Consider the following 112596-nt stretch of genomic DNA (forward strand, 5'->3'; position numbering starts at 1 on the left):
CCATCGACACCTGGGTGCTGTGGAACCTGACCGGCGGCACCGACGGCGGGGTCCACGTCACCGACCCCACCAACGCCAGCCGCACCATGCTGATGGACCTGGAGACCCTGAAGTGGGACGAGGAACTCCTGTCCTTCTTCGGTATTCCCCGCGCGATGCTCCCCACCATCAAACCCTCCTCGGCGCCCGAACCGTACGGGGTCACCCGTCCCGATGTGCTGGGGGGCGAGGTGGTGTTGACGGGCATTCTGGGTGATCAGCAGGCGGCCACGGTGGGGCAGGTGTGCTTCGCGCCCGGCGAGGCCAAGAACACCTACGGCACCGGCAACTTCCTCCTGCTCAACACGGGGGAGGAGTTGGTGCGGTCCCAGGCGGGGATGCTCACGACGGTCTGCTACCAGTTCGGGCGGGAGCGGCCGGTGTTCGCGTTGGAGGGGTCGATCGCGGTGACGGGGTCGGCGGTGCAGTGGCTGCGCGACCAGCTGGGGATCATCTCCGGTGCCGCCCAGAGCGAGGACCTGGCCCGGCAGGTCACCGACAACGGCGGGGTGTACTTCGTGCCCGCCTTCTCCGGACTGTTCGCCCCCTACTGGCGCTCGGACGCCCGCGGCGCCATCGTCGGGCTCTCGCGCTACAACACCAACGCCCACCTGGCCCGCGCCACCCTGGAGGCCATCTGCTACCAGACCCGCGACGTGGTGGAGGCCATGGCCCGCGACTCCGGCGTCCACCTGGACGTCCTCAAGGTCGATGGCGGCGTCACCGCCAACGAACTGTGCATGCAACTCCAAGCCGACATCCTGGGCGTCCCGGTCTCCCGCCCCGTCGTCGCCGAGACCACCGCCCTGGGCGCCGCCTACGCCGCCGGACTGGCCACCGGCTTCTGGAGCACCACCGACGAACTCCGCACCAACTGGAACCAAGACAAACGCTGGCAACCCACCTGGACCGACACCCAACGCCAACACGGCTACGCGGGCTGGAGGAAAGCCGTGGAACGGACGTACGGCTGGGTGGACGTCGAATAGCCACAGCGGAGTCACCATTCCTCGGCGTGTCCTGTCCTTCTCCGGTGGCGGGTGATGTCCTAGCATCCGGCGGGACAGCGTCGTCCCGGCCGCGCGTCGGCGCCGGCCCGCCGAGAGGAATCGCATGACCAGACGACTCGCAGGAGCCGCGCTCGCCGTCGCCGCCGGCGCGGCGGTGCTCGGCGCCGCCGGGACGGGCGCGGCCCAGGCCGGCCAGGGCGGCCAGGCCGACCAGGGTGGGCGCGGGAAGGTCGACTTCACCGGCATCGTGGCGCTGGACAACTGCTCGGGCTCGCTCGTGCGCGGCCCGCGCTCCCGCGACGGCGACGCCGCGCTGGTGATGACCAACGGCCACTGCCTGGAGTCCGGCATGCCGAAGGCGGGCCAGGTCATCGTCGGGCAGCCGTCCGGCCGGACGTTCACGCTCCTCTCCCCGGACGGGCAGCGCGACCTCGGCACGCTCAAGGCGACCCGGGTCGAGTACGCCACGATGACCGACACCGACGTCACGCTCTACCGGCTGGACACCACCTACGCCGCCATCCAGCGCCAGTACCGCATCCCGGCGCTGCGGCTGTCGACGTCCCGGCCGCACGACGGCACCGAGATCCGCATCGTGTCCGGGTACTGGCACAAGATCTACGGCTGCAAGACCGACGCGACGATCCACCGGCTGCGCGAGGGCGAGTGGACCTGGAAGAACTCCATCCGCTACGCGCCCCAGTGCCAGACGATCCACGGGACGTCCGGCTCGCCGATCATCGACGTCCGGACCCGCCGGATGGTCGGCATCAACAACACCGGCAACGACGACGGCGAGCGCTGCACGCTCAACAACCCGTGCGAGGTCGACCGGAAGGGCAGGATCACCGTCCGCAAGGGCATCCACTACGGGCAGCAGACCTACCTGCTGGCCCGCTGCCTCGGCAAGGGCAACCGCGTCGTGCTGGGCAGGCACTGCGCGCTGCCGAGGCCGGCCGCCAAGCACTGACGGCACACGGCCGGCGCCCCGGACCGAGGGCGCCGGCGCCGGGCACGACCGGCCCGGCCGGGCGGACGGGGTGATCGATACACTGGTCGCCGGCCCGACGGACGAGGGCCGCGGCGGCGAGGTCCGCCGTCCCCGGCCGGACGGGGGGACCGGGGAGCCGGCCGCGGGCGGTCCCCGCCGGTGACGAAGATCCCCGCTGGCAGGAGTGCCCCGTGTCCGAGCGAGCCCCCGACGGCGCCTTCGACGAGGGCGGTGGCGACGACGGCCTCTCGGCCGCGGAGTCCGGCCCGCTCGTCGACCCCGACGTCGACCTGCACGTCCCCCGGCAGCGCTTCGAGCTGCACCGCGCGCCGTGGTCGACGCTCGCCGCGATCTCGGTGGGCGGGATCATCGGCGCGCTGTCGCGCTACGAGCTGACCGACGCCTTCCCCTACGGGCCCGGGGACTTCCCCTGGCCGGTCTTCGGGATCAACGTCGGCGGCTGCCTGCTGATCGGGGTGCTGATGGTGCTGATCACCGAGGTGCGGCGGGCGCACCACCTGGTGCGGCCGTTCCTCGGCGTCGGGGTCCTGGGCGGCTTCACGACGTTCTCCACCTACGTCGTGGACATCCAGCGGGCCGTGGACGCCGACGCCGCCGCGACCGCGCTCGGCTACCTCGCCGCGACGCTCGTCGCCGCGCTCGCCGCGACGACCGCCGGGCTGCGGCTGACCCGCGCGCTCGCCCGGCCCCGCGCGGGCGGCGCCGCGCCCGAGGCCGCCGGGGCGGGGGAGCGGCCGTGACGATCCTGCTGGTCGCGCTCGGCGCGGCGCTCGGCGCGCCGGTCCGCTACCTCACCGACCGGGCCGTGCAGGCCCGGCACGACTCGGAGTTCCCCTGGGGGACGCTCACCGTCAACGTCGCGGGGTCGGCGCTGCTGGGGTTCCTCGTGGCGCTCCCGGCGGACGGCGGCGTCATGTCCTTCGCCGGGACGGGCCTGTGCGGCGCGCTCAGCACCTACTCCACGTTCGGATACGAGACCGTGCGCCTCGTCGAGGACGGGGCGCGCTTCTACTCCGTGGCCAACGTCGCCGCGAGCATCGCGGCGGGGCTCGGCGCCGCCTACTGCGGCATGACCGTCGCGGCGGCCGTCACCGGCTGACGGCGGGCCGCCGCGAGCCCCTGCGGCGGAAAGCGTGGCGCGGCCCAGGCTCGCAGTCCTGAGCACCTGGCTCCGAGCTCGCGAGTGGGCCGCGCCGTGACTCTGCCCATGCCCCGGTTCGAGTAAACCGGTAGGTATCGTCACTGTCCCCCCGGCGCCAGGGTGGTGCGGCGCCGGGGCGGACGGTGCTCCGTCGCCCCCCCGCCGACCGCCCTAGCGGGCGAGGTCCACCGCCGGGCCCTCGGCGGCGGGCGCGGGGCGGGCGGGGCGGTCGGTCCGCCCGCGCGCCAGGATGATCCCGAGCACGATGCCGATCAGGATCGACCCGGCGAGGGCCCAGCCGGTGCCGTACTCGGCGTGCCGGGTCGAGCCGCTGTCCTCGGTCAGGGTGAGGAACAGCGTCCCGACCGTGGCGACGCCGACGACCTGGCCGAGCTGCATGAGCGTCAGCAGCAGCCCGCTGGCGTCCGAGGCGTCCTCGGCCGGGACGTTCGAGAGCGCGACCGTCATGCCGATCGGCAGGACGCCGAGCCCGAACCCGATGGCCGCGGTCAGCAGCTCGTAGGCCACGCCGCCGCCGGCCAGCGGGCCGACGCACAGGTAGCCCAGCGCCGCGATCGTGAACCCGATCGGGATGGCGGGGCGGTGCCAGCGGGCGGGCAGCCGCTGCCAGGTCAGGCCGACCGCGCCGAACGCGGCGACGCACGGCACGAACGCGAGCCCCGACTCCAGCGGCGACATGTCGAGGTCGCCCTGGAGGTGCAGCGTCGTGGTGAACAGGAACGAGCCCCACGTGCCCGGCCCGAACACGAGGACCGCGCAGGCCACGGGCAGCTTCGGCGCGCGCAGCACCCGTCCCGAGATGAGGGGGCGCAGGCCGCGGGACGCGACGCCGCGCTCCACGGCGACGAACGCGCCGAGGAAGACCGCGCTCGCGGCGAGCGACACCCAGCCCCACAGCGGCCAGCCGAACTCGTGGCCGAGGATCAGCGGCACCACCAGCAGCAGCACCGCCGGGATCAGCGTGGCCAGCCCGGGGAGGTCCAGGGCCCGCACGACCGAGCCGCCCTCCCGCGACGGCTCCGGCCGGGGCAGCACGCGGGGCCCCGCGAGCAGCAGCGCGACGCCGATCGGCACGTTCACCAGGAAGACCGTCCGCCAGCCGCTGCCGAACAGGTCCGCGCTGACCAGCAGGCCGCCCGCCACCTGCCCGATGACGACGCCGCCGGCGATGATGGCCGTGTAGAAGCCGAGCGCGCGCGCCCGTGCCGCGCCGGCGTAGTTGCGCTGGATCATCGACATCACCTGCGGCGTCATGAGCGCCGCGCCGACGCCCTGCAGGAAGCGGAACGCGACCAGCGTCCAGGTGGACGGCGCGAGCCCGCAGGCCAGCGAGGTCACCGTGAAGACCGCGAGGCCGAGGTGGTAGGCGCGGCCGTGGCCGATGATGTCGCCGATCCTGGCTCCCGTGATCAGCAGGACGGCGTAGGAGATGACGTATCCGGCCACGATGAGCTGGATGCCGGCGCCGGAGGCGTGCAGGTCGGCGCGCATGGTCGGCAGGGCCACGTTGACGATGTTGACGTCGAGGATGGCCATGAACTGCCCGAGCAGGATGAGGGCCAGCATGAGGCCGCCGGGCCCGCTCCGCGTCCCCCGGTCGGGAACAATCCCGGGCGGATCGGTTGTCTGAGTCATACGGGTCATCCTCCTTGAGGTTCGATACCGGTAACGAGAGCCCGCTTATACTGGTACTGACAGCACCTGGAACGTGCGGCCACCGCGCGTGAGGCCCTGGGGGCGTGATGACCGGCATGAGCACCGCCGAGGAGACCACCGGGCGGGAGCGCCGCGGCGAGCTCGGCGCCTTCCTGCGCAGCCGCCGCGAGCGGATCACCCCGGCCGACGTCGGCATGCCCGCCGGCCCGCGCCGCCGCACGCCCGGCCTGCGCCGCGAGGAGGTCGCCCAGCTCGCGGGGGTCGGCGTCACCTGGTACACGTGGCTGGAGCAGGGCCGTCCGATCAAGGTGAGCACCCAGGTGCTGGACGCCGTGGCCCGCACGCTGCGGCTGGACGGCACCGAGCACGAGCACCTGTACCGGCTGGCCGAGGTCCCGACGGCCACCCTGTCCGATACGGTCGGCACCCCGCTCCCCCCCGACGTCCAGACGATCCTGGACGGCCTGCTCCCGCTGCCCGCGGTGGTGTCCAACGGCCGCTGCGACGTCCTCGCGTGGAACGCCGCCTACGCGGCGCTCTTCCCGCGCGTGGTGCGGGCGACCGGGTGCGAGCGCAACTCGATGTGGATGATGTTCACGCTGCCGCCGTGCTGCAACCCGGTCGTGAACTGGGAGGAGGAGACGCCGATCCACGTCGCGGTGTTCCGGCACCGCTACATCAGGCACCTCGGCGAGCCGGGCTGGAAGGAGCTGGTCGAGCGGCTCCAGGCGGTCAGCCCGGAGTTCGCGCGGCTGTGGGCGGCCTCGCACGACGTCGCGATCCCCGGGCAGCGGACCAAGGTGTTCCGGCACCACGCCGGCGGAGAGATCCGCACCCGCACCACGAACCTGGAGATCACCGCCTCACCCGGGGTCCGGGTCGTGGTCTACGTGCCGACCGACGAGGAGAGCCGCGACCGGATCGGCTGGCTGCTCGCCAACCCCGAGGCCGCCGCCCCCGACCACACCCACTGACGGTGCGCCCCGTCTCCCGGCCGAGCCGATCGCGGTCATCGCGGTCATCCTGGTCCTCCCTCTGCCGTCGATGACCCCGACGCTACGGACGTTCCGGACCCCCGGCGATTACCTCGGAGGTAGCCGCGAGCGGTGCGCTAGAGGCGGAAGGCGAGGTCGGGCTCGACCTCCGGGACGTCCATCTGCGCCTTCTGCAACCGCCCGGAGTAGTCCCAGTTCATCGACTGCCAGCGGGTGAACTGGTCCAGCACCCACACGCCCGACTGGCGGCTCCCGTTGCCCGACCGCCCGTTCCCGCCGAACGGCAGGTGCGCCTCGGCGCCCGAGGTGGAGTTGTTCACGCTGACCATCCCCGCCGAGACCCGCCGCCGGAACGCGAACACCTTCGCCGGGTCGGTGGTGTAGATCGACGCCGACAGCCCGTAGCCCGGCGCGTTCGCCAGCGCGACTGCCTCGTCCAGCGTCCGGTAGGAGGCGACGCCGACGACCGGCCCGAACGTCTCGTGCGCGAACAGGTCGTCGCCGGGGCCGACGCCGTCCACGATCACCGGGTGGTAGTACAGGCCGTCCGCCGGGTCGCCCGCGAAGCCCGCTCGCGGGTTCGCGGCCGTGATCCGGCCCGTCCCGGACGAGCCGTGCACGGTGTGGTCGGGCCCGATCCAGCCGAGGACCCGCTCGAAGCCGTCCGCGAACCGCTGGTCGATCAGCGGCCCGAACAGCACGTCGCCGGACGGGTCGCCCACGGTGGCCGCGCGCGCCGCCTCGTCCAGCAGCCGGACGAACTCCGCGTGCGCCGACTCGTGCACGATCGCCGTGCCGAGGGAGGTGCAGCGCTGCCCGGCCGTCCCGAACCCGGAGAACAGCGCGCCCTCGACGGCCAGCGGGAGGTCGGCGTCCTCGGTGACGACCATCGGGTTCTTGCCGCCCAGCTCCAGGCACGGCGTCTGGAGGTGGCGGCCGCACAGCGCGCCGATCCGCGACCCGACCTCGGTGGAGCCGGTGAAGCCCACCTTGCCGACGAGCCCCGCCTCCAGCGCCAGCTCCAGGCCCCGGAACGTCTCGGGGCCGTCGGCGTACACGACGTTGAGGACGCCGTCCGGGATCCCCGCATGGGCGACGAGCTGATAGAACGCCTCCGCGCACGCCGCCGCGTACTCGGCGGGCTTCCACACGACCGTGTTCCCGCACAGCAGCGCCGGGACGATGTACCAGGACGGCACGGCGACGGGGAAGTTCCCGGCCGTGATCACGGTGACGACCCCCACCGGGTCGCGGAAGGTCAGGAGCTGCTTGTCCGGCATCTCCGACGGGACGGTCCGCCCGTACAGCCGCCGCCCCTCCCCGGCGAAGAACGCGCAGGTGTCGGCGATCTCCTGCACCTCGCCGAGCGCCTCGGCGTAGGGCTTGCCGACCTCCCGGGTGACGACGCGGGCGAGGGCCTCCTTGTTGGCCTCGACGAGGCGTCCGAGCGCCGCGACGGCCTGCCCCCGGACGGGCGGCGGGACGTCGCGCCAGGCGTCCTGCGCGGCGCGGGCGGCGCGGCACGCCGCGACCAGGTCGTCGGCCCCGGCCAGGGCCACGTCGGCGACCACCTCCGACACGCGGGCGGGGTCGACGGAACGGTATGAGCGCGGCCCGGCCGGGATGCGGGAGCCGCCGATGACGGAGGTGAGCACGGACTCAAGCTTGGCCGGTCCGCCGCGTCTCCGCCAAGCGGGCCGGATGCTTGGCATCGCGGGCGAGGTGTCCGATGCTCGACACCGCACCCCTTCCACCGAGGCAGGAGGCCGCATGGCAGCCCGCGACGCCGAGCCCGCCGACGTCCACTTCCTGGAGCGGGCCGAGTCGCTCCGGCCCTCCGGCGCGTCCCGCCCGCCGGGGCCGCTCACCGGGGAGCGCCTCCTGGAGCTGTTCGACGCGCAGCTCGGCAGCCGCCACCTCGACCTCGCCGCGAGGTGGCTGCGGGCGGGCGGCCACGGGTTCTACACGATCGGCTCGTCCGGGCACGAGGGCGACGCGGCCGTCGCGGCCGCGCTCCGCCCGGACGACCCGGCGCTCCTGCACTACCGCTCGGGCGCGTTCTTCCTGGAGCGCGCCCGTCAGGTGCCGGGGCGGGACGCGCTGCGCGACGTCCTGCTGGGCGTGGTCGCCGCCGCCGAGGACCCGATCTCCGGCGGGCGGCACAAGGTGTTCGGCGCCGACCGGCTCCACGTCATCCCGCAGACGTCCACGATCGCCTCGCACCTCCCGCGCGCGCTCGGCGTCGCGTTCGCGATCGGACGCGCCGTCCGCCTCGGCGTCGAGCCGCCCTGGCCGCGCGACGCGCTGGCCGTGTGCGGGTTCGGGGACGCCTCCGCCAACCACTCCACCGCGGCCGGCGCCGTCAACGCGGCCGTGAACTGCGGCCACCAGGGCGTGCCGATGCCGCTGCTCCTCGTCTGCGAGGACAACGGCATCGGCATCAGCGTCCGCACCCCGCCGGGGTGGATCGAGGCCGCCTACGGCTCGCGGCCGGGCCTCGCCTACTTCCACGCCGACGGCGGTGACCTGGAGGAGGTCTACAGCGTCGCCCGTGACGCGGCGGCCTGGGTTCGGGAGAGGCGCCGTCCGGCGTTCCTGCACCTGCGCACCGTCCGGTTGATGGGGCACGCGGGCTCCGACGTCGAATCGGCCTACCGGACCCAGGCGGAACTGGACGCCGACCTCGCCGCCGACCCGCTGCTGCGCACGGCGCGAACGCTCGTCGACCGGGGGCTGGCGACGGCGGACGATGTCGTCGGCCGCTACGAGGCCAAGCGCGCCGAGGTCATGGCCCTCGCTGCGGAGGTCGCGGACGCGCCGCGCCTGACCTCCGCGCGCGAGGTCATGGCCCCGCTCCCCGCCCCGCCGAGCGCCGACCCGTCAAGCGCCGAGCCACCCCCCGAGCAGCCCTCCGAGCCCGGCGGTGAGCGGCTGACGCTCGCGCGGGCGGTCAACCGGGCGCTCGCCGACCTGCTCGACGAGCGGCCCGAGGCGCTGGTGTTCGGCGAGGACGTCGCGCGCAAGGGCGGCGTGTACGGGGTCACGCGGGGGCTGCTGCGGCGCGCCGGCGCGGCGCGGGTGTTCGACACGATCCTGGACGAGCAGTCGATCCTCGGCCTCGCGCTGGGTCTCGCGACGGCGGGACTGCTGCCGGTCCCGGAGATCCAGTACCTCGCCTACCTGCACAACGCCGCCGACCAGCTCCGCGGCGAGGCGGCCACGCTGCCGTTCTTCTCCGCGGGCCGCTACCGCAACCCGATGGTGGTGCGCATCGCCGCCTACGCCTACCAGAAGGGGTTCGGCGGCCACTTCCACAACGACAACGCCGTCGCCGCGCTGCGCGACATCCCCGGCCTGGTCATCGCCTCGCCCGCGCGCCCCGACGACGCCGCCGGGATGCTGCGCGCCTGCGCGGACGCGGCGTCCGCGCACGGCCGGGTCTGCGTACTGCTGGAGCCGATCGCGCTCTACCACGTCCGCGACCTGCACGAGGACGGGGACGGCGGCTGGCTCGCCGCGCCCGGCCGGGACGCGGTGCCGCTCGGCCGCGCCCGCACCCACGGCGGCGGCGGCGACCTCACCATCGTCACGTTCGCGAACGGGCTGCGCATGAGCCTGCGCGCGGCCCGCCGGCTGGAGCGCCGCGGCGTCCGCTGCCGCGTCCTCGACCTGCGCTGGCTGGCGCCGCTGCCGGCGGCCGACCTGCTGCGCGAGGCCCGCGCGACCGGCGCCGTCCTGGTCGCCGACGAGACCCGCCGGACGGGCGGGGTGTCGGAGGCCGTCCTCACCGCGCTCACCGACGGAGGGTTCGCGGGCCGCGCGGCCCGCGTCACGAGCGAGGACAGCTTCGTGCCGCTCGGCGATGCCGCCCGGCACGTCCTGCTGTCGGAACGCGCGATCGAGGAGGCCGCGCTGGCCCTGCTCGACCGCTGAGCCACGACCGGCCTACTTGATCCAGACCGACTTGGCGTCGCAGAAGGCGTGGACGCCCTCCTGCGACAGCTCCCTCCCGTATCCGGACCGCTTCACGCCGCCGAACGGCAGCTCCGGGTAGGAGGTGGTCATGCCGTTGATGAAGACCTGCCCGGCGTCCAGCTCCCGGACGAACCGCTCCTGCTCGTCGGGCTCCCGCGTCCAGGCGTTCGAGCCGAGGCCGAAGCCGGTCGCGTTGGCCAGCTCGACCGCCTCCGACACGCCCCGGACCCGGAACAGCGACGCGACCGGCCCGAACACCTCCTCGTGGAACATGCGCATCTCGGGCGTCACGCCGGAGATCACGGTCGGCGGATAGAACCAGCCGGGACCGGCCGGGCGCTCGCCGCCGCACAGCACCGTGGCGCCCTTGCCGACGGCGTCGGCGACCAGGGCCTCGACGTCGGCGCGGCCCTGCTCGCTGGCCAGCGGCCCCACGTCGGTGCCCTCGTCCATCGGGTCGCCGACGGTCCGGTCGCGCATGGCCTCGACGAACCGCCGCTCGAACTCGTCCGCGACACCGATGTCGGCGATGAAGCGCTTGGCGGAGATGCAGCTCTGCCCGTTGTTCAGGCAGCGGGACGTGGCCGCCGCCTCCGCCGCCGCCGCGACGTCGGCCGAGGGCATCACCACGAACGGGTCGCTGCCGCCGAGCTCCAGCACCGTCGGCTTGACCTCGTCCCCGGCGATCGCGGCGACCGACCGCCCGGCGGGCTCGCTGCCGGTGAGCGTCGCGGCCCGCACCCGCGGGTCGCGCAGCACCCGCTCGACCTGCCGCGACCCGATGAGCAGCGTCTGGAACACGCCCTCGGGGAACCCCGCCCGGCGGAACAGGTCCTCCAGGAACAGCGCCGTGCGCGGGACGTTCGAGGCGTGCTTCAGCAGCCCCACGTTGCCCGCCATCAGCCCCGGCGCCGCGAACCTGATCACCTGCCAGAGCGGGAAGTTCCACGGCATGACCGCCAGCACGGGCCCGAGCGGCTGGTAGCGGACGTAGGCGCCCGACGCGCCCACGGCTTCCGCGTCGGCCGGGCGGTCGGCCAGGAACCCCTCCGCGTGCTCGGCGTAGTACCGGCACGCGTGCGCGCACTTGCGCGCCTCGGCCCTGGCCGCCGTGAACGTCTTGCCCATCTCGGCGGTCACCATGGCGCCGATCCGGTCGGCCTCCTCGTCCAGGATGTCGGCGGCGGCGCTCATCCACGCCGCCCGCCCCCCGACGGGCGTGAGGCGGTAGGACGCGAACGCCTCGGCGGCCCGCCCGACGTACCGGTCGACGGCGTCCTCGGAGAGCGCGTCGAAGGTCTGCTCCACCCGTTCCGTCGCGGGGTTGGTCGTCGCGATCGTTGTCATGTCCGATGCTCCCTGAGATGTCCGTTTCGACCCTCCGGGGCGTGCCCTTGGGGGCATCCGGGAAACACCGGCGGGTCCGCGCCGGAACCCCGGCGCGGACCCGATGCTCAGGCGGGGACGACGCAGACCGGGGACGGCACCTCCAGCGCCCCGGCGGGCGCCGGGAGGCCGTCCGCGCCGATCCGGAACGTGGCGACCAGCCCGCTCCGCTCGTTCGCGACGTGCATCCACGCGCCGTCGACGTGCAGGTCGCGGGGCCAGTGCCCGCCCGAGGCGATGTCCGCGACGGGCTTGAGCGCCGCGCCCTCGTCGAGCACGCGGTGCGTGGTGACCACGTCCGCGCCGCGCGTCGAGGTGTAGACGTGCCGGCCGTCGCCGCCGAGCTTGATCGCCCCGGCGAGCGACTCGCCGTCCGACCCCGCCGCGGTGGCGGGCGACTCGGCGACCGGTTCGAGCCGGGCGTAGCCGTCCGCGCCGCCGGCGGGGCGCAGCACGAGCACCGTGGCCGCCAGCTCGGTCAGCACGAACACGTGCCCGCTCGGGTGCACGGCCAGGTGCCGGGGCCCGCACCCCGCCGGGAGCCGGGTCTCCCCGGTGAGCCGCAGGCGCCCGTCCTCGATCCGGAACGAGCGGACGAGGTCGGCGCCGAGGTCGGTGGACAGGATCGTCCCGTCCGGGGCGGGGGCGGTCATGTGCGCGTGCGGGCCGTCCTGGCGGTCCTCGCGCGGGCCGGAGCCGTGGCCCTCGACGACGTCGGGCTCGCCGGTGAAGGCGCCGTCCGGGCCCAGCGGCACCGCCCGCACCGTCCCGGACCCGTAGTCGGCCACCAGCAGGTGCCCGCCGCCGGGCGACAGCGACAGATGGCAGGGGAGCGCCCCCGCCTCGCGCCTGCCGATCTCCCGGAGCCGCCCGCCCTCGACCGCGTACGCGAGGACGCCTCCCGCGTCCTCCTCCCGGACCGCGTAGAGGACGCGGCCGCCCGGACGCACCGCCAGATAGGACGGGCTCGCCGCCGCGCCCGCGAGCTCCGGGCCCTCCAGCGCGCCGTCCGCGCCTCGCCGCACGCGGTAGACGCCCTCACCGGCGCCCATCGCGCCCGTGTACGTGCCCACCCAGAACACCCGCTCGCCCACCCGGACTCTCCTCCCGACCGCGGAATGTGATCATTCCCGCCCCCGAGACGGGCGGCGGGCCACCGAGCCTAACGTCCCGGAGGCGCCGGGGGATTTCGCAGCTCAACGGCGTTCCTCCTGGTCAGCGGCGGCGTCGCGGGCATGGGCGGCCGACCGGGCGCGGCGCCTGAGACCTGACGATCCCGGCGGTTCCGCCCAGGGCGCGGGTGGGCTTTGGTACGGTCGCGCGCGGTCGACCTATGATCGCCGGTGGGGGACCGCGGAGCGCCCGGGGGACAGCGGCGCTCGCACGGCCCCGTCGAGGAGACGAGAGAGGCAATGGCTGATATCACCGAGGCGCCCGAGTGGTCTGCGCTCGCCGAGCACCAGGCGGTGCTGGCGGGGCGGCACCTGCGCGAGCTGTTCGCGGACGACCCGGGGCGCGCCGAGCGCATGACGGTCACCGCGGGGGACCTCCACCTGGACTACTCCAAGCACCGCGTCACCGCCGAGACGCTGGGGCTGCTGGTGTCGCTCGCCGAGCGCGCGGGGCTGCGCGAGCGGATCGAGGCGATGTTCTCCGGCGAGCACATCAACGTCAGCGAGGACCGCGCCGTCCTGCACACGGCGCTGCGGCTGCCGCCGGGCGAGCCGCTCACCGCGGACGGCCAGGACGTCGCCGCCGACGTGCACGCCGTCCTGGACCGGATGGCGGAGTTCGCGGGACGCGTCCGCGCGGGGGAGTGGACGGGTTTCACCGGCAAGCCGATCGCGACCGTCGTGAACATCGGCATCGGCGGGTCCGACCTCGGCCCCGCCATGGCCTACGAGGCGCTGCGCGACTTCGCCGACGCGGGGATCTCGTGCCGGTTCGTGTCCAACATCGACCCGGCCGACATCGTCGGGACGCTCGCGGACCTCGATCCCGAGCGGACGCTGTTCGTCATCAGCTCCAAGACGTTCGGGACGCTGGAGACCCTCACCAACGCCAAGGTCGCGCGGGAGTGGCTGGTCGGGCGGCTCGGCGACGAGAAGGCCGTGTCGCGGCACTTCGTCGCGGTGTCGACCAACGCCGAGCGGGTCGCGGCCTTCGGCATCGACACCGCCAACATGTTCGGGTTCTGGGACTGGGTCGGAGGCCGCTACTCCTTCGACGGCGCGATCGGGCTGTCCCTCATGGTCGCGATCGGCGGCGAGGCGTTCCGCGAGATGCTCGCCGGGTTCCGCCAGATCGACGAGCACTTCCGCAGCGCGCCGTTCGAGGCGAACATGCCCGTCCTGATGGGGCTGCTCGGCGTCTGGTACACCGACTTCTTCGGCGCGCAGACCCGCGCGGTGCTTCCCTACAGCCAGCGGCTGTCGCGCTTCCCCGCCTACCTCCAGCAGCTCACGATGGAGTCCAACGGCAAGTCGGTGCGGGCCGACGGCGTCCCCGTCGTCGCGCAGACCGGTGAGATCTTCTGGGGCGAGCCGGGCACGAACGGCCAGCACGCCTTCTACCAGCTCCTGCACCAGGGCACCCGGCTCGTGCCCGCCGACTTCATCGGCTTCGCCGAGCCGTTCGAGGACCGCGCGGGCATGCACGACCTGCTGACCGCCAACATGCTCGCGCAGACCTCCGCGCTGGCGTTCGGCAAGACCGCCGAGGAGATCGCCGCCGAGGGGACGCCCGCCGCGGTCGTCCCGCACAAGGTCATGCCGGGCAACCGGCCGACCAGCACGATCCTCGTGCCGAAGCTGACCCCCCGGACGCTCGGCGCGCTCGTCGCCCTCTACGAGCACATCGTGTTCGTCGAGGGGACGATCTGGGGCATCGACTCCTTCGACCAGTGGGGCGTGGAGCTCGGCAAGGTCATGGCGATGGACCTGGCGCCCGCGCTCACCTCCGAGGAGCCCCCGGCGCAGGCCCCCGACCCCTCCACGGCGGCGCTCGTCCGCCGCTACCGGCGGCTGCGCGGCCGGGCGGTCTGACGCGACGCGTGCGGACGGGGCCCGCCGGATCCGTCCGGCGGGCCCGGCCCGCGCCGTTCAGCTCCGCGCGCCGGGCAGCGGCCCGGAGGCCCAGCCCCGGACGTCCAGGGCCGCCCGGAACTCGCGGTAGGAGATGAAGCCGTCGCGGTTGGTGTCGGCCTGCTCGAACCTGTCCTGGGTCTCCGCCCGCGTCCAGGACAGCCCGAGGCTCTCCAGGACGAGCGTGAACTCCATGAGGTCGAGCCGGTCGTCGCCACCGAGGTCCGCGCGCCTGAACACGGCGAGAAGGTCGTCCTCGGTCGGCCTCGTGGTCATCTCAGTTCCCCGTTCTGGTCCGGTGTGCCCGCATCATCGCACGGCGAGCGGGCGGGTCCCACCGGAAACGCCGTCCGACCCGACCCGGTTCCCGGTCGTTCATCCCTCGCTTCCGGTTTGGGGCCGTGTCCGGTCACGTGACGACGCACTCGATCCGGTAGCGGCCGTCCTCGTCGCGGTGCGCGCCGTGGATGTCGGTGGCGAGGTAGGGGAAGGCGCGGTCGAAGGCCTCCAGGGCACGCAGGTAGCGCAGCACCGGCCCGTCGGCGGCCCCGGCGGCCTCGCCGGGCATCAGCATCGGGATCCCGGGCGGCGTGACGACGACGGTCGAGGCGCAGACCCGGCCCGCCAGCTCCTCCAGCGGGACCCGCTCGGTGCGGGAGCGGATCAGCGCCTGGTAGCACTCGGCGGGGGTCAGGACGGGTCGGGGCAGGTCGGTGAAGACCTGGTCGAGCAGCTCACCGAGGCGGGAGTCGCGCAGCCTCCCGTGGACCGCCTCGCAGAGCGCGCGCAGCGAGATCCCGGGCGGTCCGAACCCGGGCAGCGCCTCCGCCAGCGGTGCGCCGCCGTCGTAGGCGTTCTTGAAGTCGATGAGCGCGTCGATCAGCGTCCCCCACTTGCCCTTGGTGATGCCGATCGAGAACAGCACCAGCAGCGTGTGGTCGCCGGTCTTCTCCACGACGATGCCGCGCCGCTCCAGGTAGGCGGCCACGATCCGGGCGGGGATCCCCCACGGGGTGGTGCCGGCGACGGCGTCGGCGCCCGGGCAGGTGATCGTCACCTTGATCGGGTCGAGCGCGCACTGGCCGTCGTCGAGGCCGCCGAACCCGTGCCAGGCGGCGCCGGGCTCCAGCGTCCAGCAGCGCGGCTCGGTGGACAGCAGCGTGATGTCGGCGTCCTCGAACCGGGTCGTGCCGCCGGTCCGCGGGTCGGTCACCTCCGGCGGCTGCCAGACGCCGAAGAACCAGTCGGGGCGGGCGTCGTCCTCGCGGACGCGGCCGGCCAGCCGCACCATCGCCTGCCGGAAGCGGACCGCCTCGACGATCGCCTCGCCGGTGAGGAACGGGCCGGACGGGCCGTCCATCATCGCCGCCGCCACGTCCAGGGACGCGATCATCGGGTAGAGCGGCGAGGTGCTGGCGTGCATCAGGAACGTCTCGTTGAACCGCTCGTAGTCCACCGGCGCGCGCGGTGAGGAGCGCACGTGCAGCATCGACGCCTGCGACAGCGCCGCCAGCAGCTTGTGCGTGGACTGCGTGGCGAACACCGTCGGACGCTCCGGGCCGGGCAGCGACCGCTCGTCGACGGCCATGCCGTACCGGCGCTCGTACAGCGGGTTGAAGCGGGCGTAGGCGAACCACGCCTCGTCGAAGTGCACCCGCGGCACCGACGCGCCGAGCAGCGCCGCGACCTGGACGGCGTCGTAGCACAGCCCGTCGTAGGTCGAGTTGGTGATCACCGCGTACGCGGCGCCGGAGCCCGCCGCGCCCGCGCCGAACGGGTGGCCCGCCAGCCGGTCGGCGACGGCCGCCGCCGCCAGCGACCCGGCCGGGATGGGGCCCGCGAGCCCGAGCCCGTTGCGCTCCGGAACGAGGTAGACCGGGCGGGCGCCGCTGATGGCGAGGACGTGCTGGACGGACTTGTGGCAGTTGCGGTCCACCAGCGCCAGCTCGTCGCGGGCGACCGCGTGGTGCCCGACGATGCGGTTGGCGGTCGAGTTGCCGTTGACGACGAAGAACGTCCGCTCGGCGCCGAAGATCCGGGCGGCGTTGCGCTCGGCGTCGCCGATCGGGCCGGTGTGGTCCAGCGGCGACCCGAGCTCGGGGACCGAGATCGACAGATCGGTGCGCAGCAGCCGCTCGCCGTAGTAGTCGAAGAACGCCCGCCCCACCGGCGACTTCAGGAACGCCACCCCGCCGGCGTGGGCGGGGGTGTGCCAGGAGTAGCGGTGCCGGTCGTCCAGGCGCTGGAGCGCCTCGAAGAACGGCGGCAGGATCCGCTCGGCGTACTCCTGCGCCGCGTGCGCGACGCGCCCGGCGATGAAGTCGGGGGTGTCCTCCAGCAGGAAGACATAGCCCTGGATCACCTCGTACACCCACAGCGGGACGTCGCGGGCCTCCTGCTCGGCGGTCACGAGGAACACCGGGAGGCGGTGGAACCGCCCGCCCACCGCGGTCAGGACGTCCTCGGTGCCCGCCGCCCCCCAGCCCACCAGCGCCGCCGCCAGCATGGCGTCCGAGCGGACCACCGCCAGCGCGTCGGCGGCGCGGTGCGTCCAGCGGACGTGCAGCCCGTGCCCCTCCAGCGCGGCGCACAGGCGGCGGAGCTGCTCGGCGACCACCGAGTCGCCGTCCGGCGCCTCGTCGACGGCGACGAGGATCGTTCGTTGCATCGCGGGGCCTCCCGTCGCCCAGGGGCGGAGTTCCCGAACGGTAACAACCGGGCCGATCACCGAATAGTGCCTGAATGGCAACTAAAAGTAACCGTTGCGGGAGGAGGGTGGCGTGCGACGGTAAGCCCCCGTTTATTGCGACGTGTCCCGGCCGCCGGTCAGCTCGGGGATCCGCCCCCGGTAGCGGGCCAGGAGCGCCGCGTTCTCCTCGTCCCCGCCCGGGACGTTCGCGCTCGTCCAGCGGGGGAGCCGCATACCGCGCGCGGAGGCGAGGTCGTCGAGCTCGGCGAGGACGCGCGACCACGTGTAGGCGGCGAGGATCGTGGAGACCGCGGCGGTGCGCGGCGCGCCCGCCGGGTGCAGCGCGTCGCCCGGCGGGACGCGCGTGTCCAGCACGATCGCGGCGTGGTCGGCGAGGCTCGTCGGGGTCCGCGCCGCCGCCTCGCGCGAGGCCCGCGCCGAGGTCACCGCGATGACCGGCACGCCCCGCGCCGCGCACGCCTCCGCGACCTCGACCGGGTAGGGGTTGCGGCCGCTGGTGGAGAACACCACCGCGACGTCGGGCGGGGTGGGCGCGGCGGCCTCGACGACGCCCCGCCCGACCCCGCTCTCCCGCTCGACCCGCGTGCTGCGCAGGGCGTCGTCGAGCGGGAACACGCCGGGATGCCAGATCGGCCGGACCGCGGCGAGCCCGCCCGCGCGGTAGAAGGTCTCGCAGACCATCGCCAGCGAGTGGCCCGCGCCCGCGACGTGCACGATCCCGTCGGAGGCGACCGACTCCAGCAGCAGCGCGGCGGCCTCGCCGATCGCCGCGCCGGACACGGAGTCGAGGTCGTCCAGCAGGGTCCGCACCCGGTCGGGGAGCCGCTGCGCGCGGACGGTCTCAGTCATCGGGCAGCGCCTCCTTCAGCTCGCGGGCGAGGTCGTCCCGACCGGCGGCCGCGCGGAGCCGGTCGGCCAGGCCGCCCGACAGCGCGCGCGCCAGCGCGGCCAGCGTCCCGACGTGGACGTCGGGGTCCGGGGTGCAGAACGCCAGCAGCAGGTCCACCGGGTCGTTGTCGGGGTGGCCGAACTCCACCGGCGCGGCCAGCCGGGTCACGCCGACCCCGACGGCCAGGCCGCCCTCCTCCGGGCGGGCGTGGACGAGCGCCAGCCCCTTCGTCAGCACGATGTAGGGGCCGTTCTCCTCGACCACCCGCACGCACGCCTCCGGGTAGCCCTCACCCGCCGCGCCCGCATCGACCAGCGCGGACGCCGCGCTGACGACGGCCTCCCGCCAGTCGGCGGCGGCGACGCCGTCGGTCGCCACGGCGATCGTCATGACAGCCACCCCTGCTCGGTCAGGCGCTCGCGGAGCTGGACCTCCAGGCCCTCCTTGTCCAGGAAGTCGCTGATCGTGATCACCACCGGCGCCAGGTCGGCGATCTCGCTGGTGTGCATCCCCTGGCCGATCACCACGTCCGGCGTCATGCCGCGCGCCGTGGACACGTCGGTGTTCTCCACCCGCGCCTCTATGCCGAGCGCGCGCAGCGCGTCCTCGGCGGTCATCTTCAGCATCAGGCTGGAGCCCATGCCGACGCCGCAGACCGCGAGGATCTCCAGTTGCCGGTCCAGTGCCATATCGGGTCACTCCTTGTCGGTTTCGTTGACGTTCGGCCGGGCGCCCCGCGAGGTCGCCCCCTCGGGGCGTTCCCGTTCCTTCCGTCTCTCAGGCGTTCGCGGGCGCCTTGTCCCCGCCGGGGGCCGCGCCCTCGGCGACGGCCCTGCGCTTCTCGGCCCGCCCGAGGACGAGCAGGGTCGCGGTCATCGCGACCAGCGCCACGGCGGGCACCAGCCAGATCGACCCGTCGCCGACGACCGGGTCCACGGCCTTGAGCAGCCACCCGATCGCGTACCAGTCGGGGTCGGCGAGGGTGGCGAGCTCGGGCGCGGTCCGCTCGTACAGGCCCCAGGTGACCGACTGCCCGATCGCGAGGATCAGCCCCGAGATCACGCCGCCGAGCACCGCCCCGCGCCAGCCCGCCACGACGTTGCCGAACAGCCCGGCGGCGCCGCCGACGAAGAACAGCATGATCATGGGCGGGGCGAGCGTGAACCAGCCGGCCGCGGCGAAGACCGCGAGGCAGACCAGGAACACGCCGGTGGAGGCCACGAAGCCGAGCATCACCGCGGTCGGCGCGACGGGGAAGACGGTCGGCGCGTCCAGCGCGGGACGGGTGCCGGGGATCACCTTGTCGCTGAACCCCTTGAACGCCGGGACGATCTCGCCCAGGAACATCCGCACGCCGAACAGCAGGATCGCGATGCCGCCCGCGAACCGCAGGCCGACCAGCAGCGCCCACACCCACGAGGACAGCTTGGGGTCCATCTCGGCGGAGGCCTTGCCCACCACGGCGTCCTCGGCGAACGCGACCGCCACCAGCATGATCACCGAGATGATCAGCGCCGTGCTGACGTTGACGTCCTTGAAGAACGAGAGCTGGCGGGGCAGCTTCAGCTTCTCGGTGTCGTGCTTCTCCCGGCTGCCGAGCGGCCGCGCCGCGTAGCCGGTGATCAGGCAGGACAGCGAACTGGTGTGCGCGTACCCGAACCGGTCGTCGGGCATGACGCGGCGCATCAGCGGCCGCATCCACAGCGGCTGGACGGTCCAGTACGCGGCGACGAACCCGGCGCCGCACAGCACCAGCGTGAGCTGGTCCTGGCCCGGCGCGATCGTAACCAGCGACGCGACCGTCACCGTGCTCACCCAGAACATCAGGTGCCCGGTCAGGTACAGGTACCGGGCCGCCGGGAAGAGCCGCACGACCAGCACGTGCACGAGGAACGCGACGGTGATGACCAGCGCGATCGTCCCGCCCTGGTCGGTCAGGAACTGCGTGAGCGTGTGGTCGGCCTTCGGCGGCGTCGTGCCCATCGCGCTGGCCAGCACGGTCTGGAAGCTGGTCAGCCCGCCGGTGAAGACGTCGACGCCGATGAACAGGATCACCACGCCGATCGTCGCGCGCAGCGCGCCGGCGAACACGTCCTCGAACCGCTTGCGCTGGAGCAGCAGCCCGATGAGCGTGATGAGCCCGATGAGGATGGGCACCTGGCCGAACACGTTGTCGGCCAGGAAGGTGAGGATGTCCTTGATGACGTCCATGGGTGAATCGCCTCACTTCTCGGGGGTGGGGTCGTGCGCTGTCGCCCCCGTCAGCGCGGTTGGACGGTCGGGTTCCGGGGCGGGTCGCCGCCGGGACTCCGGTCAGTGCGACGGTGGTGTGAGATCGAGTTCCAGGCGGTAGCGGTCGCCGCGGTACAGCGACCGGACGTATTCCAGGGGCCGGCCTTCGGCGTCCCTGGTCACCCGCTCGAACAGGAACGCCGGTGTATGCACCGGCACGCCGAGTTCCGCCGCCTCCTCCTCGGTGGTGACGGTCGGCTCGATCGTCTCGGTGCCCGAGGCGATCTCGACGCCGTTGCCCCGGAGCAGTTCGTAGAACGACCGGCCCTCCAGGTCCTGCCTGCGCAGGCCGGGCATCAGCGCCCGGGGCATGTAGAGGGTCTCGATCGCCATCGTGGCCTCGTCGGCGAGCCGGAGCCGCCGAATGGTAAATACCTCTTCCAACGGTGACATGGCCAGGCGCCTGCCGATCCGCGCCCCCGCGGCCTCTGTGCGGAACGACAGGACCCGGCCGCCCGGCCGCATCCCTCTCCTGATCATGTCCTCGGTGAAGGAGGTCATGGTCAGCGGCACGGCGATCCGGGGTTCGGACACATAGGTTCCGCTCCCGTGCCGCCGGTCGAGCAGGCCCTCGGCGACGAGGCCGTCGATGGCCTGCCGCAACGTCGGCCGGGAGACGCCCAGGTCGGCGGCCAGCCGGCGCTCGGACGGAAGGGCGTCGCCGACGTCCATCCCGTCCAGCATCGCCAGCAGGCGGCGGCGCACCGCCTGCCGTTTCGTGTTCCCGTTCCGGGGCTCACCGGCGGATCGCAACCTGGTCACCTCCCGGATGCGCTGTTCCTGTTCGGGCACACGATATGTCCGGTTGTTGCGACTGGTCAATACCACTTTGGCGGGTTTTGCCATGGCGTTCGCCGACGCCTCGACCTACCGTCACCGATGATCACCCGATGTCCGGCGGAGCGCCGCGCGGGAGGCGCGGCGCGGAGGGGTCGAGATGAGAGCAATCGTGAGGGGCGCGCTGGCACTGGCGCTTCCCCTGGTCATGCCCATGGCGTTCGCGGGAGCGGCCCGCGCGGGGGCGGCGCCGCCCGTCCCGGCGGGGTGGCGGCTGCTGGACGCCGAGTCCTTCGACCGGCACCTGGACGACGCCAAGGTGCCCTGGAAGCCCGACGGCGACGGTCCGTCAAGTCCTTACAACGTCGACATGTACGACAACGACGGCGCCTTCTTCGACACGGTCGGGGGGCCGGCGTTCCGGACGCAGCTCGCCAAGATGAGCACCTACCGCAAGTCGTTCACCTTCGGCAAGCGCGGCTGGCTCACCGCCGAACTCGCCGCCCGCGACGCCGACGGCGACGGCCGGCCGGACGCGCCGCCCACGCTCACCTCGCGCGGCGGCGTCGCGCGGCTGGACGAGCCGAGCCACCAGGCGGGCGTCGTCATCCGCTCGACGCGGGCGCTGCCCGCCGAGTACCGGGTGGAGATGACGCTGCGCGGCCTCGACTTCGGCGGGCAGCGGGGCGGATCGTGGGACTACCCCGACGGCCGGGTCAACGGCTACTCGCCGGAGGGCTGCAAGACGAACTTCCCGTGGGCCTCGGGCGGCGACTTCGGCCGTCCCGAGTGCCAGTGGGCGGACGTCCGCACCGACTCCAACGGCTTCTACTACATGTCGATCATGGACTACGGGCGGGTGGCGCCGCACAACAACGTGTTCATCCACGGGCACCGCAAGGTCGCCATGGACGGCTACAACCGCTACAAGTACACCGGCGCGGGCCTGCGGTACTGCAACCCGGCGACCGGGCAGTACGAGCCCTACTCCGCCGGGACGGGCAACGGCGTCAACGCCATCTTCATGACCGACGACCGCCGCTACCCGACGACGCCGGGCACGGAGTACCTGATGGAGAGCCGGTGCGGGCTCGCCAAGGGCGGCGCGATCGTCTCCACCGTCGACCTCAAGCCGGAGCTGCTGCCCAAGGAGCCCTACCGGTTCGCGGTCGAGCGGCGGAACGGCGCGTACACGATGGAGATGTCGGGCAACTTCGCGCACGTGGGGAAGGCGACCTTCCGGTACACCCGGTCGTTCGTCCAGGACGGCGAGCCGATCTGGCACTACAACCAGAAGCCCTCCGAGTACGACGGCCGCTACAACGCCGACTGGACGTGGAAGGGCCCCGGCGGCACGCTCGTCGACCGCGACACCTGGCCCGCCGGGTCCGCCTACCCCGACCACTTCATGATCGGCGACCCGCACATGAACTTCTACGAGGGGAGCGCCCGGGTGGACGACGTCCGCCTGTACACGCCGAGATAGCCGCCGCGGGGGAGGCGGCGATCCGGTCGCGTCGCACGGCGCCGGGTGCGTTCTGTCGGAGGCGGCGGTTATCGTCCGCGAGAACGTTCCAACCACGCCGGGGGGGCACCGTGACGCAGACCGTTCCGGGCCGGCCGCCCGAGCCGCCCCTCACCGATCCCTGCGCCGGGCGGGAGCCGGCGGGCGAGCGCCTGCACGCCGCGGCGGACGCCGCCGGCCCCGCCCTGGACGTGTTCCTGTCCGGCCGGGTCTTCATGGACATGATCTTCACCGGGCTGCCGGGCCTGCCGCCGCCCGGCACCGAGATCGTCACCGACGGGCTCGGCTCGGCGCCCGGCGGCGCCGCCAACATCGCGGTCGCGATGAGCAGGCTCGGCCTGCGCGTCGGGCTGGCGGCGCCGTTCGGCGACGACCTGTTCGGCTCCTACCTGTGGCGCACGCTCGCGGAGCAGGAGGGCGTCGACCTCGCGCTGTCGCGCCGCGTCCCCGGATGGCCGACGCCGGTGACGGTGTCGATGGCCTACGACTCCGACCGCAGCATGGTCACCTACGCGCGGCCCCTTCCCGCGGCGGTGGACGAGTCTATGGGCGCCGCGCCGCCGGCCGCGCGGGCGTGCTTCGTCGACGTCGACCGCCCGGTGCCCGCCTGGGCCCCCGCGATGCGCGACCGCGGAGCGCTCGTGTTCGCCGACCTCGGCTGGGACCCGACCGGCGCCTGGTCCACCGAGGTCCTCGACCGGCTCGCCCACGTCGACGTGTTCCTGCCGAACGCGGCCGAGGCGATGGCCTACACCCGCACCGCGACACCGGAGGAGGCGGCGCGCGCGCTGTCCGCGCGGGTCCCGGTCGTGGTGGTCAAGCGCGGCGGCGACGGCGCCATCGCCCTCGACGCGCGGACGGGGGAGCGCGCCGAGACCGGCGCGCTGCCGGTCCAGGCGCTGGACGCGACCGGCGCGGGCGACGTGTTCGCCGCCGGGTTCGTGTTCGCCACCCTCGCCGGCCTCCCGCTCGCCGAGCGGCTCCGGTTCGCCAACCTGTGCGCGGGCCTGTCGGTCCGGCACCGCAGCGGCTCGCTCGGCTCGCCCTGCTGGGGCGAGATCGCCGCGTTCGGCGAGTCGGGCGAGGTCCCCGAGTCCGTCCTCGCCGACTACGCGTTCGTGGTCCCCTTCATCCCGGCGGCCGCCGACGACACGGTCGTCCGCGCCGAACCGACGCTGCGCCACCAGGCGTGATCCGGCCGGAAGGCCCTGGCACGCCGAAGGCCCGCGCGGGCCTTCGGCGTGCCAGCACGTCGGGGGAGCGGTGATTCCGGGTCGTCCGTCAGGCCGGATCCGGCCGTCCGCGTGACCTGGGCCCCCGGGTGGCCCAAGATGGAAGCCATAACAGCGTTACACAAAGATCGTGGTCCCCCGCCGCGCCGCCGCGGTAGCGAGGAGTAGCCCATGGCCGCCATCGCCCACCGGCCCACCTGGATGACCCGCCTCAACGCGGGCGGTCACCGGACCGGCCTCAACGTGTTCTTCCTGATCGTCCTCGGCCACTGGGCCGAGCACCTCGTGCAGGCGTACCAGATCTGGGTGCTCGGCCGGCCCGTCCCGGAGTCGCGGGGGATCCTCGGGCAGTGGTTCCCGTGGCTGATCAAGTCCGAGGGGCTCCACTACGGCTTCGCGGTGGTGATGCTGGTGGCGTTCATCCTGCTGCGCCCCGGCTTCTCCGGACGGTCGCGGACGTGGTGGAACATCGCCCTCGGCATCCAGGTGTGGCACCACTTCGAGCACCTGCTCCTGCTGATCCAGGCGCAGAGCGGCCACAACATCGGCGGCCGCGCCGTGCCGACGAGCATCATCCAGCTGCTCGTCCCGCGCGTGGAGCTGCACCTGTTCTACAACGCGGTCGTGTTCGCCCCGATGGTGGTCGCGATGCTGCTGCACCGGCGGGACGCGGCGGCGGCCGGGCCGGGCGGCGCCCGCTCCTGCGACTGCGCGGTCGCCCGCGCATGACGGCCGTCCGGGAGGCGGGCCCGGGGGAGTGCGGCGCGCCGCCCCGCCGGGCCCCGTCCGGGTTCACGGTCACGGTCGCGACCGCCGCCGCGCTCCTCCTGCTGTTCTTCACGGTCCCGAACGTGAAGCCGGTCTGGCGGGCGGCGCGCGGCGACGGCGCGCCCGGCGCGTTCACCGCCGCGCGTGTGTCGTGCGTCAGCCATCCCGGGCACGAGGCGTGCTCCTGGTACGGCACGTTCACGCCCGCGGGCGGCGGCGGCGCGCGGGAGACGACGATGTACGGCGCCGGACGCGGCGACCTGGCGGCGGGGGAGCGGGTGCCCGCCATCGACGTCGGGCGCGCGAGCCGCGTGTACGCGCCGTCGGGGTCGCACGAGTGGATCCCGACCGGGCTCATCCTGCTGGCCGGGGCCGCCCTGCTCTACCCGCTCGCCCGCCGGGTCAGCGGGCGGGCGCGGCGGGCCGGTGCTCCGGCGAGGTCCGGTATTCCTGCGGGCTGACGCCGCGCTCGCGCTTGAACGCGGTGCTGAGCGCGAACGCGTTGCCGTAGCCGACCTGCCGCGCGACCGACTCCAGCGTCGCCTCGCTCTCGCGCAGCAGGTCGGCCGCCTGGGCGAGGCGGACGCCGGTCAGGTACGCCATCGGCGGCTCGCCCACCAGCTTCCCGAACCGCTGCGCGAGCGCCGCCCGGGACACCCCGACCCGGGCGGCGAGGTCCGCGACCGTCCACGGGTGCGACAGGTCGTCGTGCAGCAGCCGCAGCGCCGGGCCGACCACCGCGTCGCCGTGCGCCCGGTACCAGCCGGGCTTCTCGGCGCGCGGCCGCGAGAACCACGCGCGCAGCGTCCCGATGAGCAGCAGGTCCAGCAGCCGGTCGAGGACGACCTCCTGGCCCGGCTCGTCCCTGCCGATCTCCTCGCCGAGCAGCCCCACCAGCGGCGACTCCCACGTGTCGCCCCGCACGACCGCGAGCGCCGGGAGCGCCGCCAGCAGCCGCTGGGTGACCGCGCCCCGCATCTGGTAGGTGCCGACCAGCATCTCCGTGCGGCCGTCGGGCGCGTTGCCCCAGGCCCGCACGCCGAGGTCCATCGCCTCCGACAGGCTCGTGCCGTCCGGGGTGGTGCAGTGCTGGCCCGGGTGGATGACGATCTGCGGCGCGGTGCCGCGATCGTCGGCGACGACGTACGGGGCCGGCCCGCGGATGATCACCACGTCGCCGGGGCGGACGTGCTCGGGACCGCCCTCGTCGGGGATCACCCACGCCTCGTCGCGGACCATCGCGACCAGCGTCAGCGGCGCCTCGTCCTGGATCCGCACGGACCACGGCGGGTCGAGCACGCAGCGCAGCATGAACGCACCGCGTGCGCGGGGGCCGTCGAGCAGGTCGGTGAGGGCGTCCATGGCGCCAGCGTAGACGCTCGCGTATGCGGACGAGCTTCTCGACGATGTTCTCGGAGGTCGCACCCCGGTTGACTCTTAGCCATGACGAACAGCGAGAACACCAGCGGAAACACCGGCGAAAACACCAGCACGGCACCCGTCGAGAGCGGCCTGACGCTCGTCCTCGGCGGCACCGGCAAGACCGGGCGGCGCGTCGTCGAGCGCCTTGAGGCCCTGGACGTCCCGGTGCGGATGGGCTCCCGCTCGGCGGCCCCGGCCTTCGACTGGGAGGACGGCTCCACCTGGGCGCCCGTCCTGCGCGGCGTCGAGCGCGTCTACCTCGTCTTCTACCCCGACCTCGCGGTCCCCGGCGCGCCCGACGCGATCCGCGGGTTCACGGCGGCGGCGGTCGAGGCCGGGGTCCGGCGGGTGGTCCTGCTCTCCGGCCGGGGCGAGGACGAGGCGCAGGCCTGCGAGCGGATCGTCCAGGACTCGGGCCTGGAGTGGACGATCGTCCGGTCGAGCTGGTTCGCGCAGAACTTCAGCGAGGACTACCTGCTGGAGCCGGTCCAGGCGGGCGAGGTCGTGCTGCCGGCGGGGGAGGTGCCCGAGCCGTTCGTCCACCTGGACGACGTCGCGGACGTGGCGGTCGCGGCGCTCACCCGGGACGGGCACCACGGCGAGGTCTACGAGGTGACCGGCCCCCGGGCGCTCACCTTCGGCGAGGCGGTCGCCGAGATCGGACGCGCGGCCGGGCGCGAGGTCGCCTACGTGCCGGTGAGCACCGACGACTACGCCGCCGCGCTCACCGAGCACGGCCTCCCGGCCGAGGTGGTCGCTTTTCTGACCTACCTTTTCTCGACGGTTCTGGACGGCCGGAACACCCCCACCGCCGACGGTGTGCGGCGGGCCCTCGGGCGCGAGCCCCGGGACTTCGCCGAGTACGCCGCCGAGACCGCCGCCAGCGGCATCTGGAACTGACCCCCGCCGGAACCGAACCCCCGGACCTGAACCCCACCCCGAACGAACCAACGGAGCGACCATGAAATTCTCCCTCACGGCGGCCTCGGCGGCCCTGTCCATCCTGATGGCCTCCGGGATGGCCGGCGCGTTCTTCGTCTTCTCCTGCGGCGTGATGCCGGGCCTGAACGCCGCCAGGCCGTCCTCGGCGATCAACGCGATGCAGACGATCAACCAGAAGATCCAGAACCCGCTGTTCGTCGGCGCGTTCATGCTGCTGCCCGTCCTCGCGGTCGTCGCGGGGGTCCTGCTGATGTCGCTCGGGCAGAAGTCGGCGGCGATCCTGTTCTTCGCGGCCGCCGCCGTCTACGTCGTCGGCGCGCTGGTGCCGAGCTTCGCGGTGAACATCCCGATGAACAACGACCTGGACGCCGTCAGGATCCCGTCCGGGACCCGCGAGGCCGCCGAGATCTGGTCGGACTACTCCGGGCGCTGGACGGCCTGGAACACCGTCCGCGCCGTGTTCAGCTGGGCGAGCCTCCTCCTGATGGGCGCCGGGGCCTATGTCTGGGGCAAGGGCGCATGATCCGCGCGGGAGCCTGGCGTCACACCAGTGGCGCCAGGCTTCGCGCTGTCAGCCCCACCCCCAGCAGCACGACCAGCGCCGCCGTCACGACGGGCAGCAGGCGCGGCGCGAGGACCGGCAGCGGCGGCAGCCGCCGCGCCAGCAGCCGCCCCGTCCCGGTGACCAGCATCCCGACCGCCACCAGCATGAGCGCCAGCCCCGCCCCGTAGGCGAGGACGAGCAGCACCCCGAACCAGGCGTGCCCCAGCGCGTGCGCGCCGAGCAGCACGACGACCGCGGACGGGCTGGGCATCAGCCCTCCGGCGAACCCCACCAGCACCATCCCCCGCCTTCCCCCCTCATGCCCGTGCCCGTGGCCGTGCCCGTGCCCATGTCCGTGTCCGTGCCCATGTCCGTGGTGGCGCGGGCGGCGCAGGGCGCGCCGCAGGAGCGAGACACCGGCCGCCACGACGAGGGCTCCGGCCCCCGCGCCGAGCCACGGCAGCAGCTGCGGCGCCCCGAGGGACGCGCCGGTCGCCGCGAGCAGGCCCAGCGCGAGGACCCCGGCGGTGTGTGTGACCGTGACCGTGAGCCCCAGGGCCAGCACGTCCCGGCGGGAGCGGCGGCCCTGCCCGGCGGCCTGCGCCGCCATGATCGTCTTGCCGTGGCCGGGCGCGAGCGCGTGCGCGGCCCCGAGGACGACGGCCGCGAGCAGCGCGAACACGGCGAAGCCCGGGGTGAGGCGGTGGCGCGCGACCAGGCCGGTGTAGGCGCGGGTGAGCGGGTCGGCGCCGCGTCCCGCGACCCCGGGCCCGGCGGCCGCGGGCGCGGACGCGGGCAGCGGCGGGCCCCCCGGCCGCACCTCGGCCGTCGCCGCGCGGCGGTCCGACGGCGAGCCGAGAAGGTCGCGCGGGTAGCGGGTCAGCCGCGCCGTCGGCGACTCGCGCGGCACGTCCGACGAGGTCAGCGTCATGCGGTCGCCCACCGCCGTCACCTCGCGCCAGCCGGGGCGGCCCCCGTCGCCGGTGTCGCGGAACCCGAGCCTGCTGCCGCCGAACGGCGCGCTGACCGCGCACTCCAGCCGCAGCGTCCGCAGCCCCGCCTGCCCGGGCCGCGCGGACGCCGACGCCGCGCGGACCACCGCCGCGACCGGCCGCCCGTCCGCGGTGATCCGGAACGCCGCCGCCGAGCGCGCGCACTCGCTCCGGGCCCAGCCGCGCAGGTCCGTGCTCCCGTGCAGGACCTGCGTCGCCGGGATCTCCGCCAGATCCTGGACGTGGTCGATCCGCAGCTCGTGCGGCGCGACGACCAGCCCGTCGTAGCGGTTCACCGAGAAGTTGCCCAGCGGATGCCCCGCCGGCGCGGCGAGCCCGGCCGCGAGGACGAGCGCGATCACGGGGCGCCCCCGAGGGAGGCGAGCGCGGCGCGGGCGCGGGGCGCGTGCAGCGGCGAGAAGGACGGGTTGAGTCGCAGCGCCGCCCCGAGGTCGCGGCGCGCCGGCGCCCGCTGCCCGAGCGACCGCTCGATCATGCCCCGGTGGTAGAGGAACGCGGCGTTGCGGTACCCCGTCGCGGCGGCCCGCCGGGCGTAGCCGAGGGCCTCGGCGTCGCGCCCGGCGGCGTGCAGGGCCCAGCCGAGGGCGTCGGCGACGTGGACGCTGCGGCGCCGCCCCCACTCGGCCCGCGCCGCGCGCACCGCCTTCGCCGGGTCGCCGTGGTCGGCCTCGAACAGCGCCGTCTCCAGGTCGGGCGTGACCCCGTTCGCCCAGGCGAGCGCGCCCCACGCCGAGGCGGCCGCGTACTGGGGGGCGGCCTCGTCCCGGCGCCCCGCGGACTCGCGCAGCTCGCCGAGCCAGGTCAGCCGCGCGGGTAGCGGGGACCGGGCGACCAGGGCCTCCTGGTCGCGCGCCGCCCCGGCGAGGTCGCCGGTCGCCGCCCGCACCCGGGCCCGCCCGTCCAGCGCGCCGAGGTCGGTCGGGTCGGCGCGGAGCGCGGCGGCGAACTCGCGTCCGGCGGCGCGCGCGTCGCCGCCGTTCCAGGCGAGGTCGCCGAGCTGCGTCCGGACGTAGGCGATGTCGCCCCGGTCGGTCGCCGAGGCCGCCGCGAGCCGCAGCACGCGCCGCGCCTCGCCCGTCCGGCCGTGGAGTTCGCGGACGTAGGCGAGCCGGGTGAACACCGGGATGCCCGGCGCGGTCGCGTCGGCGTGCTCGGCGGCCTTCAGCGCGTCCGGGTAGCGGCCCAGCTCGACCAGCGCGTCCACCCGCACGGCCAGTGCGCGCGCCCCGTAGGGGTTGACGGCCAGGGCGCGGTCGGCCTCCGCCAGCGCCGTGGGGAAGTCGTGCCGGGCGGCGGCGAGCGCGGCGCGTCCGGCGAGGGCGGCGTCGTTGCCGTCCGGACGTAAGCGCAGCGAGCGGTCCAGGGCGTCGGACGCCTCCGGGTAGAGGGACGGGTCGGCGGTGACCCGCGCCCGCTCCACGTAGCCCAGCCCGAGCGCCGCCCAGCTGGACGCGTCGCGCGGCTGCTCGCGCAGGTGCCGCTGGAGCCGGGCGATCGAGCCGGCGAGCGTCGCGGCGGGCGCCCCGGCCGCGACCGGCCCGGCCTGGGCGCCCGCCGCGGGGGCCGGGCGTTGGATCCGGATCGCCGCGCCCGCGGTGAGGCCGGCGGCCAGCGCCGCCACCAGCCCGACCGGAAGCAGGCGCCGCGTGAGTGCGTGTGTCATGAGAGCTCCTTGGGGTGCCCCGGAGGGCCCGGCCGGTGCGGGGGAGCGGCCGGGCCTTGCGATCCGGTGCGTCAGAGGACGGGGCCCCGGCGGCGCCGGAACCACAGCGTGCCGCCCCCGACCAGGAACGCCGCACCGACGCCGAGCGCGAGGACCGGGACGATCGGCGCGCCGTCGCCGCCGGTGTGCTCGGTGCCCGCGGCGGGCGCGGCGTCGAGGCCGGCGGACGCCTTGCGCACGCTCTCCTGCCGCGGCGCCTTCTGCACGGTGGACCCGGACGTCGGCAGCGCCACGTACGGGAACGCCTTGTCGAGCGGCACGTCGTTCGCGTCGACCCGGTCACCGAGATCGGTCTTGCGGCCGAGCAGCTCGCCCTCCACGACCTGGAGCGAGATGTCGACGGTGTCGTCGGTGAGCCGGCGCCCGTTCGGATACCCGGCGGCGTCCCCGTCCAGCACGCCGAGCCGCTTGGGGCTCGCCGCGGGCGGGATCGAGGTGTTGAGCCGCATCAGCTCCGCCGGACGGACGTTCGGCGGCTGGTTGAGCTTCGGCACCCCCGTGAGGAACACCTGCACGAGGTCGTTGCGCGGCGTCGGCGGCGCCGGGATGTTGTGGACGCCCTCGATCAGCCGCGCCAGCTCGGGGTTCGTGACGTACTGCGCGAACTGCGCGTCGTTCCACGGCACGGACGCGTTGAACCTGTCCTTGTCCTTCACCGGGACGACCAGCTCGTTCACCAGCGGATTGCCCAGTCGTGACACCTGCGTCCACTCGCCGGCCGCGTTCTGCCGCTGCACCGCCGAGTACACCCCGACGATGGGCTGGCCCGGTGTGACGAGCGCCTTCGTCGGGATCTGCAGTGCCACCGACTGGACGTCGTAGCCGCGCAGCGTGTCATTGCCGACCTCCTTCAGGTTCGCGCCGTACAGCAGGTCGAAGACGCGCAGGTCGAGGAAGAACGGGTCGTCGGCCTGCCCGGCGAACACGCGCGCGCCGTCCGGCAGCCCCCGGGTCGCCTGCTGGCGCAGCGTCCGGTAGTCGGGCATCGACGCCCGCCCGACGTTGGACGGCGCGACCGGCACGTCGTTCGCCAGCGTGCGCGTGTCGGTGACCTTCCCGCCCTTGCGCTGGATCAGCGTCAGGTCGTAGGTCTGGCGGAAGTTGAGGTTGGGGTCGTCCAGGCTCCGTACCGGGCCGGTGTTGTAGAGGAACGTGTTGGGGTTGCGGTAGGAGTCCCGGAAGCTGAACCGGTAGGTGAACTCGGGCAGCGAGTCGCCGTCGTTGTCGACGTTGATCTCGTACCGCGCGTCCTGGGCGAACTTGTAGAAGTTGGGCCCGCCCGCCGGTTCCTCGAACGGCAGGAAGTTCGCCACCAGCGTCGTGGTGTCGGGCCGGTCCGGGCTGACGAACGCGTAGACGTCGGTGTTGTCGTACTGCGGCTGCCCGGAGATGAGCGGCGCCTCCCGGTGGCTGGACGCCGTCGCGGCGCCGGACCCGAGGCCGGACAGGCCCCCGGCGGCGAGCGCCGCGCCCACGGTGAGCAGCGCGGCTGCCTTGAGATGATGCGGTAATGACATCGCTGAGTCCTTCTCGCGAGTCTGGCGGCCCCCTTTTCGGTGCCGCTGATAACCCTCGTTCGAACCCGTGCGCCCCTTGGATGACCGCCTGGCCACATCGGGTCATCGATCCGGCGTTCCGCCCACCGCGCGCGTCCAAGGCGCGGCGGCGCGGAATCGTCACGGGATGAGGCCCTCGCGTTCCAGCAGCCGGCCGACGCGCGCGAGGGCGCCCCGGATGCGGGACTTGGCCGTCCCCTCGGGGATGCCGAGGGCGGCGGCCACCTCCCGGTAGGTCATGCCCCGGTAGTAGGCGAGTTCGAGGACGTCGCGCATCGGCGGGGGCAGCGCGTTCACCGACCGCTTCACCCCGCTGGCCAGTTCCCCGGCGAGGACCGCCTCGTCCGGGCCGGCCGTGTCCGGCGGCTCGGGCGCCTCCTCGGGAGGCCGGCTCCGCCGCACCTCCCGCCGCACCCAGTCGACCGCGCGGCGGTGGGCGAGCGTCGCCAGCCAGCCGCGCAGCGTCCCGCGCTCGGGGTCGAACGCCAGCGGGCGCTCCCACAGCCCGGCGAACACCTCCTGCGTGACGTCGCGCGCGGCCTCGTGGTCGCCGGTCACGCGCCGCGCGAGCCCGTGCACCAGCGTCGCGTACGCGTCGTAGACCTCGCCCAGCGCGGCCTCGTCGCCCGCCGCGAGCCGGGCGCGCAGGTCCTCATCGCCCGGGGGCGCCCGGTCGGGATCGGGGTCGGATGCGGGCCCGGGCGCGTCCACCGAACCACCACCCGTCGCTGACCGGTCCGGCGTGAATTGTCTCACCCTCGCGTCGGCCGGTACATGACCTCGGGCCCGGCGGCGGGTGCCGTGAGGTGCGGCGCAGGTCCCGCGCCCGGATGGCCTTGTCCGGCCAGGGGGTCCAGACCCCGGTCCCGGCGGCCTCAGGGGCGCCGGATCCGCGCCTCCGCCGCCTACGATCATTGGATGAGCGGTCTGTACGGCATCAGCGACCTGCACGTGGGATTCCCCGACAACCGCGCGTTCGTCGAAGGGCTGCGGCCGGTTGCGGACGGCGACTGGCTGATCGTGGCCGGGGACGTCGGGGAGCGCTTCGCCGACGTCGAGTGGACGCTGCGCACCCTCGCGGGGCGCTTCGCCGAGGTGCTCTGGGTGCCCGGCAACCACGAGCTGTGGACGACCAGGGACGACCCGGTGGCGCTGCGCGGCGAGGCCCGCTACCGGCGGCTCGTCGAGATGTGCCGCGGGCTCGGCGTGCACACCCCCGAGGACCCGTATCCGGTGTGGGAGGGCGAGGGCGGCCCGCTGACGATCGCGCCGCTGTTCGTCCTGTACGACTACACGTTCCGGCCGGACGGCGCGGACACCAAGGAGGAGGCGCTGAAGCTCGCGCACGAGGCGGGCATCGTGTGCACCGACGAGGTCTACCTGCACCCCGACCCCTACCCCACGCGCGACGCCTGGTGCGACGCGCGGATCGCCTACAGCGAGCGCCGCCTGGCGGAGCTGCCGCCGGGCACCCGGACGGTCCTCGTCAACCACTGGCCGCTGATCCGCGAGCCCACCCGCGTCCTGTGGTACCCCGAGTTCGCCCAGTGGTGCGGCAGCGAGCGCACCGCCGACTGGCACGTCCGCTTCGGCGCGGTCTCCGTCGTGTACGGCCACCTGCACATCCCCCGGACGATCTGGAGCGAGGGCGTCCCCCACGTGGAGGTGTCCGTCGGCTACCCGCGCGAGTGGCGCAAGCGCGGGGAGGCGCCGCAGGGGCTGCGGCCCGTCCTGCTGGAGGAGGAGGGCTCGTGATCGAGCGGATCGTGCCGCCGGGCGTCGCCACGTCCACCGCCTACCACGACCCGCCCGGCGCCGTGCTGTTCCCCGAGGAGGAGCCCGAGGTGGCGCGGGCCGTCGACAAGCGCCGCCGCGAGTTCACCACGGTCCGCTGGTGCGCCCGCCGGGCGCTCGGCGACCTCGGGTTCGCGCCCGTTCCGATCCCCCGAGGGGAGAGGGGCGCGCCCCGCTGGCCGGACGGCGTCGTCGGCAGCATGACGCACTGCGACGGCTACCGCGCCGCCGCCGTCGCCCGCGCGGGCGACGTCCGCGCACTCGGCATCGACGCCGAGCCGCACGGTCCGCTGCCCGAGGGCGTGCTCGACGCGATCGCCCGTGAGGAGGAGGTCCCGCTGCTGGAGGAGCTGCGCCGCGCGTCCCCGGACGTCCACTGGGACCGGCTGCTGTTCTGCGCCAAGGAGGCCGTCTACAAGGCGTGGTTCCCGGTGGCGCGCCGCTGGCTGGGCTTCGAGGACGCCAGCCTCGTGCTCGCCCCGGACGGGACGTTCACCGCCGCGATCCTCGCCCCGGACCCGCCCTTCGACGGGTTCACCGGCCGCTGGGCCACCGCGGACGGCCTGGTCGCCGCCGCGATCACCGTCCCGAGGTGAGGCCCCGGGCTCAGTCCTGCCGGATGCCCGAGGCGGCGAGGGTGAGCAGGCGGTCGGCGCTGCCGGGGTCCTCCTCGGTGGCCATCGCGATCGCGTTGGCCAGCGTCAGGACGTCGCCGAACTCGGTGCCCACCGGGATCGCCCCCGCCTTCTGCGCGCGGGCGAACAGTTCCTCGGCCTCGGCCCGCATCGCCTGGCACGCCTTCGACGGCACCGACCGCTCGTCGCGCAGCGTGACCAGGACGGCGGCCGCCATGCCGCGGAACCCGGTCACCCGCGCGATGAACGCGCGCAGCCAGGTCATGAACGCCTCGGCCGGCTCGGGCGCGGACTGGAGGGCGCGGGCCTGCGCGGCGAGACCGTCGTAGACGTCGGCGGTCAGGGCCTCCAGCAGGTCCCGGCGGGTGGGGAAGTGGCGGTAGAGCGTGCCGATCCCGACGCCGGCCAGCCGCGCGATGCCCTCCAGTGAGGCGTCGGCCCCGTCGCGCGGGAAGGTCTCCCGCGCCGCGGCGAGGAGCCGCGCGCGGTTGCGGCGCACGTCGGCGCGCTCGGGCCGGCCTGCGGCGGAGGTGTGGTCGCTGGTCACGGGACCTTCCTGGCGCGGGAATTTTGGAACGGTCCCCAGATACTAGCCGGGATGCTCCGGACGCCGCCGCGTCGCCGCACGCGAAGGCCCCGCCGAACCCCGCGGGCCGGGCCCGGGAGGGCTCGGCCCCAGGGGCGGTGGGGGCGGCGCGGGCGGGAGCCGCTGCGCCAGGACCGGCCCCGGTCGGGCGGGCAGCCGCGAAGCCGTGCCACCACGACGGGACGTCATTTCCCTTATATGAGATTTCTTCGCCTACCCGCGTTCGCAAAGGGGACCTGCCCCGGCTCTCTTTGTTGAAGATCGCTTTTTATGATCTGCGGCTGGCCGGTGCCGGTCAACGGATGAGGAGCCGCGATCCACGACCGATCTTGTTTCGCGGCAATACTGGACCCGTGGGGAGTCGTCCTGGTTCTCGAATGCGCTTTCCGAGGTTGGTGCTCGCCTTCTTCCTCTTTGCCGCGGGCACCTTTATCCTTGGATCTTTCTGGGACCGCCGTCAGCCGGCTCCCAAAGCCGCGCCGAGCACCGTCGTCGTGCACCGATACGGGCCTATTGGTTCACAGGAATCCTTGACCGCGCCCGGGCAGGTGCGCCAGCCTGCGGGTCCTGGTCCGCCGGATGGCCCCGGACCCAGCGCACCCACCCCGTCCGCGCCCACCGAGCCCGTGCCCTCCAAGGAACCGGGGGACTCCGGGAAAACAGGGAGCTCGGGGGAAACGGGGGGCTCGGGATTTCCGCGCACGGGGCCCCGCGGTGACTCGACACCTCCTCGGCCGAGATCGACGAAAGGCCGCAAGCGGTTCGACCCTGCCGTCACCGTTCTCCTCGATGAGGACCAGACCGTGGCGGTGCCGTCGTTGGTGCGCGCCTACCTGTGCCTCTCCTCCGGCTCCAGGTGCCCGCCCGCTTGGGCCGGGCCGACCGGCTACCCCGGGTCGAGCGCGGCACCCCGACGGGCCGGGGAGGTCCCCCTGGGAAGAAGAACGAAGGCCGAACTCACCGCCGACAGCCCCACGCTCGTCGTCAAGGCCCACGGATCGAGCATCGAGTCCACCGAAGACGAGAACTCCTACGCCGAATGGTATTGGACCGTGACGCCCCACCAGAAGGGGCGGTATCTGATGGTATTGACGATGACGCCGCTGGGTGGCGGGTCCGACGAGCCGGTGGCGGCGAGTAGGAAGTTCCTCTTCCCGGTCGTCGTCACCGAGAAGTCGGCCCCCGCGTCCCGGCGGATCTCCATGGCAGGTCGCACGATAAAGAGCGAGCTCGTCTGGGCCAGTGCGTTGGCGGGCACCTGCGCCACGCTGTTCGTGGCCGTTCTTGAGGGAAGGCGAAACACTCGGGATGCCCGTTCGGGCCCGGGTCCGGAAAGAGACGAAGTCGAGCCGTAGTCCGTCACCTGGACGGCCCGCGTGGCCTCCCGTCGAGCAGAAGCGCGGCGGGGTCCTATCGAACCGCGTCTTCGAGGCTCAGGCCGGTCGAATGGTCGTGGAAGTCCCGGAGCGGCACGAGCGCCTCCTCGGACGGCGATCCGGCGGGGGCCGTGCACACGATCAGCACCTGGTCCGGCGAGCGGGCGATCGACAGTGTCTGCTGCGTCAGCGTCACCGGGCCGACGACGGGATGGCGCAGCTCGTAGGACGCGGCGTCGCAGGGGCCCACGCGGTGGTCGCTCCAGAGCGTGCCGAACTCGGGGCTCTTCATCGTCAGTTCGCCGATCAGTTCCGCGAGCAGCGGGTCCTGCGGGTGTCTGCCCGCGGTGATCCGCAGGTTGCCGACCACCGCGCGAGCCTTGCGCTCCCAGTCGGCGTACAGCGCCCGGCAGTGCGGGTCCAGGAACAGCATCCGGCTCATGTTCGGCCGCCCCGCCGGGCCGTCCGGGCCGCGGAAGTCCAGGTGGCCGGCGAGGAGCGCGTGGCCGAGGGTGTTCCACGCCAGCACGTCCGTGCGCCGCCCGAGCACCAGCGCGGGGACGCCGTCCACGGCCCGCAGGAGGTCCCGGGTCTCGTCGGCGAGCCTCTCGGGACGCGGACGGCGCGCACGGGGGGAGTGGCGGGAGGTCTCCGCGAGCCGGTTGAGATGGTCGCGTTCGTGGTCGTCGAGCATCAGGGCGCGGGCGATCGCGTCGAGCACCTCGGCCGAGGCCCCTCGTGACAGCCCCTGCTCCAGCCGCGTGTAGTACGAGACGCTGACGCCCGCCAGCTGGGCCAGTTCCTCGCGCCGGAGACCGGCCACCCGCCTGCGGGGGCCGAGGTCGCGCAGGCCGACGTCCGCCGGTCGCAGCAGGGCCCGTCGTGCCTGCAGGAAGTCGCCGAGGGGGCCGGGTCCGTCCATGCCCCCAGTATCCGGCGCACGGTCCGGTCCCAGCCACACCCTGCGAGGGGTACGACAACGCGGGAGTGGTGCGTGCGGGTCCGCGCGTCCAGGGTCGGTCCCATTCAGTCACCTGCCCCGAACCGAGGACGGACCGCATGGACCAGGACCCCGAGCAGATCACTCTGGGCGGCGTCGGCGTCACCCGCGTCAAGGAGTTCTACGGCTCGGTCGAGATGACCCCCGGCCAGTTCTTCCCGGGCAGCCCCGGCGGCTCGTGGGAGGAGCACCGCGGCTGGCTGGCGCCCGATTTCTGGAACCCCGAGACGGACGAGTGCCGTTCGGCGATCCAGACCTGGCTGCTGCGCAGCGAGGGGCGCACGATCCTCGTCGACACCGGGGTGGGCAACCACAAGGACCGGCCCTACGCGCCGGTGTGGAGCCGCCGGGACACGGCCTACCTTGACAACCTCGCCGCGGCCGGGGTGCGGCCCGAGGACGTCGACATCGTGGTCAACACGCATCTGCACATCGACCACGTCGGCTGGAACACCCGGCTCGACGGCCGCGACTGGGTGCCGACCTTCCCGAACGCGACCTACCTGATGACGCGGCGGGACTTCGAGTTCTGGGACCCGGCCAACGGCAACGGGTCCGTGCTCGGACGCGGGAACCAGAACGTGTTCGAGGACAGCGTCGCGCCCGTCCATCGCGCGGGGCTGGCGCACCTGTGGGAGGGGTCGTACCGGATCGACGCGAACCTGCGGCTCGAACCCGCTCCCGGGCACACCCCCGGCTCGTCCGTGCTCGCCCTGGAGTCCGGCGGCGACCGGGCCCTGTTCGTCGGCGACCTCGTGCACACCGCGCTGCAGATCGTGGAGCCGGAGACCAACTCGTGCTTCTGCGAGGACCCGGCCGAGTCGCGGAGCACCCGGCACAGGCTGCTCGGCCGTGCCGCCGAGGACAACGCGCTCGTCTTCCCCGCGCACCTCGCGGGCCGGGGCGCCGTGGAGGTCGAGCGCGACGGCTCGAAGTTCGCGATCAAGCAGTGGGCGGCCTTCTCCCGCATGTCCTGAGATTTCCGGAAAGGACGCGTTTTCCCATGACCCAGTACGCAGACCCGGTCGTCGAGACCCCGGCGGGCGCCGTGCGCGGCGTCCGCGACGACTCCGGCGAGCTCTACCGTGCCATCCCCTACGCGGCGGCACCGGTCGGCGCCGGCCGGTTCACCGCGCCCGCGCCGCACCCGGGCTGGTCCGGCGTCCGCGACGGCAGGCGGCCCTCGCCCACGGCCCCCCAACCGGTCCGCGACTTCGGCGGGCTCGACATGGCCCCCTACTTCGGGCCGGGCTGGGTCCGGGGCGAGGAGTACCTGACCGTCGACGTCCGCACCCCGGCCGCCGACCACGGCAGGCGGCCCGTCATGGTCTTCGTGCACGGCGGCGGATTCGTCACCGGCTCGACCCACGCCGCGCTCTACGACGGCGGCGCGTTCGCCCGCGACGGCATCGTGCTGGTGAGGGTGAACTACCGCCTCGGCGTCCCCGGCTTCCTCGACCTGGAGGGCGCCCCGGCCAACCGCGGGCTGCTCGACGTGGTCGCCGCGCTCGGCTGGGTCCGCGCCGGCATCGCGGCGTTCGGGGGAGACCCGGGCAACGTCACGGTCTTCGGCCAGTCCGCGGGCGCCACGCTCGTCGGAGCGCTGCTCGCGACGCCGGAGGCCGCGGGCCTGTTCCGGCGGGCGATCGTGCAGAGCGGCAGCGGCACCGGCGCCTTCACCCCGGAGCAGGCGCGGCGGGTCACCGCGGCGGCGGCCGCCGCGCTGGGCGTCGCACCGGCCGCCGACGCCTTCGCCGCGATCCCGGACGAGCGCTTCCTGGGGATCCTGCCCGCGCTGGCCGGGCTCGACCTGCGCACCGGCACCGCCACCGACCCGCTGGCCGGGCTCAGCCCGTTCGGCCTCGTCCTCGCCGTCCAGCCCGCCGACGGCCTCGCGGACGGCCCCGGCCGCGACGCCGACCTGCTGATCGGCACCAACACCGAGGAGGGGCGCCTCTACCTCGTCCCGCGAGGCGACCTGGAGTCGTCCACGAACGCGGACGTGCGCGCCCTCGCCGCCAGGGTGTACGCGGACCCGGGCGCCGCGATCGCCGAGCACCGCGCGGCACTGCCGGACGCGACGCCGGGCGAGCTGCGCTCCGCGGTGCTCGGGGACGCCCTGTTCGGCGCAGGTACGGCCCGCATGGCGCAAGCCCACGCGCGTGTCTCGCGCGGCAGCACACACGTCTACTCGTTCGCGTATCGCTCGACGGCTCTGGACGGACGGCTCGGCGCCGCCCACACCGTCGAGTTGCCGTTCGTCTTCGGCGTCGCCGAGGAGCCGTGGCTGCACGGTGACGCGGGACTGCTCGGCCCCGACCCCGCCCCGGGCGGCCTCGCGGCCCGGACGCACGCCGCCTGGGTCGCGTTCGCCCGGACCGGTGATCCGGGCTGGGCCGTCCACGACCCGCGGCGACCCGCGGCGGAGGTCCTCGGATCCTGAGGGCGCGGCCGTGTCGGCCCGGCCCGACGGCTGCCGCCCGGTCAGGGGCGTCCCGCGCGGGGCCGCCCGCGCGTGATGATCAGGTGGCCGATCGTCGCCGTCCCGGCGACCAGCAGGCCGAGTCCGGCGGGGAGGAGGAACCCGAAGCGCAGGCCGATCGAGGCGTCGGCCTCCACCCCCGGTCGGCCGTCGCGGCGCAGGAGGACGACCGACCATGCGCCATGGGTCTTGTTCCAGTTCAGCGTTCGGGTCCCCCGGCCCGTCGACGTGGCGACCCAGAACGGCTGGGCGGCCGGGTCGGGTGCCGTGGCGGCGCCCGGGCTCCGGCGGAAGTCGGCCTTGAACGGGTCCAGGCGCGCGGAGGCGAACTCGTCGTGCGCCACGTTCCGGAGGTACTTCTCGACCTCGGTCTTGGGGCCGATGCCGACGAACAGGGGAACGCCCGGGTCCTGCGGCCGCACCACGATCCGTACCCGGGCCAGCTCGCCGACGTCGGGGTCGGGGTCGGCCGGTCGAGCGCCGTCCGAGCCCACGTCGATCTCGTCGGTCTTCAGCGCGGCCGTGTCGGTGGCGAAGTGGTATTCGGGGGTGCCGAAGTAGCCGCCCGAGCGCGCCTGGAGGCCCGCGGCCGCCAGTGAGGCCGATCCGGCGAGCAGGAGAACGCCCCCGACGCCCATGGCGGCGACCCGCCGTGCCCGGCGGCCTCGCCGCGGAGGGCGGGTCGGGCGGTCCGCCGAGGCGGGCGCGGCATGGGCCAGGTGGGTGGTCATGGCGTCTCCCAGGGTTGTAGTACGAGTGTGCTACTACCTTGACGGTAGCACGACTGTGCTAAAAAGAACCCATGCCGAAGATGGTGGATCCGGTGGAACGGCGGCGCGAGGTCGCGGAGGCGGTGTGGCGGGTCGTCCGGCGGGACGGGCTCGACCGCGCGTCGGTGCGCGAGGTCGCCCGCGAGGCCGGCCTCTCGATGGGCTCGCTGCGGCACTACTTCGCCGCGCAGTCCGAGCTGCTGGACTTCACGCTGCGGACGATCATCGAGCGGATCGACCGGCGGATCGCGGCGCTGCCCGAGGAGGCCGATCCGCGCCTGCGGGCGGAGCGGGTCCTGGCCGAACTCCTGCCGATGGACGCCGAGCGCGCCGCCGAGAACCAGGTCTGGCTGGCCTTCACCGCCCGCGCGCTGGTGGACCCCGGGCTTCGCGCCGTCCGGGAGCAGGCTCATGACCGCCTGCGCGACGGCTGCCGCGAACTCGTGCGCAGGCTCCTCCCCGACGAGGCGGACCACCACCGCGAACGCGAGACCGACCGGCTGCACGCCCTCGTCGACGGGCTGGCCGTCCACGCGGCCACGCGTCCCGACGTGTACACCCCGCACCGCATGCGGTCCGCCCTCGCGCTGCACCTCGACGAACTGGAGTGCGCGCCCCGGGGTCGCGGAACGGCGGGGTCAGGTTGAGCCCTGCCGGTGGTCACGTACGGGCGAGGGGCGGGGCCCCGGGCTCTGCGCCCGGCACCCCGCCCCTCGCCCGCTCAGGTCAGTGCCCGTCCTCCGGGCCCGGCAGCCGGCTCGGGTCCGGCGTCCATTTCTGGGCGGCCTTGCCGTTCAGGTCCCAGACCACCTTCCCGGCGCGGACCGTCAGCTCGGTCGACAGCTTCCGCTTGCCGTCGATCCGGTAGCCGAAGCTGTCCACGAACCCGAACCTGCCCTTCTCCAGCGTGAACACCGCGAGGTCGGCCGGTGCGCCCACCGAGAGGTTGCCCAGGTCGGGACGCTTGATCGCCTTCGCGGGCGCCCAGGTCGAGGCGTTGACGACGTCCTTCAGCGGCAGGCCCACCGCCAGGAACTTCGACATGACGTTGGACTCGTCCTTCATGCCGCCGTTCATGCTGGTGATGTGCAGGTCGGTGGAGATCGTGTCGGGGGTGAAGCCCTCCTTCAGCGCCGGGACGGCGACGTCCCACGCGAAGCTGCCGCCGCCGTGGCCCACGTCGAACAGCACGCCGCGCTCGCGGCCCTTCTTCATGCCCGGGTTGAGCTTGCCGTCCGGGCCCAGCTCGCCGCGGAGCCCGGAGTAGGCGTGCGAGTAGATGTCGCCGGGGCGGAGCTTCTCGGTGAGCAGCGTCTTCAGCGGACGCTCCGGGCGGTTGGCGCCGAAGTCGACCATCACCGGGATGTTCGCCTCGGTGCCCGCCTTGACCGAGTTCTCGACCGGCGTCCATTCCGGCCCCTCGTAGTGCGCCGTCTTGATGCCGACGATCGTCTCCGGGTGCTCCTTGGCCTTCGCCGCGGCCAGACCCGGGTCCATGTCCTTGAGGTTCTGCTCGTACTTCGCGCCGCCCATGCCCTCGCCGACGATGTTGATGAAGGCGAGGACGCGGGTCTGGGAGCGGTCGATGACGTTCTTCTTGAACAGGTCGAAGCTCTTCGCGCCCGACGAGCCCGCGTCCACCGCGGTGGTGACGCCGGAGCGGAAGGTGAAGCCGTCGGGGGCCAGGCCCGCCCAGCCGTTCCGGTACTCGCTCTCCGGGCCGGCGAACATGTGGGCGTGCATGTCGATGAGGCCCGGGGTGACGTACTCCCCGGACGCGTCGACGGTCTTCTTCGCGGCCGCGGTGTCGATCCGCTTCGCGACCTTGGCGATCTTCCCGTCCTTGATGGCGACGTCGCGGGTGGCGTCGACGTTGTTCTTCGGGTCGATGACATGGCCGCGCTGGATGACCAGGTCATAGGCTTCGGCGGCGGACGGCGCACCGCCCGGGGCCAGGGCGCCGAGGGCGGCGCCGAGGGTCAGGGTGACGGTGGCCGGGATGATCCGCCGGCGGAATCGGTCTCTCGCGTGCATCCGGACTCCAATCTCAGCTGAGGGCGGCACTCATCTGACGGCGATGCAGTCGATCTCCACGAGCGAGTCGCCGGGGATGCCCCCGGCGGCGGCGATCGTGGTGCGCACGCCGGGCGCGCGGCCCCAGCGTCCCAGGAAGACCTCGTTCATGCCCGCGTAGTCGTCCAGCGAGTTGAGGTAGACGTTGACCTTCAGCACCTTCTCCATGGAGGAGCCGACGGACTCCAGGTAGCGCTTGACCTCGTTGAGCACGTGGTTGGTGTGCGCGCGGATGTCGCCCTCGAAGTGCGCGCCGATGCCGGAGATGTAGACCATGTCGCCGTAGGTGACGATCGGGCTGAACAGCGGGTTCTTCGGCGGCTGCTGGCCGCCCGGGTAGTGGACCTCCTTGCGGGGCCGGTGCCCGCGTCCGGTGTCGGCGGACGCGGGGTCGGCGCCCGCCACGACCGGTACCGCGGCGACGGCCGCCACTGCCGGGGCCTTGCGGATGAAGTCCCGTCGGTTCGAGGACACGGTTCCTCCAGGGGGTGCGGGTGAGAAGGGTTCGGTGCGTTGACGTGCGGGGGACGGGGCGCCGGTGGGGCGCCGTCGTCAGGACTTGCGGGTGGCGCTCCAGGACGCCTTCAGGTATTCGCCCATGTCGAGTTCGCCGCTGATGCCGTTGCCCTTGAGCCTGCCCTTGAAGGCGAAGTCGAGGGCGTCCCCGTGCTCCTCGCCGTAGTGGCTGCGCACGGTCACCTCGTCGCCGCTGACGGTGCCGGTCACCGGCCGGCTCACGAACTCGCCGGTGTGGGTGCCGGTGATCTTCGCGCCGTCCTGGGTCAGCTTCAGCTCGTGCGCGGTGGACCTGCTGGCCGTGAACCTGATGTCCAGCGCCCAGGTGCCGCTCGCGTTGACGGTGGGCGGCTTGGGCGGCTCGGGCGCGGGCGGCGGGTCGCGGAGCAGCTTGACGAGCTCGGTGGCGATCGTCTTCGCGTCACCGCGCTCCAGCATGTACGGGGTGATGGACACGCCGGACTGGGCAGGGTCGCTGCCGCCCGCGGCGTTGATGGCGATGCGCGGCTCGCCGTTCCACAGGGCGTCCACGATCGTCTGGCCCTTGACGCCGAGTTTCTCGGCGTTCCACAGGATGGTGAGGCTCGGGGTCCGGTTGGAGAGCCCCTCCGGCTGGACGATCTTGGTGGTCAGGCCGCGGACCACCGAGACCCGGCGGGCGATGTCCCTCAGCCACGAGGTCCAGGTCGCGTACTCCGCCTTGTGGTCGCGCTGCACCCACATCTCCACGGCGGCGAGCATCCCCATCGCCTCTTCCTTGCCCACCTTGAACCCGCGGGCCCAGCCGTGGTGGGGCGCGCTGTGCATCCAGGCGGCCTTCACCAGGTCCTTGCGGCCGAGCAGGAGGCCGGCGGACTGCGGTCCGCGCAGGCACTTGCCGCCGCTGTAGGCGACGAGGTCGGCGCCCCGCGCCAGGTGGACGTTCGGGATGGTGAGGATCTCCGCCGCCGCGTCGACCAGCACCGGCACGCCCGCGGCGTGGGCGAGCTCGGCGATCGTCTCGGTGTTGAGTTCGTGCTTGTCGACGCGGGGCATCGCGAAGACGTAGACGAGCGCGGTCTGGGGACCGAGCGCCGCCTTGAGCTCCGCGCGGGTGTCCACCTCGACGATCTTGAGTCCGGTGGCGCTGACGGCCGCCTCGTACACGTTCCGGGAGTGCTTCGGGATGATCGCTTCGGTCTTCTTGAAGCCGGTCAGGTCCGGCAGCCGCACGTGGAGGTCGGGGTTGCCGCCCGCCACGCACGCCGCGCTCGCGTGCCCCAGCGCCGCCGAGGCGCCGGAGCTGACCATCCCGAACTCGGCCTTGGTCAGCTCCGCGAGCCGCTTGCCGATGGCGTCCGCGAGTTCGTCCAGCTGGACGTACTTGCGCGACGCCCTGTCGATCGCGTCGCGCACCTGGGGCAGCATCAGCGATCCGCTGAGGACGGTGTAGGTGCCGCGGCCGTTGATCAGCGGGCGCACGCCGATCGCCTCGTAGCCGGTCTTCGGGCCCTTCCCGAGGGCGGGCGCGGCCAGGCCGGCGTCCGCGGCCGCCACCGCCTCGCCGCCCAGCAGCGGTCCCAGAGTGAGCGCGCCGCCGACGGCCGCGCCGCGCCCGAGCATCGTCCGCCGTGATATTCCATCAGTTCGCATCCGGCCACCTCAGGCGACTCGTGGTTCGTGGTGCGTCACACGGTAAAGCGGGCGGGGGCGGGCGTTAAGCTCGCCGTTCGCATGGAAGTATTCGTTATTCGGATGGCGGCCGCCCGCCCGACACCTGGCGTGCCGGGGGAAACGCGGGCAGTTCCCGTGAACGGCGATCGCCGGCGTGGCAACCGTCAAGAATTGCGTTTTCCAGTAGCCGTAATGGCACATCGAATGCGTCCTCGAACACCGGCGGTTCAGGGACCGGTGCCGCCGGGAGGTCACCCGGCGGGCTGCGGCTGCCGCACCGGCGCGGTCAGCCTCGTGGTCCCGACCGGGATGTCCGACACCTCGATCTCGCGGAGCAGCGTGCGGGCCTGCGGCGTCAGCGGGCTGGTCGTGCTCCAGAAGACCGCGACGCGGCGGCCGCAGGGGACGTCGAGGCGGCGGGCCACCACGCCGCTCGTGTTGGCGGTGGCGACCGCCAGGAAGTTGATGACGCCGACGCCGAGGCCGCTGCGGACCAGGGAGACGAGCGTCTGCGGCTGGTTCGTCGCCTGGACGGCGTTCGGTTCGAGGCCGTGGTCGTGGAAGGCGCGGTAGGGCTCGAAGCCCGTCTCCTTCGGCGAGCCGAGCCGGCCGATGGTGATCACCGGGTACTTGGCGACCTCGGCCACCGGCAGCGGCTCGGGCAGGCCGGCCAGCGGGTGGTCCGGGCGGTGCACGACGATCAGTCCCTCCCGCCACAGCGGCCGGCACTCCACCGACGGCCCGGCCGGCGGCGCCATGGGCCGCAGGCAGATGTCCACCTCGCCCGCCGCCAGCGCCCCGTCGAGCTCCAGGGTGGATCGCTCCACCAGCACCACCTTGATCGCGGGACGGGTCCGCGCCATCCGCTCCAGCAGGTGCGACACGAACGCCGCGCTGGCGCTCGGATAGCTGCCGAGCGTCACCACCCCGCGGGCCGCGCCGCGGTAGCCGGCCATGGCGGCCTCCGCGCCGGCGAGCTGCCGCAGTATCGACCGGGCGTGGTCGGCGAGCACCACGCCCGCGTCGGTCAGCGACACGGGCCGGCGGTCGCGGTCGAACAGCGAGACGCCCGCCTCCCGTTCCAGGGCGGCCACGTGCATGCTCACCCGGGGCTGGGAGCGGTGGAGGACCTCCGCCGCGGCGCTGAAGCTTCCGGCATCGACGACGGTGAGGAACGAGACGAGCCATTCGAGGCGCAGATCGGTACGGAGCATGCCTTTGCTCTACCGCCGTGCCTGGTGGCGGACAATCCCGGTCGTGGTTTCGGATGGGGGCCGATCCGCATTCCGAATAGCCGTGCGGTCCGCGGCCGGGGGCGTGCGCACCATGTGCTCAGGGCATGGCCGCCGTCCGGCGCGGCCGCTGGTCGGACGGGGGAGGGGCGGCCGAGCGGCGGTCGGGTCAGGATCCTCGCCTCGGTACCTCGATGTGCCGGATCCAGTACTCGCGGGCCAGCGCGTCCACCCCCGCCGGCGCCACGCCCCGCAGGTGCACGACATGGCCGTCGGTGCCCGCGATGCGGCCGTGCTTCTGCAGGCGCAGGATGTGGAAGCGCTCCGGCGCGAAGCCGAGTTCCACGTCCACCGCGAAGCGGCCGCGGGCGTCGCGCTGCGCGCCGACACCCGGACCGACCTTGCCCTGGGCCTGGACGACCAGCCACAGCTGGTAGGCGAGCACGAGCGCGAGGACCACGGCGATCTTGCGGAGTGCCGGGCTCTTGGCGGCCCGGCGCGGCAGCGACGTCCTAGGCGGCATCGGGCTCGCCCCCCGCTTCCCCGCCGCGCGCGCCGCCGTCTCCCGCGCCCGCGCCGGCCCCCGCGCCCTCGTCGTCCCCCAGCAGCTCGTTGACCCGGTTCGCGATGCGGCGGAACTCGGGGAGCTCCGCCGCCTCCTGCCAGCGGCGCGGCCTGGGCAGCGCCACGTCCACGATCTCGCGCACCCGGCTGGGCCGCCGGGACAGCACCACGATCCGGTCGGAGAGGAACACCGCCTCGTCGACGTCGTGGGTGACGAAGAAGACCGTCGGGCGGCGGGTCTCGAAGATGCCCGTCAGGTCCTCCTGGAGCCTGCGGCGCGTCTGCGCGTCGATGCTGGCGAACGGCTCGTCCATGAGCATCACGGCCGGCTCGTTGGCCAGCACCCGGGCCACGCCGAGCCGCTGCTGCATGCCGCCGGACAGCTCGTGCGGGTACCGGTGCGCGAAGCCTTCGAGGCCGACGAGCTTGAGGAACTCCTCGCCCCTGGCGTTGCGCTCGGCCCGCGGCACCTTGCGCATGCGCAGCCCGAAGACCACGTTGCCCAGCACCGTCTTCCACGGGAAGAGCGCGTGGCTCTGGAACACCACCCCGCGGTCGGGCCCCGGCCCGTCGACGGGGCGGCCGTCGACGACGACCGTCCCGCCGGACTGCCGCACGAAGCCCGCGACGATGTTGAGCACGGTGGTCTTGCCGCAGCCGCTGGGGCCGAGCACGGAGACGAACTCGCCCTTCCTCACCGAGAAGGAGACGTCGTCGATGGCCGTGACCTCCTCACCGCTGTAGGTGTCGGTGTAGACCTTCCGCAGTCGGTCGATCTTCAGCGCGGTCATCCATCCGCCTCCATCGCGCGAACCATTCCCCAGCGTTCGACGGTCGCCCGCTCGAACGGGGCCAGAATCAGAGCGTCGAGCGCGTACCAGAGCGTGCCGAGCACCGCCATGCCCAGGAACACCTGGCTGACGTCGCCGACGCGGCGGGCGTCGAACATCATGAAGCCGACGCCGCTGGTGCCGACGATGATCTCGGCGGCCACCAGCGCCCGCCAGCCGTACCCGAGCCCGGTGCGGATACCGCCGGCCACCGACGGCAGCGCCCCGGGCACGATCACCTCCAGGAACACCCGCAGGCGGCCGGCGCCCAGGCTGCGCGCCGCCCGGACGAGCTCGCGCGGCACCTGCTCCACCCCGGCGACGACGCTGAGCATCAGCGGGAAGACGATCGTGTAGACGATGACGAACGTCACCGTGGTGAGGCTGAAGCCGAACCAGACGATGACGATCGGCAGCCACGCGATGTCCGCGACGGCCTGGAAGAACAGCAGGATCGGCCAGCAGGCGCGGCGCAGCACGCGGCTCATCGCCACGGCGAAGCCCAGCGGGAGCCCGATGAGCAGGCCGAAGCCGACGCCGTAGCACAGCCGGGTGAGCGAGTCCGTGAGGTAGCCGGGCAGGATGCCCTTCTCCATCAGCTCGCCGAACTTGTCCACCACGGCGGGCGGCCCGGCGAAGAAGGACTCGGGGAACACCTCCAGCGCGGCCAGCAGCCACCACAGGGCGACGACCGGCACGAAGGGCCCCAGCGTGCGGAAGGCGCCGCTGCGCAGGCACCGGTGCCACAGCCGCCACGCCAGGCCGCGGCGCGCGCCCCGGCGCCGGCCCGATCCGCGGCCCGCGCGCTTCTCGTCGGTGGAAAAGGTGGTCGAGGTCATCGGTCCCCCGCTCCCGTCATCCCCCAGCGCTCGACCGTGCGCCGCTCCAGCGGCGCCAGCAGGAGCCGGTCCATCAGCAGCCACAGCACACCGATGATCACCATCGACGCGATGATCACGTCGGTCTGGAAGTACTTCTGCGCCTGGAACAGGGCGTATCCGAGGCCCGCGTTGGTCGCGATGATCTCGGCCGCCACCAGGCCGCGCCATCCGTAGCCGAGCCCGACCCGCAGGCCGGTGACGATGCTGGGCAGGGCGCCGGGCAGCAGGACCTCCCAGAACATCCGCAGGCGTCCGGTGCCCATGCTGCGGGCGGCCCGCAGCACCTCGACGGGGATCTGCCGGACGCCGAGCATCGCGTTGTAGGTCAGCGCGAAGAACATCGCGTTCCACACGATGAAGATCACGGCACGGTCGCCGTAGCCGAACCACAGCGTCGCGATCGGGATCCAGGCGATGCCGGCGAGCGCCACCGAGAACCGCAGCAGCGGCAGGAAGAACGCGGACAGCACGCGGCTCGCCCCCAGCGCGACGCCGAACGGCAGCCCGGTGACCAGCGCCAGCGCCATCCCCAGGCCCGCCCGCCGCAGGCTGGCGCCCAGGTGCCGGAAGAGGTCCCCGCTCGACCACAGGTCGCCCAGCGCCCCGAGCACGTCGGTGACCTGGGGGAAGACGCGCATCTCCACGCCCGACACCCGCACCGCGACGGCCCACGCCGCCACCAGCGCCGCCAGCGGCCCGAAGAACCACAGCGCGCCCGTGGCGGTGGAGAGGAGGCCGCGCCGCCGCGCGGTCAGGAGGGCGCGGCGGCGCGCGGTCGGCGCCGTCACGACGGGCACGCCTTCTCGGCCGCCGTCCGCTCGAAGGTGTAGCCGTCCTGGATCTTCGCGGACGCCGGTGTCGCGGGCAGGTCCTGGAAGAGCTTCGGGTCCGCGGACATCACCTTGAGGATCGGGCCGGGACGGAAGAGCTTGTTGACGTCGAAGCCGGGCTTGACCTTCCCCTGCGCGGCCAGCAGCCGGGCGACGGTGTCGAGCGCGAGGTAGTTGCAGGCGGAGAAGCGCGGGTCGAGCTGCTTGACGTTGTGCTTCATCGCCTCGGCGGCCACCTCCTTCTTGGTGCCGGGCAGCCACCGGGTCGCGGCGTCGGCCGCCTTGTCCGGGTTCTGGCGCATCCACTGGTCGGTGGTCGCCCGGGCGGTGAGGAAGCGGCTGACGACGTCGGGGTGCTCCTGCGCGTACTTGGGGGTGGTGACGATGTAGCCGACGAACGGGATGTGCCCGCCGCCGCGCAGCACCTCCTTCGCGCCGTCCACCTGCCGCGCGATGGTGATCGGGAACGGGTCCCAGACGATGGCGACGTCGATGCCGCCCGACCTGAGCGCCACCGCCATGTCCGGCGGCTCGGTGTTCACGATCTTGACGTCGCCCGCCTTGAGCCCCGTCTTCTCCAGCAGCCCCAACAGGTACAGGTGGTTGATGGAGCCCTCGGAGACGCCGATGCGCTTGCCCCGCAGCGTCGTGAGGTTCCCGCCGTCCACGCCGGACTTCGCGCTCGCCACCACGGCCATGGTGTCGTCGATGCTGAGCCTGCTGGCGGCGCCGGTGTAGTTGCCGACCAGCACCAGGTCGAGGCCCTTCTGGGCGGCGGCGATGGCCGGCGTGCCGACCTGCACGAAGTCCACCTGGCCGGCCTGGAGCGCGTTGAGCGCGTCCACGCCGGTCGGGAACGGGTCGGCGAGCTTCACGTTGAGGTTCTGGTCGTCGAAGTAGCCGGCCTCGACCCCGGCCGGCAGGCCGAGCTGGTCGATCGCCGAGACATATCCCGCGGAGACCTTGGTCGGGGCGTCCGCGCCGCCGCCGCCCGCGTCGTCATCGACGGTGGACCCGCCGGAGCACCCCGCGAGCAACGACACGATGCCCGAGCAGGCCACCACGGCGAGGTGGCGTTTCACGCGCAACATGACTCATCTCCTGATCGGTCTGGACGGTTGGACGGGTCGGTGGCCCCCGGCGAGCGCGGCGTCCACGGTGCCGCGGCGGGGGATGGGGGTGACCGCGCCCGGGCCGGTCGTGGTGAGCGCCGCCGCCACCGCCGCGTAGCGGGCGGCCTCGGGCACCGGCTCGCCGTCCAGCAGCCGGGCCGCGAACGCGCCGTCGAAGGTGTCGCCGGCCCCGGTGGGATCGACCTGCCGCACGGGGTGCGGGTCGATCCGGGTGACCGTGCCCTCGTGGGCCACCAGCGCGCCCTCGGCCCCCATCTTCAGCACCACGATGGACGGCCCCCGCCGCACGAAGGCCGCCAGCACGTCCCGCGGGTCGTCCGCCCCGGTGAGGGCCCGGCCCTCGGTGAGGTTCGGCAGCGCGATGTCGCACAGCTCGACGGCGCGCATGATCACCGCGCGGGCGCGCTCCGCCGGCCAGAGCGCGGGCCGCAGGTTCGGGTCGTAGCTGACCAGCGCGCCGGCCCGCCGCGCCAGCTCCATGGCGTGGAAGCCCGCGTCGCAGGCCGACGGGCTGATCGCCTGGGTGATCCCGCTGAGGTGCACCAGGCGCGCCCGGCTCACGGCGTCCACCGGGATGTCCTGGGGCGCGAGCCGGCTGGCCGGGGAGTCCGCGCGGTAGTAGACGAACCTGCTCTCCGCCTCCGTGCGGGAGACGAAGTAGATGCCGGTCCGCCCGCCCGCCTCGCGCACGACGTGGTCGGTGCCGACCCCCTCCCGCTCCCACATGCGCACGAGTGCCGCGCCGAAATCGTCGTCGCCGATCCGGGTGACATAGCCGGCGCGGGCGCCCGAGCGGGCCGCGGCCACGGCGAAGTTGGAGGTGTCGCCGCCGTAGCCGACGGTGAACGCGTCGTCGTCCTGGATCGGCCGGGCGCCGTCGATCCTGGTGTTGAACTCCAGGAGCGGCTCGCCCACCGCGAGGATGTCCACGCTCAGATCCGGCCGTGCTTCTCGATGCCGCCGCGCAGCGAGCCCGACTCCAGGATCAGCGCGGTCTGCTCCCGCTCCCGCCGCTCGATCTCCAGCGCCGCCTCCAGGACCGAGGCGGCGCGCTCGGAGGGCACGCACACCACCCCGTCGGCGTCGGCGACGATGAGGTCGCCGGGGCGCACCGCCACGCCGCCCATCTCCACCGGTTCGTTCAGGGACACCGTGCGGTAGCGGCCCACGGTGGTCGCGGGCACGCTGCCGCGCGCGTAGATGGGGAAGTCCGGGTAGTCGCGGCGGATCTCCTCGACGTCGCGGACGCCGGCGTCGAGCACCGCGCCGGCCACCCGGTTGGCCACCGCCCCCGCCGCCATCAGCCCGCCCCACACGGCGACGTCGGCGCCGCCGGCGGCGATGCAGATGACGCTGCCCGCCTCCGACTCGTCGATGGCCCGCAGCGCGTGCTCCGGCGGGGCCGGCTCGGGCGAGGGCACCTCCAGCACCGTCGCCGCCGGGCCGACGAGCCGGCCCGCGCCGGGGAGCATCTGCCGGACGCTGCCGGACAGGAAGCCGCGGCGCCCGCCCAGTTCCACCGCGTCGGCCACCGACGCGGTCGCGATGGCACGGAATGCGGTGATGATATCGGCGGAAAGCGTCGTGGTCATGGCGGGCTCCGTTCTCTGCAAAAGCGTTCCCTGTAGCGCGCCGCATTCCGGGAGCGAAATTGGTCAGGCGTGACGGCCCGGTGGTGCGGCTACTGGAAACTGTAGAAGCGGATTGTCGGAGCGGTTAAGGCTGAGGCTCGAATGCAGGTATTCGACAAATGGATGCCGGCCGCTATACGGCGGCCGGCAGCGAGGGCGGGGCGGCGCCCGGCCGCCCGGCGCGGGTGCCCGCCGGGCCCCTGGCCGCGCCCGTCCGGCGCTCGGCGGACGCCGTCCACGGCCACGCGGGCGGGGCGAGCCGGCACAGGCAGTCCCGCACCGCCTCCACGGCGGGCGACCCGCCCTCGCCCTGCCGCCGCCAGAGGGCGACGACGCGCTCGAAGCCCGCGCCGGCGAGCGGGACCAGGCAGACGCCGTCGGTGTTGGCGGTGGTCATGGCGAGCGCGTTCGTGATGCCGACGCCCAGGCCGTGGCGGACCAGGGAGATCAGCGTCTGCGGCTGGTTGGTGCGCTCGCTGATCACCGGGTGCAGCCCGTGGTTGGCGAACGCGAGGTTGGTCTCGTACTGCTGGGAGTGGCCGTCGTCGATCTCCCCGATGCTGATCACCGGCAGCCTGGCGGCCTGCGCCAGCGTCACCTCCGGCTCGCGGGCCAGCGGGTGGTCGGCGCGGAACACGGCGACGAGCGGCTCGCGCCACAGCACCTCGCTGGTCACCCGGTCGGAGTTGACCAGCGGGTGCAGCGGGCGCGCGGCCAGGTCGACGCCGCCGTCGGCGAGCCGCTCGCCGATGTCCAGGCTGGTGCCCTCGTGCAGCACCAGGCGGACCTGCGGATGGGTCTCCCGCAGCGCCCGCACCGCCCGGGGGTACAGGTACGCCGCGACGCTGGGGTAGCAGCCCAGCCGCACCGTCCCGCAGACGCTCCCCGCCGCCGTCTCGGCGAGCAGGTCGAGCCGCCGGATGATCTCCTCGGCGTGCGGGAGCAGCCCGCGGCCCTCGGGGGTGAGGATGGCCGGCTGAACGGAACGGTCCACAAGACGCCGGCCGACCAGCCGCTCCAGGGCGGCGACATGGCTGCTGACACGGGGCTGGGAGCGGTAGAGGGTCCGGGCGGCGGCGGAGAAGCTGCCGTGGCGGGCCACCGCCACGAAGCTCGCGATCCAGTCGATGCGGTAGTGATGCGCGCTGTTGAGGTCCATGGCACGTCCTCCCAAACCGAGATCGTCGAGAACCTTACATGCGGCGCACCGATAGTTAAATGGTGCAGATCGGTTGTTGAGGCCCCTGGGGTGCCGTCAGCGGACGAACTGGTCGGCGTAGTCGGCGCCGAGGCCGTTCCGCGCGTAGTGGGCCCGGCACATGTCGATCTTGGTGAACGTGTCCTCGTAGCCGATCTGCTCACCGTGCTCGTCGACGTAGGCCATGGCGCCCGTGATGTTGAAGAACGTGACCATCTCGGGGCAGTCCGGGGGCACCTCCAGGGTGTGGATCTCGCCGGGGGGCTCGTAGACGAAGTGGCCGGCCTCGGCGACCCAGTCGTGCTCGTGGTACTGCCACCTGCCCTTGAGCACGTAGCCGAAGACGACCCCCGGGTGGCGGTGCCGCGAGACGATCCCGGCGGCGGTCACCTTGAGCAGGTTGCACCACTGCCCGGTCACGGTGTTGAACATCAGCGGCCGGAACCACACGTTCGGCGCCTGCGGCACCCAGACCCGGTCGTCGTCGGGCACCGCGGCCACGGCGATCTCCGGCGGCACGGCGGAGGACATGGGAATGGCGACCATGACATCGGTCCTTTCTGGGAATTCGGGAATCGGTGATCCGGCTCAGGCGGCCAGATATCCGCCGTCGACCGCCAGCACGGCGCCGGTGATGAACGCGGCGTCGGGACCGGCGAGGAACGACACGGCGCCCGCGATGTCCGCGGGCATGCCCCAGCGCCCCATCGGCGTGCGGTCGAGGATGCGGCGGCTGGTCTCGTCGCTCTCGTGCAGTTCGCGGGTCAGCCCGGTGCGGATCCAGCCCGGCGCGACGGCGTTCACCCGGATCCCCTCGTCCGCCCAGGCCACGGCGAGGGACTTGGTCAGCTGCAGCACGCCGCCCTTGCTGGCGCTGTAGGCCGGGACCCGGCCGCCGCCGAAGAAGCTCAGCATGGACGCGATGTTGACGATGCAGCCGCGCGAGCCGGCCAGCGCCGAGCGGGCGGCGAGGCAGCTGCGCATGGTGCCGGTGAGGTTGATCCCGACGACGTCGGCGAACACCTCGGACTCGAACTCCCGGCCGCGCGCGATGACGCCGACCGCGTTGATGAGGACGTGCAGCTCCTCGAACGCGCCCACGAACCGGCGGAGCTCGTCCTCCCGCCGGACGTCGAGCTCCACCCTCTTCACGTTCTCGGGCAGTTCGCGCACAGCGCCTGCAGCGTCGAGTCCGGCGGCGACGACGTCGTCCCCGTCGGCGGCGAAACGGCCGGCGATCGCGGCGCCGATCCCGCTGGTCCCGCCGATCACCACCACGGTCCGTCCCCCGGGCCCCGCAACGCGGTCATCGTGCACGGCTGTCTCCTCCAGTGTTCGGCTCCGATGCGTCGGACCCACTTGAACACAGGGGACGAACGGCCGTCAGGCCCCATACGGGAGGGGAATGAGGGTCATTCGGATGCCCTGGCGGTGGCGCCGAACGCCCGGCGGTAGTCGCGGGGCGGCAGGCCGACGTGGCGGGTGAAGTGGTGGCGCATGGTGAGGGGGGTGCCGAAGCCGCATCGGCGGGCGATGGCGGCGATGGGCAGCTCGCTGACCTCCAGGAGGTGCTGGGCCGCCAGGACGCGCTGGGCCAGGAGCCATTGCAGCGGGGTGTCGCCGGTCGTCTGGACGAAGCGGCGGGTGAAGCTGCGCTCGGCCATGCGGGCGAGGCCCGCCATCTCGGGGACGGTCCACGGGTGCGCCAGGTCGTCGAGGACGCGTTCGCGTAGCGCCGAGAGGGCGTCGTCCCGTCCGCTGCGGGCCGGGACGGGGCGGGCGATGAACTGCGCCTGCCCGCCGGGCCGGAACGGCGCGGTGACCATGGTGCGGGCGATCTCGGCCGCCGCGGCGGCGCCGTGGTCGCGGCGGACCAGGTGCAGGCACAGGTCGATGCCCGCGGCCACGCCCGCGGAGGTCCACACGGCGCCGTCCCCGACGAACAGGACGTTGGGGTCCACAGTCACCCCGGGGTGGCGGCGGGCGAGTTCGTCGGCGTCGAGCCAGTGCGCGGTGGCGCGGCGCCCTTCCAGCAGGCCGGCGGCGGCCAGCAGGAACGCGCCGGAGCACAGGGACGCCACGGTGGCGCCGCGCGCGTGGGCGGCGCGCAGTGCGGCCGGCACGTCCGGGTGGACGGGCCCGGTGGGGTGCCGGACCCCGGGAACGACGACCAGGTCGCACTCGTCCAGACCGTCCAGGCCATGGTCGGGGACGCAGGTCACCCCCGGTTGCATCGGCACCGTCGTGCCCTGGGGGCCGCAAATGCGCAGCTCGAACGGCGGGACGCCGCGGGCGGTGCGGTCGAGCCCCCAGACCTCGGTGGCCACGGCGTAGTCGAACACGCGGACGTGCTCGGTGACCAGGACTCCCACACGGAACATGGCGTAAATCTATCCCACATTGTCGTTTCAGCCACTCACGCCGCCCGCGGCCCGCCGACCAGGCTGGACACCGTTCTTTCCCGGGAGTTGAGGAGTGCGGCGCCATGCCGTTGGCTTTGTTGGCCCTGGCCGTCACGGCGTTCGGGGTGGGGACCTCGGAGTTCGCCATCATGGGCCTGCTGCCGCAGGTCGCCCACGGGGTCGGGGTGTCGATCCCGGCCGCGGGGGGCCTGATCACCGGCTACGCCGCCGGTGTGATCGTCGGCGCGCCGCTGCTCACCGCGGCCTCGGCCAGGCTGCCGCGCCGCACGACCCTGCTGGTCGTCGCGGGGCTGCTGGCGGCGAGCAGCGTCCTGTCGGCGGTCGCGTCCGGCTACGGCGTGCTGCTGGTGGCCAGGGTGGTCGCGGGCGTGCCGCAGGGGGCGCTGTTCGGGGTCGGGTCGGTGGTCGCGGCGCAGCTCGTCCCGCCGGAGCGGCGGGCCGGCGCGATGTCGGTGATGTTCGGCGGGTTCACCATGGCGAACGTGGCCGGAGTGCCGCTGGTGACGTGGCTGGGGCAGGTGGCGGGCTGGCGGGCCGCGTTCTGGGTGATCGCGGCGCTGGGCGCGCTGTCGATGGCCGGCACCGCGGCGCTGGTCCCGCGCGGGCTGCGGCCCGAGGACGAGGCGGGGCTGCGTTCGGAGCTGGCGACGCTGCGGCGGCCCCAGGTCTGGCTCGCGATGGCGGTGACGACGGCGGGCTTCGGCGGCGTGTTCGCCTCCTTCACCTACGTCGCGCCGATGATGACCGCGGTCGCCGGGTTCGGCGCGTCCAGCATGACGGCGCTGCTGGTCGCCTTCGGGCTGGGCATGGCCACCGGGAACCTCGTGTCGGGCCGCTACGTGGGACGGCGCCTCATGCCCAGCCTGTACGTGTTCCTGGCCGGGCTGACCGTCGTGCTGAGCCTGTTCGTGGTGACCGCGCACAGCAGGGTCCCGGCGGCCTGCACCCTGTTCCTGCTGGGGCTGTTCGGATTCGCGACCGTCCCGGCGCTGCAGATGCGCGTCCTGGACAAGGCCGCGGGCGCGCCCGCCCTCGCCTCCGCGCTGAACATGTCGGCGTTCAACATCGCCAACGCGCTCGGCGCGTTCCTGGGCGGCACGGCGATCAGGGCCGGGTTCGGCTACACCGGCCCCAACGCCGTCGGCGCGGTGCTGGCCGCCACCGGGCTCGCCCTCGCCGCCTGCTCGGGTCTGGTCGACAAGCGCGCGGGGGCGGCGGTCGCACGATGAACGGCGGAACCGAGCGCTACACACCGGGCCACGACACCTCCGCCATCGGCTTCATGGCCGCCAGGACGGCCGCGACGCACGCGCGCTTCTTCCTCCCGCACCTGGCCCCGGGAACGACCCTGCTGGACCTGGGGTGCGGGCCCGGCACCATCACCGCCGACCTGGCCGCCGCCGTCGCACCCGGACGCGTGCTCGGGCTCGACCGGCAGGCCGCCCAGCTCTCCGGCGCACGCGCCCTCGCCCGGCTCCGCGGCCTCACCAACATCGAGTTCCGGGAGGGCTCCTGCTACGACATCCCGCTGGAGGACCGATCGGTCGACCGCGTCTTCTCCCACGCCCTGATGGAGCACCTCGCCCGCCCGGACCGGGCCCTGGCCGAGATCCGGCGGGTGCTGCGTCCCGGCGGGACGGTCGGTCTGTGCAGCCCCGACTGGGGCGGCTTCCTGCTGGCCCCGCCCGCCGACGACGCCGTCGGCGCCTACACGCGCCTCCAGCGGGCCAACGGCGGAGACCCCTTCGTCGGCCGCGAGCTCGGCCGGTATCTGACCGAGGCGGGATTCGGGCAATGCCGCCTGGACGCCCACTACGAACGCTACGACGACCCGTCCCGCATCGCCGGCTACCTCGCGGTCCAACTCGACGACGCGGGACAGACCGCTCATGCCCGCCGGCTCCGTGACTGGGCCGCCGGACCCGCCGCGATGTTCGCCCAGGCATGGGTCACCGCCACCGCCACCCGGCCCCGATGACCGGGTCTCAGAGGTGGTCGGTGAACCAGGCCGCCGCCACCGTCGCCGTCTGGCGGCGGACCTCCACGTCCTCGTAGAGGGTCAGGTGGGTGGAGCGGGGGACGACGTGGAACTTCTTGCGGGGGCCGGGTATCGCGTCGAACGCCTCGGCCGCGAGGTCCCAGTGGGTGTGGTCGTCGCCCTCGGCCACGCACATGAGGGTCGGCGTGGCGACGAGGCGGCTGAGAAAGGGGCGCACGCTGTAGGCGAGCAGCATCTCGGTCGACTGGGCCGTCGCGTCGCCGACGTAGCCGGGGGCCTCGGTCGCCTTGATGCGCGCGAAGGTGTCGCGGCTCGCGGGGAAGGGGAAGGTGCCGACGGCCCCCAGCGCGACGGGCTGGTGGTCGATGTAGGTGTGCTCGCCCGTCTCGAACAGGCGGGCGCGGGCCTCGGCGAGGGCGGCGCGCAGGGCGCGGAAGCTCACCGTGCCGTGCGAGAGGCGGAGGTTGTCCCACCCGTCGATGACGGGGACGACCGAGCAGACGGCGCGGACGCGCGGGTCGACGGCGCCGAGGATGAGGACGTGCCCGCCGCTGTAGGAGATGCCCCAGGCGCCGATCCGGTCGGCGTCGATGTCGTCGCGCCCCTGGAGGTAGGAGATCGCGTTGCGGTAGTCCTCGATCTGCCGCCAGGGGTCGATGTGGCGGCGCGGGGTGCCGGTGCTGTCGCCGAAGTGGCGGTAGTCGACGACGAGCGCGGCGATGCCCGCCTCGGCGAAGACCTCCGCGAACAGCGGCTGGGCCACTTCCTTGACGTAGCACCATCCCCCCGCCAGGACGACGGCGGGATGGGGGCCGGGTGCGTCCGGCACGTAGAGCAATCCGCTCAGCCGGTCGCCGTCGCTGGGCACGGTGACCGCGCGTGGTTCTGCCATTCCGGCTCCCTGATCCTCTCGTGGGTCCCGACATCCGACCTTATGCGGTCGGATGCACGGATAGTGAACATAGCCTAGTCCGGGAGAATCGGGATAGTGCCCCGGACGATCTTGCCCGCGCCTACGCGCTGCTGATGTGCCATCTGCCAGCGAAGACCCGAAGCGGGGGAGGGGGCGTCCAGCTCTTGACACTCCGCGCTGAGTGCTCATAATACGTACTCATGTTCGCTAATCGTGCAAGGGAGGCGTGATGAACCGTCCTCCGGTCCGGATCGGCCTGTGCGGCCTCGGCAGCATCGGCGGCGCGGCCGCCCGTCTTCTGCTGGAGCATCGGACGGGGTTCGAGATCGTCGGTGCGGCGACCAAGGAACCGGACGCCGTCGGCCGTCCCCTGCACGAGGTGGTGGGCTCGGCCGCGCGGGGCGGGCCCGTCGTCGTCGGCGACCTCGCCGACGTGCTGGCGGCCGGTCCCGAGATCATGCTCTACGCGACGGGCTCGTTCCTGCGCGACACCGAGGACGACGTCGTGGCCTGCGCCCAGGCGGGGGTGGACGTGGTCTCGCCCTGCGAGGAGCTGGCCTTCCCGTTCACGCGGCACGCCCCCGTCGCGGCGCGGATCGACGCGGCGGCGCGCGAGGGTGGCGCGACCGTCCTCGGCACCGGGGTGAACCCCGGCTTCCTGTTCGACTCGCTGCTCGCCGCCGCGACGGGCGTGTCATGGGACGTCCGGGCGATCCGGGGGCACCGCGCCGTGGACGTGTCCGGCTTCGGGGAGAACATCCACCGCCGCCTCGGCATCGGGTACACGCCCGAGGAGTTCGAGGAGGGCCACCAGGCCGGCACCATCGCCGGGCACGTCGGGTTCCCCGAGTCGATCGAGCTGGTCTGCGAGCGGCTCGGGCTGCTGCTGGACGGCCCGGTCACCGAGCGGTTCGAGCCGTTCGTGGCGCAGACCGCGGCCCCGACCCGGTACGGCCACGTGCCCGCCGGGCGCACCGAGGGCTTCCGGCAGCGGGCGACCGGGCACGTCGGCGGGCAGCTGTTCGTCCGGCTGGACCTCGTCCTGCACCTGCGGCCGCGGAGCGCCGGGTTCGAGACCGTCGACTCCATCAGCGTCGAGGGCCTCCACCCGGTCAACCTCACGCTGTCGCCGGGCATGGACGCGATCCCCGCGACGTCCGCGCAGCTGGTGAACAGCATCCCCGGGGTGCTCCAGGCGGCCCCGGGCCTCAGGACCGTCAAGGACCTGCCCGTCGCGGCCGCCTGGCACGACCTGCAATCCCACCCGTTTCGGTGAAGTGAGCTTCGATGACGCAGACAGCGGCGAGTCCGCACAGGCCGGATGACACCTTCACCGGCCTCCCGATCGGCGAGGCCGATCTGACCGAGGCGCACGCGCTCTACCGCGGCATGTCGATCGTGCGCTCCGTCGAGCTGGAGATCGAGAAGATGCACCGGCTCGGACGCATGTCCGGGTCGTTCCACTCCTCGCTCGGGCAGGAGGCGGCGGCGGTCGGCGTGTGCGCCGCGCTGCGCGAGGGCGACATGGTCACGAGCACCCACCGGGGGCACGGCCACGCGCTCGCCAAGGGCGTGACCATGGAGGGCGTCTTCGCCGAGCTCTTCGGCCGGACCTCCGGCGTCAGCGGCGGGCGCGGCGGATCGATGCACCTGCACGACCGCCGGAGCGGGTTCCTCGGCGAGAACGCCATCGTCGCGGGCGGCCTGCCGTGGGCGGCGGGCGCGGCCTGGGCGCGCCGCCGCCGGGGCGGCGACGACATCGCGGTGGCCTTCATCGGCGACGGCGGGTTCGCGCAGGGCGTCACCCACGAGACCCTGCTGCTCGCCCGGTTCTGGGAGAGCCCGTGCCTGATCGTCTGCGAGAACAACGGGCTCGCGCACTCGATGCCGTCCGACCGCCTGTTCGGGGCGCCGGGCGGCATCGCCCGCATCGCCGAGGGGACGGGGATCCACGCGCGCTACGTGGACGGCCGGGACGTGGTCGCCGTCGCCCGGACGGCGAAGGAGATGGTCGCGCGGGTGCGGGCCGGGGTCCCGGCCTTCCTCGAATGCGGGGTGTACCGCGTCCGGCCGCACAGCCTCTCCGACCCCGACTACCGGTACCGGCCCAAGACGGCCGGGCGGGACTGGCTGGCGCTCAACGACCCGATGGCCAACCTGCGCGCCCGGCTGGAGGCGTTCCCCGGCAACCGGGTCGCCCAGATCGACGCCGCGGTGGCCGCCGACGTCCAGGCCGCGCTGGCCCGCGCCGAAGCGGCGGGGCGCCCGCCCGCGGCCGCGGCGAAATCCTACGTCTACACCTCCCCGGAGCTGCAGAACCATGCGTGAGGTCAAGTACGCCGAAGCGGTGCGCGGCGCCCTGGAGGACGAGATGGCGGCCGACGAGACCGTCGTGGTCATGGGGGAGGAGGTCGGCGCGCTCGGCGGGGTCTTCACGGTCACGCAGGGGCTCCTGGAGCGGTTCGGTGAGGACCGCGTGCTGGACTCCCCGATCTCCGAGGCCGGGGTCGTGGGGTTCGCGATCGGCGCCGCCGCCGAGGGCATGCGGCCGGTCGTCGAGATCATGTTCTCGGACTTCGTCCTGCTGGCCCTCGACCAGATCATCAACCTCGGCGCGAAGATCCGCTACATGAGCAACGGCCAGTTCAGCGTGCCGCTGACGATCCGCATGCCGGGCGGCGGCGGCACCAACCACGGGCCGCAGCACTCGCAGAGCCTGGAGAGCCTCTTCGCGCACGTCCCGGGGCTGGTCGTCGCGATGCCGAGCAACCCCTCGGACGCCTACTGGATGCTCCGGCACGCTATACGTTCGGACGATCCCGTGATTTTCTTGGAGAGCAAGAACCTCTATTTCCGCACGTCAGGGGACATCGATGCGCGTACCGGGCCGGACGGTTTCGGCGCGAGCGTCGTGCGCGCCGGCGACGACATCACGATCGTGTCGGCCGGCCGGATGGTCGAGCGCAGCCTCCAGGCGGCCGATCGGCTCGCCGCCGAGGGCGTCGGATGCGAGGTGATCGACCTGCGCTACCTGTGGCCCCTGGACACCGCCTCGATCGAGGCGTCCCTGCGGCGGACGGGCAAGCTCGCCGTCGTGTACGAGGCCGTCGAGTTCTGCGGCTGGGGCGGCGAGGTCGCCGCGTGGGCCGGGGAGCACTGCTTCGAGAGCCTCGACGGCCCCGTCGTCCGCGTCGGCACCGAGCGCGTCCCCATCCCGTACGGGCACGCGCTGGAGGACGAGATCGTGCCCACCGCCGAGCGCATCGCCGGTGAACTCCGCGGGCTCGCGGCCTACTGACCCCTCGCCCCCCGACCGTCGCCAGTACCGACCGTCGCCGCGGCGACCTTGAGAGCAGGAACGTCTTCATGAGGTTTGCAGTCGACACCGGTGGCACTTTCACCGACCTCGTCATCGAGGACGAAGGCCACCTGAGCGTCCACAAGAGCTCCACCGTGCCCGCCGACCCCGTCCAGGGCATCCTCGACGCCTTCGAGGTCGCCGCCGCCGAGCGGGGCTGCGCGCGGCGGGAGCTGCTGGAGCGGGGCACGATGCTCGTCCACGGCACCACGCGCGGGCTGAACGCCGTCCTGACCAGGAAGGTCGCGCGGACGGCGTTCCTCACCACCGAGGGCCATCCCGACATCCTGCTGCTGCGCGAGGGCGGCAGGCGCGACATCTTCAACCAGCGGCAGCCCTACCCCGAGCCCTACGTCCCGCGGTCGCTGACCTTCGAGGTCCCCGAGCGCGTCGGCGCGCAGGGGGAGGTGGTCAGGGAACTCGACGAGGAGGCCGTGGCCGGCCTCGCCGCCCGGCTGCGCCGGGAGCGGGTCGAGGCCGTCGCGGTGTGCCTGCTGTGGTCCATCGCCAACCCCGTCCACGAGCTGCGGGTGGGCGAACTGCTGCGCGAGCTGCTGCCGGACGTCCCGGTGACGCTCTCGCACCGGCTCAACCCCTGCGTCCGCGAGTACCGCCGGGCCTCGGCGACCGCGATCGACGCCTCGCTCAAGCCGCTGATGACCGCCTACATCAGCGGGCTCCAGGGGCGGCTGCGGGACGCGGGCTTCGGCGGCCGGGTCCTCATGGTCACCTCCGCCGGGGGCGCGCTGGACGCCGGGGACGTAGCGGCCTCCCCGATCCACTCGCTGAACTCCGGCCCGGCGATGGCCCCGGTCGCCGGGCGGTTCTTCGCCGGCCTCGACACGACGGCGCCGATGGCGATCGTCGCCGACACCGGCGGGACCAGCTACGACGTCAGCGTCGTCCGCGACGGCCGGATCCCCTGGACGCGCGAGTCCTGGATCGGCGAGCCGTTCCGCGGCCACATGACCGGCTTCCCGTCGGTGGACGTGCGCAGCGTCGGCGCCGGCGGCGGCAGCATCGCGTGGGTGGACCGGGGCGGGCTCCTGCACGTCGGGCCGCAGAGCGCGGGCGCCGACCCCGGGCCCGTCTGCTACGGGCGGGGCGGCACCCGCCCGACGATGACCGACGCGTGCCTCGTCCTCGGCTACCTGGACCCCGGCTACTTCCTCGGCGGCCGGTCCGCGCTCGACATCGAGGCGGCGCGCGAGGCGATCAGGACCCAGATCGCCGAGCCCCTCGGGCTGGACCTGCTGGAGGCGGCGGGCGCCGTCCACCGGCTCGCCACCGAGCGGATGGTCGGCGCCATCGAGGAGATCAGCGGCCAGAAGGGCGTGGACCCGGCGCAGGCCGTCCTCGTCGGGGGCGGCGGCGCCGCCGGGTTCAACACCGTCGCGATCGCGCGGCGGCTCGGCTGCCGCGAGGTCATCGTCCCGATCATGGGACCGGCGCTGAGCGCGGCGGGCGCGCTGATCTCCGAGCTGTCGCGCGGCTTCGAGACGACGTTCCGCACCACCACCGAGGCGTTCGACTTCGCGGGTGTCAACGCGGTGCTCGCCGACCTCGCGGACCGGGCCCGCGCGTTCATCGCCGGACCCGGCGCCGGCGCCGTCGAGGCGTCCGTCGAGTTCTCCGCCGAGGCGCGCTACCCCAGCCAGGTCTGGGAGCTGGAGGTGCAGATGGGTGCGGAGGGGGCGCTGGACGCCGAGGGGCTCGAACGGCTGAAGAAGGCGTTCCACGAGGTCCACCGGGACGCGTTCGCCGTCGACGACCCCGGCTCGCCGATCGAGTTCGAGAGCTGGCACGTCCGGGCGCGCTGCCGCATCACCGAGCCCGTCCTGCCCGAGGCGGGGACCGGTGACGGTACGCGTTTGGAACGTGACATCTACCTGCCGGGCGTCGGCACCGTCGCCGCCGAGGTCTGGCGGCTGGAAGCGGTGCCGGTCGGCGCGGAGCTGCGCGGGCCCGCGATCGTCGAGTCGGCGACCACGACCATCGTCATCGACGACGGCGCCGTGTTCACCCGCCGCCCCAGCGGCACCATCCACGTCGTCCCCGGGACGGGAGCGGCCGCGGCCGCCGTCCCGGCCGGGGGCGCCGCCACCGGACGAGGGGGGAAGTGACGATGGACGGCGTGCGCATGGCGGTGATCAGCAACCGCCTGAACGTGGTCGTGGAGGCCATGATGAACACGGTCTTCCGCTCCAGCCGGTCGGGGGTGCTCAACAGCGCCCACGACTTCTCGTGCTGCATCGTCAGCGCCGACCACGAGCTGGTGATGGGGGCGGAGAGCCTGCCCATCCACATGATGAGCGGCCCCGACCTGATCTCGCGGGCGGTGCTGCGCTTCCACCCCGAGATGCGGCGCGGCGACGCCTACCTGCACAACTCGCCCTACAACGGCAACTCCCACGCGGCCGACCACGCCATGCTGGTGCCGGTCGTCGACGACGCGGGTGTCCACCGCTTCTCGGTCCTCGCGAAGGCCCACCAGGCCGACTGCGGCAACTCCAAGCCGACGACCTACATGACGGACGCCCGCGACGTCTACGAGGAGGGCACCCTCCTGTTCGACGCCTGCCGCGTCCAGACCGACTACCAGGACAACGACGACATCCTCCGCATGCTGCGGCTCCGCGTCCGGGTCCCCGACCAGTGGTGGGGCGACTACCTCGCGCTGATCGGCGCGGTGCGCCTCGGCGAGCGCCGCGTCCTCGAACTCGGCGACGAGCTCGGCTGGGACGTCCTCCAGGAGTTCGTGGACGAGTGGCTCGCCTACAGCGAGGGCCGGATGCGCGCCGCGATCGCGGAGCTGCCCGCCGGGCGGCTGAGCCTGTCCACCAGGCACGACCCCTTTCCGGGCATCCCCGACGGCCTCGACATCAAGATCGGCGTTGAGGTCCGCCCGGAGCGGGAGGAGATCGAGGTCGATCTCACCGAGAACGTCGACTGCCTGCCGAACGGCCTCAACCTCACCGAGTCGACGGCCGCCACGGCGGCGCTGATCGGCGTCTTCAACTCCATCGGCGAGGGCGTCCCGCCGAACGCCGGGAGCCTGCGCCGCGTCCGGGTCCGGCTGCGGGACGGCTGCGCCGTGGGCGTCCCGCGGCATCCGCACAGCTGCTCGGCGGCGACGACGAACCTGGCCGACCGGGTGACCAACGCCGTCCAGCGCGGCATGGCCGAGCTGGCCGAGGGCATCGGGCTCGCCGAGTGCGGCGCCGTCATCCCGGCGGCCGCCGCGGTCGTGTCGGGCGTCGATCCGAGGTCGGGCGGGCGGCCGTTCGTCAACCAGATCTTCCTCGCGGTGACCGGCGGCGCCGCCACCCCGTGGTCGGACGCCTGGCTGACGATCTTCCATGTGGGCTGCGCGGGGATGCTGCGCCGCGACAGCGTGGAGATCGCGGAGATGACGCACCCCATCCGGGTGAGCCGCCAGCGGCTGGTCTCCGACACCGAGGGCGCGGGCCGGTTCCGCGGCGCCCCGTCGGCCGAGGTCGAGTACGGGCCGGTGGGCACGTCCATGACCGTGGCCTACGGGTCCGACGGCGCCGTCCACCCGGCGCTCGGCGTGCGCGGCGGCGGCGCGGGCGGCCTGACCCGGCACCTGCGCCGCGACCGCTCGGGCGAGCTGACCGAGCTGTCCTCGCAGGGCCTGGTCGAGCTCGCGGACGGCGAGCGCATCGTGTCGATCACCGCCGGTGGCGGCGGGTACGGGCCGGCGGTGGACCGGGATCCCGCCCGCGTCCAGGAGGACGTGCGGGAGGGCTGGATCAGCCCCCGGCGCGCGCGGGACGTCTACGGCGTCGCGCTGCGCGAGGACCTGTCCATCGACGAGGCGGCCACGGCGCTGTTGCGCGCGGAGCCCGCGTCCGCTCGACCGCCTTCCCAGGCTTCTTGAGAGAGGGCTCCGCGCATGGACGTCCCCGTCACCATGCCGCAACTCGGTGAGAGCGTCACCGAGGGCACCGTCACCCGCTGGCTGAAGCAGGTCGGCGAGTACGTCGAGGCCGACGAACCCCTGCTGGAGGTGTCCACCGACAAGGTCGACACGGAGATCCCCGCGCCCGCGTCGGGGATCCTCCAGGCGATCCTCGTCCAGGAGGACGAGACGGTCGACACCGGTACCCCGATAGCGACGATCACCGAGGCCGAGCGCCCGGCGGCGGCACCCGCACCGCCACCGGTTCCCACCCCGCCTCCCGCACCCACCCCGCCACCGGCTCCGCAGCCGGTCGCGGCCGGTGCCGTCCAGGCCGCGGCCGTCCACAACGGCGGCGTACGGCGGGGGCGGGCGGCGTCCGGGGCGTTCGTGACGCCCTTCGTCCGCGGGCTCGCGCGCGAGCACGGCGTGGACATCGCGGCGCTGCGCCCGGCCAAGGACGGCGACCGGATCCGGAGGGGCGACGTGCTGAGGGCCGCACGTCCGCCGCGGCCGGCGCCCGCACCGCCCGCCCCCGCCGCCGTGGAAACACACGGGCGGACGGTCGAGGAGCTCTCGCCCGCCCGCCGGGCCTTCGCCGCCGGGCTGATGGAGTCGATGCGCACCAGCGCGCACCTGACCACCGTCGTGGAGGTCGACGTCACCGGGGCCGTCCGGGCGTGCGAGGCCGCCGCCGCGTCCTTCCGGGCGCGTGAGGGCGTCGAGTTGACGCTGCGGCCGTTCCTCGCGCTCGCGGCGCTGGGCGCGCTCCGGGCGTACCCGGTCCTCGGCGCGCGCGTCGACCCGGACCGCAAGGCGGTCGTCCATCCGGACGGCGCGCACCTCGCGATCAAGGTCGACACCGAGCGGGGCCCGGTGGCGCCGGTCGTCCGGGACGCGGGGGACCTCAACCTCGCCGGGCTGGCCCGCGCGATCGCCGACCTCACCGAGCGGGCGCGGGACGGGCGGCTCGGCCCCGAGGACCTGAGCGCCGCCACGTTCACGCTGGACGACCAGGGCGCCGGGGGCGCGCTGTTCTCCACGGCGGTCATCGCGCAACCGCAGGTCGCGGTCCTCGGCGCGGGCGCGGTCGTGCGGCGGCCCGTGGCCGTGGCGCATCCGGCGCTCGGCGACGTGGTGGTGGTGCGGTCGATGCTCCACCTCGCCCTCACCTACGACCACCGGGTGATCGACGGCGCCGACGCGGCGCGCTTCCTGACGGCGGCGCGCGAGCGCCTGGAGAGCGACGGGCTCGCCGCCGGTCTCGACATCTGAACCGCGGCCTCCCGGATCGGCCGGGAGGCCCACGGGCCGCGCCGGGCACGTCCGCCGTGCCGGCGCCGCCCGCCCACCCCGGCCTTCGGCGGCCCGCACGGCGCACCACGTGCGCCGTGCGGGCGCTGGACCCTTCCCTCAGGAGAGTTCTCGATGAAGTTCGGTCTCGCCGTCTTCGCGACGGATCAGGGCCTGACACCGGCGGAGCTCGCCCGGCTCGCCGAGGACGGCGGGTTCGAGTCGCTGTTCTTCCCGGAGCACACGCACATGCCGGTCGAGCGCACGGCGCACTTCAAGCCCGAGGGCGGCGACGTCCCGCCCGAGTACGCGCGGACCCTCGACCCGTTCATCGCGCTCACGGCCGCCGCGTGCGCGACCCGCACGTTGCGGATCGGCACCGGCATCTGCCTGGTCTCGCAGCGCGATCCGATCACCACGGCGAAGGAGGTCGCCACGCTCGACCGGCTGTCGGGCGGGCGGTTCCTGTTCGGCGTGGCGGCGGGCTGGAACCGCGAGGAGCTGCTGAACCACGGCACCGATCCGCGGCGGCGCCTGTCGGTGCTGGCCGACCGGATCAAGGCGATGCGGACGATCTGGGCCGAGGACGTGGCCTCCCACTCGGGGCCGCACGTGTCGTTCGACCGCATCCAGTCGTGGCCGAAGCCCGTCCAGTCGCCGGTGCCGATCCTCGTCGGCGGCAGCGGCCCGACCGTGCTGGACCGGATCCTCGACTACGGGACGGAGTGGCTGCCCGAGCCGGCGCCCGACCTGCCGGACCGCATCGCCGAGTTCCGCGGGCGGGCGCGCGCCGCCGGCTGGGCGGACGCGCCGGTGACCGTCTACGGCTGCGACCCGGCCGACGTCGCCCGCTACAGGGAGGCGGGGGCGCACCGGTGCGTCTTCTGGCTTCCGCCCGGTGACGCCGCGGCGGCCCGCGAACGGGTCGCCGAACTACGCGCGGCCCTGGGCCTGGACGGGCCGTCCCAGGGCGGGCGGAGCTGAGATGGCGCGGGCACCCGGCCGTCCCCGGCGGGCGGGCCGGGCCGCACCGCGCGCTCCCCGCCGCGCGCCGAGCACGGCCGTTCGCATCTTCAAAATGAATGGCCGACCGTATGGCGAACACTTCGACGGTGTTGAGGCTTCGCCGATCGTCGATGCTGACCGTTCTTCCTGCGTAAATGTCAAAGACTCCACGGCCTTGACCGGGCAAAACCGGCGGGTTAGCGTAAGTTCACTTCGCGAACATGTGCACGCATGTCGATTGACCTTGGAGGTGCCATGCCGCACCCACACATCATGAAGCGCCGCTGGCCGGTTCTGGTGGCCGCCGGAGCGACGCTGGCCGGGGCGGTGGCCTGCTCCAGCGGCGCCGCCTCGGGCGGCAGGAGCGGCGGCTCGGGCTCGCTCGCCTGCCGGGACGGCAGGATCCTGGTCGGGATCGCCAAGGCCGACAGCGGGTTCGCCTCGTTCTTCGACGTCGCCGGGAAGCGCGGGCTGGAGGTCGCCGTCCAGGAGATCAACGCCCGGGGCGGCGTCAAGGGCTGCAAGATCCAGACCATCGCCGGCGACACCAAGTCCGACCCCGCGATCGCCGCGCAGGTCGCGCGCTCGCTGATCACCAAGGGCGCCCAGATCCTCGTCGTCGCCGACGACTTCGACACCGGCGTCGCCGCCGCCCGCATCGGGCAGCGGGAGGGGCTGCTGACGCTGTCGCTCGCCGCGTCCTCGACCGTCTTCGGCAAGGCCGTCGGCGACCGCTTCTTCAGCGGCGGCATCACCACCACCGAACTCGGGCTGGGGCAGGCCAGGTACGCGCTGGACCGCAAGTGGACGTCCACCTTCCAGGTGCTCGACCCCGGGCTCGCCTACTTCACCGAGCAGGACGCCGCCTACCGCAGGCTCTACGAGGGCGGCGGCGGCAAGGTGGGCGGCGTCGACCGGGTCGACTCGCTCGGCGGCCAGTCCGACTTCAGCTCCACCATCTCCAAGATCAAGGCCGCCCGCCCCGACGTCGTTCAGGCCCTCGCGGTCTTCCCGGCGGTGGGCACCTTCGTCAAGCAGCTGCGCGCCGCCGGGGTCGACACCCCGGTGCTCGGCAACATCACCCTCCAGACCCGCGAGCTGCCGAAGCTCGTCGGGGCGGGCCGCGCCGACGACATCTACTACGCCGCCCAGGTCTACTTCGACGGCGCGGGCACCGACCCGAAGACCGACCCGGCCATCGCCACCTTCGCCAAGACCTACGAGAAGATGTTCGGGCACTTCCCCGAGCAGGCCAACGCCCCCGGCGCCTACCAGACCTTCCTCGCCATCGACACGGCCCTGCAACGCAAGGACGTCACCGACGCCGCGTCGGCGGCCAAGGCGATCCGCGAGCAGCGCGGCCTCAAGGTCCCCGGCGGCACCCTCGACCAGTGGAAGGACGGGTACGCGGTCTGGAGCCCGACCATCGTCGGGCTCGAAGGCGGCAGGTTCACCTCCGTGACCGCCTACAACGCGACCTCGCTGCGAAGCGGGGCCGCGTGAGCGCCCCGCCCGCCCCGGCGGCCGCCGGCCCCGGCACGGGGGAGCCGCTCCTGCGGGTGACCGGCGCGGTCAAGCGGTTCTCCGGACTCACCGCGCTGGCCGGCGCCGACCTCACGCTCGCGGCCGGCGAGGTGCTCGGCCTGATCGGGCCGAACGGCTCCGGCAAGACCACGCTGGTCAACTGCGTCTCGGGCGCGCTCCGCATCGACGAGGGCGAGATCCGGCTGCGCGGCCGCGACGTCACCCGCGCGTCCCGCGCACGCCGCGCCAGGAGCGGGATCGCCAGGACGTTCCAGAACCTCAAGCTGTTCGGCGACCTGACGGTGCGGGAGAACGTGCTCGTGGGCCGCAACGCCTCCCCGAGGGGCCCGTCCGGCGGCCCGTCCCGCGACGGCGGGGCGGCGCCGGCGGAGACCCCGAAGGACGACGTGGAGGGCCTGCTGCGCGACCTGCGCCTGGAGCACGTCGCCCGCGAGATCGTCTCCACCCTCTCCTACGGGACGCAGCGCCGGGTGGAGATCGCGCGGGCGCTCGCCGGGAACCCGCGGGTGCTGCTCCTCGACGAGCCCGCCGCCGGGCTGAACGACGGGGAGACCGCCGAGCTGAAGGACCTGATCCACCTGATCCGCACCGAGCGGGGCTGCGGCGTCCTGGTCATCGACCACGACATGAACCTCGTCCTCGGCATCAGCGACCGGGTCCAGGTGCTCGACGAGGGCACCGTCATCTTCGAGGGCGAGCCGCGGGAGGCCTTCGAGCAGCCCCGCGTCGTCGCGGCGTACCTGGGGGCGCAATGACCGCGGAACCGCTGCTCCAGGTCTCCGACCTCGTGGTCGGCTACGACGCGACCAAGGTGCTCAAGGGCGTGTCCCTGACCGTCGCGCCGGGCGAGGCCGTGGCCGTGCTCGGCGCGAACGGGGCGGGCAAGTCGACGCTGATGAAGGTGATCTCCGGGCTGCTCGCGCCCTGGGAGGGCACGGTCCGGTTCGACGGCGCGGACGTCACCGGCATGCCCGCCGAGGAGCGCGCCGGCCTCGGGATCGCGCTCGCGCCCGAGGGCCGCGGCATCTTCGCGACCCTGTCGATCGAGGAGAACCTGCTGATCGGCGGCACCTGCCTGCGGCGGCGGATGTCGACCGCCGAGCGGCGCCGGCACGAGCGCGACGTCCTCGACCAGGTCTACGCGTCCTTCCCCGTCCTCGCCGAGCGGCGGACGGCCCGGGGCTGCGACCTGTCCGGCGGCCAGCAGCAGATGCTGGCGATCGGGCGGGCGCTGATGGCCGCGCCGAAGCTGCTCGTCCTGGACGAGCCCTGCCTGGGCCTCGCGCCGAAGATGGGAAACGAGGTGTACACCGTGCTCCGGAGGCTCCGCGAGGCGGGCCAGAGCCTGATCGTGGTGGAGGAGTCGTCCCGGCGCGCCCTCGACTTCGTCGACCGCGCCTGCTGCCTGAAGCTCGGCGAGAAGGTCCTGGACGGCGACGCCGAGGAGATGAAGGCCGACGAGCTGCTCATCGAGGCGTACTTCGGGCTGAAGGGGGCCGAGCAGCGATGACCGCGTTCGTCCAGCACGTGCTCGACGCGCTGAGCGTCGGCTCCACCTACGCCCTGCTCGCCCTCGGCCTGACGCTGGTGTTCAGCGTCATGAACCTGATCAACTTCGCCTACGGGCTGCTGCTGGTGTGGGCGGGCTACGCGGCCTGCGTCCTGGTCGACGCCGGGCTGCCGTTCGCCCTGGTCGTGCCGCTGTGCGTCCTGTTCGTCACCGCGCTGTCGATGGCGATGGGACGGGTCGCGTTCCGGCCCTTCATCGGCGCGCCGCCGATCACCCTGCTCATCACCTCGTTCGGCGTGCTCCTGATCATCCAGTACGTCGCGATCCTGATCTTCGGTGAGAAGCCACGGGTGCTGAACGCCCCGGACTTCCTGACGGGCGTCATCGCGGCCGGCGGGCTGCGCGTCCCCGTGCTGCAGGTGGTCACGATCGCCAGCGGCGCCGTCGTCGTCGCGGCGTTCTACGGGCTGCTCCACCGCACCCCGTTCGGCGCCCAGCTGCGCGCCGCCGCCGAGTCGCCGCGGACCGCCCGCCTGATGGGCATCCGGCCCGACCGCGTCCTGATGATCGCCTTCGCGATCAGCGGCGCGATCGCCGGGATCGTCGGGCTGCTCTGGTTCACCAAGGTCGGCGCGGTGACGCCGCGCTCCGACATGGAGCCCACGCTGAAGGCGTTCATCGCGATCGTCCTCGGCGGCCTCGGCCGCACCTCCGGCGCCATGCTCGGCGGGCTGGCCCTCGGCGGCATCGAGGTCGCCATGAACGTCGTCCTCCCCTCGGGCGCGATCACCTACGCGCAGGCGATCGTGTTCGCGGTCGTCATCGCCCTACTCGTGCTGCGCCCCGGCGGGCTCAGCGGTGCCAGAACGGAGGCAGCATGATGCTCAGGCTCGCGTTGCGCACTGACAGCCCACCCGGTCTCCTCGGCCGCCTCGGCGCGACGGCCGGCGCGCTGCTGGCCGCCGGCGTGGTGACGCTGCTCGGGGGCCTGCTGTTCATGGCCCCGACGATGGCGGAGATCGTCCTGCTCTTCGGCATCAACGCGATCCTGGTGATCGGGTTCCAGGTGTTCGTCGGCAACACCGGCATCGTCTCGTTCGGCCATGTCGCGTTCATGGCCGTCGGCGCGTACGCGGGCGGGATCGCGGCGATGCCGGTGCTCGACAAGGAGATCACCCTGCCCGACCTGCCGGGCCCGCTCGCGGGGTTCGCGGTGGGCTTCGTCCCCGCGCTGCTGATCGGGGGCGGCGCCGCCGCGCTCCTCGCGCTGCTCACCGGGCCCGCGCTGATGCGCCTGTCGGGCGCGGCCGCCTCCATCGCCACCCTCGGCCTGCTGATCATCGTCAGCAACGTGCTCGCCCAGGCGACCCCGCTGACGCGCGGCCCGCAGTCGCTGTTCAGCGTGCCGGAGAACACCACGTTCGCCGGGGTCTACATCAGCCTCGCCGCGATGGTGGCGCTGAGCGCGTGGTTCAAGTGGTCGGGGGCGGGCCTGCGGGCCCGCGCCGTCCGGGACCAGCCCGCCGCCGCCGAGGCGGCCGGGGTGTCGGTCCTGCGCGCCCGCCTGTGGGCGTTCGTGCTGTCGGCGTTCATCACCGGCGTCGCCGGAGCGCTCTACGCCCAGCTGCTCACCGCCTTCTCACCGGGGTCGTTCTACATCCCGCAGCTCGTCCTGGTGGTCGCCATGGCGATCGTGGGCGGCATCGGGGGCATCAGCGGGGCGCTGCTCGGCACCGCCGTGGTCACCGTGCTCAACGAGCTGCTGCGCCGGGTCGAGAGCGGCGTGTCGGTCGCCGGCGTCGACGTCCACGCGCCGAGCGGGATCTCCTTCGCGGCCCTCGGCGTCGCGCTGATCCTGATGCTGCGATGGCGTCCGGCCGGCCTGCTGGGAGCGGCGGAGGTGCAGTTCGAGGCGCGCCCGCCCGTCCCGGCGGACGACGGTCCCGCGCGTCCCGCCGGGGCGGTCCCGCCGGTCACGACCGGGAGGTCGCCCGCCGAGGGGTGAGGCGGGGGAGAGCGGGAGGGGGGAGGCGTCCGGTCGCCTCCCCCCTCTTCCCCGTCTCCTAGACGTCGAGGACGATCTCCGGCGTGGCGGCGCGGGAGACGCAGGCGTGCATGCGGTCCAGGGTGCCGGGGCCCAGCAGCGAGTCGCGGTGCTGGGGCACGCCGTCCAGCACGGTGACGGCGCACGAGCCGCACACCCCCTTCAGGCAGCCTCCGGCCACCCGGACGCCCTCGCGGCGGAGCGCGGCGAGGAGGCCGACCCCGGCGTCCACCCGCACGCGCACGTCCGACCGCGCGCACACCGCCACGAACGGTTCGCTGGGGCCGAAGTCGCGGGGGACCGGGACGAAGCGCTCCGCGTGGAAGCTCCCCTCCGGCCACCCCGCCACGGCCTTCTCGGCGGCCTCGACGAAGCCGGGGGAGCCGCAGCAGTAGACGCCCGTCCCCTCCCGGAGGTCCCCGACGAACCCGCCGAGGTCGAGCCGGCCCCCGGTGCCCGTGGCCCGCAGCGTCACCGCCTCGCCCAGCTCGGCCAGCTCGTCGCGGAACGCGGCCTCCTCCAGCGTCCGGACGCTGTAGGCGAGCCGCCAGGGGACGCCCGCCTCCCGCGCCCGCATGACCATCGGCAGGATCGGCGTGATCCCGACCCCGGCGGCCAGGAAGACGTAGCGCTCGGCGGGACGCAGCCCGAAGTGGTTCCGCGGCTCCCACACGCGCACCTTCTTGCCGACGTCCAGATAGGAGTGCACATAGGCGGACGCCCCGCGAGACAGGCGCTCCCTGAGCACCGCGATGCGGTAGCCGGTCCTGTCGTCCGGACTTCCGCACAGCGAGTACTGGCGCAGATGGCGCGTGATCAGCTGGACGTCGATGTGGGCCCCCGGCTCCCACTCCGGGAGCGGGCCGCCCGCCGGGTCCGCCAGGTGGAGGGCCACGATGTCGCGGGCCGGGCGGTCGATGCCCGTCACGGTGAGGAGGCGGCCGCCTGCACGGGTCATCATCTCAGTAGAGCTCCTGGTAGCCGTCGTCGAAGAGGCGGTCGAGCCGTTCGGCGTCCAGCCCCTCCGTCGCCGCCGCGTCCGCCCAGAACGTGCCGGGCGAGGGGATCTCCTGCGCCAGGTCCCGCATGTCGTCCTCCCAGAGGCGCGACCTCAGCAGCGACCGGCCGCAGTGCAGGTAGGCCTCGTCGACCTCGACGAGGGTGGCCAGCTCGGGGCGCACGTCGTCCTGCTCCAGCATCGTCCGCAGGTCCCCGTCGTCGGTGACGTAGGCGCGCCCGTTCACCCGGAGGGTCTCCACCACTCCCGGAACGAAGAACAGCAGCCCCACATGCGGGTTCTCGACGATGTTGGAGAAGGAGTCGCCCAGTTTGTTGCCGAGCCGGTCGGGGATGAGAAGCGTCCGCTCGTCGAGGGCGCGGACGAACCCCGGATAGTCGCCCCGGGGCGTGCAGTCGGTCGCGCCGGAGGCGTCGGCGGTGGCCATGCAGCAGAACGGCGAGTGGGCGATGAAGGTCAGGCAGTTCCGGTCGAGATGATCAAGGATCTTCAACCGCGTCTCCGGGTCGGGCTCGCCGAGCAGACCGCGCGTCTCGGCCGCCCCGAGCCGCCGGTGACCGGTCCGCCACGGCACCGCTGCCGGGCCTCGATCTTGTTCACGATTCGACTGCACGCTCATATGGTGAGCATACTCCGTGCCACCTGGGCGGACCAGGTTTGACGCCGACCGGATCGGCGGTTCCGGACACGTGTCACCATCCCCCAGTGCACCAGCGGAGTAAGGCCAGAACCTCCCTCGACGCCTGGCGTCGCGGGGCGCGCGAGTGAAGTATCCGCCGCGGTGGGTTAAGATCGTGCCTGTGGCTCGCACATCGAACAACTCTTCGCCTGGTGAGGCCGAGAACGGCAAGAAGGACCTCATCCAGTCCGTCTCGCGCGCTCTCGCCATCCTTGAACTGTTCAACGAGAGGCGGCCCGCCCTCACGACGGGCGAGATCGCCTCGTTGACCGGCCTCAACCGCGCGACCGCGTACCGCTTCTGCCAGACGCTCCTGAGCCTCGGTTATCTGGAGGAGACCGAGGCGCGGACGTTCCGTCCGGGCCTCAACGCGATCTCGCTGGCGCGCGCGGCGCTGAGCAGCCGGGAACTGCCGGAGATGGCGCGCCCCTACCTCCAGCGGCTGCGCGAGAGCACCGGCGAGACGGTCAACATGGCGCTGCTGAACGGCGCGGACGTGGTCTACGTCGCGCGCCTGCTGAACGACGACCTCCTGGCCCTCCGCCTGTTCGTCGGAAGCCGGCTGCCCGTCCACGCCACCTCCCTGGGCCGCGCCATCCTCGCCTTCCTCCCCAGGGAGGAGGTCGAGGAGATCCTCGGCGGCGGCGCGCTGGAGGCCGTCACCCAGTACACGATCACCGACCTCGACAAGCTCAGCCAGGAGCTCGACCGCATCCGCAGCCGCGGCTACTCCCTCAACGACGAGGAGATGGTCCTCGGCATCCGCGGGGTCGGCGCCCCCGTCTTCAACGCGTCCGGCCGTCCGATCGCCGCGATCAACGTCTCCATCGCCCGCCCGCTGGACAAGGCGGAACTGCGGGACGTCATCGCCCCCCAGGTCGTCGAGACCGCCCGCGCCATCACGACCCTGGTCACCGAACTGGCGATCGACTCCGACCACCGCTGACACGGGCCGGGGCGCGGGACGGCGCTCCGGCTACCAGGTGTGGGCCACATCGACGATGAGCCGCGTGCCGCCTCCCGCACGCGGCAGCGTGAGAACCCGGAACGGCAGCCGCGCCCGCACCCCGACGCCGATCGTGGTCTGGCCCTCGAACGACCCCGCCCCCGCCACCTGCCGGAACGTGGTGTACCCGCCGACATTCGCGAGCTCGGGCGAACTCGCCGGGAACCCGCTCGCGGCGGCGGCCTGGACGATGAGGCGCAGCTTGGCGCCCCCGCGCAGCGGGACCGGGTTGCCCGACCCCTCCTGCACCACCTCGTCGACATACCCGGCGAGGTAGCCGAACCCCGACCCCGCCACCTCGATGACCAGCCGGTCGTAACAGTCCTGGCGGCCGGTGCGGACCCGCTCCAGCGGCCCGTCCGCGTGGTCGTGCAGCGTCCCCTTGTCCTGCGACCCCCAAGCGGTGCTACAGGCGGCCGACGCGGGCGCGCCGAGCACCCCGACCAGGACCACCGACAGCACCAGGGACAGCAGCCCCCCGATTAGCGCGCGCATTTCGAACCCTCCATCATGCGAACCGAAACCGATTGATAGGAAAGACGCCCCATATCCGCACCCAGTTGGCGCTTCACCGTGTCCGGATGCGGTCCGGCGGCGGCAGCCGAAGTGCGAGGGTGCCGAGGTCGCTTTCCAGATTCCGAAAGGCGATCAGGTCGGGTTCGACCGACGTGCGTCGCCACCACCCTCAGAGGCGGCGTCGCACAGGTCGTGCCACCGCACCCGGAGCGGATCGGCGACCGGTCGATCGCCTCCCCATATCCGCCGCCGAGAGGGCCTATTCGTCAGCGAGCCATTTTCTGAGTGCGCGCATGAGGGGCCCGGCGGCCTTGTGACGGCCAAGGTGGTGATCACTTTACGGGCCAAGGAGGAGCCGATGTTCTCAGGGATGAATTACCCCGCGCCGCCCGGCGAGGGAGCCTGCCATGCAGGTCGGCGCCCGCGCTCCCGGGGCGGACGGTCAGGATCCGCCGGGGGCGAGGGGCAGGTAGACGCGGCCTCCGGCGGCGCGGAACTCGTCTGCCTTCTCCCGCATCCCGGCCGACAGCGCCTCGCCCTCACCGAGCCCGTTCTCGTCGGCGTAGCGGCGGACGTCCCGCGTGATCTTCATCGAGCAGAAGTGCGGCCCGCACATCGAGCAGAAGTGCGCGGTCTTCGCCGGCGCGGCCGGGAGCGTCTCGTCGTGGAACGCGCGGGCGGTGTCGGGGTCCAGCGAGAGGTTGAACTGGTCCTCCCAGCGGAAGTCGAACCGCGCGTCCGAGAGCGCGTCGTCCCACGCCTGCGCGCCCGGATGCCCCTTCGCCAGGTCGGCCGCGTGCGCCGCGATCTTGTAGGCGATCACGCCCGCCTTGACGTCGTCGCGGTCGGGCAGCCCGAGGTGCTCCTTCGGCGTGACGTAGCAGAGCATCGCGGTGCCGTACCAGCCGATCATCGCCGCGCCGATCGCGGAGGTGATGTGGTCGTAGCCGGGCGCGATGTCGGTGGTCAGCGGGCCGAGCGTGTAGAAGGGCGCGTCGTCGCACCAGTCCCGCTGGAGGTCGACGTTCTCCTTGATCTTGTGCATCGGGACGTGCCCGGGGCCCTCGTTCATCACCTGGTTGTCGTACTCGGCGGCGATCCGGGTCAGTTCGCCCTGGGTGCGCAGCTCGGCGAACTGCGCCTCGTCGTTGGCGTCGGCGATCGAGCCGGGGCGCAGCCCGTCCCCGAGCGACCAGGTGATGTCGTAGGCGGCGAAGATCTCGCACAGCTCGCGGAAGCGGGTGTACAGGAAGTTCTCCTCGTGGTGCGCGAGGCACCACGCCGCCATGATCGACCCGCCGCGCGACACGATCCCGGTCTTGCGGCGCGCCGTCAGCGGCACGTACGGCAGCAGCACCCCGGCGTGGACGGTCATGTAGTCCACGCCCTGCTCGGCCTGCTCGATCACGGTGTCGCGGAACACCTCGAACGTCAGCTCCGCCGGGTCGCCGCCGACCTTCTCCAGCGCCTGGTAGAGCGGCACGGTCCCGACCGGGACGGGCGAGTTCCGCAGGATCCACTCCCGCGTGGTGTGGATGTCGCGTCCCGTCGACAGGTCCATGATCGTGTCGGCGCCCCAGCGGGTCGCCCACGTCATCTTCTCGACCTCGTCCTCGATGGAGGAGGCGACGGCCGAGTTCCCGATGTTGGCGTTCACCTTCACCAGGAAGTTCCGGCCGATGATCATCGGCTCGATCTCGGGGTGGTTGACGTTCACGGGCAGCACCGCGCGCCCGGCGGCCAGCTCGTCCCGGACGAACTCGGGCGCCACGCCCTCGCGCAGCGCGACGAACTCCATCTCGGGCGTGACCTCGCCCCGCCGGGCGTAGGCGCGCTGGGTCACCGCCCCTCCGGACGCCCGCCTCGGCCGTCTCGGCGGGAACGCCGCGCGGTCGCGCAGCGGGTCGCCGGAGCGGCGCCCGTCGTCCTCGGGACGGACGGCCCGCCCCTCGTAGGCGGCGGTGTCGCCGCGCTCGGCGATCCACGCGTCCCGGAGGGCGGGCAGCCCCCGGCGGACGTCCGTCTCATGCGCCGGGTCGGTGTACGGCCCGGACGTGTCGTACAGGACGACGGACCCGCCGTCGGTCAGCGGCACCTCCCGCATCGGCGCGCGCACATCGGGCCGCGAGCCCTGGAGGTAGGTCTTGCGGGCAGCGGAAACCACGGTCTCGGTCATACGACTCGATCTCTCCCTACGCCGGCATTACCCGGTCAGGTTCCAGCGGTCAGCGGCCGTCCCAGCCGCTATCTCAGCCCGGTTCGCCGGGCCCCCGCGATCTGTCGCTGACGACCGTAACCCGCCGCACCCCCGTTGCCGCAACCGCCGCGGGTGGGATAAAGGCCCGTCAGCGGGACGGCGCGGCCGGGCGGCCGACGGCGGCCTCCGGCCAGGCGCGCTCCAGGATCTCCCCGACCGTCTGCTCGGGGGTGTGGTCCGAGGTGTCGAGCCACAGCCCGAGGCGCGGCGTCCCGGTGCGCAGCGTCCGGTCGAGCAGCTCGACCGTCCACGCGTCGTAGGCGTCCTTGCCCCGGGCCCGCTCCCGCGCGGCGACCGCCTCGGGACGCGGGGCGAGCACCACCACGAGCAGCGGACGCGACCGGACGAGGCGGACCATCTCGGCGAGGTGCCCGCCGAGCACGACGTCCTGAGCGACGACGGTGAACCCCTCGTCGAAGTAGGCGTCGCAGGTCGCCGCCGTCAGCCGGTGCCGCAGCCGGAGCTGCCGGACGGCCTCCGGCGACGGCTCCGGGGCCATCTCGGCGCGCCCGCCGACGACCATGCGGCGGAACAGGTCACCGCGCACATGCGCCGAGCGGGGCAGCCGCTCCGCGAGCGCCTGCGCGACCGTCGACTTCCCGGACGCCTGGATCCCGGTGATGAGGTAGACGGCCTTCACCGGCCCTCGCCCACACGTGCGGAACCGCGCCGCTTCCCATGCGACATGCGTTCACGTCCCCTCTCCGGCACCGCCATCATGCCGCGCCCCCGGCCGACGAGTTCGATCTTCGTTAACCTTCGCTGTCTACTTTGCAAATGATCAAGGCAGGCACCTCCCCGCGTCAGGTTGGAGTCACCGTGCACACAGCTAGGACGACTCGTCCGCGAACCCTCGGCGCACTGTCGGCGATGGTCGCCGCGGGAGCGGCCGGGACCGCGCTGCTCGCCCCGCCCGCCTCCGCGACCGACGACCCGGCCAAGGGCCGGGAGGAGTACCACACCGTCGACGTGCTCTTCCGGGGCGCGAACCAGGAATCGCTCAACGGGGTCGCCTACCACACGTTCCGCATCCCGGCGATCGTGCGGACCAACGCGGGCACGCTGCTGGCGTTCGCCGAGGGCAGGGCCAAGAGCAACAAGGACTACGGCAACATCAACCTCCTCTACAAGCGCGGCGTGCGCGACGGCACCAGGCCCGGGGACTGGTCCGGTCTCAAGGAGGCCGTCGGGTCGGGCATGGGCACCTGGGGCAACCCGACCCCGGTCGTCGACCGCTCCACCGGCACCGTCTGGCTGTTCCTGTCGTGGAACGCCGCCGACAAGAGCCAGAGCGGCGGCGCCAACCCCGACACGGGCGAGCCCACCACCGCGATCACCAGGTGGGGTGAGCGCCGCGTCTACGTCATGAAGAGCACCGACGACGGGCAGAGCTTCACCGGCGCGAACGGCGAGTCCGCGCCCACCGACATGACCGCGACGCTGCTGCCGAAGAAGAAGGCCGACGGCAAGGACTGGGCGTGGGACGCGGTCGGCCCCGGCGCCGGCCTCTCCATGGACGACGGCACCCTGGTGATCCCCGCCCAGCACCGCAACATCTACAGCACCGACCACGGCAGGACCTGGAAGGTGCAGAAGCTCGGCGAGGAGACCGGCGAGGCCACCATAACCCAGCTCGACGACGGAACCCTCTACCGCAACGACCGGCCCACCCTCGACTCCTGGAACCGGCATAAGCGCCGCTGGGTGGCCCGCGGCGGCATCACCGGCCGGTTCGGCGCCTACACCTGGGACGACACCCTCCTCGACCCGAAGAACCAGGCATCGGTCCTGCAATACAACAACGCCGAGCCGGACGCTCCCCGCCGCACCCTGTTCCTCAACTCCGCGAGCACCGACACCCGCCAGAAGATGCGGGTGCGCGTGAGCTACGACAACGCCCGGACGTGGGAGCGGAGCCGCCCGCTCTCCGAGGGCCCGAAGCCGCCGTCGGACGGCGGCGCCGAGGGCGGCTACTCCAGCATGGTCAAGACCGCCGACCACATGGTGGGCGCCCTGGTGGAGAGCAACCTCGACACCGGCGACAGGGCCTCCAGCCGCTCGATCCTCTACCGCAGGTTCAACCTCCCCTGGGCCGTCAACGGCTGCACCTGCTGACCCACCCGAGGCCCCGCGCCCAAGCCCAGGCGCGGGGCCTACCGGCGGTCGCACCGAGGAGCCGGCCATAGGAGGTGGGGGGCGGCGGTCCTGGCGGGTTCGGGGGTGTGCTGGTCGGGGCGGCTGGGCGGGGGCGGGTGCGGAAGGCGAGGGCGGTCGGGGAAGATGGGGGCGTGGTGATGCGGGGACGGCCGGGCGTCCGGGCGCTGGACGCGCCGGCGGTGATGGTGCCGGCGGTGGGCGCGCTGGCGGCGTGCGCGGCCGTCGCGGCGGGGATGTGGCCAGGGGTGCGGCCGCTGGACGCCCTCGGGGCGGTCCTGCTGGTCGGGGTGCACGTGCCGCTGGTGCTGCTGCGGCGGCACCCGGGGCCGGCGCTGGCGGCGCTGGTCGTGCTGGCGCTGCCCTACCACCTGATGCAGTACCAGCACCACGCGCTGGTGCCCGCCGAGGTCATCGCGATGTTCGGGTACGCGGTGCTCGGACGGCGCGTCCGGGTCGTGCTCAGCGTGGCCGGGTTCCTGCTCCTGACGTGCGTCGTCGGGATGGCGATGCGGGCGGGCGGCAGCAGCGTCCGCGAGCAGATCGCGGTGATCGAGGGGGTCGTCGCCGTCGCGATCGCCGTGCAGGTGTGGCGCGGCCACCGGGCGCGGGTCGCGGCGATCACCGAGCGGGCCGAGCGCGCCGAGCGGACGCGGGAGGAGGAGGCGCGCCGCCGGGTCGCCGAGGAGCGCCTCCGGATCGCGCGCGACCTGCACGACCTGCTCGCGCACAGCATCACGGTCATCGGCGTGCAGGCCGGCGCGGCGGCGCACCTCGTGCGCGGCGACCGGCCCCTGGACCGCGACGAGCTGGGCGAGGCGCTCGCCTCGATCGCCGCGACCTGCCGCGACGCCCGGACGGAGCTGCGCGGCACCCTCCAGGTCCTGCGCGGCACCGAGGCGGGCCCGCCGGAGATCCTGCCGGGCGTCACCGCGATCGCCGGTCTCGCGGAGGCCGCGCGCGCGACGGGGCTGCGGGTGGCGCTCGACGACGCGGAGATCGGGACGCTGCCGCCGGAGGTCGGCGTCGCCGCGTACCGGATCGTCCAGGAGGCCCTGACCAACGTCGTCAAGCACGCCGCCGCGAGCGCCGTCTCGGTGGGGCTGGCGCGCGAGCGGGAGGGGCTGGTCGTCCGGGTCGCCGACGACGGGCGCGGGCCGTCCGGGGGCACGCCGGAGGGGTTCGGGGTGCTCGGCATGATCGAGCGGGCGCGCAGCATCGGCGGCACGCTGGACGCGGGCGCCGGGGACGGCGGCGGCTTCGTCGTGACCGCCGTCCTCCCCGTCAAGGACTCAGCCCCGGTCGGCCCCTAGGCGGCCGGTCGCGGCGAGGGTGTGCAGGTAGAGCAGCGCGCCGAGGGCGACCGCGGAGCCGAACTCGCCGCGCGCGGCCAGCTCCGGGACGTCCGCCAGCGGAACCCACTCGATGCGCTCGGCCTCCACGTCGGTGGGCTTGCCGATCCGCTCGGCGCCGTCCGCCTGGAAGAAGTGGTGGACCCCGTCGTGGACGCTCGGCGACGCCGGGACCTCCAGCAGCCGCCGCATCGGGCCGGCTTGGTAGCCGGTCTCCTCGATCAGCTCGCGCGCGGCCGCGTCGCCGGGGTCCTCGCCCTCCTCGACGCGCCCGCCCGGGACCTCCCAGCCCCAGCGGTCGGTGATGAAGCGGTGCCGCCAGATCAGCAGCGCGCGGGACGCCCCGTCCACGGCGACCACCCCGGCCCCCGGGCGCACCCGCAGGAGGTGGTGGTCGAAGCGCCGCCCGTCGGGCAGTTCGACGTCGGCCAGCCGCACGTCCATCCAGGGGCTGTCGTAGACCGAACGCTCGCCGTGCACCGTCCATCGCATGCCCCGCACGCTATCGGGGGGCTTTCCAACCCTTACCGGTAGGGTCAGGATCAAGGGACACAGGGGAGGCGAGCGCGGCGGTGGATGCTGTGGCCGGGCAGGACCGGATCTGGACGGTGCCCAACGTCCTGAGCATGGCGCGGCTCGTGGGCGTCCCGCTGTTCCTGTGGCTCGTCCTGGCCGAGGCGGACTGGTGGGCGCTCGGCCTGCTGGTGTTCGCCGGCCTCTCGGACTGGCTGGACGGCAAGCTCGCGCGCGTCCTCAACCAGACCAGCAAGCTCGGCATGGTCCTCGACCCGGCCGCCGACCGGCTCTACATCTTCGCGACGCTCGTCGGCCTGACGATCCGCGACATCATCCCGCTGTGGCTGGTGGTGCTGCTGGTCGCCCGGGAGGTGGCGATCCTCCCGATCGCGCCGATCGTCCGGCGGCTCGGGTACGGCGGGACGCTGCCGGTCCACTTCATCGGCAAGGCGGCCACGCTCTGCCTGCTGTACGCCTTCCCGCTGCTGCTGCTCGGCGACCACGACGGCGGCGCGGGGACAACGGCGAAGGTCATCGGATGGTCCTTCGCCATCTGGGGGACGGTCCTCTACTGGTGGGCGGCCGTCCTGTACTGGACGCAGACGCGCCGGCTGGTGCTGGCCGGACGCGCCTCGCCGCCGGATCCCGCCCCGGATCCGGGCCCGCCGCCGGACGCCGCGAGCGATCAGGCCGGGGGCGCGCCGCCGGGCGCCGGCCCCGTCGGCCGGCGCTCGGAGAGGAGCCGGAACTCCACATGAAGGCCGTCGTGATGGCGGGGGGCGAGGGGACGCGGCTGCGTCCGATGACCGCCAACCAGCCCAAACCGCTGCTCCCGCTCGTCAACCGGCCGATCATGGAACACGTGCTGCGCCTGCTCAAGCGGCACGGGTTCACCGAGACCGTCGTCACCGTCCAGTTCCTCGCGGCGCTGATCCGCAACTACTTCGGCGACGGCGACGAGCTCGGCATGGCGCTGAGCTACGCGACCGAGGAGATCCCGCTCGGCACCGCGGGCAGCGTCCGGAACGCGGGGGAGGCGCTGCGCGACGACCCGTTCCTCGTCATCTCCGGGGACGCGCTGACCGACATCGACCTGACCGACATGGTGCGCTTCCACCGGCGCAGCGGCGCCCTGGTCACGATCGGGCTCAAACGCGTCCCGAACCCGCTGGAGTTCGGGATCATCATCGTGGACGACGAGGGCCGCGTGCGGCGGTTCCTGGAGAAGCCCACCTGGGGCCAGGTGTTCTCCGACACCGTCAACACCGGCATCTACGTCATGGAGCCGGAGGTCCTCGACCACGTCGCGCCGGGCGAGGTCGTCGACTGGTCGGCCGATGTGTTCCCGCGGCTCCTCGCGGACGGCGCGCCGCTGTTCGGGTACGTCGCCGACTGCTACTGGGAGGACGTCGGCACCCACGAGAGCTACCTCCGGGCGCAGGCCGACATGCTGTCCGGCCAGGTCGGCATCGACCTCGGCGGCTTCGAGGTCTCGCCCGGCGTGTGGGTCGCCGAGGGCGCGGAGGTGGACGCCGAGGCCGTCCTGAAGGGCCCCCTCTACATCGGCGACTACGCCAAGGTCGAGGCCGGGGTCGAGTTACGCGAGTACACCGTCCTCGGCAGCAACGTCGTGGTGAAGGAGGGCGCGTTCCTGCACCGGGCGATCGTCCACGACAACGTGTTCGTCGCCCCGTCCACCAGCCTGCGCGGCTGCGTCATCGGCAAGAACACCGACATCATGGCCGGCGCCCGCGTCGAGGAGGGCGCGGTCGTCGGCGACGAGTGCGTCATCGAGGCCGAGGCCTACGTCTCCAGCGGCGTCAAGGTCTACCCGTTCAAGACCATCGAGGCGGGCGCGGTCGTCAACACCAGCGTGATCTGGGAGTCGCGCGGCCAGCGCAGCCTGTTCGGCCCGCGCGGCGTGTCCGGGCTGGTCAACGTGGAGATCACGCCGGAGCTCGCGGTACGCCTCGCCAGCGCCTACGCGACGACGCTCAAGAAGGGCACCACGGTCGTCGCCGGACGCGACGTCTCCCGCGCCGCCCGCACCCTCAAACGGGCCGTGATCAGCGCGCTGACGGCCGGCGCGATCGACGTCCTGGACCTGGAGGTCACCCCGCTCACCGTCGCGCGCTTCGAGACCGGCCGCGCCGACTGCGTCGGCGGCATCTACATCCGCACCACCCTCGGCGACCCGCAGGGCGTCGACATCCTCTTCCTCGACGCGGACGGCGCCGACCTGTCCCAGGCGGCGCGGCGCAGGCTGGAGCGCGTGTTCGGCCGCCAGGAGTACCGCCGCGCGTTCCCCGGCGAGATCGCCGAGCTGACCTACCCGCCCCGCGTCGTGGAGACCTACACCCGCGACCTGCTCCGCCGCGTGGACATCAGCGGCGTCCGCGAGGCCGGCCTGAAGATCGTCCTGGACAGCGCGGGCGGCACCGCCTCGCTCGTCCTGCCGAACCTGCTCGGCAAGCTCGGCGTCGAGGTCCTCACCCGCAACAACGGCCTGGACGAGGCCAACCCCACCGAGACGCTCGCCGAGCGGATGCGCGACCTGGAACGCCTCGGCAGCCTGGTCTCCTCATCCCGCGCCGCGTTCGGCGTCCGCTTCGACCCGGTGGGAGAGCGGATCTCGCTCGTGGACGAGAACGGCGAACCCGTCGGCGACGACCGGGCCCTGCTCGTCATGCTCGACCTCGTCGCCGCCGAGCGCCGCACGGGACGCGTCGCGCTCCCGGTGACCACCACCCGGGTCGCCGAGCGCGTCTGCCGCTTCCACGGCGTCCAGGTGGAGTGGACGTCCACCTCGCAGGACGTCCTCACCCGGGCCGCCGCCCACCCCGAGGTGATCTTCGCCGGCGACGGCCGCGGCGGCTTCCTCATGCCCGAGTTCAGCGGCACCGTGGACGGGATCGCCGCGTTCATCCGCCTCGTCGGCCTCGTCGCCAGAACCCGCCTGACGCTCTCCCGCATCGACCGCCGCATCCCCGAGGCCCACCTGCTCCGGCGCTCCGTCCCGACCCCGTGGGCGGCCAAGGGCGGCGTGATGCGCCACGTGGTGGAGGCCGCCGGGGGCCGCACGGTCGACACCACCGACGGCGTGCGGGTGGTCGAGGACGACGGCCGCTGGGTCCTGGTCCTCCCCGACCCCGCCGAGCCCGTCACCCACCTGTGGGCCGAGGGCCCGGACACCGGTTCCGCCCAGGACCTGCTCGAACAGTGGGCGACGGTGGTGGAGCGAACAGGCACCTGACCCGACCCGCACACCACGGCGTGAAGCAGAAAGGGACACGCCGATTAAAGGGGCTGCGCCGTCCGCGGGATTGCGCAGCGGGGCCGACAGGCCCTGACCACCGCCCCACGGCGAACGCCGACACGCCCCTGAGCCCCACGGCCAGGGGCCCGGGCGGGCCGAGGGTCAGGTTAAAGGGGCTGGGCCGTCCGCGGGATTGCGCAGCGGGGCCGACAGGCCCTGACCACCGCCCCACGGCGAACGCCGACATGCTCCTGAGCCCCACGGCCAGGGGCCCGGGCGGGCCGAGGGTCAGGTTAAAGGGGCTGGGCCGTCCGCGGGATTGCGCAGCGGGGCCGACAGGCCCTGACCACCGCCCCACGGCGAACGCCGACATGCTCCTGAGCCCCACGGCCACGGGCCCGGGCGGGCCGAGGGTCAGGCGCGGACCGTTGGCGCGAGGTCAGCAGCGCTCGCGGGACTCGCACGGGCGAATTGCCGCCCCTTCGCAAGCGTTCCACGCCCGATCGGCGGCAGAGCGTGCACCGTATGGGGCCGGGTCTTGGCAGCGTTCGCGGGGCTTGTGTGGGCGGGGCGGCATGCTTTTGGCAGGCGTTTCGTGCTCGATCGGAGGCGGGAGGTGGACTGTCTGGGGTGGGGCCTCAGCAGCGTTCGCGAGGTTTCAGGCCGCCGGGGTCCGGGACGCGGTCGCTGTAGGTGGCCTCCAGGAAGGTGACGAGGCGCTCGACGTCGGCGGTGTTCGAGACCAGGCCGAGGGAGGCGCGGACGGCGCCGCCGCTCGGGAGGCCGAGGATGCCGAGGTAGTCCTCCAGTGAGCGGGCGCCCCGGCCGACGAAGCCGAAGCCGCGCAGGGCGCGCTCGGAGATCCCGAAGGCGCCCTCGCCGGCGCCCGGGTTGCAGAAGCAGCCGGTGCGGATGGAGATGCCCGCGGCGGCGGTGTCGCGGGCGATGATCCGCTCGTCCACGATCCGGCCCCGGCGGTCGAGGACGTTGAAGGCGACCGTGCCGCCGCGGCGGTCGGTGCCGTCCGGCCCGTAGAGCACGATCATGGGTGAGCCGTCGGGGTGGCGCAGGCCCGTGAGGCGGTGCAGGAGCCAGGACGTCAGGTGGTGGACGCGCCGGTGGATGAGGTCGATGCCGATGTCCTCGATCCAGCGGACGCCGAACTCGACGTCGGGGATCGACAGGAAGTTGAGGGTGCCGTCCTCGAAGGCCGTCTCGTCGCGGGCCATGATGTGCCAGCCCCCGAGGGCGCTCACGGCCTGGATCGTCCCGCCCGCGAACCAGGGCCGCCGGAGCCGGGCCAGCGCCGCGCGCCGGGCGACCAGCGCGCCGACGCCGGTCGGGTAGCCGAACACCTTGTACCAGCTCACGGGGACGAAGTCGGGATGCACCCGGGAGAGGTCCAGGCGGTTCGCCGGGACGAACGCCGCCGCGTCCAGCAGCACGTCGTAGCCGCGCGCGTGCGCGAGCTCGATCCAGCGCAGCGGATGCTGGACGCCGGTGAAGTTGCTCTGGGCCGGGAACACGAACAGGCCCCGGCGGCGTCCGAGGGCGGCGCGGACCTCCTCCCCGGGGACGCGGAGATCCGGTGCGCGGACCGGCAGATGGGTGACCTGCGCACCGCGCGCCCGCGCGAACTCCCGGATCCCGTTCACCGAGTTGTGGTTGTCGCTCGTCAGGATGAGCCCCGTGCCGCGCCGGAACGGATACGCCTCGCCGACCAGGCGGCAGGCCCCGGTGGCGTTCGCGGTGAAGATCACCGCGTACTCGTCCGGGGAGGCGTTGAAGAACCTCAGGATCGCCGCGCGCGCCTCCTCCACGAGGGCCGTGGCCGCGCTGGAGGTCGGGCTCTCCGAATGCGGGTTGCCGAAACAGTGCCCGGACAGCCGCTCGAAGTGCGCGCGGAGCTGCGCGTGGGCCGCCACCCCCGAGCCGGTGTAGTCGAGGTAGACCTGGCCGCGCTCGTCCAGGTGCCCGTACTCGGCGGCGCGAAGCTCGTCGAGTCGCCGAGTCGCTGCGTACTCGGGATGGAGTGTCGGCGTGGCGTCGACCTGGAAGTCAGACATCGTCTACCCCCGACTCTAATAGCGGCACACCCTAAAAGGACGCTCCAAAACGGAAGGGTGTTATGCAAGGGGGCAGAGTGACCTTTTTTGGTCGATCATTGAGCGTTTGGTGCCCTGCGCGAGAGGACGAGACAGGTGCCCGCGAGGAACAGCGCCGCGAATCCGGCCAGCAGCGCCCAGTCGACGAGGAGTGAACGCGAGAAGGTGCCGCCGTAGGAGGCGAGCAGGGGCGGGCCCAGCGGGGACCGTCCCGATCCCCAGAGCCGCTCCACCCCGAGACTGTGCCCGAGGCCCTCGAACGCCCACCGGTTCGACATGGCGTAGCTCAACCACCTCCCCGGCGCCGCCATCACCGGCACCGGCAGGATCGCCCCCACGAACAGCACCTGGGGGAAGCAGAGCATCGGCAGCGCCATCGTCGCCTGCGCGGGATCGGTGACCGCCGCCGACACGAGCAGCCCGAGCGCCAGCGCGGCGAGCGAGCAGAGCAGCAGCGTGACGAACAGCGCCCCGAACGTCCGCCAACCCATCGGCGGCAGCCGGTCGAGCGTGCGCAGTACGCCGAGCATCAGCGCGTCCACGACGGCCAGCAGGGGCAGCAGCACGGCCACCTTCGCCAGCACGTAGGGACCGACCCGCAGCCCGCCATCCCTCCTCCCGCCACGCCCGGCGGTCGCCCCCCGGTCCCCAGACGCGCTCCGCCCGGCCTCCGGCTCCCGTGTCGCGCTCCGCCCGGCCTCCGCGCCCTGCGTCATGCTCCGCCCGGGCTCGGGCTCCCGCGCCGAGGTCTGCCCGGCCTTCGGCCCCTGTGGCACGCTCCGCCCCGGCTCCGGGCCTGGCGTCACGCTCCGGCCGACCTCAGGGGCTTGTGTCATGCTTCGCCCGGCCTCCGGGTCCCGCGTCGTATCGCGTCCGGGCTCCGGGTCTTGGCTCATGCTCTGCCCGGCCTCCCGGGCCCACGGCGTATTGCGTCCGGCCTCCGGGCCTGGCGTCATGCTTCGCCCGGTGTCCGGTTCCCGCGCCATGGTTCGCCCGGCGGTTCGCCCGGCGTCTGGGCTCCGGCCGGCGTCCAGGGGCCGGTGAGCATCCGATCTCCGGGTGTCTTCTGCTCTTGGGGCGGGCTCAGCCTCGTGGTCGGCCTCCATGGCGCGATCGGCGGCCATCTCCCGGCCGGCTCCGAGGATGCGGGGCTCTCTGGGGCGCTGTTCGTTTGACGGCTCCTTTGCTGGGCGGGTGCCGTTGCCGGACGGGAGACGGGCCTCCTGGAATGTCGCCTCGCTCAGCGGTGTGGGCGCCGGCGGCCGTCCGGTGCGGGTGACCCGTCGGCGGCGGCCGGTGAAGCGTTCGCGTCTGAGGACGGGCAGTTCCGTGCATATCTGCAGGAGCCCGTAGGTCAGTCCGAAGAAGAAGCCGCCGAACGCGATCCAGAAAAGGATCATCACGCCCGCGCTCGGGCTGGGAGAGGCCGGTGAGAACGCCCCCGGCCGGAACAGGACCGCGAACATCGCCAGCACCATGAGCGGCGAACCGGCCAGGACTGCCAGGGTGAGCCGGTTGCGGGTCAGCAGGTCGAGGTTGCGCCGGGTGAGCAGCGCCCACTGGGCGAAGGCGCCGATCCCCGGGCCCGCGGCGCGGCCCGGGGCGTCGAACCGCCCGGCCCATTCGCGGGGGGCCTCCTCTCCGGCCAGGCGCAGGTAGATGTCCTCGATGCCGTCGGCCTGGAACCTCCGCTTGGCCTCGGCGGGCGAGCCGTAGAACGCGAGCCGCCCGTCCGGCGCGAGGACGGCCACGCGGTCGCACACCGCGACGTCCGGCGGGTGGTGGGTGGTGACGATGACGGTCGTCCCGGCGTCCGCGAGCCCGCGCAGCAGGCGCATCAGGTCGGCGGCGGTGGCGGGGTCGAGGCCCGAGGTCGGCTCGTCCAGGTAGAAGACGCCAGGACGGGTTAACAGCTCGACCGCGATGCTCGCCCGTTTGCGCTCCCCGCCGCTGAGCGCCCCGACCCGCTGCCCCGCGTGCTCGGTGAGTGCCAGAGCCTCCAGGACCTCGTTCACGGCCTTCTCGGCGGCCTGCGGGGACGTCCCCGAGGGCAGCCGCAGCCCCGCCGCGTATCGCAGGGTGCGCCGCAGCGGCATCTCCATATGGACGATGTCGTCCTGCGGGACATACCCGAGCGTGCCCCCGCCGCCGTTGTGGCGGATCTCGCCCTCCGAAGGCGGCCGCACGCCCGCGATGGCGTCCAGCAGCGTCGTCTTGCCCGCCCCGCTGCCGCCGATGATCGCGACGAGCTCGCCGCTCGCGATCGTCAGCGACACGTCCCGTAGCGTCCGCCGGCCCCCGCCGGTCCGCTGCCCGACCCCACAGACCTCGATCATCCCATCGCCCCCAGCCTGATCTCCCCGCTCTCCAAGAACGATGGACGACCCGTTCCCCGAAGTCCAGCCATCCGCCGACCTGTGGACAACTCGTGGCGCGGCCGCCCGCCCCGGAGGTTCAGGGGCCCGGGCACGATCACCCGGCGCCGGGCCGCCGGGGCCCTTTCCCGCAGGTCGGCGGGCGTTCAGTCGATCTCCGCGTCCTCGGGCGTGCCCGCCGCGATCTCGGCCAGCACCGTGAGCGCGCGGGCGAGGGTCTCCGGAGGCGGCGACGCGAGGCCGACGCGGACCGCGCGCGGGGCCCCGGCCGTCCCGACGACGAACGCGGCCGCCGGGGTCACGGCGATGCCGCGCCGCCCGGCGGCGGCCACGAAGGTGTCGGCGCGCCATGGTGAGGGGAGGTCCCACCAGCAGAAGTACGAGCACGGGTCGGTCCGGACGGCGGCGCCCGCGAGGCGCTCGGCCGCGATCCGCTGGCGGGACGCGGCGTCGGCGCGCTTGGCCTCGCCGACGTCCTCGACCGCCCCGGAGGCGATCCAGCCGGACGCCGCGTCCAGCGCGAACCGGGCGGGCGCCCAGGCGCCCGAGCGCAACGCGGAGGCGACGCGTCCGGTGAGCGCCTGGGGGACGACCGCGAAACCGAGCGTGAGCCCCGGCGCGAGCCGCTTGGAGAGGCTGTCGACGACCACCGTGCGCCGCGCCGCGAGCGAGGCCAGGGGCGCCGGGCCGTCCGCGGCGACGAACGACCACACGCGGTCCTCGATCGCGTGGAGGTCGAGGCGCGCGAGCGCGGCGGCGAGCGCGGCGCGCCGCTCCCACGGCATCGTCGTCCCGTAGGGGTTCTGCAAGGTCGGCTGGACGTAGACGGCCGCGAGCCGCGCGCGCTCGTGCACGTCGGCCAGCGCGTCGGGGCGCAGGCCGTGCTCGTCCATCGGGATCGGGACGAGCGTCACGCCCAGCCTGGACGCGATGCCCTTGATCACCGGGTAGGTCAGCGCCTCGACCCCGAGCCGCCCGCCCGGCGGTACCAGCGCGGCGACCGCCCCCGCGAGCGCCTGGCGGCCGTTCCCCGCGAACAGGATCTCGGACGGCGCGGGTCTCCAGCCCTGCGTGGACAGCAGCCCCGCCACGGCCTCGCGCGCGTCCGCGGTGCCGCCCACGCCGACAAGGCCGAGCGCGGTGTCCAGGGCGTCCGGGCGTAGGAGGCGCTCCATGCCGGACGCGAGCAACGCGCCCTGCTCGGGCACCACGGGATAGTTGAGTTCGAGGTTTACGCGGGCGTTCGTCGGCTCGGCCAACGCGGGGGTGGACGCGCGCTCCGCCGAGCGGACGAACGTGCCGCGCCCCACCTCGCCGGTCACCAGGCCCCGGCGCGCGAGCTCCTGGTACACGCGGCTCGCCGTGGAGTTGGCGATGCCCCGGGCGCGCGCGAAGGAGCGCTGCGGCGGTAGCCGCTCGCCGGGGCGCAGCCGCCCCGCCCTGATGTCGGCGGCCACCGCGTCCGCCACCCGCCGAAAGTCATCCATGCATTCCCCAAATTGCACCGAGAGCAAAGTGATTATTGCACTGATTCCGCTCCGAGTCCTAGCATCGGGGCAACCCACTGGAGGAAGTGCAATGATCTCGCTCGCCGCCCTGGCCGGTATGGCCCTCGTCGCCCTCGGGATCGTCCTCAGCCCCGGCCCCAACATGGTCTACCTGGTGTCGCGGTCGGTGACGCAGGGCAGGCGCGCGGGCCTGATCTCGCTCGGCGGCGTCGCGGCGGGCTTCCTGGTCTACGTGGTCGCCGCCACCGCCGGGCTCACCACCGTCTTCGCGCTGGTCCCGCCCCTCTACACGGCGATCAAGCTGGGCGGCGCGGTCTACCTGCTCTGGCTCGCCTGGCAGGCGGTCCGGCCGGGAGGCGCGTCCGCGTTCGCGCCGAGGGAGCTCCCCGCCGACCCTCCGCGCCGCCTGTTCACGATGGGCCTCGTGACCAACCTGCTGAACCCGAAGATCGCCGTCGTCTACGTGTCGCTGCTGCCGCAGTTCGTCGACCCCGACCGGGGGCACGTCGCCCTGCAGAGCCTCATGCTCGGCGCCGTCCAGGTCCTGGTCGCCGTCACCGTGAACGTCCTCATCGTCCTCGGGGCCGGGAGCATCGCCGCGTTCCTCACCCGCAGCCCCGGGTGGCAGCGGGTCCAGCGCTACCTCATGGGCTCCGTCCTGGCCGGCCTCGCCCTGCGCATGGGCCTCGACCGCTCCCGCGCCGCCGTGGCCTGAGCACGCCCCTCCTCCTCCAAGCCCGTCCCGCATGCGGACCGCACCGGCGCGGCACGGCGGGGCGGCGGAGGGCCGCCTGTGCGGACGACGCGCCGGCTCTTGCCATGATGGGCTCGTGATCGCACGCCACGGCACCCCGGAACCTGCTGAACCGGGCGACCGTAAACCACCGTCCGGACGGCCGGATACGCCCGTGCCCGGTGTCCGGGACCCGCGCGGACCTCAGGGCGACGAGGCGACGGAGGGCTCGTCCAAGACGGGAGGCTGGGGGCGCCCGGACGCCTCCATGTCACTGCTCCTCGACCTGTTCTCCGGAAAACTGCTCGACCCCGGATACGCGGAGGCGGCGGCCCGGCGGGAGGCAAGCGGAGGCGGGGGCGCGGACGGCGCGCGGCGGAGCCGGTTCGGGGGCGGCGGCGTCCTGCTCGTCCTCGTGCTCGTGGGGGTGCTCCTGGCCGTGGCGGGGGCCGAGGTGCGCCGCAGCGAGCCCGTGGCGGCCGAGCAGCGCGCCAGGCTCATCGACGAGATCCATGCCCGCACCGGCGAGACCGACGGCCTGCAACGGCGCCTGGACCGGCTGCGGGACGAGACCGAGCGCCGCCGGGCCGCCGCCCTGGCGCGCAGCGACGCCGGCCGCCGGGCGCGCCGGGAGCTGGCCGAGGCGAGGACGGCCGCCGCGGCCGCGCCCGCGGCGGGATCCGGGCTGGTCATCACGCTGGACGACGCGCCGCACGACGAGGCGCCGTCCGGCGGCGGACCCGAGGCGGACGACGGCCGGGTCTATGATCAGGACATCCAGGTCGCGGTGAACGGCCTCTGGGCCGCCGGCGCCAGGGCGATCGGGATCAACGGCCAGCGGGTCACGCCGGTCACGGCCATCAGGACGGCGGGCGAGGCGATCCTCGTCGACTACCGCCCGCTCCGCGCCCCCTACGAGGTGACGGCCCTGGGCGATCCCGGGACCCTGCGGAAGGGCTTCGAGGGGGCGGCGGCCGACCGGCGGCTCCGGCAGCTCCAGGAGCGCTACCGGATCGGCTACGCGACGCGCCGCTCCGACGAGGTGCGCCTGCCCGCGGCGGCCGGGCTCCAGCTGCGCTACGCCACCCTCCGGGAGGGCCGATGAGGGCGGGCGGAACAGGGAACGGGGGAGAGGTGGGCCGGGAGTGATCGCGCTGATCGGGCTGGCGATCGGGGTGGCGCTCGGTTTCATCTTCGAGCCGACCGTCCCGCTCTGGCTCCAGCCCTACCTGCCCATCGCGATCGTGGCGGCGCTGGACGCCATGTTCGGCGGCGTCCGGGCCCGGCTGGAGGGGATCTTCGACGAGAAGGTGTTCGTCGTCTCCTTCGTCAGCAACACCGTCATCGCCGCGCTGATCGTCTTCCTCGGGGACCAGCTCGGCGTCGGCTCCCAGCTCTCCACCGGCGTCGTGGTCGTCCTCGGCATCCGCATCTTCTCCAACGCGGCGGCCATCCGGCGGAAGCTGTTCGGCGCATGACCGCACCAGGCGAGGACCCGGCGCCCGAGGCTTCCGGCGGCCAGAGCCCGGCGGACGAAGGCTCACGCAGGTCATCGGCCCCGCCCTCGGAGGCTCCCAAGGGCGTCGGCGGGGTACTGGATCTGCTGCGCCCCCGCGTTTCCTGGGGGCAGCTCGCCGGCGGGCTTCTGTGCCTGCTACTGGGGTTCGCCGTGGTGGCCCAGGTGCAGGCGAACAAGCGCGACACCACGTTCGCCACCGCGCGGCAGGACGAGCTGGTCGGCATCCTGTCCGACCTGGGCCAGCGCTCCGAGCGGCTGAGGGGAGACCTTCGCGACCTGGAGGAGACCAAGGCCGGTCTCGAACGTGACGCCCAGGGCGGGACGGCGCTGGAGGAGGCGCGCAGGCGGGCGACCACCTACGGCCTCCTGGCGGGCACCCTCCCGGCCGAGGGGCCGGGCGTGGAGGTCGCGATCGACGACCGCAGGCACGGCGTGCGGGCGCTCCACCTGCTGGACGCGCTGCAGGAGCTGCGCGACGCGGGCGCCGAGGTCATCCAGGTCAACGAGGTCCGCGCCGGGGTCGACACCTACTTCCTGGACGAGCAGGACGGCGTCCAGGCCGACGGGCGGCTGCTGCAGGCCCCGTACCGGTTCCTCGCCATCGGCGACCCGCACACCATGGCCACCGCGCTCAACATCCCCGGCGGCGTGGTGAAGACGCTCCAGGGCGCCGGAGCCGTCGTGTCGATCACCCCGCGCGCGAGGATCGCCGTTCGCGCGATACGGTCTCCGTGAGGGGAGACGGGGGGAGCGGTAAACCGGGGGCTCGGCCCAGGCGTCGTGATCGGCGGCCGTCCGCGCGGCGGCGTAGACCGGCGATCATCGGCGAAGGTAGCTTTGGGGCAGCCGGGCTCACCGCTCCAGTTGACCCCTCGGGTGATACCCGCGTAAGTTGCGGCGACTGCCGCGTGCGGGCGGTGAGTTGGACCGTGGTCGGGGGACGGGTCCCCGGCGTGGGTTGGTTGATGGATGCGCGTGGCGCAGGCGGTACCCGCGGCAGCGGGGCGTCCGTGTGCGGCACGCCGATGGTAGGAGGCCGAGCCGATCGATGCCGAGCGTCTACTGCACGCAGTGCGGTCACGCCAACCCGGATGATGCCCGCTTCTGCTCGAACTGCGGCACTCCGCTGACCCGGAGCGCGCCGTCGCCGCTGCCTCCCCGGGAGTCGCCGGGCGAGTCGACCTCGACGATCTCCATCGGCGGGTTCGAGGCCCTCGACACCGACCAGGGCGAGGAGCCGGTCGGTCCCGAGCAGATGACCGTGGAGGCGCTGCCCCCCGGGACGGCGCTGCTCGTGGTCAAGCGGGGCCCGAACGCCGGCAGCCGCTTCCTGCTCGACAAGGACCAGACGTCGGCAGGCCGCCACCCCGAGAGCGACATCTTCCTGGACGACGTCACCGTGTCCCGGCGGCATGCCGAGTTCGCCCGCCAGGGCGGCGTGTTCTCCGTCCGCGACGTGGGCAGCCTCAACGGCACCTACGTCAACCGCCAGCGGATCGACCAGGCCGGCCTGTCGGGCGGCGACGAGGTGCAGATCGGCAAGTTCCGCCTGGTCTTCCTGACGAACCCGCAGCACGGCTGACCGGGACCCGGAGCGGAGCGCCAGCGGAGTGGACGTCGCCGGTCAGCACACCCGCCACGGGTCGTCCCGCCGAGGGGCCCGGCCGGTGCCGGGCGCCCGCGGGGCCGCCGGCGCCCCGGTGACGGGCCTCCGGCGGCGAGGGGAGGGGCGGCCATGAATCCGCGCCCGGCCCGGTCCCTGATGACGATCGGGGACGTCCTCGGCCTGCTCAGGCCCGACTTCCCCGACATCACGATCTCCAAGATCAGGTTCCTGGAGTCCGAGGGGCTGATCGAGCCGCAGCGCAGCCCGTCCGGCTACCGGAAGTTCGCCGACGGCGACGTCGAGCGGCTCCGGTTCGTGCTCACCGCGCAGCGCGACCACTACCTGCCGCTGCGGGTGATCAGGCAGCACCTGGAGGCCCGCGACCGCGGCGAGGCCGTACCGCCGCTCGGCGCCCGCCGCGCCGCCCCCGAGAACGGGCGGCGCCGCCCCCGCAACCTCGTGGCGGCCGACACGACGGCGGAGGAGCCCGCCGTCCGGCTGACCCGCCGCCAGCTCCTGGACGGCGCCGGCATCGGCGAGGACCTGCTCGCGAGCCTGGAGGAGTACGGCCTCGTCCGCCGGATCGGCGCCCACTACCACGGCGAGGACCTCGCGATCGCGCGCACGGCCGCCGCGCTCGGCGAGTTCGGCTTCGAGGTCCGGCACCTGCGCGCGGTCAAGGCCGCCGCCGACCGGCAGGTCGGGCTGATCGAGCAGATGGTCGCCCCCCAGCTCCGCCGCCGCAGCCCCGGCGCCCACGAGCAGGCCGCCGAGACCGCGCGCGAGATCGCCGCGCTGTCGGTGCGGCTGCACGCCGCGCTCGTCGCGAACGGACTCCGTGAGAGCCTCGATCCCTGATCACGGGGGTGCGGAGGATTTTGCCTCCCCGGCGGCGCGACGGACGGTCCGACACGGGGTGTACTTTGGCTACAGGGTTCGGTCAGGAATCGGTCCGGTGTACGTGGCGATCGAGACAGCGAGAACCATCAGGGAGCCGCAGTGAAGCAGATGGAGGTCGTCGGCGTCCGGGTCGAGATGCCCTCCAATCAGCCGATCGTCCTGTTGAAGGAGACGGAGGGCGAGCGTTACCTGCCCATCTGGATCGGGGCGGTCGAGGCGACCGCGATCGCCTTCGCCCAGCAGGGGGTGCTGCCCGCCCGCCCGCTCACGCACGACCTGTTCCGGGACGTCCTGGACGCCCTCAGCGTGCAGCTCCGCGCCGTGAACATCACCGCCCTGCGCGAGGGGATCTTCTTCGCCGACCTCGTCTTCTCCAACGGCGTGGAGGTGAGCGCCCGGCCCTCGGACTCGATCGCCCTGGCGCTGCGCACCGGCGCCACGATCTTCGCCAGCGAGGACGTGCTGGAGGAGGCCGGCGTCGCCATCCCCGACGAGCAGGAGGACGAGGTCGAGAAGTTCCGCGAGTTCCTCGACACGATCTCGCCCGAGGACTTCGGCCGCGCGGGCTGACCCTGCCCGCCGACCCGGCCCGCCGACCCGGCCTGCATGCCCTCCACCTCCCCGCTCGGCCCCTGAAGGCACCCCCCGAACGATCACCCTGGGTGATCGGGTGTAATGTAGGGGTTCCGTGGGATATGTCACTCTGGGGTGCAAGGTCATGCCCCGCCGCGATTGGTCTTGCATTGCCCTGGACCTGGCCGTTTCCGATGGGCGACGATCGGGGTAGGAGTGCGGTGACGGCGAAGGTGCGCAGTTTGCCCACGTGAAGCCGGTTCATCCGGGCATGCGACGCGCCGACGGTGAACGTTGACCACGCCCTGACCGGCACCTACCGTGCTGGTGGAACACCCGTGGTGTAATTCGTCAAACCCCCTTGACGAAGCGCCACGGGCTGATAGAAGCCGGAGGTCCGCGTGGCGGTGAGCAGCGGCGAGGGCAAGGCGACCCCCGACAGGCACATGGCGTCCCGGCGTGCCGGAGAGCAGGGCCTGCTCTTCGAGACCCAGGTGACGGCGCCGCCGGAGGATGTCGGCTACCGCGGCCCGACCGCGTGCGCCGCGGCGGGGATCACCTACCGGCAGCTCGACTACTGGGCGCGCACACGGCTCGTGGACCCGAGCGTCCGCGCCGCCCACGGATCGGGCAGCCAGCGGCTCTACAGCTTCCGCGACATCCTCGTGCTGAAGGTCGTCAAGCGCCTCCTGGACACGGGCGTCTCGCTCCAGCAGATACGCACGGCGGTCACCCACCTGCGCGACCGGGGCGTCCAGGACCTCGCCCAGATCACCCTGATGAGCGACGGCGTCAGCGTCTACGAGTGCACCTCCGCCGACGAGGTCGTCGACCTGCTCCAGGGCGGCCAGGGCGTCTTCGGGATCGCCCTCGGCCGCGTCTGGCAGGAGGTCGAGGGAAGCCTCGCCGAACTCCCCGGCGAACGCGCCGCCACCGACGACGACCCCTCCGAGCACCCCCACGACGAACTGGCCAACCGCCGCCGGGCCCGCCGCACCGGCTGACCCGGTCCGCGCCCACCCCCGCGCCCCCGGCCTCCCGCCCCGCACACCACCCGGCTCCGGCCCCGCGACGACGCACAGCGCCGCACCGGCCTCCGAGCCCCGCAGGGCCCCAGCTTCCGGTTCCGCGCCGCCTGGTCCACCTCGCCGCCTCGCGAGTCCGCACCCTCGGCGTTGCGGACGTCCCGTGCGCGCGCTCGCCGGCTTCTAGATCGCCTGTTTGCGTTGCAGGTAGGCGAACGCCGCCCAGCCCGGCAGGACCGGCAGCCACAGCGTCAGCAGCCGGTACAGCAGCACCGCCGAGGTCGCGGTCTCCGCCGCCAGCCCGGAGATCGTCAGCGCCAGGGTCAGGGCGCCCTCGACCGCGCCCAGGCCGCCTGGGGTCGGCGCCGCCGAGCCCAGCGCGTTCGCGGTCAGGAACACCACCACCACCGACGTCCAGTGCAGCGAGCCGCCGAACGCCCGGATCGAGGCGTCCAGGCACAGCACGAACGCCACCGTGAGCAGCAGCGTCCCGCCCATGCCCGTGGCGAGCTTGCGGGGCGACTGCAGGACGTCCACCAGGCGCGGCACCACGCCCGAGAACATGCTCCGCATCCGCGAGGACACCACCCGGCGCACCTTCGGGACGGTCAGCGTCAGCCCCGCCACCAGCGCCAGCACGAACACGGCGATGACGATCGTGCGGGAGGGCGCCAGGTCCTGCGTCGCCTTGTTCGTGGAGCCGGTGAGGAACCCGAACAGGATCAGCAGCAGGATGTGCGTGACCATCCCGACCAGCTGGGACGCGCCGACGCTCGCCACCGCCGGCCCCGGCCGCACCCCCGAGCGCTGGAGGTAGCGGGTGTTGATCGCGACGCCGCCGACCGCGGCGGGCGCCACCAGTTTCACGAACGAGGCCGCGACCTGCACGAGCACGGTCCGGCCCAGAGGGAGCCGTTCCGGGACGAACCCCATCAGCATGAACGCCGCGGCGAGGTAGGTGAGCGTGGCCGCACCGAGCGCCACCGCCACCCACCACCAGGTCGCCGTCGACACCAGATGCGCGATGTCCAGGCTGGCGACCTGCGGGATCACGATGTAGGCGGCGAACGACAGCGCCACGATGCTGAAGATCGTGCGGGGCTGGAAGCGCTCCAGCCGGACGGGCGCCGCCTCCGTCTCCGGCTTCAGCCGGACGATCTGCTCCCTGATCCGGGTCAGCAGGCCCCGGTCCTGGCGCAGCGCCGCCCGGGTCGCCCGCGACAGCGCCACCCGCTGGAGCAGCGGGACGGCCGCCGCCAGGGCCTCCTCGCCGAGCACCGCCGCCGCCGTCGCGACGGCGCGCTCCGGGCCCGCCCGCAGCGCCAGCGTCGTCAGCAGCTGCGCGAGGTCCAGGCGCAGCGCCAGGTCGCCGACCGCGACCTCCCCGGACCGCAGGTCGGTGACGTAGGCGCGGCCGTCGTCGCCGACCAGGACGGCGTGGCCCTCCAGCCGCCGGTGCGCGAGCCGCCCCGCCTGCATCCGCCGGAACTGACGCCACACGTCGGTCAGCAGCCCGTCGGTGACCTCCTCGTCGGGGACGTCGCCGAGCCGCCGCCCCGGCACGTGCTCGTAGGCGAGCAGCGCCGCCTCCGTGCCGACCTCCGAGGTGCCCGCCAGCCGCGGCGTCCGCGCGCCCGCCGCGTCCACGGCGTAGGCCATCAGGGACTCCTGCTCCAGCGACCGGCGCAGCGAACGCAGCGCCCGGCCGGTCGTCGCGCCGCGCAGCCGCAGCAGCCGCCACACGCGGTACAGGACCCCGGCGGTCTGCTGGTCCCGGTCCAGCACCCGCACCTCAAGGTTCCACTCGCCGCGCCGCGCGGGGACGCGCGCGGCGTCCTCGTCCTCGTCGGGCGCCAGCGCGACCCCGTACCGGCGGGGCTCCTCGGTGTCGCCGTCCGCCGGGTCGAGGTAGGCGGCGCGCTCGGGACGGAACCCGAGCCGCTCCAGCGCCGCGACCACCGCCGTCCCGGGCGGGCGCGGGTTCGGCGTCCCGACCGCGTAGAGGGTGCCGTGCCCGATCGCCCGCCCCAGCAGGTACGTCGCCGCCAGCGCCGCCACCGAGGCGTAGGAGGCGGTGAGCCCGGTCAGCGCCGCCAGCCCGATCATCGTCCACGTCGCGGCCTGCCAGCGGGCCCGGCCCGCCATCCCCACCGCGCTCACGAACGCGATCACCGGCGCGATGTCGGTGTGCACCGGCGCGGTCTCGGTGCCGCCCCAGATCAGCGAGTCCAGCACGCCGCCGGGCGCCGAGGGCACCACCAGGTCGTCCAGCCCGATCGTGAGCAGGAAGGCGATCACCGCCGCCAGCAGCGCGATCGCGACGCGCTTGCCGTCCTTGCGGACCACCCGCTCGACCGCGAACGCCACCGGGACGGCCAGCACCCCGAAGCTGGAGGCCAGCGTCGCCAGCGACAGCAGCAGCCGGGGCGCGTGCGCGGTGCCCTCGGCGATGTCGGTCTGCAGCCCGTGCGTCGTCTGCTGCGCGAAGGACACCAGCAGCATCACGGCCGCGAGCAGCACGCACGAGGCCGCGAACCGGATCGCGTCGGCCGGGCGCCGGATCCGGTCGGGACGCGGCGGATCGTCCACGGGCACGGCCGTGCCGCGCCTCGGGGCCTCCGTGTCCGGCCCCGGGGGCGCCTCCCCGGCGCGGGCCGGGGGCACATCGGCCGGCCGCGCCGCCTCGTGCCGCCGTGTCACACCGTGCCGCCGCACTGGCCATCCGTCATCGTGATCAGCGTCCCAGAACCGGCGGCGCCCCGTCGACCGGACGCCGCCCCTACCGCCCGTCCGCGCGGGCCGTTCTCATCGTACTGGGGGGTATGCCCGCCGCCGCCCAGGTCACCGGGGTCTCCGGACGGAAGTCCCGAGGCCCGCCCAAGCCTGGCTCGACGATCGCCGGGTAGGGTTTGCCCCAGACATGCCGTCGACCCTGGGCGGGAGAGCCCTCGCGCAAGCCGGTGCGGGGCGCCGAAGGGGCAACCTCCCCGGAACCTCTCAGGCAAAAGGACCGCCTGGGCGAGGCACCTCTGGAAAGCAGGCGTCGATCTCCCCTCCGGGGGAAGGGCGGCTCACCGAAGGGGAAATCCCGCCGCGCGCGGGGGAAGCTCTCAGGTGCCGATGACAGAGGGGGAGACCGGCCGCCGGCCCGTGCCGGCGGTGGCCCTGAGCGACCGCAGCAGCCAGGAGGCTCTCCCCATGACAGCCCAGTACTTCGCCCCGGTGGCCTCGCCGCAGCATCCCCGGACCGCCTTCGCGGACCGGCACATCGGCCCGTCCGAGGACGAGCAGGCCCGGATGCTCGCCGTGATCGGCTACTCCGGCGCCGAGGCGCTCGTCGACGACGCGGTCCCGGCCGCGATCCGCACCACCCGCCCCCTGGACCTCCCGCCCGCGCTGAGCGAGACCGCGGCGCTGGCCCGGCTGCGGGAGCTGGCCTCCCGCAACACCGTCCTCACCTCCATGATCGGGCTCGGCTACCACGGGACGACCACCCCGGGCGTGATCCTGCGCAACGTCATGGAGAACCCGGGCTGGTACACCGCCTACACCCCGTACCAGCCGGAGATCTCCCAGGGCCGCCTGGAGGCCCTGCTCAACTTCCAGACGGTCGTCAGCGACCTGACCGGGCTGCCGGTCGCCAACGCCTCCATGCTGGACGAGGGCACCGCCGCCGCCGAGGCCATGGCGCTCGCGCACCGCGTGTCGCGCCGCAAGGAGCCCGGAACGTTCCTGGTGGACGCCGACGTCCTCCCGCAGACGATCGAGATCGTCCGCACCCGCGCGGTCCCGCTCGGCATCGAGGTGGTGACCGCCGACCTGTCCGGCGGGCTCCCCGAGGGCGACTTCTTCGGCGTGCTGCTCCAGTACCCGGGCGCGTCCGGCGCCGTCCGCGACCTGGAGCCGGTCGCCGCGCAGGCCCGCGAGCGCAATGCCAAGGTCGTGGTCGCCGCCGACCTGCTGGCGCTGACGCTGCTGCGCCCGCCCGGCGAGTCCGGCGCCGACATCGCGGTGGGCTCCGCGCAGCGGTTCGGCGTCCCCTACGGGTTCGGCGGGCCGCACGCGGGCTACATGGCCGTCGCCGAGGGCATCCAGCGGCAGCTCCCCGGACGGCTCGTCGGCGTGTCCGTCGACGCCGCCGGCGCCCCCGCCTACCGCCTCGCGCTCCAGACCCGCGAGCAGCACATCCGCCGCGAGAAGGCCACCAGCAACATCTGTACCGCGCAGGTGCTCCTCGCCGTCATGGCGGGCATGTACGCGGTCTACCACGGGCCCGACGGCCTCGCCGCGATCGCCCAGCGCGCCCACCGGCGCGCCGCCGAGATCGCCGCCGGGCTGCGCGGCGGCGGCGTCGAGGTCGTGCACGGCGCGTTCTTCGACACCGTCCTCGCCCGCGTCCCCGGACGCGCCGCCGAGGTCGTCGCCGCCGCCCGCGAGCGCGGCGTCAACCTGCGCCCCTCCGGCGCCGACCACGTCGCGGTCGCCTGCGACGAGACGACGCTGCCCGAGCACGTCGCCGCCGTCCTGGAGGCGTTCGGCGTCCCGGCGGCCCCGGTGGACGGCGACGCGATCCCGGACGGGCTGCGCCGCGAGAGCCCCTACCTGACCCACCCGGTCTTCCACGCGCACCACTCCGAGACCGCCATGCTGCGGTACCTGCGCCGCCTCCAGGACAAGGACATCGCGCTCGACCGCTCGATGATCCCGCTCGGCTCCTGCACGATGAAGCTGAACGCCACCACCGAGATGGAGCCGGTCACCTGGCCGGAGTTCGCGAACATCCACCCGTTCGCGCCCGTCGAGCAGGCGCGGGGCTACCTGGAGCTGATCGGCGAACTGGAGGGCTTCCTCGCCGAGATCACCGGCTACGCGAAGGTGTCGCTCCAGCCGAACGCCGGGTCGCAGGGCGAGCTGGCCGGGCTCCTCGCCATCCGCGGCTACCACGTCGCGCGCGGCGAGGGGCACCGCGACGTCTGCCTCATCCCGTCCTCGGCGCACGGCACCAACGCCGCGAGCGCCGTCATGGCCGGGATGCGCGTCGTCGTCGTGAAGTGCGACGAGGGCGGCAACGTCGACCTGGACGACCTGCGCGCCAAGATCGCCCAGCACGGCGACCGGCTGTCGGCGATCATGGTGACCTACCCGTCCACGCACGGCGTGTTCGAGGAGACGATCACCGACGTCTGCGCGGCCGTGCACGAGGCCGGCGGGCAGGTCTACGTCGACGGCGCCAACCTCAACGCGCTCGTCGGCCTCGCCCGCCCCGGCGAGTTCGGGTCGGACGTCTCGCACCTCAACCTGCACAAGACGTTCTGCATCCCGCACGGCGGCGGCGGCCCCGGCGTCGGGCCGATCGGCGTCCGCGAGCACCTCGCGCCGTTCCTGCCCAACCACCCGCTCCGCGCGGAGGCGGGCCCGGACTCGGGCGTCGGGCCGATCTCGGCGGCGCCGTGGGGCTCGGCGGGCATCCTGCCGATCTCCTGGGCCTACATCGCGATGATGGGGCCGGACGGCCTGCGCGCCGCCACCGAGGGCGCCATCATCGGCGCGAACTACGTCGCCGCGCGCCTCGCCCCGCACTACCCGATCCTCTACACCGGCCGCAACGGCCTGGTCGCGCACGAGTGCATCGCCGACCTCCGCAAGATCACCAAGGAGACGGGGATCACCGCCGAGGACGTCGCCAAGCGGCTCATCGACTACGGCCTGCACGCCCCGACGCTGTCCTTCCCCGTCGCGGGCACCCTGATGATCGAGCCGACCGAGTCCGAGGACCTGGCCGAGCTCGACCGGTTCTGCGACGCCATGATCGAGATCCGCCGCGAGATCCAGCGGGTCGCCGAGGGCGGCTACGACCGCGAGGACAACCCCCTCAAGAACGCCCCCCACACGGCGGACCACCTGGTCTCCGACGACTGGAAGCACTCCTACGCCCGCGAGGAGGCCGCCTACCCGCTCCCCGCCCTGCGGGAGGCGAAGTACTGGCCGCCCGTCCGCCGCATCGACCAGGCGTACGGCGACCGCAACCTCGTCTGCTCCTGCCCGCCGCCGGAGGCGTTCGAGGACTGATCCCGCCGGGGGCCCGGGGCCGTCCCCGGGCCTCCGGAACCGGTCGCCGGTTCGGCTCGCGGGGGAGTGTCGGCGCGGGACGCGGGCGTGGCGGGATCGCTAGGCTTGGGCGGTCCCCGAACCCCCAGAGGGCAGAAGAGCGATGACCGAGCCCGCGGACCCGGCGTCCGCAACCGACGATCCGGCCAGGCTGTGCGAGGAGGCCCGGACGCTCGCCGAAAGCGGCGCCGCGGACCGGGCCGCCCTGCTGTTCGAGCGGGTGCTCGCGCTGGGCGACACCCCCTACCGGGCGCGGGCGGCGCTCGGGCTCGCCGTCGTCCTGGACGACGCGGGCGAGGTGGCCCGCGCGCGCGACGCCGACCGGGCCGCCATCGCTACCGGCGACCCCGAGTACGGGCCGCGCGCCGCCTACCACCTGGCCCTCACCCACGAGCGCGCCGGGGAACCCGGCGGAGCGGCGCCGGCGTGGCGGGCCGTCGTCGACTTCGGCAACCCCGCCTACCTGCCCCCGGCGCATCTCGCGCTCGCCAGGATCGCCGACGACGAGGGCGACTTCGAGACCGCGCGCGGGCACTGGGAGGCGGTCGTCGCGACCGGCGACCCCGAGTACGCGCCGCCCGCCGCGCACGACCTCGCGCAGCGCCTGCTGGAGCGTGCCGAGCCCGCGGCGGCGCAGCGGGTCCTGACCGCCGGGCTCAGGCTGATCGACCGCGCCGGCGCCCCCTACGCCTACGCGCGGCTCGCGACGCTGCTCGGCATCGCCTACCTCGACCAGGCCATCGCCGCCTTCCACGCCTCCCTCGGCGACCCGTCCGAGCCCGCAGACCCCGAGGTCGGCCCGCTGGCGACCGAGCTGCTCGCGCGCACGCTGCCGCTGCGGGGACGCGGCGCCGAGGCGGGCGAGGTGTGGCGGCGCGGCCTGTCCGACCCGGGCGTCGCCGGGCAGGTGCGGGCCCGGCTCCGCCGCGACTTCGGCGGCGACGACGAGGTCGCCGACCCCGCCGACCTGTGGTGGGAGCCGGTCGTCGAGCAGTCGGTGACCGACGGGACGCTGCCCGCGCTCGCCGGTGAGGCGTTCGGCGCCCTCGACCACATGTACGCGCTGCTCGCCGTCCGCTACGCCGACGACCCGCGGGAGCGGCGCCCCGGCGAGACCCACGAGGTGCTGGGCCGGGCCGTCGACGTCCCCAGCGACTACCCCTGGGGCCCGCTGCTCCACGAGAGCTTCGCCGAACGCCTCCGCCTCGCCATGGGCACCCCCGAGGGCTAGACGTCCACCCCGCCCGAAAGGCCGCGGCGGGTGGGGGTTACGGTGGCCCCAATGGACATCGTGACCCCGCACGGCCCGGCCGAGGCGCGGCTGGACGGGCCGGACCGCCCGGCGTTCCTGCTCGCGCTGACCCACGGGTCGAACGGGGGAGTGGACGCGGCCGACCTGCTCGCCGTCCGGGAGGTGGCGCTCGGGCTCGGCGGCGCGGTCGCGGGCGTCACGCAGCCGTTCCGGCTCGCGGGGCGGCGGGCTCCCGGCCCGCCCGCCAAGCAGGACGAGGCGTGGCTGGAGGTCGTCCGGCGGCTGCGGGAGCGGTTCGGGAACGTGCCCTACGTGCAGGGCGGACGCAGCAACGGCGCCAGGGTGGCGTGCCGGACGGCCCGGGAGGCCGGCGCGGCGGGCGTGCTCGCGCTGGCGTTCCCGCTGCACCCGCCGGGCAAGCCCGAGAAGACGCGGGTGGAGGAGCTACGGGCCGCCGGGGTGGAGGTGCTGGTCGTCAACGGCGACCGCGACCCGTTCGGCGTCCCGGAGGCGGCGGACGCCGCCCACGTCACGGTGCTGCCGGGGGAGCGGCACGATCTGAACCGGTCCCCGGCGGCCGTCGGCGAGGCGGTGGAGCCATGGCTTCGCCGCTGCGCGGCGCGTCCCGCGGCGATGGCGCGGACGGCCGGGAGATAGACCCTCTGGGCCCGGTGCGGGCCCAGAGGCCAAGGGCAGGTGGGCGTTGCCCCCGCGGATGATCACCCGTTCGAACTAGTCCCCCGTGGAGACTGGTCAGGCGGCGGACGGAGCCTGCAGGTCCGTCGGCCGGTGCGGTGCGATGATTCCCCCGTCGGGCAGCAGCTCACCGGTGTCCTCGAAGAGCACGACGCCGTTGCACAGCAGGCTCCACCCCTGCTCGGGATGGGCGGCCAGGGTCCGCGCGGCGTCGCGGTCGGGCGCTTCGTGGGAGGGACAGGGCGGCTGGTGCGGGCACATCGGCGTGCCTCCGGTCTCAACTACTCGTCGGTTGTGGTGCTTTTCCTTATTGACGCACCCCAGTGTGGAACGGTTCGTCCCCACCGGCCATAGCCCGTTGGGACGGTTGTCCTTTGGTACCGAGGTACCGGAGAGATGTGACCCGACTCACCCCGAGGTGCCAGGCATAGCGTCCCCCGGGCTCGATAACGGACGAAGAACGACACGCCGTCGGATAGGCAAACGTTCCCAACCGGTGCTTTCCTGGTGCGGGAGCGGGCCGGGTGCGATCGTTTCAGGCGGACGCACCCTCCGCGACCCCTACGATGTCCCACGGGAGCAGGGGTTTCCGCACGGCGACTGGGGGTGGCCGGGATGCGCGTCGCGCTTTTCGTCGCGTGCTTCGACGACGCGATGTTTCCCGCGACGGGCAAGGCGGTGACGTCCCTGCTGGAGCGCCTCGGGCACGAGGTCTCCTACCCGCCGGGGCAGACCTGTTGTGGCCAGGTGCACTGGACGACCGGCTACCACCGGGAGGCCGCCGCGCTCGCGCGCGGGTTCACCGGCGCGTTCGAGGGCTCCGAGGCGGTGGTGACGGCGTCCGCGTCGTGCGCCGTCGCCGTCCGCGACGCCTACCCGAGGATCGCGCGGTCGGCCCGCGACCCGGGGCTGGCCCGCGCCGCCGAGGGCCTCGCCGTCTACGAGCTGACGGAGTTCCTGGTGGACGTGCTGGGCGTCACCGACCTCGGCGCCTACTTCCCGCACCGCGTCACCTACCATCCGACCTGCCAGTCCCTGCGGACGCTCGGCGTCGCCGACCGCCCGCTGCGGCTGCTGCGCGCGGTGAGGGGGCTGGAGCTGGTCGAGCTGCCGGCGGCGGAGGAGTGCTGCGGGTTCGGCGGGGCGTTCGCGATGAAGAACGCCGACGTGTCGGTGGCGATGGTCGCCGACAAGGTCCGGCACGTCCGCGACACCGGCGCCGACGTGGTGTGCGCGGCCGACAACTCCTGCCTCGCCCACATCGGCGGCGCGCTGTCGCGGCTGCGGGGCGGCGTCCGGGTCATGCACCTGGCCGAGATCCTGGCCGAGACGGGGCCGGTGTGACGGCCTCCTCAGGGACGGCCGGCGAGGCGCGCGCACCCGTCCCGCTGCCGACGCCGAAGTTCGCCACCGCCGCCCGCGCCGCGCTCGCCGACACCCGGCTGCGCCGCAACCTGCGCGGCGCGACCGCCTCGCTGCGCGAGCGGGCGGGGGCCTCGCCCGAACCGGGCGACTGGGAGGAGCTGCGCGAGGCGGGCCGCGCGATCCGCGACGACGCGCTGCTGAACCTCGACGCGCACCTGGAGGAGCTGGAACGCGCCGTCACCGAGGCGGGCGGCACCGTGCACTGGGCGGCGGACGCGGCGGAGGCCCGCCGGATCGTGCTCGCGCTGGTCCAGGCGACCGGGGCGAGGGAGGTCGTGAAGGCCCGCTCCCTGGTCGCCCGCGAGATCGGTCTGAACGGCGCGCTCGCCGCGGCGGGGATCACGGCCCGCGAGACGGCGCTCGCCGACCTCGTCGTCCAGCTCGGCGGGGACGAGCCGTCCCACCTGCTGTCCCCGGCCGCGCACCGCGACGGCGCGCAGATCCGCGAGCTGTTCCTGCGGGGGCTGCTGGGCGCCCCGCCGGACCTGCCGGACGAGCCCGCCGCGCTCGTCGGCGCCGCCCGCGCGCACCTGCGCGAGGGGTTCCTCGCCGCCCGGGTCGCGATCACCGGCGCGAACTTCCTGGTCGCCGAGACGGGCACGGCGGTGCTGCTGGAGTCGGAGGGCAACGCGCGGATGTGCCTCACGCTCCCGGACACGCTGATCACCCTCGCCGGGATCGAGAAGGTGGTCCCGGCCTGGGCCGACCTGGAGGTCCTCCTCCAGCTCCTCCCGCGCTCGGCGGCGGGGGAGGCGATGACCCCCTACGTCTCGTCCTGGACGGGGGTGACGCCCGGCGACGGGCCGCGCGCCTTCCACCTCGTCCTGCTCGACAACGGGCGCACCAGGGCGCTCGCCGACGAGGTCGGGCGGGCGGCGCTGCGCTGCGTCCGCTGCTCGGCCTGCCTGAACGTCTGCCCGGTCTACGAGCGGACGGGCGGCCACGCCTACGGGCCGGTCTACCCGGGCCCGATCGGCGCGATCCTCACCCCGCAGATGCGCGGGGTGGAGAGCGCCGCCGACGCGTCGCTGCCGTACGCGTCCACGCTCTGCGGCGCGTGCGCGGACGTGTGCCCCGTGAAGATCGACATCCCGGAGGTGCTGGTGCACCTGCGCGGGAGGGTGGTCGAGTCGCGGCGCCGCCGTCCCGTCCCGACGCCGGAGCTGCTGATGATGCGCGGCCTCGCCTGGACGATGGGCGACGCGCGGCGCTACGAGGCGGCGCTGCGGCGCGGCACCCGGTGGGCGCGGCTGCTGTCGCGCGGCGGCCGGATCCGGCGGCTGCCGGGGCTGCTCGGCAAGTGGACCGAGGCCCGCGACCTGCCCGCGCCTCCGGCGGAGAGCTTCCGCGCCTGGTGGCGCCGCAGGCCGTGAGCGGGGAGTGGGACCGGTGACGGAGGGGGCGGGCTCGTGACGGGGGAGGCGGGCTGGTGAGCGGGGAGAGCGGGGCCGGGTCGCGCGAGGAGATCCTGCGGCGCGTCCGGGAGGCGCTCGGCGGGGCGCGGGGGGCGCGCCCGCCGGTGCCGCGCGGGTACGCCCGGCGGCTGCCCGAGGCGGAGGCCGAGACCAGGGCGGACGTCCTCGCGCTGTTCACCGAGCGCGTCGCCGACCGGCGGGCGGCGGTGCGGCACGTCAGCGCCGACGAGCTGGCGACGGCGGTGGCCGCCGCGCTGTGGGGCCGGGAGGCCGCGCAGATCGCCGTCCCGGCCGACCTGCCCTACGGCTGGCTGGCCGACCTGGACGGCGTGCGCGCGCTGGCCGACGCCCCGGCGCTCGACACCGAGACGCTCGCGGCGTGCGACGGCGTCGTCACCGGCTGCGCGGCGGCCGTCGCGCTGACCGGCACGGTCGTGCTGGACGGCGGCCGGGCCCAGGGGCGGCGCGCGCTGACCGCCGTCCCCGGCTACCACCTGTGCGTGGTCCACGCCGACCAGATCGTGGGAACGGTCCCGGAGGCACTCGGGCGCCTCGACCCGTCCCGCCCGCTGACCTGGATCAGCGGGCCGTCCACGACCCACGACATCGGGATGGCGCGGGTGGAGGGCGTGCACGGCCCGCGCCATCTGGAGGTCCTCGTCGTCGAGGACTGAGTCCATGAAGTCGCGGTGGGCTCGTGACGGCTGGCGTCGTCCGGAGACATGTCCGGTCGTGGGTCAGCCCGCGCCGGTGAGGAGGAGGTCCAGGCCCGCGTCGAAGCGGGCGTCCCAGTCGACCGCGCGGTCGGCGCCGTCCTCGGCGGTCCCGCGGACCTCCAGGGCCGCGTGGCCGATCACGTAGCCGAGCAGGGCGTGCGCGGCGACGGCCGCCGCGTCCTCGGGGACGGCGCCGCGCCGCATCACCTCCCGCAGCGACACGACGGTCTCGGTCAGCGCGGCGGGGTTGCGCCGGGTGACGACGAGGGGGAGGACGCCCGCGTGCGCCAGCAGCCGCGTCCGGTAGTCGCGGGCCCAGCCGCGCAGGTCCTCCCGCCAGGCGCCGCCCGCCCCGCCCGGGGTGGCGGGCGCGGCGGCGACGTGCGCGACGAGGCCGTCCAGGAGCTGCTCCTTCCCCCGGGGGAGGTGGTGGTAGATCGCCATCGCCTCGACCTCCAGCGCGTCGCCGAGGCGGCGCATGGTGAGCCGGGACAGGCCCTGGCCGTCGACGATGCGGAGGGCGGCGTCGATGATCCGCTCGATGGACAGCGGGGCGCGGTTCTGCGCGTTGATGCTCGGTTGTCGAACCATAGGACCCCGTACCTTACTACGTAAAGGGCCCGGCCCTGGTGTGCCCCGTCACGACACGCCGGACAGCCCGCGTACGCTTGCCTGGATCGGACGAGTAGATCGTGAGCTTGAGGGAGAACCACCATGCCGCTGGGCCGCCGGGTGAGCAAGGACGTCGCGGAGCCGTACGAGGCCGACCAGCGGCTGGCCGCCGACTATCCGGCGCGGCTCGCGGCGGCGACGGAGGCGGAGCGGGCGCTGCGGGACGCCCAGGGCGCGGACACGCCCGCGCCGGAGGTGCGGGAGCTGGTGGTCGCCTTCGACAAGGCGCTGACCGCCGCGCTCGCCGCCGCCGAGGCCGCCGAGCGCACCGAGATGGGCCCGAAGGTGTACTCGACCCCGGCGCAGGACGCGGCGACCCGCCGGGCCGCCGAGATCGCCTACCGCAAGGCGAAGGCGCGGCCGTCGGTCCGGCCGTGGACCGACGAGGTCGACCGGCTCCGGACCGCGCGCGAGGCGCACCGGCTGAGCTTCCGGACGCGGCCGGCGGCCGTGTGAGCGGGCCCGCCGCGCGGCGCGCGGCGGGCGTCACCCGTCCGCGGGGAACCGGGCGGGATGTCCCCGGACGTGGGACGACACAGCATCACCGGGTGGCACCGGCCACCGAACTCTGAGAGTCTGCCCTCTCGGGGAGCGCCGGGGCGGTCCGCACCGAGGCGCCGCGGGGACGGCGGCGGGGTGCGGGGCACGCCGCGGCGGGGAGGGCACCGGGGAGGGCACGCGCACGGTGCTCTGGACGCGGGGGGAAGTCACGTGGAGCGCACGCCGCCGGACCGGCACCGCGTCCTGGAGTCCTACCAGGACGGGGTGCGGGCGATCGTCGCGCTGGCGGACGGGGTCGCCGACTGGGACGTGCCGACGCCGTGCGCCGACTGGCGGCTGATCGACCTCGCCGGGCACCTGCGGTGCGTGGCGGAGAACTTCCTCGAATACCTGCAGGACGCGCCCGACAGCAGGCTCGCGAAGCTGTTCGCGCAGGACGCCGCGTCGGCGGTGCTGATCCGGCAGCAGGCCCGGCAGAACGCGGCGGAGCTGGCGGTGCTGCCCGCCGAGCCGGGGCCGGAGCGGATCATGGCGTTCGGTGTGTCGGCGGGCGCCTACGCCGACCTGACGCCCGACACCTGGGACCGGACGCATCTGATCTACCGGGGCACCAAGTACACGGTCGGCGACCACGCGGGCGCGGCGTGCGTGGAGTGGCACCTGCACGCGTGGGACATGGCGCGCGCGTCCGGCGCCGACTACCGCCCGCGCGACCCCGACCTGCTGGTGTCGGCGTGGCACTGGGGCGTCCCGCACCTGCCGCTCGCCGCGGGGGACCCGTGGGAGTCGGTGCTGTGCTCCTCGGGGCGCTCGCCGCGCTGGCCGGAGCCCGCCGACCGGCCGGTCGCCGCCGGCGGGTCCGCGCGCAGGCGGGGCGGCCGCCCCGCCCGCCAGGCGCCCGCCGGCCGCGGCCGCGGGTAGCCCTCGGGCCCGGGTAGCGGGGCTGTGACCTGGGTAGACAGTCACAGCGACGCGGCGGGGGAGAGGAGAGCGACCCGATGGCGACCTGCGAGGTCTGCGGAAACGACTACGCGATGTCCTTCGAGGTGCACGCGCAGGGCAGCGTCCACACCTTCGACTCGTTCGAGTGCGCGATCACCCGGATGGCGCCGATCTGCGAGCACTGCGAGTGCCGGGTCCTCGGCCACGGGGTGGAGGTGGGCCGGCACTGGTACTGCTCGGCCCACTGCGCCCGCGTCGCCGACCCCGAGCACGCCCGGGGCATGCACGACGCCGCGCCCGTCTGAACCGCGGCCCCCCTCCGGCCGGCGCCGGGGGCGTCAGGTGGCGGCGCCGAACGGCTGCTCCCGTCCGTCCTCCAGGTAGACGGCGCGGCCCTCGGCCAGCGCGCGCAGGCTGGGCTCCATCCGGCGGGCGATGTGCGGGGCGGCCAGTTCGGGGATCTTCTCCGGCGCGACCAGGACGTGGTCGGACAGCTCGTCGGGCGGCAGCCGGATCGCCTCGACCTCCGCGCCGGTGACGGTGCCGGCGAAGACGAAGACGTTGACGGAGTCGATGCCGTCGCGGGGGGAGCCCCAGTCGACGCAGACGAGCCCGTCCAGGCGGGGGACGAAGCCGAGTTCCTCCTCGCACTCGCGGACGCAGGCCGACAGCGGGGACTCGTCGGCCTCGATGACCCCGCCGGGCAGGAACCAGCCCTCCTTGTAGGTGGGCTTGACCAGCAGGACCCGCCCCAGGTCGTCCAGGAGCAGGGCCGCCGCGGCGCCGCGGGCACGCGGCAGGGAGGCGTAGTAAGCAAGGTCGGGCATGTACCGAGGTTAGGTGCGCCGGGCACCGGACGATCCC

The 112596-nt window shown here is 73.8% G+C and carries 103 protein-coding genes and 2 riboswitches; of the genes, 55 read left to right on the top strand and 48 right to left on the bottom strand.

All coding sequences use genetic code 11. The features are described 5' to 3' along the window. The 4 genes from glpK to GNZ18_RS11305 all read left to right on the top strand — a co-directional run. Positions 1–1028, top strand: a 1028-nt coding sequence (gene glpK / locus GNZ18_RS11290) for a glycerol kinase GlpK (protein ID WP_156216286.1), incomplete at its 5' end; no start/stop codon positions are given. A gap of 124 nt (positions 1029–1152) precedes the next feature. Further along, positions 1153–2019 carry a S1 family peptidase gene (locus tag GNZ18_RS11295; RefSeq protein ID WP_156216287.1) on the top strand — a complete coding sequence of 289 codons (867 nt, stop codon included), beginning with the start codon at positions 1153–1155 and terminating at the stop codon, positions 2017–2019. Positions 2020–2231: 212 nt separating this feature from the next. Next, positions 2232–2801: a fluoride efflux transporter FluC gene (locus tag GNZ18_RS11300; RefSeq protein ID WP_312874431.1), complete on the top strand. Its 570-nt coding sequence runs from the start codon at positions 2232–2234 to the stop codon at positions 2799–2801. Further along, a complete protein-coding gene (locus GNZ18_RS11305) occupies positions 2798–3160 on the top strand; it encodes a fluoride efflux transporter FluC (RefSeq protein WP_214619601.1) in 363 nt (120 codons plus the stop codon). The genes GNZ18_RS11300 and GNZ18_RS11305 overlap by 4 nt, the downstream gene beginning before the upstream one ends. 213 nt (positions 3161–3373) lie before the next feature. Here the strand turns inward: GNZ18_RS11305 and GNZ18_RS11310 are convergent, their stop codons facing one another. Next, positions 3374–4858: an MFS transporter gene (locus GNZ18_RS11310; RefSeq protein WP_216651244.1), complete on the bottom strand. Its 1485-nt coding sequence runs from the start codon at positions 4856–4858 to the stop codon at positions 3374–3376. 116 nt (positions 4859–4974) lie between these two features. Between GNZ18_RS11310 and GNZ18_RS11315 the strand changes: the two genes are divergently transcribed. After that, positions 4975–5853 (top strand): helix-turn-helix transcriptional regulator, encoded by an 879-nt coding sequence (locus tag GNZ18_RS11315; protein ID WP_216651245.1) that lies wholly within the window; start codon positions 4975–4977, stop codon positions 5851–5853. Positions 5854–5990: 137 nt separating this feature from the next. Here GNZ18_RS11315 and GNZ18_RS11320 read toward each other — a convergent pair whose 3' ends face one another. Continuing rightward, positions 5991–7529 (bottom strand): aldehyde dehydrogenase family protein, encoded by a 1539-nt coding sequence (locus GNZ18_RS11320; protein WP_312874432.1) that lies wholly within the window; start codon positions 7527–7529, stop codon positions 5991–5993. Positions 7530–7644: 115 nt separating this feature from the next. Here GNZ18_RS11320 and GNZ18_RS11325 point away from each other — a divergent pair, with 115 nt between their 5' ends. Next, on the top strand, positions 7645–9807 hold the full coding sequence (locus GNZ18_RS11325; RefSeq protein ID WP_156216291.1) for a thiamine pyrophosphate-dependent enzyme: 2163 nt from the start codon (positions 7645–7647) through the stop codon (positions 9805–9807). Positions 9808–9819: 12 nt separating this feature from the next. On the opposite strand, the gene GNZ18_RS11330 is transcribed toward GNZ18_RS11325, so the two are convergent. Continuing rightward, positions 9820–11196 (bottom strand): NADP-dependent succinic semialdehyde dehydrogenase, encoded by a 1377-nt coding sequence (locus GNZ18_RS11330; RefSeq protein WP_156216292.1) that lies wholly within the window; start codon positions 11194–11196, stop codon positions 9820–9822. Between the two features lie 107 nt (positions 11197–11303). Continuing rightward, on the bottom strand, positions 11304–12329 hold the full coding sequence (locus GNZ18_RS11335; protein ID WP_214619591.1) for a lactonase family protein: 1026 nt from the start codon (positions 12327–12329) through the stop codon (positions 11304–11306). A gap of 318 nt (positions 12330–12647) precedes the next feature. On the opposite strand from GNZ18_RS11335, the gene pgi reads away from it, so the two are divergent. Continuing rightward, positions 12648–14279, top strand: a complete 1632-nt coding sequence (gene pgi, locus GNZ18_RS11340; RefSeq protein ID WP_156216293.1) for a glucose-6-phosphate isomerase — start codon at positions 12648–12650, stop codon at positions 14277–14279. Positions 14280–14336: 57 nt separating this feature from the next. Here pgi and GNZ18_RS11345 read toward each other — a convergent pair whose 3' ends face one another. The 7 genes from GNZ18_RS11345 to GNZ18_RS11375 all read right to left on the bottom strand — a co-directional run bounded on the left by GNZ18_RS11345 (position 14337) and on the right by GNZ18_RS11375 (position 20971). After that, positions 14337–14594 carry an EF-hand domain-containing protein gene (locus GNZ18_RS11345; RefSeq protein ID WP_156216294.1) on the bottom strand — a complete coding sequence of 86 codons (258 nt, stop codon included), beginning with the start codon at positions 14592–14594 and terminating at the stop codon, positions 14337–14339. A 133-nt stretch (positions 14595–14727) separates the two neighbouring features. Beyond that, positions 14728–16986 carry an Orn/Lys/Arg family decarboxylase gene (locus tag GNZ18_RS11350; protein WP_156216295.1) on the bottom strand — a complete coding sequence of 753 codons (2259 nt, stop codon included), beginning with the start codon at positions 16984–16986 and terminating at the stop codon, positions 14728–14730. Positions 16987–17118: 132 nt separating this feature from the next. Next, entirely contained in the window at positions 17119–17877 is a 759-nt protein-coding gene (locus GNZ18_RS11355; protein ID WP_156216296.1) for a sugar isomerase domain-containing protein, read from the bottom strand. Next, a complete protein-coding gene (locus GNZ18_RS11360) occupies positions 17870–18307 on the bottom strand; it encodes a PTS sugar transporter subunit IIA (RefSeq protein ID WP_156216297.1) in 438 nt (145 codons plus the stop codon). Before GNZ18_RS11360 ends, GNZ18_RS11355 begins: the two co-directional genes overlap by 8 nt. After that, positions 18304–18606 carry a PTS sugar transporter subunit IIB gene (locus GNZ18_RS11365; protein WP_173390746.1) on the bottom strand — a complete coding sequence of 101 codons (303 nt, stop codon included), beginning with the start codon at positions 18604–18606 and terminating at the stop codon, positions 18304–18306. Before GNZ18_RS11365 ends, GNZ18_RS11360 begins: the two co-directional genes overlap by 4 nt. Positions 18607–18694: 88 nt before the next feature. Beyond that, on the bottom strand, positions 18695–20128 hold the full coding sequence (gene ulaA / locus GNZ18_RS11370; RefSeq protein ID WP_156216298.1) for a PTS ascorbate transporter subunit IIC: 1434 nt from the start codon (positions 20126–20128) through the stop codon (positions 18695–18697). A 102-nt stretch (positions 20129–20230) separates the two neighbouring features. Then, entirely contained in the window at positions 20231–20971 is a 741-nt protein-coding gene (locus GNZ18_RS11375; protein ID WP_312874433.1) for a GntR family transcriptional regulator, read from the bottom strand. A 175-nt stretch (positions 20972–21146) separates the two neighbouring features. Between GNZ18_RS11375 and GNZ18_RS11380 the strand changes: the two genes are divergently transcribed. From GNZ18_RS11380 to GNZ18_RS11395, 4 genes are all read left to right on the top strand, one after another. Beyond that, positions 21147–22472: a hypothetical protein gene (locus tag GNZ18_RS11380; RefSeq protein ID WP_156216300.1), complete on the top strand. Its 1326-nt coding sequence runs from the start codon at positions 21147–21149 to the stop codon at positions 22470–22472. A gap of 110 nt (positions 22473–22582) precedes the next feature. Continuing rightward, positions 22583–23704: a carbohydrate kinase family protein gene (locus GNZ18_RS11385; RefSeq protein ID WP_312874434.1), complete on the top strand. Its 1122-nt coding sequence runs from the start codon at positions 22583–22585 to the stop codon at positions 23702–23704. A gap of 210 nt (positions 23705–23914) precedes the next feature. Then, positions 23915–24472, top strand: coding sequence for a hypothetical protein (locus tag GNZ18_RS11390; RefSeq protein ID WP_246249716.1), 558 nt, complete (start codon positions 23915–23917; stop codon positions 24470–24472). Further along, the gene (locus tag GNZ18_RS11395; RefSeq protein WP_156216301.1) at positions 24469–24972 is read left to right on the top strand and encodes a hypothetical protein; all 504 of its coding nucleotides are present in this window, start codon (positions 24469–24471) and stop codon (positions 24970–24972) included. The genes GNZ18_RS11390 and GNZ18_RS11395 overlap by 4 nt, the downstream gene beginning before the upstream one ends. On the opposite strand, the gene GNZ18_RS11400 is transcribed toward GNZ18_RS11395, so the two are convergent. Next, on the bottom strand, positions 24914–25873 hold the full coding sequence (locus GNZ18_RS11400; protein WP_156216302.1) for an AraC family transcriptional regulator: 960 nt from the start codon (positions 25871–25873) through the stop codon (positions 24914–24916). The two genes, GNZ18_RS11395 and GNZ18_RS11400, sit on opposite strands and share 59 nt — an antisense overlap. A gap of 81 nt (positions 25874–25954) precedes the next feature. Between GNZ18_RS11400 and GNZ18_RS11405 the strand changes: the two genes are divergently transcribed. Together GNZ18_RS11405 and GNZ18_RS11410 are read left to right on the top strand one after the other, a co-directional pair. Next, entirely contained in the window at positions 25955–26833 is an 879-nt protein-coding gene (locus GNZ18_RS11405) for an NAD(P)H-binding protein (protein WP_156216303.1), read from the top strand. Positions 26834–26894: 61 nt separating this feature from the next. Continuing rightward, positions 26895–27398 carry an anthrone oxygenase family protein gene (locus GNZ18_RS11410; protein ID WP_156216304.1) on the top strand — a complete coding sequence of 168 codons (504 nt, stop codon included), beginning with the start codon at positions 26895–26897 and terminating at the stop codon, positions 27396–27398. 19 nt (positions 27399–27417) lie between these two features. Here GNZ18_RS11410 and GNZ18_RS11415 read toward each other — a convergent pair whose 3' ends face one another. The 4 genes from GNZ18_RS11415 to GNZ18_RS11430 form a co-directional block, all read right to left on the bottom strand. Next, entirely contained in the window at positions 27418–28773 is a 1356-nt protein-coding gene (locus GNZ18_RS11415; RefSeq protein ID WP_216651246.1) for a sulfite exporter TauE/SafE family protein, read from the bottom strand. After that, positions 28770–30095, bottom strand: a complete 1326-nt coding sequence (locus GNZ18_RS11420; protein ID WP_156216305.1) for a tetratricopeptide repeat protein — start codon at positions 30093–30095, stop codon at positions 28770–28772. Before GNZ18_RS11420 ends, GNZ18_RS11415 begins: the two co-directional genes overlap by 4 nt. Positions 30096–30166: 71 nt before the next feature. Further along, positions 30167–31672: a DUF4331 domain-containing protein gene (locus GNZ18_RS11425; RefSeq protein WP_156216306.1), complete on the bottom strand. Its 1506-nt coding sequence runs from the start codon at positions 31670–31672 to the stop codon at positions 30167–30169. A gap of 159 nt (positions 31673–31831) precedes the next feature. Further along, on the bottom strand, positions 31832–32422 hold the full coding sequence (locus tag GNZ18_RS11430; protein ID WP_214619578.1) for an RNA polymerase sigma factor: 591 nt from the start codon (positions 32420–32422) through the stop codon (positions 31832–31834). A 207-nt stretch (positions 32423–32629) separates the two neighbouring features. Here GNZ18_RS11430 and GNZ18_RS11435 point away from each other — a divergent pair, with 207 nt between their 5' ends. Further along, positions 32630–33466, top strand: coding sequence for a metallophosphoesterase family protein (locus GNZ18_RS11435; protein WP_156216308.1), 837 nt, complete (start codon positions 32630–32632; stop codon positions 33464–33466). Next, on the top strand, positions 33463–34101 hold the full coding sequence (locus GNZ18_RS11440; RefSeq protein ID WP_214619577.1) for a 4'-phosphopantetheinyl transferase family protein: 639 nt from the start codon (positions 33463–33465) through the stop codon (positions 34099–34101). Before GNZ18_RS11435 ends, GNZ18_RS11440 begins: the two co-directional genes overlap by 4 nt. A gap of 10 nt (positions 34102–34111) precedes the next feature. On the opposite strand, the gene GNZ18_RS11445 is transcribed toward GNZ18_RS11440, so the two are convergent. After that, on the bottom strand, positions 34112–34687 hold the full coding sequence (locus GNZ18_RS11445) for a TetR/AcrR family transcriptional regulator (protein WP_214619576.1): 576 nt from the start codon (positions 34685–34687) through the stop codon (positions 34112–34114). Positions 34688–35529: 842 nt separating this feature from the next. On the opposite strand from GNZ18_RS11445, the gene GNZ18_RS11450 reads away from it, so the two are divergent. Further along, complete coding sequence (locus GNZ18_RS11450) at positions 35530–36081, top strand: hypothetical protein (protein WP_156216310.1); 552 nt, start codon at positions 35530–35532, stop codon at positions 36079–36081. 55 nt (positions 36082–36136) lie between these two features. Here the strand turns inward: GNZ18_RS11450 and GNZ18_RS11455 are convergent, their stop codons facing one another. Beyond that, entirely contained in the window at positions 36137–37024 is an 888-nt protein-coding gene (locus GNZ18_RS11455) for a helix-turn-helix transcriptional regulator (protein ID WP_156216311.1), read from the bottom strand. 137 nt (positions 37025–37161) lie between these two features. Between GNZ18_RS11455 and GNZ18_RS11460 the strand changes: the two genes are divergently transcribed. Continuing rightward, positions 37162–38079, top strand: a complete 918-nt coding sequence (locus GNZ18_RS11460; RefSeq protein WP_156216312.1) for an MBL fold metallo-hydrolase — start codon at positions 37162–37164, stop codon at positions 38077–38079. A 26-nt stretch (positions 38080–38105) separates the two neighbouring features. After that, positions 38106–39545 (top strand): carboxylesterase/lipase family protein, encoded by a 1440-nt coding sequence (locus tag GNZ18_RS11465; RefSeq protein ID WP_156216313.1) that lies wholly within the window; start codon positions 38106–38108, stop codon positions 39543–39545. Positions 39546–39586: 41 nt separating this feature from the next. On the opposite strand, the gene GNZ18_RS11470 is transcribed toward GNZ18_RS11465, so the two are convergent. Then, on the bottom strand, positions 39587–40315 hold the full coding sequence (locus GNZ18_RS11470; protein ID WP_156216314.1) for a hypothetical protein: 729 nt from the start codon (positions 40313–40315) through the stop codon (positions 39587–39589). Between the two features lie 71 nt (positions 40316–40386). Here GNZ18_RS11470 and GNZ18_RS11475 point away from each other — a divergent pair, with 71 nt between their 5' ends. Then, positions 40387–41001, top strand: coding sequence for a TetR/AcrR family transcriptional regulator (locus GNZ18_RS11475; RefSeq protein ID WP_156216315.1), 615 nt, complete (start codon positions 40387–40389; stop codon positions 40999–41001). Between the two features lie 79 nt (positions 41002–41080). On the opposite strand, the gene GNZ18_RS11480 is transcribed toward GNZ18_RS11475, so the two are convergent. The 15 genes from GNZ18_RS11480 to GNZ18_RS11550 form a co-directional block, all read right to left on the bottom strand. Continuing rightward, positions 41081–42388, bottom strand: a complete 1308-nt coding sequence (locus GNZ18_RS11480; protein WP_156216316.1) for an amidohydrolase/deacetylase family metallohydrolase — start codon at positions 42386–42388, stop codon at positions 41081–41083. 30 nt (positions 42389–42418) lie between these two features. Continuing rightward, positions 42419–42901: a RidA family protein gene (locus GNZ18_RS42045; RefSeq protein WP_214619565.1), complete on the bottom strand. Its 483-nt coding sequence runs from the start codon at positions 42899–42901 to the stop codon at positions 42419–42421. A 78-nt stretch (positions 42902–42979) separates the two neighbouring features. Continuing rightward, a complete protein-coding gene (locus GNZ18_RS11490) occupies positions 42980–44575 on the bottom strand; it encodes an aminotransferase class V-fold PLP-dependent enzyme (RefSeq protein WP_216651247.1) in 1596 nt (531 codons plus the stop codon). A gap of 272 nt (positions 44576–44847) precedes the next feature. Then, complete coding sequence (locus GNZ18_RS11495) at positions 44848–45810, bottom strand: LysR family transcriptional regulator (protein WP_156216317.1); 963 nt, start codon at positions 45808–45810, stop codon at positions 44848–44850. Positions 45811–45997: 187 nt separating this feature from the next. Continuing rightward, on the bottom strand, positions 45998–46351 hold the full coding sequence (locus GNZ18_RS11500; RefSeq protein WP_156216318.1) for a hypothetical protein: 354 nt from the start codon (positions 46349–46351) through the stop codon (positions 45998–46000). Beyond that, positions 46341–47183 carry an ABC transporter ATP-binding protein gene (locus tag GNZ18_RS11505; RefSeq protein ID WP_156216319.1) on the bottom strand — a complete coding sequence of 281 codons (843 nt, stop codon included), beginning with the start codon at positions 47181–47183 and terminating at the stop codon, positions 46341–46343. Before GNZ18_RS11505 ends, GNZ18_RS11500 begins: the two co-directional genes overlap by 11 nt. Further along, on the bottom strand, positions 47180–48061 hold the full coding sequence (locus GNZ18_RS11510) for an ABC transporter permease (protein ID WP_156216320.1): 882 nt from the start codon (positions 48059–48061) through the stop codon (positions 47180–47182). Before GNZ18_RS11510 ends, GNZ18_RS11505 begins: the two co-directional genes overlap by 4 nt. After that, complete coding sequence (locus GNZ18_RS11515; RefSeq protein ID WP_312874435.1) at positions 48058–48891, bottom strand: ABC transporter permease; 834 nt, start codon at positions 48889–48891, stop codon at positions 48058–48060. Before GNZ18_RS11515 ends, GNZ18_RS11510 begins: the two co-directional genes overlap by 4 nt. Next, positions 48888–50024 (bottom strand): ABC transporter substrate-binding protein, encoded by a 1137-nt coding sequence (locus GNZ18_RS11520; protein WP_156216321.1) that lies wholly within the window; start codon positions 50022–50024, stop codon positions 48888–48890. Before GNZ18_RS11520 ends, GNZ18_RS11515 begins: the two co-directional genes overlap by 4 nt. A gap of 3 nt (positions 50025–50027) precedes the next feature. Next, positions 50028–50996, bottom strand: a complete 969-nt coding sequence (locus tag GNZ18_RS11525; RefSeq protein ID WP_214619562.1) for a sugar kinase — start codon at positions 50994–50996, stop codon at positions 50028–50030. 2 nt (positions 50997–50998) lie between these two features. Beyond that, positions 50999–51658, bottom strand: a complete 660-nt coding sequence (locus GNZ18_RS11530) for an RraA family protein (RefSeq protein ID WP_156216322.1) — start codon at positions 51656–51658, stop codon at positions 50999–51001. Positions 51659–51830: 172 nt separating this feature from the next. After that, entirely contained in the window at positions 51831–52856 is a 1026-nt protein-coding gene (locus GNZ18_RS11535) for a LysR family transcriptional regulator (RefSeq protein ID WP_156216323.1), read from the bottom strand. A gap of 96 nt (positions 52857–52952) precedes the next feature. Continuing rightward, positions 52953–53441 carry a 2,4'-dihydroxyacetophenone dioxygenase family protein gene (locus tag GNZ18_RS11540; protein ID WP_156216324.1) on the bottom strand — a complete coding sequence of 163 codons (489 nt, stop codon included), beginning with the start codon at positions 53439–53441 and terminating at the stop codon, positions 52953–52955. A 42-nt stretch (positions 53442–53483) separates the two neighbouring features. Then, entirely contained in the window at positions 53484–54212 is a 729-nt protein-coding gene (locus GNZ18_RS11545) for an SDR family NAD(P)-dependent oxidoreductase (RefSeq protein ID WP_312874436.1), read from the bottom strand. A 95-nt stretch (positions 54213–54307) separates the two neighbouring features. Beyond that, positions 54308–55276, bottom strand: coding sequence for a GlxA family transcriptional regulator (locus GNZ18_RS11550; RefSeq protein WP_156216325.1), 969 nt, complete (start codon positions 55274–55276; stop codon positions 54308–54310). Positions 55277–55380: 104 nt separating this feature from the next. On the opposite strand from GNZ18_RS11550, the gene GNZ18_RS11555 reads away from it, so the two are divergent. Further along, positions 55381–56547, top strand: coding sequence for an MFS transporter (locus tag GNZ18_RS11555; RefSeq protein ID WP_156216326.1), 1167 nt, complete (start codon positions 55381–55383; stop codon positions 56545–56547). After that, positions 56544–57296 carry a methyltransferase domain-containing protein gene (locus GNZ18_RS11560; RefSeq protein ID WP_156216327.1) on the top strand — a complete coding sequence of 251 codons (753 nt, stop codon included), beginning with the start codon at positions 56544–56546 and terminating at the stop codon, positions 57294–57296. Before GNZ18_RS11555 ends, GNZ18_RS11560 begins: the two co-directional genes overlap by 4 nt. 7 nt (positions 57297–57303) lie before the next feature. On the opposite strand, the gene GNZ18_RS11565 is transcribed toward GNZ18_RS11560, so the two are convergent. Beyond that, on the bottom strand, positions 57304–58209 hold the full coding sequence (locus GNZ18_RS11565; RefSeq protein ID WP_173390747.1) for an alpha/beta hydrolase: 906 nt from the start codon (positions 58207–58209) through the stop codon (positions 57304–57306). 250 nt (positions 58210–58459) lie between these two features. On the opposite strand from GNZ18_RS11565, the gene GNZ18_RS11570 reads away from it, so the two are divergent. From GNZ18_RS11570 to GNZ18_RS11625, 12 genes are all read left to right on the top strand, one after another. Next, complete coding sequence (locus GNZ18_RS11570; RefSeq protein WP_156216329.1) at positions 58460–59506, top strand: NAD(P)H-dependent amine dehydrogenase family protein; 1047 nt, start codon at positions 58460–58462, stop codon at positions 59504–59506. 11 nt (positions 59507–59517) lie between these two features. Beyond that, on the top strand, positions 59518–60558 hold the full coding sequence (locus GNZ18_RS11575; protein WP_156216330.1) for a thiamine pyrophosphate-dependent dehydrogenase E1 component subunit alpha: 1041 nt from the start codon (positions 59518–59520) through the stop codon (positions 60556–60558). After that, the gene (locus GNZ18_RS11580; RefSeq protein ID WP_156216331.1) at positions 60551–61528 is read left to right on the top strand and encodes an alpha-ketoacid dehydrogenase subunit beta; all 978 of its coding nucleotides are present in this window, start codon (positions 60551–60553) and stop codon (positions 61526–61528) included. Before GNZ18_RS11575 ends, GNZ18_RS11580 begins: the two co-directional genes overlap by 8 nt. A gap of 68 nt (positions 61529–61596) precedes the next feature. Next, positions 61597–63711: a hydantoinase/oxoprolinase family protein gene (locus tag GNZ18_RS11585; RefSeq protein ID WP_156216332.1), complete on the top strand. Its 2115-nt coding sequence runs from the start codon at positions 61597–61599 to the stop codon at positions 63709–63711. Positions 63712–63713: 2 nt separating this feature from the next. Continuing rightward, a complete protein-coding gene (locus tag GNZ18_RS11590) occupies positions 63714–65489 on the top strand; it encodes a hydantoinase B/oxoprolinase family protein (protein ID WP_156216333.1) in 1776 nt (591 codons plus the stop codon). 15 nt (positions 65490–65504) lie between these two features. Further along, positions 65505–66785, top strand: a complete 1281-nt coding sequence (locus GNZ18_RS11595) for a 2-oxo acid dehydrogenase subunit E2 (protein ID WP_246249717.1) — start codon at positions 65505–65507, stop codon at positions 66783–66785. A gap of 153 nt (positions 66786–66938) precedes the next feature. Continuing rightward, a complete protein-coding gene (locus tag GNZ18_RS11600) occupies positions 66939–67787 on the top strand; it encodes an LLM class F420-dependent oxidoreductase (RefSeq protein ID WP_156216334.1) in 849 nt (282 codons plus the stop codon). 276 nt (positions 67788–68063) lie between these two features. Next, positions 68064–69311 (top strand): ABC transporter substrate-binding protein, encoded by a 1248-nt coding sequence (locus GNZ18_RS11605; RefSeq protein WP_173390748.1) that lies wholly within the window; start codon positions 68064–68066, stop codon positions 69309–69311. Further along, entirely contained in the window at positions 69308–70108 is an 801-nt protein-coding gene (locus GNZ18_RS11610) for an ABC transporter ATP-binding protein (RefSeq protein WP_216651248.1), read from the top strand. Before GNZ18_RS11605 ends, GNZ18_RS11610 begins: the two co-directional genes overlap by 4 nt. Next, entirely contained in the window at positions 70105–70863 is a 759-nt protein-coding gene (locus tag GNZ18_RS11615; RefSeq protein ID WP_156216336.1) for an ABC transporter ATP-binding protein, read from the top strand. Before GNZ18_RS11610 ends, GNZ18_RS11615 begins: the two co-directional genes overlap by 4 nt. Next, positions 70860–71744, top strand: a complete 885-nt coding sequence (locus tag GNZ18_RS11620) for a branched-chain amino acid ABC transporter permease (RefSeq protein WP_156216337.1) — start codon at positions 70860–70862, stop codon at positions 71742–71744. The genes GNZ18_RS11615 and GNZ18_RS11620 overlap by 4 nt, the downstream gene beginning before the upstream one ends. Then, positions 71741–72868 (top strand): branched-chain amino acid ABC transporter permease, encoded by a 1128-nt coding sequence (locus GNZ18_RS11625; protein WP_156216338.1) that lies wholly within the window; start codon positions 71741–71743, stop codon positions 72866–72868. The genes GNZ18_RS11620 and GNZ18_RS11625 overlap by 4 nt, the downstream gene beginning before the upstream one ends. Positions 72869–72926: 58 nt before the next feature. On the opposite strand, the gene GNZ18_RS11630 is transcribed toward GNZ18_RS11625, so the two are convergent. Further along, positions 72927–73868 carry a PDR/VanB family oxidoreductase gene (locus GNZ18_RS11630; protein ID WP_216651249.1) on the bottom strand — a complete coding sequence of 314 codons (942 nt, stop codon included), beginning with the start codon at positions 73866–73868 and terminating at the stop codon, positions 72927–72929. Position 73869: 1 nt separating this feature from the next. Then, entirely contained in the window at positions 73870–74544 is a 675-nt protein-coding gene (locus GNZ18_RS11635) for an MSMEG_1061 family FMN-dependent PPOX-type flavoprotein (RefSeq protein WP_156216339.1), read from the bottom strand. A 181-nt stretch (positions 74545–74725) separates the two neighbouring features. Here GNZ18_RS11635 and GNZ18_RS11640 point away from each other — a divergent pair, with 181 nt between their 5' ends. After that, entirely contained in the window at positions 74726–75550 is an 825-nt protein-coding gene (locus tag GNZ18_RS11640) for an IclR family transcriptional regulator (RefSeq protein ID WP_156216340.1), read from the top strand. Positions 75551–75580: 30 nt separating this feature from the next. Here GNZ18_RS11640 and GNZ18_RS11645 read toward each other — a convergent pair whose 3' ends face one another. The 3 genes from GNZ18_RS11645 to GNZ18_RS11655 all read right to left on the bottom strand — a co-directional run bounded on the left by GNZ18_RS11645 (position 75581) and on the right by GNZ18_RS11655 (position 79023). Beyond that, positions 75581–76105, bottom strand: a complete 525-nt coding sequence (locus GNZ18_RS11645) for an AMIN-like domain-containing (lipo)protein (protein ID WP_156216341.1) — start codon at positions 76103–76105, stop codon at positions 75581–75583. 463 nt (positions 76106–76568) lie between these two features. Further along, positions 76569–78302, bottom strand: a complete 1734-nt coding sequence (gene thiC / locus GNZ18_RS11650; RefSeq protein ID WP_156216342.1) for a phosphomethylpyrimidine synthase ThiC — start codon at positions 78300–78302, stop codon at positions 76569–76571. Beyond that, positions 78299–78410, bottom strand: a riboswitch (TPP riboswitch). Its footprint overlaps the gene before it by 4 nt. A gap of 61 nt (positions 78411–78471) precedes the next feature. Then, positions 78472–79023 (bottom strand): AAA family ATPase, encoded by a 552-nt coding sequence (locus GNZ18_RS11655; RefSeq protein ID WP_312874437.1) that lies wholly within the window; start codon positions 79021–79023, stop codon positions 78472–78474. A 230-nt stretch (positions 79024–79253) separates the two neighbouring features. On the opposite strand from GNZ18_RS11655, the gene GNZ18_RS11660 reads away from it, so the two are divergent. Both GNZ18_RS11660 and GNZ18_RS11665 read left to right on the top strand, forming a co-directional pair. Next, positions 79254–80498 carry a sialidase family protein gene (locus GNZ18_RS11660; RefSeq protein WP_173390749.1) on the top strand — a complete coding sequence of 415 codons (1245 nt, stop codon included), beginning with the start codon at positions 79254–79256 and terminating at the stop codon, positions 80496–80498. Positions 80499–80677: 179 nt separating this feature from the next. After that, entirely contained in the window at positions 80678–81850 is a 1173-nt protein-coding gene (locus GNZ18_RS11665) for a sensor histidine kinase (protein ID WP_156216344.1), read from the top strand. Here the strand turns inward: GNZ18_RS11665 and GNZ18_RS11670 are convergent. Further along, positions 81830–82381 (bottom strand): NUDIX hydrolase, encoded by a 552-nt coding sequence (locus GNZ18_RS11670; RefSeq protein ID WP_156216345.1) that lies wholly within the window; start codon positions 82379–82381, stop codon positions 81830–81832. The two genes, GNZ18_RS11665 and GNZ18_RS11670, sit on opposite strands and share 21 nt — an antisense overlap. An 80-nt stretch (positions 82382–82461) precedes the next feature. Here GNZ18_RS11670 and clsA point away from each other — a divergent pair, with 80 nt between their 5' ends. Together clsA and GNZ18_RS11680 are read left to right on the top strand one after the other, a co-directional pair. Beyond that, the gene (clsA, locus tag GNZ18_RS11675; protein ID WP_374225484.1) at positions 82462–83163 is read left to right on the top strand and encodes a cardiolipin synthase ClsA; all 702 of its coding nucleotides are present in this window, start codon (positions 82462–82464) and stop codon (positions 83161–83163) included. Beyond that, positions 83160–85658 carry a mannose-1-phosphate guanyltransferase gene (locus tag GNZ18_RS11680; protein ID WP_156216346.1) on the top strand — a complete coding sequence of 833 codons (2499 nt, stop codon included), beginning with the start codon at positions 83160–83162 and terminating at the stop codon, positions 85656–85658. Before clsA ends, GNZ18_RS11680 begins: the two co-directional genes overlap by 4 nt. Positions 85659–86299: 641 nt before the next feature. On the opposite strand, the gene GNZ18_RS11685 is transcribed toward GNZ18_RS11680, so the two are convergent. The 3 genes from GNZ18_RS11685 to GNZ18_RS11695 form a co-directional block, all read right to left on the bottom strand. Further along, positions 86300–87727, bottom strand: a complete 1428-nt coding sequence (locus GNZ18_RS11685; RefSeq protein WP_156216347.1) for an aminotransferase class V-fold PLP-dependent enzyme — start codon at positions 87725–87727, stop codon at positions 86300–86302. 95 nt (positions 87728–87822) lie between these two features. Further along, on the bottom strand, positions 87823–90042 hold the full coding sequence (locus GNZ18_RS41150; protein WP_216651250.1) for an ATP-binding cassette domain-containing protein: 2220 nt from the start codon (positions 90040–90042) through the stop codon (positions 87823–87825). 245 nt (positions 90043–90287) lie between these two features. Continuing rightward, complete coding sequence (locus GNZ18_RS11695; RefSeq protein ID WP_156216348.1) at positions 90288–91628, bottom strand: aminotransferase-like domain-containing protein; 1341 nt, start codon at positions 91626–91628, stop codon at positions 90288–90290. A 91-nt stretch (positions 91629–91719) separates the two neighbouring features. On the opposite strand from GNZ18_RS11695, the gene GNZ18_RS11700 reads away from it, so the two are divergent. The 8 genes from GNZ18_RS11700 to GNZ18_RS11735 all read left to right on the top strand — a co-directional run bounded on the left by GNZ18_RS11700 (position 91720) and on the right by GNZ18_RS11735 (position 97984). Next, positions 91720–92364 carry a LysE family translocator gene (locus tag GNZ18_RS11700; RefSeq protein WP_156216349.1) on the top strand — a complete coding sequence of 215 codons (645 nt, stop codon included), beginning with the start codon at positions 91720–91722 and terminating at the stop codon, positions 92362–92364. A gap of 193 nt (positions 92365–92557) precedes the next feature. Beyond that, on the top strand, positions 92558–93487 hold the full coding sequence (locus GNZ18_RS11705) for a DUF881 domain-containing protein (RefSeq protein ID WP_156216350.1): 930 nt from the start codon (positions 92558–92560) through the stop codon (positions 93485–93487). 40 nt (positions 93488–93527) lie between these two features. Then, positions 93528–93860, top strand: a complete 333-nt coding sequence (locus tag GNZ18_RS11710; protein WP_214619531.1) for a small basic family protein — start codon at positions 93528–93530, stop codon at positions 93858–93860. Continuing rightward, positions 93857–94636 (top strand): DUF881 domain-containing protein, encoded by a 780-nt coding sequence (locus GNZ18_RS11715; protein WP_156216351.1) that lies wholly within the window; start codon positions 93857–93859, stop codon positions 94634–94636. The genes GNZ18_RS11710 and GNZ18_RS11715 overlap by 4 nt, the downstream gene beginning before the upstream one ends. A gap of 313 nt (positions 94637–94949) precedes the next feature. Further along, positions 94950–95483: an FHA domain-containing protein gene (locus GNZ18_RS11720; RefSeq protein ID WP_156216352.1), complete on the top strand. Its 534-nt coding sequence runs from the start codon at positions 94950–94952 to the stop codon at positions 95481–95483. A 153-nt stretch (positions 95484–95636) separates the two neighbouring features. After that, positions 95637–96365, top strand: coding sequence for a transcriptional regulator FtsR (ftsR, locus tag GNZ18_RS11725; protein ID WP_156216353.1), 729 nt, complete (start codon positions 95637–95639; stop codon positions 96363–96365). 141 nt (positions 96366–96506) lie between these two features. Further along, a complete protein-coding gene (locus GNZ18_RS11730) occupies positions 96507–96977 on the top strand; it encodes a bifunctional nuclease family protein (protein ID WP_214619529.1) in 471 nt (156 codons plus the stop codon). Positions 96978–97381: 404 nt separating this feature from the next. Continuing rightward, positions 97382–97984 (top strand): MerR family transcriptional regulator, encoded by a 603-nt coding sequence (locus GNZ18_RS11735; RefSeq protein WP_214619527.1) that lies wholly within the window; start codon positions 97382–97384, stop codon positions 97982–97984. A 204-nt stretch (positions 97985–98188) separates the two neighbouring features. On the opposite strand, the gene GNZ18_RS11740 is transcribed toward GNZ18_RS11735, so the two are convergent. Next, the gene (locus GNZ18_RS11740; protein ID WP_312874438.1) at positions 98189–100600 is read right to left on the bottom strand and encodes a lysylphosphatidylglycerol synthase transmembrane domain-containing protein; all 2412 of its coding nucleotides are present in this window, start codon (positions 100598–100600) and stop codon (positions 98189–98191) included. 332 nt (positions 100601–100932) lie between these two features. Next, positions 100933–101028, top strand: a riboswitch (glycine riboswitch). Between the two features lie 175 nt (positions 101029–101203). Between GNZ18_RS11740 and gcvP the strand changes: the two genes are divergently transcribed. The 3 genes from gcvP to GNZ18_RS11755 all read left to right on the top strand — a co-directional run bounded on the left by gcvP (position 101204) and on the right by GNZ18_RS11755 (position 106022). Continuing rightward, a complete protein-coding gene (gcvP, locus tag GNZ18_RS11745; protein WP_156216354.1) occupies positions 101204–104074 on the top strand; it encodes an aminomethyl-transferring glycine dehydrogenase in 2871 nt (956 codons plus the stop codon). 142 nt (positions 104075–104216) lie between these two features. Beyond that, a complete protein-coding gene (locus GNZ18_RS11750; RefSeq protein WP_156216355.1) occupies positions 104217–105344 on the top strand; it encodes a tetratricopeptide repeat protein in 1128 nt (375 codons plus the stop codon). Between the two features lie 51 nt (positions 105345–105395). Beyond that, a complete protein-coding gene (locus tag GNZ18_RS11755) occupies positions 105396–106022 on the top strand; it encodes an alpha/beta hydrolase family protein (RefSeq protein ID WP_156216356.1) in 627 nt (208 codons plus the stop codon). Between the two features lie 96 nt (positions 106023–106118). Here GNZ18_RS11755 and GNZ18_RS11760 read toward each other — a convergent pair whose 3' ends face one another. Then, positions 106119–106322 (bottom strand): DUF5999 family protein, encoded by a 204-nt coding sequence (locus GNZ18_RS11760; protein WP_067468352.1) that lies wholly within the window; start codon positions 106320–106322, stop codon positions 106119–106121. Between the two features lie 354 nt (positions 106323–106676). Here GNZ18_RS11760 and GNZ18_RS11765 point away from each other — a divergent pair, with 354 nt between their 5' ends. Genes GNZ18_RS11765 through GNZ18_RS11775 form a run of 3 tightly spaced genes read left to right on the top strand, consistent with a single transcriptional unit; the run spans position 106677 to position 109575 of the window. Next, positions 106677–107405, top strand: coding sequence for a (Fe-S)-binding protein (locus GNZ18_RS11765; protein WP_156216357.1), 729 nt, complete (start codon positions 106677–106679; stop codon positions 107403–107405). Further along, complete coding sequence (locus GNZ18_RS11770; RefSeq protein WP_376766266.1) at positions 107402–108859, top strand: lactate utilization protein B; 1458 nt, start codon at positions 107402–107404, stop codon at positions 108857–108859. The genes GNZ18_RS11765 and GNZ18_RS11770 overlap by 4 nt, the downstream gene beginning before the upstream one ends. 56 nt (positions 108860–108915) lie before the next feature. Further along, the gene (locus GNZ18_RS11775) at positions 108916–109575 is read left to right on the top strand and encodes a LutC/YkgG family protein (protein WP_312874439.1); all 660 of its coding nucleotides are present in this window, start codon (positions 108916–108918) and stop codon (positions 109573–109575) included. A gap of 63 nt (positions 109576–109638) precedes the next feature. On the opposite strand, the gene GNZ18_RS11780 is transcribed toward GNZ18_RS11775, so the two are convergent. Then, positions 109639–110208: a TetR/AcrR family transcriptional regulator gene (locus GNZ18_RS11780; RefSeq protein ID WP_156216359.1), complete on the bottom strand. Its 570-nt coding sequence runs from the start codon at positions 110206–110208 to the stop codon at positions 109639–109641. Between the two features lie 123 nt (positions 110209–110331). On the opposite strand from GNZ18_RS11780, the gene GNZ18_RS11785 reads away from it, so the two are divergent. The 3 genes from GNZ18_RS11785 to GNZ18_RS11795 all read left to right on the top strand — a co-directional run bounded on the left by GNZ18_RS11785 (position 110332) and on the right by GNZ18_RS11795 (position 112037). Next, positions 110332–110745, top strand: a complete 414-nt coding sequence (locus GNZ18_RS11785) for a plectin (RefSeq protein ID WP_156216360.1) — start codon at positions 110332–110334, stop codon at positions 110743–110745. A 255-nt stretch (positions 110746–111000) separates the two neighbouring features. Beyond that, entirely contained in the window at positions 111001–111711 is a 711-nt protein-coding gene (locus GNZ18_RS11790) for a maleylpyruvate isomerase N-terminal domain-containing protein (RefSeq protein WP_214619520.1), read from the top strand. A 77-nt stretch (positions 111712–111788) separates the two neighbouring features. After that, positions 111789–112037 (top strand): metallothionein, encoded by a 249-nt coding sequence (locus GNZ18_RS11795; RefSeq protein WP_156216361.1) that lies wholly within the window; start codon positions 111789–111791, stop codon positions 112035–112037. Positions 112038–112070: 33 nt separating this feature from the next. Here GNZ18_RS11795 and GNZ18_RS11800 read toward each other — a convergent pair whose 3' ends face one another. Next, positions 112071–112559, bottom strand: a complete 489-nt coding sequence (locus GNZ18_RS11800) for an NUDIX domain-containing protein (protein WP_156216362.1) — start codon at positions 112557–112559, stop codon at positions 112071–112073. Positions 112560–112596: the final 37 nt, after the last annotated feature.

It is taken from the genome of Actinomadura litoris (genome assembly GCF_009733595.1).
GTDB classification, from domain to species: Bacteria; Actinomycetota; Actinomycetes; order Streptosporangiales; family Streptosporangiaceae; genus Spirillospora; species Spirillospora litoris.

Excerpts from the sequence above, each read along its gene's own strand:
- GNZ18_RS11295 (WP_156216287.1), top strand. The coding sequence starts at position 1,153 with ATGACCAGACGACTCGCAGGAGCCGCGCTCGCCGTCGCCGCCGGCGCG.
- GNZ18_RS11310 (WP_216651244.1), bottom strand. The coding sequence starts at position 4,858 with ATGACTCAGACAACCGATCCGCCCGGGATTGTTCCCGACCGGGGGACG.
- GNZ18_RS11315 (WP_216651245.1), top strand. The coding sequence starts at position 4,975 with ATGAGCACCGCCGAGGAGACCACCGGGCGGGAGCGCCGCGGCGAGCTC.
- GNZ18_RS11325 (WP_156216291.1), top strand. The coding sequence starts at position 7,645 with ATGGCAGCCCGCGACGCCGAGCCCGCCGACGTCCACTTCCTGGAGCGG.
- GNZ18_RS11330 (WP_156216292.1), bottom strand. The coding sequence starts at position 11,196 with ATGACAACGATCGCGACGACCAACCCCGCGACGGAACGGGTGGAGCAG.
- pgi (WP_156216293.1), top strand. The coding sequence starts at position 12,648 with ATGGCTGATATCACCGAGGCGCCCGAGTGGTCTGCGCTCGCCGAGCAC.
- GNZ18_RS11345 (WP_156216294.1), bottom strand. The coding sequence starts at position 14,594 with ATGACCACGAGGCCGACCGAGGACGACCTTCTCGCCGTGTTCAGGCGC.
- GNZ18_RS11350 (WP_156216295.1), bottom strand. The coding sequence starts at position 16,986 with ATGCAACGAACGATCCTCGTCGCCGTCGACGAGGCGCCGGACGGCGAC.
- GNZ18_RS11355 (WP_156216296.1), bottom strand. The coding sequence starts at position 17,877 with ATGACTGAGACCGTCCGCGCGCAGCGGCTCCCCGACCGGGTGCGGACC.
- GNZ18_RS11360 (WP_156216297.1), bottom strand. The coding sequence starts at position 18,307 with ATGACGATCGCCGTGGCGACCGACGGCGTCGCCGCCGCCGACTGGCGG.
- GNZ18_RS11365 (WP_173390746.1), bottom strand. The coding sequence starts at position 18,606 with ATGGCACTGGACCGGCAACTGGAGATCCTCGCGGTCTGCGGCGTCGGC.
- ulaA (WP_156216298.1), bottom strand. The coding sequence starts at position 20,128 with ATGGACGTCATCAAGGACATCCTCACCTTCCTGGCCGACAACGTGTTC.
- GNZ18_RS11380 (WP_156216300.1), top strand. The coding sequence starts at position 21,147 with ATGAGAGCAATCGTGAGGGGCGCGCTGGCACTGGCGCTTCCCCTGGTC.
- GNZ18_RS11390 (WP_246249716.1), top strand. The coding sequence starts at position 23,915 with ATGGCCGCCATCGCCCACCGGCCCACCTGGATGACCCGCCTCAACGCG.
- GNZ18_RS11395 (WP_156216301.1), top strand. The coding sequence starts at position 24,469 with ATGACGGCCGTCCGGGAGGCGGGCCCGGGGGAGTGCGGCGCGCCGCCC.
- GNZ18_RS11400 (WP_156216302.1), bottom strand. The coding sequence starts at position 25,873 with ATGGACGCCCTCACCGACCTGCTCGACGGCCCCCGCGCACGCGGTGCG.
- GNZ18_RS11405 (WP_156216303.1), top strand. The coding sequence starts at position 25,955 with ATGACGAACAGCGAGAACACCAGCGGAAACACCGGCGAAAACACCAGC.
- GNZ18_RS11410 (WP_156216304.1), top strand. The coding sequence starts at position 26,895 with ATGAAATTCTCCCTCACGGCGGCCTCGGCGGCCCTGTCCATCCTGATG.
- GNZ18_RS11420 (WP_156216305.1), bottom strand. The coding sequence starts at position 30,095 with ATGACACACGCACTCACGCGGCGCCTGCTTCCGGTCGGGCTGGTGGCG.
- GNZ18_RS11425 (WP_156216306.1), bottom strand. The coding sequence starts at position 31,672 with ATGTCATTACCGCATCATCTCAAGGCAGCCGCGCTGCTCACCGTGGGC.
- GNZ18_RS11435 (WP_156216308.1), top strand. The coding sequence starts at position 32,630 with ATGAGCGGTCTGTACGGCATCAGCGACCTGCACGTGGGATTCCCCGAC.
- GNZ18_RS11455 (WP_156216311.1), bottom strand. The coding sequence starts at position 37,024 with ATGGACGGACCCGGCCCCCTCGGCGACTTCCTGCAGGCACGACGGGCC.
- GNZ18_RS11460 (WP_156216312.1), top strand. The coding sequence starts at position 37,162 with ATGGACCAGGACCCCGAGCAGATCACTCTGGGCGGCGTCGGCGTCACC.
- GNZ18_RS11465 (WP_156216313.1), top strand. The coding sequence starts at position 38,106 with ATGACCCAGTACGCAGACCCGGTCGTCGAGACCCCGGCGGGCGCCGTG.
- GNZ18_RS11470 (WP_156216314.1), bottom strand. The coding sequence starts at position 40,315 with ATGACCACCCACCTGGCCCATGCCGCGCCCGCCTCGGCGGACCGCCCG.
- GNZ18_RS11475 (WP_156216315.1), top strand. The coding sequence starts at position 40,387 with ATGCCGAAGATGGTGGATCCGGTGGAACGGCGGCGCGAGGTCGCGGAG.
- GNZ18_RS11480 (WP_156216316.1), bottom strand. The coding sequence starts at position 42,388 with ATGCACGCGAGAGACCGATTCCGCCGGCGGATCATCCCGGCCACCGTC.
- GNZ18_RS11490 (WP_216651247.1), bottom strand. The coding sequence starts at position 44,575 with ATGCGAACTGATGGAATATCACGGCGGACGATGCTCGGGCGCGGCGCG.
- GNZ18_RS11495 (WP_156216317.1), bottom strand. The coding sequence starts at position 45,810 with ATGCTCCGTACCGATCTGCGCCTCGAATGGCTCGTCTCGTTCCTCACC.
- GNZ18_RS11500 (WP_156216318.1), bottom strand. The coding sequence starts at position 46,351 with ATGCCGCCTAGGACGTCGCTGCCGCGCCGGGCCGCCAAGAGCCCGGCA.
- GNZ18_RS11505 (WP_156216319.1), bottom strand. The coding sequence starts at position 47,183 with ATGACCGCGCTGAAGATCGACCGACTGCGGAAGGTCTACACCGACACC.
- GNZ18_RS11510 (WP_156216320.1), bottom strand. The coding sequence starts at position 48,061 with ATGACCTCGACCACCTTTTCCACCGACGAGAAGCGCGCGGGCCGCGGA.
- GNZ18_RS11520 (WP_156216321.1), bottom strand. The coding sequence starts at position 50,024 with ATGTTGCGCGTGAAACGCCACCTCGCCGTGGTGGCCTGCTCGGGCATC.
- GNZ18_RS11530 (WP_156216322.1), bottom strand. The coding sequence starts at position 51,658 with ATGACCACGACGCTTTCCGCCGATATCATCACCGCATTCCGTGCCATC.
- GNZ18_RS11535 (WP_156216323.1), bottom strand. The coding sequence starts at position 52,856 with ATGGACCTCAACAGCGCGCATCACTACCGCATCGACTGGATCGCGAGC.
- GNZ18_RS11540 (WP_156216324.1), bottom strand. The coding sequence starts at position 53,441 with ATGGTCGCCATTCCCATGTCCTCCGCCGTGCCGCCGGAGATCGCCGTG.
- GNZ18_RS11550 (WP_156216325.1), bottom strand. The coding sequence starts at position 55,276 with ATGTTCCGTGTGGGAGTCCTGGTCACCGAGCACGTCCGCGTGTTCGAC.
- GNZ18_RS11555 (WP_156216326.1), top strand. The coding sequence starts at position 55,381 with ATGCCGTTGGCTTTGTTGGCCCTGGCCGTCACGGCGTTCGGGGTGGGG.
- GNZ18_RS11560 (WP_156216327.1), top strand. The coding sequence starts at position 56,544 with ATGAACGGCGGAACCGAGCGCTACACACCGGGCCACGACACCTCCGCC.
- GNZ18_RS11565 (WP_173390747.1), bottom strand. The coding sequence starts at position 58,209 with ATGGCAGAACCACGCGCGGTCACCGTGCCCAGCGACGGCGACCGGCTG.
- GNZ18_RS11570 (WP_156216329.1), top strand. The coding sequence starts at position 58,460 with ATGAACCGTCCTCCGGTCCGGATCGGCCTGTGCGGCCTCGGCAGCATC.
- GNZ18_RS11575 (WP_156216330.1), top strand. The coding sequence starts at position 59,518 with ATGACGCAGACAGCGGCGAGTCCGCACAGGCCGGATGACACCTTCACC.
- GNZ18_RS11580 (WP_156216331.1), top strand. The coding sequence starts at position 60,551 with ATGCGTGAGGTCAAGTACGCCGAAGCGGTGCGCGGCGCCCTGGAGGAC.
- GNZ18_RS11585 (WP_156216332.1), top strand. The coding sequence starts at position 61,597 with ATGAGGTTTGCAGTCGACACCGGTGGCACTTTCACCGACCTCGTCATC.
- GNZ18_RS11590 (WP_156216333.1), top strand. The coding sequence starts at position 63,714 with ATGGACGGCGTGCGCATGGCGGTGATCAGCAACCGCCTGAACGTGGTC.
- GNZ18_RS11595 (WP_246249717.1), top strand. The coding sequence starts at position 65,505 with ATGGACGTCCCCGTCACCATGCCGCAACTCGGTGAGAGCGTCACCGAG.
- GNZ18_RS11600 (WP_156216334.1), top strand. The coding sequence starts at position 66,939 with ATGAAGTTCGGTCTCGCCGTCTTCGCGACGGATCAGGGCCTGACACCG.
- GNZ18_RS11605 (WP_173390748.1), top strand. The coding sequence starts at position 68,064 with ATGCCGCACCCACACATCATGAAGCGCCGCTGGCCGGTTCTGGTGGCC.
- GNZ18_RS11615 (WP_156216336.1), top strand. The coding sequence starts at position 70,105 with ATGACCGCGGAACCGCTGCTCCAGGTCTCCGACCTCGTGGTCGGCTAC.
- GNZ18_RS11620 (WP_156216337.1), top strand. The coding sequence starts at position 70,860 with ATGACCGCGTTCGTCCAGCACGTGCTCGACGCGCTGAGCGTCGGCTCC.
- GNZ18_RS11625 (WP_156216338.1), top strand. The coding sequence starts at position 71,741 with ATGATGCTCAGGCTCGCGTTGCGCACTGACAGCCCACCCGGTCTCCTC.
- GNZ18_RS11630 (WP_216651249.1), bottom strand. The coding sequence starts at position 73,868 with ATGATGACCCGTGCAGGCGGCCGCCTCCTCACCGTGACGGGCATCGAC.
- GNZ18_RS11635 (WP_156216339.1), bottom strand. The coding sequence starts at position 74,544 with ATGAGCGTGCAGTCGAATCGTGAACAAGATCGAGGCCCGGCAGCGGTG.
- GNZ18_RS11645 (WP_156216341.1), bottom strand. The coding sequence starts at position 76,105 with ATGCGCGCGCTAATCGGGGGGCTGCTGTCCCTGGTGCTGTCGGTGGTC.
- thiC (WP_156216342.1), bottom strand. The coding sequence starts at position 78,302 with ATGACCGAGACCGTGGTTTCCGCTGCCCGCAAGACCTACCTCCAGGGC.
- GNZ18_RS11660 (WP_173390749.1), top strand. The coding sequence starts at position 79,254 with ATGGTCGCCGCGGGAGCGGCCGGGACCGCGCTGCTCGCCCCGCCCGCC.
- GNZ18_RS11665 (WP_156216344.1), top strand. The coding sequence starts at position 80,678 with ATGCGGGGACGGCCGGGCGTCCGGGCGCTGGACGCGCCGGCGGTGATG.
- GNZ18_RS11670 (WP_156216345.1), bottom strand. The coding sequence starts at position 82,381 with ATGCGATGGACGGTGCACGGCGAGCGTTCGGTCTACGACAGCCCCTGG.
- GNZ18_RS11680 (WP_156216346.1), top strand. The coding sequence starts at position 83,160 with ATGAAGGCCGTCGTGATGGCGGGGGGCGAGGGGACGCGGCTGCGTCCG.
- GNZ18_RS11685 (WP_156216347.1), bottom strand. The coding sequence starts at position 87,727 with ATGTCTGACTTCCAGGTCGACGCCACGCCGACACTCCATCCCGAGTAC.
- GNZ18_RS11695 (WP_156216348.1), bottom strand. The coding sequence starts at position 91,628 with ATGGATGACTTTCGGCGGGTGGCGGACGCGGTGGCCGCCGACATCAGG.
- GNZ18_RS11700 (WP_156216349.1), top strand. The coding sequence starts at position 91,720 with ATGATCTCGCTCGCCGCCCTGGCCGGTATGGCCCTCGTCGCCCTCGGG.
- GNZ18_RS11715 (WP_156216351.1), top strand. The coding sequence starts at position 93,857 with ATGACCGCACCAGGCGAGGACCCGGCGCCCGAGGCTTCCGGCGGCCAG.
- GNZ18_RS11720 (WP_156216352.1), top strand. The coding sequence starts at position 94,950 with ATGCCGAGCGTCTACTGCACGCAGTGCGGTCACGCCAACCCGGATGAT.
- ftsR (WP_156216353.1), top strand. The coding sequence starts at position 95,637 with ATGAATCCGCGCCCGGCCCGGTCCCTGATGACGATCGGGGACGTCCTC.
- gcvP (WP_156216354.1), top strand. The coding sequence starts at position 101,204 with ATGACAGCCCAGTACTTCGCCCCGGTGGCCTCGCCGCAGCATCCCCGG.
- GNZ18_RS11750 (WP_156216355.1), top strand. The coding sequence starts at position 104,217 with ATGACCGAGCCCGCGGACCCGGCGTCCGCAACCGACGATCCGGCCAGG.
- GNZ18_RS11755 (WP_156216356.1), top strand. The coding sequence starts at position 105,396 with ATGGACATCGTGACCCCGCACGGCCCGGCCGAGGCGCGGCTGGACGGG.
- GNZ18_RS11760 (WP_067468352.1), bottom strand. The coding sequence starts at position 106,322 with ATGTGCCCGCACCAGCCGCCCTGTCCCTCCCACGAAGCGCCCGACCGC.
- GNZ18_RS11765 (WP_156216357.1), top strand. The coding sequence starts at position 106,677 with ATGCGCGTCGCGCTTTTCGTCGCGTGCTTCGACGACGCGATGTTTCCC.
- GNZ18_RS11780 (WP_156216359.1), bottom strand. The coding sequence starts at position 110,208 with ATGGTTCGACAACCGAGCATCAACGCGCAGAACCGCGCCCCGCTGTCC.
- GNZ18_RS11785 (WP_156216360.1), top strand. The coding sequence starts at position 110,332 with ATGCCGCTGGGCCGCCGGGTGAGCAAGGACGTCGCGGAGCCGTACGAG.
- GNZ18_RS11795 (WP_156216361.1), top strand. The coding sequence starts at position 111,789 with ATGGCGACCTGCGAGGTCTGCGGAAACGACTACGCGATGTCCTTCGAG.
- GNZ18_RS11800 (WP_156216362.1), bottom strand. The coding sequence starts at position 112,559 with ATGCCCGACCTTGCTTACTACGCCTCCCTGCCGCGTGCCCGCGGCGCC.